The organism is Enterococcus sp. CWB-B31 (assembly GCF_020567645.1).
GTDB lineage: Bacteria > Bacillota > Bacilli > Lactobacillales > Enterococcaceae > Enterococcus_L.
Genome location: NZ_JAJDJW010000001.1, coordinates 290,018 through 405,360 on the forward strand (window position 1 = coordinate 290,018; position 115,343 = coordinate 405,360).

The window sequence follows — 115,343 nt, forward strand, 5'->3', positions numbered from 1 at the left end:
CTGGTATAGAGGCTCATCCAGAATTAGTTCCCTAACTTCAATCTCTCCATTGAACCAATTTAAACGGTTTAACTGTACCTTTTTTTCGGATGCATCATAGTTAAAATATAGATTGTCATTTATACAATAAGAAAAGTTTGAGAACCCCTGATAATTTTCTGAAAGCAGCTCTAATCGGCAATTTGGAAATGTAAAGATTTCATTTTGAACATTAAATTTTGTTTCTGCAGTTCTTAGCTGCTGCAACTCTGCAACTGGTCGCTGAATCAAGTGATCGTCTTTAACCGTCAGCTCTCTGGGAATTGTCAGCATATGCAGCCACCCCTCTTCTATCGTAGGTACCGTTGTCTCCTGTTCAGGAAACATTGAGCCCATCCAGCCCAAAGAAAGTACTCGCCCATCTGCTTTAAAGCTTTGAGGAGCATAATAATCAAATCCCCAGTCAATCTCGCGCATGTCCATGTCTGTTGAAAATATGCCGTTTTCAAATTTTCCACTACGATAAACAGTCTGATTCAAATTTTTATAGTGTATGTCACCTTCTTCAATTCCTTGAGGTGAATAAATAAAGATATCCTGCTCCTCAAAGTGAAGCAAATCAGGACATTCCCACATATACCCGTTTTGTTCAAGGATACGTTCATCACCGGCTCTCAGAAATAGTCTAGGTCCCTCCCACTCAATTAAGTCTTTGGAAAAGTAGACTAATGCTTCTCCTTGTTTTTCATTGGTTTGAGCACCCAATAACAGGTACCAGCCCTGTTGTTCAGGATCGTACCAAACCTTCGGATCACGAACATGACGTGTGTAGCCTTTAGGGTGAGGGAAAATCGGTCCAATTTTTCTAAATGTAAAACCATCCTCTGATACAGCCATACATTGATAACTGAGATTTATTCCGGCAGCATCAATCACATTTCCTGTATAAAACACATATAATTTTTCCTGATATTCAACTGCACTTCCCGAATAAACACCATCTTTATCAAACCATTTGTCAGGGAACAGAGCGATTTCCGCTTGTTGCCAATGAATTAAATCAACTGAATAAGCATGCCCCCAGCATTTATTTTCATGTGTTGTATTTTGAGGGTTTAGCTGATAAAACACATGGTAGAATCCTTTAAATTTGATTAAACCATTTGGATCATTTAATAATCCTTTCTTTGGGAAAATATGATAGCCTAATGAATAGTCTATTTTTTCAGTTTGTTCATCCAAAAATTCAACACCCCCAACTTTTCTTCTCTTAATTTATCACTATATCCAAACATGTAAGTTAATGCAAAGGCAACTCCTATTGAAACCAAATTAGCCAATACATACTGAATTAATTGACCATTTAAATAAAGCAATGTTCCCGGAATTACAGTTATTGACATGCCTGTTCCGGCTAAGCTCATTAAGCTTGCTGTAAAACCACCTGCTGCCCCTCCTATCAGTCCCATGATAAACGGTTTTACATAACGAAGATTCACACCAAAAATAGCTGGCTCAGTAATCCCCAAAAATGCAGATAAAGCGGATGGAAACGCCAAAGCTTTTAATTTAGAAGAGTTGGTTTTAACAGCTACAGCCAGAGTTGCTCCCCCCTGTGCTGCTATTGCACAGGTTATAATCGCATTAAATGGATTAGCACCTGTATTTGCCAACAGCTGTACTTCTAAGAAATTAAAAATATGATGGATTCCTGTTACTACAATTAGCTGGTGGGAGAATCCGATTATTAATCCTGCCAAACCAAATGGCAAATCTAAAATCCACTCAGTAGCATTCAAAACCACTGTTTCCATTGAATGGAAAATCGGTCCTATAATCATTAAAGACAGCAGACTCATTACTAGTAATGTAAGAACTGGTGTTACTAAAAGATCCAATGTATCAGGAATTACTTTTCTTAACGATTTTTCAAATTTAGCGCCCAGAACACCGGCAATAAATGCAGGTAAAACAGTCCCCTGATAACCCACAATTGGAATAAAGCCTGCTATTATGAGAGGGGCAGCTGATCCATCGGCTATTGCATATGCGTTAGGCAGAACTGGATTTACCAGCATCAGACCCAAAACAATCCCAATAACAGGACTTCCTCCAAATACCTTAAATGTTGACCAGGCAATTAATGCTGGTAAAAAGGCAAAGGCTGTATCTGTTAAAATTTGTGTATATAATAAAAAATTTGGATTAATTGATTCAGGTGTTGTACCCAAAACAGCCAGTACCTGGGGTTGTGTCAATAACCCTCTCAAGCCCATAAACAAACCGGTTGCAACTAAAACAGGAATAATCGGTACAAAAACATCCCCAAAAGTTCTTAACATTTGCTGGAACCAATTTCTGGATTCAGCAGTTTCATCTTTCATTTCAATCTTTGATGATTCATTGCCCTCTAATTTAGTTATTTCATCATAAATTTTATTTACCGTTCCTGTTCCAAAAATAATTTGATACTGTCCCGAATTAAAAAATGCTCCCTTTACCTTGTCAATTGACTCCACCTTTTCTTTATTAATCAACGATTCATCATTCACCATAAGCCTTAAACGTGTTGCACAATGAGCTGTGCTTCTGACATTTCCTGGCCCACCTATTGCTTCAATAACTGCTTTTGCAATCTCACGATTTTCCATCTTTCTTCCTCCTTGATAAGGAACCGTTCCCACATTCAGTTCAAACGTATGGAACCGTTCCCTTTTTCATCAGAATAACTGCTTTTCATTAATATGTCAATCAAAATTTTTAAGCGATAAGCAACGCAGTTTCTCCTGCAGTTGCTTATCGCTTCTGATCCATCTATTTATTTTTAAAATAACCGACACTATCCCGATACAACAAGTCTATAGGAATTTCAGGAATAGAGTCTATTGTTTCTCGATAAATCAGCTTTTCCATACAATCTGAAGCAAGTGCCCCCAACCTCTCATGATGTAAGTCAATGGTAGTTAAAGATGGATAAACATAGTCTCCAATAGAATACCCCCCAAAGCCGGCAACTGAAACGGTTTCTCCTATAGTTATTCCCAGCCTGTGTGCCGCTTTCATCAAACCAATGGCTATATTATCTGTAGCCGCAATATAAAGACTTCCCTGTGGAGCTTGAAGCTCTTCATATCCCAGATGAAATGCATCTTCCACTTCAAAACCTGTCTCCAGAAAAGTGAGCTGTGTTCCCTTTAGTTGAGAGAACCCGGCAATTACTCCTGCTTTTCTTTTCACACCAACCTCGATATCCTGTTCAGTAACTCCCACGTAAACAATCTTCTGATGTCCAAATTGAAGTAAGCCTTCAGCTAAATATATACCCGCCTGATAATTATCATGAGTTAAAGAAGTAATTCGTTCATCTTCTTGCCCTAAAACCAAAACTGGTACTTTTAAAGTCTTAATTGTTTCTATATGCCTTTCAGTAATAGCTGTTGCCATTAAGATAATACCGGCAACTTTATTCTGTTCCAGATTATGTAAACTCTCAATTTCCCGATTTATATTTAACTCTGTATTAACCATCAACAGCTGGCGGCCATACTCACGCTCTTTCCGCTCAAGACCAACTAAAGTGCTGATAGCTGATGGAGAATTAATTCGTGGTAAGATGACACCTGTAAAATTACTTTTCTGTGATTTTAGATTACGGGCGAATTCGTTTGGACTATAATTATGTTTTTGTATAATTTTTTCAATTTTTTCAGCAGTTTCTTTACTTACATAGCCGTTATTGAGATAGCGGGAAACTGTACTTTTTGAAACTCCGGCTTCTTTTGCAATTCCTTTAATAGTAATCATAAATTACCTCCATAAAAGTACCTTATCTCTACAATAATTCAAAAGTCTGGGTAAATCAATAAGAATACAATTTTGAATTTACCTATTTTTCACTAAAAACTCTATTATATCAATAGTTATAGAAGCTGTCTTCTAAACAAATGAAATACACTTCTAAACACTGTTAGTTCAATGATTTTCTGTATTAGTTTCAAAAATCAGTGAACGTTTTGTTTTACAGATCGAGGAGGAGATCAATGGTTACTGTTACGTATTTATGTTTGAGGACAATGAAATGGGTGAGCCTGAACTGGCAAAGGATTTTGAAGTGAATATGGGAAGAATGATTAATATGATTCCAATTCCATTGGAAAATGGTCAAATGAATGCATTTATGACTAATCTTCCAGCAACAATCATGAGAGAATAAATTCTTGAACTCTATAATAAGTACTGGGAAATCGAGAAACTCTGGCAGATAATAAAAAACAAATTAAAAATGGAACAGGTTTCGGGCAGAAGCTCGATTTGTGTCTATCAAAATTTTTTAGCCTGAGGGTTTGTTTACAACATGGTTCAGGATATGATGAGTCATTTAAATCAGAGTCAGAAAGAGACAAAAAAGAAAATCAATGAAAATATAATGATTGGGTTGTGGAAAGATCAGTTGATTGACATTATCTTTGAAAATGACAGCAAGGAAAAAAGGCTTCGGTTCAAAAAGTTGGCAGAAGACATTCTGCTATGCTTCGAGTAATTGGAGAAGCCCTTGTACTATGACTTGAATTGAAATGAGTGTTCCACGATAAAACACCTATTTTTTATAAAATAGTAATTATCAAAAATTTCATCTTATTGTCAAAGAAATTTCTTTGACGGTTATTTGAGACATACAAACATTGCTCCTGAGATTACTCGTTGCACTGGAAGGTTCTAAAATGTACCCAGTAACCGCAGGTAACAAAAAGCTTGTTGCTTCTATGTCTATATTTTTCACTGCACTATACTTCGTTTCGATCTCATCACTTTCTAAATGGCAAAGCCATTAAGAATTGAAGGACTTCGTTCCGATCCTCGAAGCATGTCTGGGGGGGCATGTATGAACTTGCTCCTACGCTTCTTCGAATGCTCGAATCATACAAAGACTGGAACACCGTTTATTCGGTTTTAAGGATCTCAGACATACTTTTGTCACAGTCCCTTGAAGGATTCCGTTCTGATCCTCGAAGCAGTTATTGTTCGCCTCAAGTTGTCAGTTCCACTTTTGTCAGATTTTTTAGTAGAAGGATATACGTATGATAGTCAAATGAATTAGCGAGTATTCATTCCAGAAAGAGAAGCCATTAATATAAAGACTGGAAGACTGTTTATTCGCTCTTAAGGGTTCAGGACATATGAATGCCACAATCTCTCCTTATATTTTTCTTGTTCAGAGGCTAAATCCTTTCATATTGTTAGTTTAAAAAAAGCCAAATTACAGGTTGTTTTCTGCCCGCTGAATAATCGATTCGAATATCGCTTCATTATAAGTAACCGCTGCTCCGTGTCCGCAAAAAATTTGTTTCAGCTGAGTCTGTTGGGTTAATTTTTTTACAGATTGAATTGCTTCCTTTCTATTGTTCGTTGCCAACGCAGGGAATGGAAAGAGCCAGCGTGTATCACCTGAAATTGCCAGTCCTCCCCTTGTCTGAAGAAGGTCCCCAACATAGGCAGAATCATTTCGTCTATCAATTAAAGAGATAGAACCGTTAGTATGACCGGGTGTTTCATATATTGACAAAGAGCCGATGCTGCTGCATTCATCCAGCAGAAGATCTGGCTGAACCGGCATATTTATATTTTTTACATGATTAGAACTATCCTCAAATTCTTTTCTGCCAATACATATTTTTGCTTGGGGGAAATGATCTTTTATTTTGGTGAGGTCCCCTGTATGATCCGAGTGAGCATGGGTAATGACGATGTATTTTAATGGCAAATCGGTTTCTTCAAGGGCTTTAATGATGGACTTCGCTTGTCCGTTTTTGCTGCAGTCAATCAGTGTGCAGAAATCGTTTTCCAGGATAATATAACAGTTTATTGGAAATATCCTGGGCATAGTAATCAGTTGAAGTGAGTATGTCTGTGGGTACCTAATAATTTTCATCAGCTTCCTCCTTAATCTCTTCAAAAACAGCCTCAATAAAATGATCTAAAAAATGAACAGCATTGTTCTTTTGCCAATACTTGAGTAGCTCCTGAAAATTTTCCGGGTAAGGAATCTGTTTTAAAAGATCCAGAATTGACTGATAATGTACAATGGTTTTTTCCAGATCAGTGATTTTCTTTTTTAGAAGCTCCTGACCTTCCAAGTTGCATGCTTCTGATAGCTCCTGATCAAAAAGAATTAGAAAGGCTTTGATTTCTTTTAGTGAGAAATGAGCGTATTTCATAACAACAATGTATTTTAATTTTAACAAATCATTTTGGGAGTAGAATCTGTAATTATTATCTTTTCTTTCAGGAAAAATCAGTTTTTCTTTTTCGTAGTAACGGATTGTGTCCTTTGATAAATGGGTCATTTTAGCCGCTTCATTAATTGTCCACATAGTCTTCATAGTAAATCCTCCTTGCATTTATCATAACATTGAAGTAAACTCCACAGTCAACAGAGAAAATAATTTGTCAGGAAAAGCTTTATTTTCAGTAAAGTATAAGCTTTCTTCTTTATTTACTGTTTCAAATTCGATATAATTATGGTCAGTAATAGTCAAGGGAGAAGGATGGATATGATGAATAATCAGAACACTTCTGATTTGATTGAGGCGTATTTGAAAAAGATTTTAGAGGAAAGCAATAAAATTGAAATTCGTCGTGCAGAAATGGCTAACTTGTTTAACTGTGTTCCCTCCCAGATAAATTATGTAATAAACACTCGTTTTACGATTCAGCGTGGTTATGCGGTTGAAAGTAAGCGGGGCGGAGGCGGATATATTCGGATTGCTAAGGTTCATTTGTCAGACAGTACACAACTGTTGGATCAGATTGAAAAATTTATCGGTGATCAGCTGTCAGAGAAAGATGCACTGACTTTTGTGCAGAAATTATATGAGGAAGAAGTTATTACAAAACGGGAAGGAAATATTATGCTTGCCGCTTTAGGAAAAAATGTGCTGGGAAAATTTGGTGCAAATGAAGAATTTTTACGGGCTCAGTTAATGTGTTCTTTTTTGGAACGTCTGAGCTATGAGGAGGAATAAACTATGGATGAGTTATTTACAGAAAGTGCCAAGGCTGTTTTAGCTATTGCACAGGAAGAAGCAAAATATTTTCGGCATCAGTCGGTAGGTTCAGAGCATTTGCTGTTGGCGTTGATCATTGAATCGAATGGAATTGCAGGAAAAACACTGCGCCAGTTAAATGTTGATAAAAATGAAGTGAGAGAAGAAATTGAACATCTGGTAGGTTATGGGGTTGTAAAATCTTATCCCAAAGGTATCTATTTACCTTATTCTCCTCGTTCAAAACAAATTTTTGCTTACTCAGGTGAAGAAGCAAAGCGGTTGGGTGCTCCAAATATTGGTACGGAGCATTTACTGCTGGGTTTGTTAAGAGATGAAGATATTCTAGCTTCACGAATTCTGGTAAATCTAGGCTTAAGTCTGGTTAAAATTCGCCAGCTGCTAATGAAAAAAATCGGAATCAATGATCCGCAGATGGCCATGTCCGGCAACAAGCGAAAAAATCAAAAAGGCGGATCGGTTCAAAAAGGCGGAACTCCGACTCTTGATTCATTGGCGAGAGATTTAACGAAGCTGGCGAGAGAAAACACTCTTGATCCAGTTGTTGGGCGATCAAGTGAAGTGAGAAGGCTTATTCAGATTTTGAGTCGACGTACAAAAAACAATCCAGTGCTGGTCGGTGAGCCCGGAGTTGGTAAAACGGCAATTGCAGAAGGATTAGCTCAAAAAATTGTGAACGGGGAAGTTCCTCAGACGATGCAGGATAAACGGCTGATGATGCTTGATATGGGCGCACTGGTAGCTGGAACAAAATATCGCGGTGAATTTGAAGATCGACTGAAAAAAGTAATTGATGAAATCTATCAGGATGGTCAGGTTATTCTATTTATTGATGAGCTGCATACCTTGATTGGTGCCGGAGGAGCAGAAGGAGCAATTGATGCATCTAACATCTTAAAACCTGCTTTAGCTCGTGGAGAATTACAGACAATTGGGGCAACAACATTAGATGAGTATCAGAAGTATATTGAAAAAGACTCTGCTTTGGAAAGACGGTTTGCCCGTGTTCTTGTTGATGAACCCACACCGGAAGAAGCAGTTGAAATCTTAAAGGGACTGCGTTCCAGATATGAAGCACATCATGGCGTGGAAATTACAGATGGTGCACTGCATGCAGCAGTTCAATTATCTGTTCGTTATATTAATTCGCGTCAATTACCGGATAAGGCAATTGATTTGATGGATGAATCTGCTGCCAAAGTCCGTTTGGATTTGACAGATGAACCGTCCGCAGTCAATGCGCTTCGCAGTGAGATTCAGGAACTGGCAGATGAAAAGGAAGAAGCCATTCAGGAGCAATCCTTTGAAAGTGCAGCCCGTCTGCGCCAAAAAGAGAAAAAACTGATGCAAAAACTAGAAAACCTGCTGCTTCTTGAACAAAAAGAAGCGTCCGGCTATACGAATAAGGTGACGGAAGAAGATGTTGCTTCGGTAGTTTCTCAATGGACAGGGGTACCTTTACAGCAGCTGGAGAAAAAGGAAAGCGAGCGGCTGATGGAGTTGGAAGCTATTCTTCATCATCGGGTTGTGGGACAGGATGATGCAGTGCGTGCTGTTTCAAGGGCAATTAGAAGAGCAAGAAGCGGGTTAAAAGATCCAAACCGTCCAATTGGTTCATTCATGTTTTTAGGCCCAACTGGAGTTGGTAAGACTGAGCTGGCAAAAGCTCTGGCTGAGACAATGTTCGGCAGTGAGGATGCCCTAATTCGAGTAGATATGTCCGAGTTCATGGAAAAATACAGTACCAGTCGTTTAATCGGTTCGCCTCCAGGCTATGTAGGTTATGAAGAGGGCGGCCAGCTGACAGAAAAAATTCGCCAGAAACCTTACTCAGTAATTCTTCTGGATGAAGTGGAAAAGGCCCATCCTGATGTTTTCAACATTTTGCTTCAGGTCCTGGATGATGGGCACTTGACTGATTCAAAAGGCAGAAAAGTTGATTTTAGAAATACCATTTTGATTATGACATCAAATATTGGTGCAACAGCTATCCGTGAAGAAAAAAATGTAGGTTTTAATGTAGCTGATTTGACAAAAGACCACAATGCTATGCAGAAACGAATTTTGGAAGAGCTTAAGAAAGCATTCCGTCCGGAATTCCTGAATCGGATTGACGAAACAATCGTTTTCCGTTCGCTGGATCAGGAGGAGATTCACAAAATCGTTAAAATTATGAGTAAGGCGATTATTACCCGAATGGCTGAGCAGGATGTTTATCTGAAGATTACTGCTGCTGCAATCGATGCCATCGGAAAAGTCGGCTTTGATCCTGAATATGGTGCAAGACCTATCCGTCGGGCACTGCAGAAAGAAGTGGAAGATCGCTTAAGTGAAGCGTTGCTGTCTGGTCAGGTGCACTTGGGTGATAAATTAACGATTGGTGCAAGCAAAGGAAAAATTACGTTAAATGTGAAAGCCCCGAAAGAAAAGAAAGAATTGCAAACAATTTAAGAATAAAAACAGATGGAGCAGAAGTTAACTGTTTTATCTGGAGAAATAAGCTGGATTAAGGGGAACAATCTCTTATTTCGGCTTTTTTCTGAGCGGATAGAATCAATACCAGTATTTAAAGGTTGGAAAGTTTTCAGGGAAATATAGAGGATTTATGTATATACGTTTTTCCGGCAATTTAAAATTCTTTGTGAAAAGAGGAAGAAAACGCCGAGCTCTATTGGAAAGTTTGTGAACCTGTGATACTATGAAACAGTCGTTGAAGGAGGCAGCAAAATGATTGAAATTATAGCAACAGCAGAGTCTGTTGAACAGGCGGAGTTACTGTTGAAAGCAGGCGTGGATACATTATATATTGGTGAGGAGACATTCGGGTTGAGACTGCCGGCTTCGTTTTCACGGGAGGAACAAAAAGAAATTACAGAATTGGCACATACCGCTGGAAAGCGCCTGATAGCAGCAGTTAATGGAATTATGCATCCGGATAAGATGAAGCATATTCCTGAGTATTTGCACTTTCTGGCAGAAATAGGGGTTGACCAGCTGACTGTCGGTGATCCGGGTGTGATTTACACGCTGCAGAAAGAAAAAATCGATATTCCATTTATTTATGATGGGGAAACAATGGTTACCAGCTCGAGACAGATTAATTTCTGGGCAAAAAGAGGAGCTGCAGGTGCAGTTCTGGCTCGTGAAGTTCCTTTTGAAGAGATGATGAATATGTCGGAACAGTTATTGGTTCCTGCGGAGGTTTTGGTATATGGTGCAACTTGTATCCACCAATCTAAACGGCCTCTTTTGCAGAACTATTACAATTATATTCAGGCTTCAGAAGAAAAAGGGAAAGAGCGGGGCTTGTTTTTATCCGAACCTAAAAAAGAAGAAACCCACTATTCGATTTATGAAGATAGTCATGGTACGCATATTTTTGCAGATAATGACATCAGTATGATACTAGAGCTGGATAAATTATATGACTATGGGTACAAAACATGGAAGCTGGATGGAATTTATGCCCCGGGAGAAAATTTTGTTAAGGTTGCAAAGCTGTTTGTAGAGGCGAAAGAAGGTTTAGAAAACGGAAACTGGACAATAGAGAAGGCTGAACAGATACAGGAACAAATTCAGCAACTTCATCCTGAAAACAGGGGACTTGATGAAGGCTTTTTCCACTTAGACCCGGATGCTATCAGATAAAACAATTGCAGTCAGCGTAATTAAAGGATTCACAATAAAGCACATAGCTAACTGACCATTCACAGAGCGATCAGCAGAAACACAGCAGTCAAATTAATTATTAAGATTAAGAGAAATGAGGAACAGAGGAAGATGGAAAAAGAACGAACATTGAAGCGTCCCGAGGTGCTGGCACCAGCCGGGACGCTGGAAAAATTAAAAGTTGCAATCCGTTATGGAGCGGATGCTGTATATATCGGTGGAAATGCGTATGGGCTCAGAAGCCGTGCCGGTAATTTCACCTATGAAGAGATGCAGGAGGGTGTGGCTTTTGCCGGAGAATACAATGCCAAAGTGTATGTGGCAGCAAATATGGTCACCCACGAAGGAAATGAAGAAGGAGCTGGAGAGTTTTTCCGTGAGCTTAGAGACTTGGGAATCTCTGCGGTAATTGTTTCCGATCCGGCATTAATTGAGATATGTGCAGAAGAGGCTCCCGGATTGCCGATCCATCTTTCAACACAGGCTTCCGCTACAAATTATGAGACACTAGAATTTTGGAAAAATGAAGGGCTGGAGCGTGTAGTTCTGGCTCGGGAAGTATCCATGGCAGAAGTTGCTGAAATTCGTAAAAATACAGATGTGGAAATTGAAGCATTTATTCATGGAGCGATGTGCATTTCTTATTCAGGACGCTGCACTCTGTCGAATCATATGTCAATGAGAGACGCAAACAGAGGCGGCTGTTCACAGTCTTGCCGCTGGAAATATGATTTGTATGATATGCCCTTTGGCACAGAACGTCGAAGTCTGACCAAGAGCGGTGCAGTTGAAGAAGAATTTTCAATGAGTGCGGTGGATATGACCATGATTGAGCATATTCCAGAGCTGATTGAGAATGGTGTAGACAGTTTTAAAATCGAAGGACGCATGAAGTCTATTCATTATGTGTCTACTGTTGCGAATGTATATAAAAAGGCGGTGGATTCCTATATGGAAGACCCCGAAAATTATGAATGCAAACAGGAATGGGTGGATGAGCTATGGAAAGTTGCACAAAGGGAGCTTTCCACAGGATTTTATTATCATACCCCCAGTGAAGAAGAGCAGTTGTTTGGCCCGCGCCGAAAAATTCCTGAATATAAGTTTATTGGTGAAGTAATGGGCTATGATTCCGAAACAAAAACAGCGACAATTCGACAACGTAATCACTTCAGTGTAGGAGATGAGATCGAATTTTATGGCCCGGGGTTCAATCATTTCTATCAAACGGTGGAAGTAATGTACAATGAAGATGGTGAGTCAATTGATAGGGCACCGAATCCAATGATGCTTGTTACGATGCCTGTTGCTCAGCCGGTTTCAGTTGGAGATATGATTCGGAAAAAGAAATAAGAGAATATGCTGGGGTCAGTAGATATAATTATTGTATTTTAGGTGAATTATGGTGAGGTTGTCCCAAAGCTTCTCCATGCGACGAGTAATCGCAGAAGCAGTTATGGTAAGAATTTTTGTAAATTCTTACCCACAAGAGCTTGCTTCTACACTTTTTCGAATGCTCGTCATATATCCTATGGTCATTGTAAGATATGCTGACGCTTTTCCAAATAGACGCGTTTATATTGAAAATCAAACATGGTCCTTCGATTCTTAGTGGCTTTACCATTTAGAAATTGATGAGATCGAAACGAAGTGTAGTGAGACTTGTAGATACAAGAATTTTTCCGTAATAGAAAGTCGGTTATCAGAATGGTATGCAGTGCTCCGATGGGAAATTTTGTCAGAATTTATTCCATATACAAAGAGATAGATAACCGCAGAGGCATATAAAGACTGGAAGACCGATTATTCGGTATCAAGAGGTTGTGACAGAAGTGTTCTGTCTCAAGAACCAGGTAGGTAACATGCATCATCTACTCTGACGAGTCAATCGTAGTGATTTATGTCAATAAGTCGGACTATACGAAAATAGCTACTCATATTTTCAGTATAGTCCGACTTATTTTCGAAGAGACAACTTCTGGAACACCGTTTATTCGGTTTTAGGGATCTCAGACATACAGACCCCTTTTTCTTAAGCAGAGGAGGATAAAAAATGGTTAAAGAATATGATTATATTGTGATTGGCGGCGGAAGCGGCGGTATTGCTTCTGCAAATCGCGCCGGTATGCACGGAGCAAAGGTACTGCTGCTGGAAGGCGGAGCGATTGGCGGAACTTGTGTAAATGTCGGCTGCGTACCGAAAAAAGTGATGTGGCAGGCCAGCAGCATGATGGAAATGATGACTCGGGATGCAGCGGGCTACGGTTTTGATGTAGCCTTGCGTTCATTTGATTTTTATCAGCTGGTTCAGCATCGTGAAAAATATATTGAATTTCTGCACACCGCTTATCAACGTGGATTGGACAGTAATCATGTAGAGCGTATAAAAGAATATGGCGTCTTTGTTGATAAGCAAATAATTAAAGCAGGTGGTGAAAGATATACAGCACCCAATATTTTGATCGCAACAGGCGGACGTCCGAGTAAATTAGGAATTCCCGGAGAAGAATATGCCATTGATTCCAATGGATTTTTCGCTTTGGAAGAATTACCTAGACATATAGTGGTGGTGGGTGCAGGATATATTGCCGCTGAACTTGCTGGAACAGTACTTGGCTTGGGCAGCGAGGTTCACTGGGCATTCAGAAAAGATCACCCTTTACGCAGTTTTGATGAAATGCTTTCTTCAAAAGTGGTTGAGCACTATGAAGCAGATGGGATGAAGCTGTATCCTAATTCTGTGCCTAAATTTATTGAAAAGAAAGATTCAGGAGAGCTGGAAATAGCTTTTGAAAATGGGCAGACGATTATAACTGACTGTGTTCTTTTTGGAACAGGCAGAGAGCCCAATACGGATCAATTGGGATTAGAAAATACTTCTATTGAACTGGACGAAAAAGGGTACGTTAAAGTAGATAAATATCAGAATACAACTCAGAAGGGGATCTATGCTGTTGGAGATGTGATTGGCAAAATTGATCTGACTCCGGTTGCAATCGCTGCGGGCAGACGGTTGTCAGAGCGTATTTTTAACGGTAAGACAGATGAACACCTGGACTATGAGACCATTCCTACTGTGGTATTTACGCATCCAACTATTGGAACAGTAGGACTTACTGAGCGAGAAGCAGTAGAAAAATATGGTCAGGACCAAATAAAACTTTATACATCCAGCTTTACTCCAATGTATTTTGCTTTGGGTGAATACCGTCAAAAATCTGATATAAAAATGATCTGTGTCGGCAACGACGAAAAGATTGTCGGTCTGCATGCAATTGGCCTAGGTGTTGATGAGATGCTGCAGGGCTTTGCGGTTGCAATAAAAATGGGGGCAACAAAGAAGGATTTTGACAATACAGTTGCTATTCATCCAACAGGAGCAGAAGAATTTGTTACGATGAGATAATTGTTGTCTCAATAAAAAACAAAGTAATGCAGTATCCAAGATAATTCTGGATGGTGACATTTACTATGGTACGAGTATTAGAATTGTCAATCCTGAAACCTTTCATATTCAAATATTCGTACCAATACTGGAATATGAAAGTTGTACTGACATAGAACCAATGAATGTTAACTAAAAAAGGCTCAATCGAAAGTTATATGAAGTGACCCCAAAAAGTCTAACTTTTTGGGGTCACTTCAATATCTAAACTTCCAATTGGGTCTCTTTCAGTTATAAAAGTATTTTTCTTATGATGTCCGCACCAAGATTTTCTCCGTAATTTCCAGTAGTATTCTTTTTGTCTGTTTTTCTGTATCAGGTAGTTTCTGAATGCTTTTCAGTGCTTTTTTTGTATAGGCGTCAGCAAGCTGTTGTGCTTTCTTTACACCGCCAGACGTATGTACAAGCTGATACACGGCTTGTGTATCTTCTGCGGATAATTGATCTTTTTTCTTCAAGTATGGCAGCAGTTCTTTTTTGTTTTTCTTCAGTGCATAGAGCAGCGGTAGTGAATAAACACCTTGTTTCATGTCTTCCAGAACAGGTTTTCCTATATGTGAAGAAGACTGTGTGTAGTCAAGGATGTCATCAATAATTTGAAATGCCAACCCAATATTTTTGCCAATCTCTTTGCATTTATTGGCAAACTGAAGTGAACAGCCGCTTTCATAGGCACCAATAAAGCAGCTTAGGGCAAAAAGTTCGGCAGTTTTTCCAGAGATATTTTCAATGTATTGATCAACAGTCATTTCTGTGTCATATCGAGTATCCATCTGTCCCAATTCTCCTGACAGAATTTTATCGATACTTAAGGAGTTCAACTGAATACTTTTCAGTGAAGAGGAGTAGTCAGCTAAAAGCTTAAAACAGCAAATCAGAAGATAGTCTCCAGCATAAACAGCAGTTTGATTACCGAATTGTGAGCGTATTGTCGGCAGGTTTCTGCGGATATCCGCTTCGTCAACAATATCATCGTGAATCAGTGTCGCAGTATGCAGCATTTCAAGGGACGCAGCCAAGGCGACTGCCCGTTCTTGATTTTCTTCTTTTCCGAATTGAGAAAACAGCAGCTGATATGCCGGTCTTAGCAGCTTTCCCCCCGAACGAATCATAGATAAGATCGCCTGCTCGATCTCTTCATTTTTTATTTGAATATTCCTCTCCATTAAAGACAGCGTAGTTTCCAGTTCTTTAGCTAAAGAGGGATAGGGTTCCCACATTTGATGGATCTTCATAGAATAGCTCCTTCAGTTCGTTTTAAAAAATCTCCCATTTTTGTTTCGTGCTCTGTTCGTAATCCAATTGAAATTTGCGAAGAGTCTGCACATGTTTTAATAAGTAATTTGCTGCGATGCCAATGGCGATCCCTGACAGTAATCCAAAAAATGACAGAAATGGCAGATAGAGCATTGGAGCCCATGACTGAGCAAAAAATGACGTTGTAAAAAGTTGTCCGACATTATGCAGGAAACCGCCAACAGCACTGATTCCGATGATGCTGACGCGTTTAGGACCAAGCTGCTTGACCAGAATCATTCCCAAGTAGCTGAGTAAAGCTCCGCTTGCACTGTAAAAGAACGTGGAAAGCGTTCCACCTAGAAGCGTGGATAAAACAAGGCGCATACAAATTAAAAACAATACCTGATTTCTCTTCATCGTAAAAATCGCAATAATTGTGATTAGGTTCGCCAGCCCCAGCTTTGCTCCGGGAGCAAAAGAAAAAGGGTAGGGGATCATGTTTTCCAATAGAGAAATAATCACACCTTGCGCAACCAGCATGGAAATATAAATTTCTTTTTGTAATTTCGTCATATATTTTTCCGGCAATCTTAGTAAATCAGACTGCCGTCCTCATTTCCGTCTGAAGCTTCGACTGTAATAAATAAATTATGCGGCAGGCAGGCGATTGGTGTTTCTCCAGGTTTTGAAATCCAGCCACGGCGGACACAAGCCAAATCACCGCAGTTTGCTTCTTTTATTCGTATCCTGCTGCCGTCCACTTCTATCAGGTTATAATCCCCGTCAGGATCTTCGTATTTATATGTATAAGAAGGAGTTCCTTCCTTCAAATCAAATGTTTTGACTATTTTGCCATCAACTTTTAAAACAGCCTGCAAGGTAACGTCTTCATTGCTTTGTATACCGAATACAACCAGAGGGAGAAAAGAACTGACTGCTAAAATAATAATAATAATAACATCCCAGGGACGTAAGTAGCTTTTTTTGATGAAGTCTTTTACGTTCATAATTCTCCTCCTTAGATATACAGTCTCTGTCTCTTTTATTAATGATAATCTAAATCTTATTTTTTCAATAGGAATAAACTTAAAGTTAGTGTGCTAATTCTTCAATTAGCCAGTTAAAAGGTTGATAAAAATCAGTCCTCATTATTCGAGGTTGTGACAGAAGTGTTCTGTCTCAAGAAATAAGTCGGAATATACGAAAATAGCTACTCATATTTTCAGTATAGTTCGACTTATTTCCGAAGAGACAGCTTCTGCGTCTACGGTTCTCACTTCGTTCCGATCCTCGAAGCATGGAGGGGCTTTGGAACACCGTTTATTCGGTTTTAGGGATCTCAGACATACTTTTGTCACAGTCCCAATTTTCTGCAGTTAAATCATCGTAAGCTGACTTTTTTGCTTCAACTGTCATCCGATCAGTAAAATAAGCTTAGATATCCCAGCCTGTTTTAGCTTCTTCGGCTTTTTCAGCTACATAATAAAAATACTTAATCATTCGTTTCAGGCAGCGGATAAAGAGATTAAAGACTGCTCGCTGCGGTGAATGACGGGTTTGTAAACAGAATCCAGTTTTAGGTGCGAGAATCCGAGGTTCTTAGCACCTAGGTATTGTATGCGGCTTTCCTTATTTTTATTGAAAGAAGAATGTATGCAGTAAATTGTATAAGTGAAAAGAAAGTTCTAGGCTGATCCCCTAGAACTTTCAATCGTTACCATCCTCTATTTGGTGCCGTATCTTGATTTCGGTGTACCGTACCACCATTTACCCAGTTTACGCTGCAGCCAAGGAATTACCCAGCGGTCCAGCCCAATTGCCCGACCGGAACCGTTCATCAAAGCAAGAGCAACGAAAATAAACCAGATGTTTACCCAGTAAAACATTCCTGATAGACAGAAAGCTCCAACTAAACCAATTGTAACTGCACTTGATAACCAAGTGAATAAACCTGCAATTAGTGCCAAAGCAATTAATACTTCAACAATTGTCATGAATTTTTGGAAGAACAATGCCACTTCCTGATTCGGCATCATGAATTTCATTACGCTTTCGAACCATTTTGGCATGTGCTCAAAGACCATCATTGGTTCTTCACCATATGCATAGCTCAGACCAAAATGAGCTGTTTGAGTCACTGCCTCCGCAGCTGTATCAGCTGCTCCGCTGGCTGCCGTTGTTGCTTCAGCTACTTCTGAAGCTCCGGATGTTACTTGTTCCTGAAGCCAAGGGAATGGGAAGACAACTTTGTCAGTGAACCATGATCCTTCACCAAACCAAGTACTTGGGTTCAGATAATCACCGGTACCGACAATTTTTTTCATTGATTCCACCAGCCACATCATTCCGTAGAAAATACGCAGGGGAACACTCCATAAGACATTTCCATAACGTGAAGAATGTCCTCTGGTAACATTTCGATCATCTTTAATGTGGAAGAATTCATGCATCATATACTGGAACATGTAGTATCCTGAACGAATATCAAAGAAATACTTCAAGTTGACAATATGTTTCATGATGATAGCAAGGAAGCCGCTCAGATGAATCTTGTCAAAAAGATTCGCCACACCCCATTTTGCACCAATTGAAACCATGAAGCCTTGATAATTCCCTTTAAATTTATGTTTTTCTCCGCCTTTAATGCTTGCTACAATGTTTGCAGCAGCAGTATGACCAGTTTGTTCAGCAGCCTGAACGATTTGCGGTGTCGGAGTATCAGGGAATTCTTCGTAATACACCAAATCTCCAATGATATAAATATTTTTATCTTCGTATCCTTTTGCCTGCATGTATTCGTTAGCGATCAAACGATTTCCGCGGGCAGCTTCCAAACCGAAATCAGCAGCATCAGAAGTTGCTTTTACACCTGCTGTCCAAATCAGTGTGTGTGTTGGTACTTCTGAGCCGTCTTCTAATTTAATGTGATCTGCTGCAACTTCAACGATAGGAGAGCTTTTCAGTAGTTTTACCTGTTTTTTCTCCATGTAGCGTTCTGCCTTGGCTGCATCATTACGAGTCAGCATATTAAGGATAGTCGGCATTGCTTCAACTACCATTAAAGTAAATTCACTTGGATCAAGTTTTGAATCTTTTGCCAGACGATCTTTCCAGTCAATCAGCTCGCCAATCATTTCAATTCCTGTAAATCCTGAACCGCAGACAACAAAGGTCAGCATTGCTTTACGAACTTCAGAATCTGGTTCGATGGCAGCTTTTTCTACTGTTGCTTCAATATGTTCACGAATTTTCAAAGAGTCCTCAAATGACCACAGAGTAAAGCCGTTTTCTTTAACACCGGGAGTGCCAAAATCGTTTGGTTCTCCTCCCATACCGATAATCAGTTGATCGAACTCGTAAGATCCTAATTTTGTTTTGACAATTTTGTTGTCTTTATCAATTCCAGTGACTGTATCTGTAACTAGATGAACATTCTTTTTACGTGAGAATAACCGCTGCAAGTCGTATTGAATAGCTGTTGGTTCTACACGTCCTCCTGCTACTTCGTGCAATTCTGTCATCATAGTGTGGTAAGAATGACGATCGATCAATGTGATCTCAACATCGTCCTTTTTCAATTTTTTTGCTAAAAATTTAGTTGCTGAAACTCCAGCATAACCCGCACCTACAACGACAATTTTTTGCTTTGTCATTGATAATCCGCTCCTTAACCATAATAAAAGTATAATATTGATCATAATTTCGCAATCGTGTTTAATTATATAGCGACTTTAGTCATTTGTCTAATAACAATTCACAGATTTTGAGAAATAAGCGAATTTACATTAGAAACTTGTGAAAAACTGATAAATATTTGCTTTTATTTCGTCCGGATATTGACATAGATGGGGAATTAGTTAGAATGTTAATTAAATCACAATCTTTTGTTGTGACTAGTTTTTACAACTAGGAAAGTAGTATAAAAAATGAAAAGGTGGACCAAAAAATGAGAACAGCAAAATTTGTAAAAGGCTTTACAGCTATTGCGTTGTCAACATTAGTATTGGCAGCTTGCGGATCAGACAATAAAGATACTGGAGCTTCATCATCAAGTACTGCAACATCAGAAACTTCGGCTGCAACTGAAGAATCCTCAACTGAAGCAGTGAAAGAGGCAGGAGCTGATTTACAGGATGGCACGTATAAATTAGAAGAAAAGAATTACTCTAATGGTTACCGTGTGTCTTTTGAAATTACTGTAAAAGATGGAAAAATTACAGAGTCTAACTATGACAACGTGAATGAAGACGGCAAATCAAAAGTTGATGATGCTGACTACAACAAAAATATGAAAGATAAAGCAGGTACAAACCCTGAAGAGTTTATTCCTAAATTTAATGAAGAGCTGGTTGCCAAACAATCTCCATCAAGTATTGATGTAGTATCAGGTGCAACGCATTCATTTGATTCATTCCAAAACTATGCACAACAATTGATTCAAGCAGCTCAGGCTGGAAATACAGATACAATTGAAATCGATAATGGTGCTGACCTTAAAGACGGCACATATACGTTGAAAGAAAAAAATAACTCTAATGGATACCATACAGAATTCTCTATGGTTGTAAAAGATGGGAAAATTACAGAGTCAAATTATGACAACGTAAATGACGATGGCGAATCTAAAAAAGATAATGCTGACTACAATGAAAGCATGAAAGAAAAAGCTGGTACTAATCCAGAAGCATTCATTCCTGCATTCAATGAGGCGTTTGTTAAAGCTATGGGTGAAGAGGATGGAACTCCTGCTGATATGGATGTAGTATCAGGCGCAACTCACAGCTATCACAGCTTTGTAATTTATGCTGAACAATTAATCAATGCTGCTGAAAAAGGCGACACTGCTGAAATCATCGTTGACAACATTGTAATGAAAAAATAATTTCTAAATGAGCAGCATACGATTCTGGCAGCCAGAGAGAATCTATCTCTTTGGCTGCCTTTCTTAACGGAAAAAGTCTGTTATAAAAAATGAACATAAAGTTTTATCGGATTCTTGATTACAAGATTCACATATAAATAGGAAGACTTCGGAAAAATGAAGACGGTGTGTTGTGATACAAGCTGTCTGCATGTATTTGGTATACATATAAATAAAATAGAAAACTTTAGATGGCTTCAATTTTGCTTTATGTTTACATACTGCTGAATAGAAAATAGCAGTGTTTTGTTGTTTTTGAAAAACGTGCAAAAATTAATATGATCAGCAGAGATAAATCAAACTGATTTTAGTAAGTATTACAAAGAAGATGAAACTGGAGCTGACAAAATAGGTAGTTGGGGGATATAGTTCAGAAACGGCTTCAGCTTGGAGGGGATCTCTCATATCAGTGCAAGGTGAAAAAACATTTTTGTCAAAAAAATTATTTTACTAGTTAAATCAGAAACACTGCATTATACTTGAAGATGGTTTTAGTGTTAACTTATAGACAGTGTTATACAGGAGGCAGAGTGTATGAGAAACAAAAGATTATGGGCTGGTGTTGCTCTTGTTTTTTTATTAGTGATCGTTACAGGCTGTGGTACCGGTAAAAAAGAAGAAGCCAAGGTGAATAAAGAGCCTTATTCACAAAAGGAATTACTATTGGGCACCTATGTAGAGTTGAGAATTTATGATGATGGAAAAGAAGCTGTACTTGATGAGGCTTTTGATCGAATCAAGGAGCTTGGTGATAAAATTACAGTAAATGAGGAAGGTTCAGAGATTGATGAGGTCAATAAGAATGCAGGCGTTAAGCCGGTAAAAGTCTCTGATGATGTTTACAGTTTGTTAAAACGTGCGTATGAATACAGTGAAGATTCACAAGGCGGCTTTGACATGGCAATCGGTCCGATTACAGAACTGTGGCATATTGGCTTTGATGATGCCCGTAAACCCTCCCAGGATGAGATTGATGAGGCACTGAAATTTGTCGACTACCATAAAGTAATTTTGGATGATGAAGAAAAAACTGTTTATTTGGAAGAAAAAGGGATGGCACTTGATCTGGGTGCGATTGCTAAAGGATATATTACAGACGAAGTGGTTAAAGTCATGGAAGATAATGATGTGACTACAGCTATTGTTGATTTGGGCGGAAATGTTTATGTTCTTGGGCACAGCCCAAGAGGTGAAGACGAGGATTGGACGGTTGGGATACAAGACCCGAATAAAGCTAGAAACACGGTAATTGGCACTGTAAAAGAGCGGAATATGACGTTAGTTACTTCCGGTATTTATGAAAGATATTTAAAAGTCAACGGAGAAACCTATCATCATTTATTTGATTCTGAAACAGGCTACCCCTTTGATAATGATATTGCAGGAGTCACTATTATCACTAAAAAATCAATTGATGGTGACGGTCTTTCTACAGCGGTCTTTTCAATGGGTGTGAAAAAGGGCTTGGAATACGTTGAAAGTTTGGAAGATGTAGATGCTGTTTTTGTTACGAAGGATGATAAGGTTTATATCAGCGAAGATATTGAAGGAAACTTTGAACTGGGAGAAGACTCAGGTTATACTATGGGGAACAATTCAGAACTAGAATAAGGAGCAGAAAAAATGTCGCTAAAAGTGTTTTTAGAAGTTGTGGAGATTCGCACAAAATTGGCCAGCTTATTTCCATTTGTAGTAGGTGTGTTGTTCTCAATTACTTATTTTCACCAGTTTTCGCTTATGCATACACTACTGTTTTTTGTAGGTATGATTGTTTTTGATATGGCTACAACAGCAATCAATAACTATATGGATTATCAGAAGGCAAAATCTGAGACTTATAAATACAAGCAAAATATTATCGGCAGGTCAGGTATTTCTCCAACGCTGGTACGGAACATGATTTTCGGTATGATAGGTTTTGCAGCAGTTATTGGAGTGACACTGGCTGTTCAGACCGGCTGGATGCTTCTGATTATGGGCGGAATCTGCTGCTTAATAGGAATTTTCTATACTTTTGGACCTGTTCCATTATCTCGAATGCCGTTGGGGGAAATTTTCAGCGGCATAACAATGGGGTTAGGTATTTTTGCAATAGTAGTCTATTTAAACACAACGGAACATCCGCCTTTTTATCTGGCTGTGGATTTCGATAAAGGAACGTTTTCTCTGGACGGAAATTTCTGGCAGGTTCTGGCAATTGTTTGGGCCTCTTTGCCGTTAGTATTGACAATTGCGAATATTATGCTGGCAAATAATTTGAGGGATCTTGATACAGATATTGAAAATCATCGCTATACGCTGGTTTATTATATTGGCAGAAAGCAGGGAGCTTTATTGTTTCAGCTGCTGATGCTGTCCTGCTACGCAGTGATCTTGCTGGGGTTTGTTTTCGGAATTTTCCATTGGCCGATTTTAATTGTTCTTGCCGCATTTCCAAAAATCCGCAAGAATCTGCTGCAGTTTCGAAAAGAACTGCCAGAGCCAAAAAGCTTCCGGCATTCCATCAATAATTTAATTATTTTTAACGGCAGCTATATCTTAGGATTGTTGTTGACAATTATACTTGAAAAAATCCAGAGCTGATTAATCAGCTCTGGATTTTTTTTAAACTTATTTCACCGGAAGAAAGAATTTTTTCAGAGCCGTCATGCAGCTGCACAATTAGTTCTCCTCGATTATTAATGGTTGCTGCATATCCCTGGTATTCCTGATTGTTCTGAACAAACGTGACTTCCTTGCCAAGGACAAATGATTTTTTTCGGTAACGTTCCATATACTCAAGATTATCTTCGTTGAGTATGGTATAGAAATGGTTCCAGATTGCTGAAATTAGTTCATTTCTGGTAATTGTCGGCAGAGAACTGCTGAAGAGAGAGGTTGCTTTCTGTTGAATCTCTTCAGGGAATTCCTCCTGTCTGATGGAGAAATTAATACCCATTCCAATGATTATAGTAGTGATTTGACCAGATTCAACGTCACTAATTGCTTCGGAAAGAATGCCGCAGACTTTTTTTCCATTAATATATAGATCATTCACCCACTTTATTTCAGTGATCTGATCGGTCAGTTCCTCAATTGCTTCGGCAATGGCAACCGCCATAATTGTCGTATATTGAGCCATCTCTTCGAACACTTGATTTGGACGGAGAAGAATACTCATATAGATACCGCCGCCTTTTTTAGCGAAAAACGGTCGTCCGAACCGTCCTTTTGGTGCTTCCTGAGTGTCTGCGACGATCAAAGTATTGGCAGGTTCTCCCAGTATCGCTGATAGCTTGGCATCATCCATGGTGGAGGCTGATCCCTCCAGAATTTTGATGGAAAGCTTTGGCAGATCTGGTGCTAGATGAAGTTGAATTCCTTCAGCTGATAGAATATCAGAAGGCTGATACTGATAGCCTTTATTGGTACCGCTGTTGATGAGATGTCCTTCCTTTTTTAATTCATTTACGGCTTTCCATATAGCAGTTCTTGAAACAGACAGCTGCTGTGCCATCTCTTCTCCGGAGATGAAGTTAGGGGCTTTTTCCATCAGTAGTGTTAAAACATTGCTTCTTGTTGACATGGGTTTACCTCTCTATTCGATAAATGTATAGTTTATGCTTACAGATTATTTGAAATGTTCTTCCTGTTAATAATAGCATAGAAAACAATTGGAGATGGAGAAAAAAGAAGTAAAAATTCATTCCTTAGATGTATGTATCAGCTGTGCGGATTTGATATAATTTGAGCATGGATAAAAGAAATGAGGAAGAAGAAATGGAAAAAAAGCAATACATCTGTGAGAAATGCGGACACACACATTATGTTTCAGATCAGTTTCAGGCAACGGGAGGAAATTTTGCCAAGATTTTTGATGTTCAGAATAAGAAGTTTATCACAATCAGTTGTGCACAGTGCGGCTATACAGAACTATACAGAGGAGCAACATCCAGCGGTTGGGATATTTTGGATTTCCTGACGAATGGATGATAAAAGAAGAAGCAAAACCTGAAAAAAAGGCTTTGCTTCTTTTTAATATGTTTATCAAACCAACAGCAGCTGATCATCCTTTAATTCTGTTCCGCTGTTTTTATGGAACATGTCCATCAGCTCATTGACGGTCAAATCTTTTTTCTTTTCTTCGTCAATATCGACAACAATAGAACCCTGATGAAGCATAATTAGACGGTTGCCGTAACGAATAGCATCTTCCATGTTATGGGTAACCATGAAAGCAGTCAGCTGCTGTTCTTTAATCAATTTGTCAGTCAGCTCCATAACAGTAATCGAGGTTTTTGGATCTAGAGCTGCTGTGTGTTCATCCAGTAAAATCAATTCAGGACGAATAAGTGTAGCCATCAGCAAGGTAATTGCCTGACGCTGTCCACCTGAAAGCAGTCCAATTTCAGCAGTCAGTCGATTTTCCAAATTAAGATTTAGTTTAGCCAGCTGCTCCTTAAAGAAATCTCTGTTGCTTTTACGAACGCCGCTGCCAAGTCCGCGCTTTTGTCCACGTTTCATTGCCAAAGCCATATTTTCTTCTACAGTTAACCGCACCGCTGTTCCCATCTTGGGATCTTGGAAGACTCGGCTGATTTCTCTGGAACGTACTACAACTTTTTGTTTGGTAATATTTTTTCCGTTCATTTCCATTCTTCCTTCTTCAATGGGAAGTGTTCCTGCAATGCTGTTAAGCAAGGTGGATTTTCCGGCGCCGTTTCCGCCGATAATCGTAATGAATTCGCCTTTGTTAATGGTTAAGTTAATCCCTTTCAGTACATGATTTTCATTGACAGTTCCCCGTTCAAAATACTGATGAAGGTTCTCGATGGTCAATACAGCTGACATTAGCGGACCCCTCTTTTCTTAGGTAATTTCAGTTTTTTCTGAATAAGCGGTGAAGATAGACAGATGACCAGAATAATAGCCGAAAACAGTTTAAGATCTGCTGCATCTACATTCAGTTCCAACACGCAGGCTAGGATAAATCGGTACACAACTGCACCAATTACAATCGTAATCATGCGGAACATCAGCGGTTTGTTTTTGAATAACACTTCAGCAATAATAATTGAAGCCAGACCAATAACAATTGTACCGATTCCTGAGTTTAAGTCAGCAAAGTTGTTATTTTGCACTAGAAGAGCACCTGACATGGCAATACAGCCATTGGAAAGCATATAGCCGATAGTTTTCATCCGGTCCGTATTGATGCCGTTCGCCTGACTCATTTCAATATTGTCGCCGGTTGACCGTGTCGCCAATCCAATTTCAGTTTTAAAGAATAATGTCAGTAATGCTATAACCAGAATAACCACGATCAGTCCAACAAAAATGACACTGTAAACTTTATTCATGCCCATTGCCTGAGCCTGAGTGAAAATGGTCTGTGTACCCAGCAGTGAAATATTAGGCGCACCCATGATGCGGGAGTTAATACTGTAAAGTCCTGTCATCGTAATAATTCCGGCAAGCAATGCAGGAATTTTTAGTTTTGTGTGGAGAATGCCTGAAACAAAACCGGCTAATGCTCCTGAAATAAAAGCAAAGATAAGAGCTGTAACAGGGAGTACCAGCGGATGGCTCTCAAATACAGGCTGCAGGAAAGCAGGCCAAGAGTCCATGTCTTTTGTTAAGGTGACAGCAGCTGCTGCACCGCCTAAAGGAAAGCTTCCTTCCGTTGTTAAATCAGCGATGTCCAAAATACGGTAAGTAAGAAAAACACCGATTGCCAACAAAGACCACAAGAGTCCCTGAGCTGAGGAAGAAAGGAAAATAGTTATCAGATTGGATATCAAAAAAAATCAGCTTCTTTCAAGTAAATTGTGTAGGTGTATCGCCTGGAACCTGCAGAGGCTGCTTCATGTATATTACAGACGCTACAGGCTTCCGATTTTGTTATTATTTAGGTGCCTTAATACTGTCAGGGTCAATTCCCAGAGCTTTTGCCATCTCTTCGTTAATGACTAATTCCAGCTCAGATGCGCTTTCCACAGGCATGCTTGCAGGTTCAGCTTCGCCCTTTAGGATTTTAGCAGCCATTTCCCCTGTTTGTTTTCCGAGAGAACGGTAATCAATACCGATTGTTGCCAATCCGCCTTCAGTTACCTGGTCAGTAGATGCAGGAACGATCGGCACTTTTAATTCTTTTGCCACATCTCCGATTACTGCAGAAGCAGAGGCAAAGGTGTTATCTGTCGGGATATAAATGCCGTCAACATCTTTTGCCAGACTTGTTGTTACCTGCTGCACATCATTTGTAGAATTGGCAGTCAGAACTTTTGTTTTTACGCCGGCTTTAGTTAATGCTTCTTCGGCTAAATCTGCCTGAATTTTAGAGTTTGGTTCTCCCGCGTTATACATAATACCGATTGTTTCAGCATCAGGTACGATACTTAATAATAATTCGATCTGCTTATCGATAGAAACCATATCAGTTGTTCCAGTGACGTTGCCGCCGGGTTCTTCAAGTGAAGCGACTAATTTTGCATCCACTGGATCAGTAACAGCGGTGATGACCATTGGAATCTCTGTTGTTTCGTTTAATAATGATTGTGCTGCCGGAGTACCGATTCCCAATAATAAATCTGGGTTTCCTTTTACCAGTTTTTCACTCATGCTTTTCAGCTGAGCCTGATCATTTTGAGCATTGCTGTACTCAAATGTGATGTTTTCTCCTTCTGTATAACCGTTTTCCGCCAGCCCCTCCTTGAAGCCTTCATAAGCAGCATCTAAAGAGCCGTGTTCTACGGGCTGCAAAACACCAACAGTAACAGTATCTTTATTTTCGCTGCTGCCTGATCCGGAATCTGTCGCACCGCTTCCGCAGGCTCCCAAGGTAAATGCCGCAGCTGTTAGTATACTTAAACCAATTAATTTCTTTTTCATTATTGTTCTCCTCCATTTTCTTTTATCTATCTGATAGAACAAAAAAATCCATTCAGACAACATTGCCTAAATGGATATAGATGATAAGAGTAAAAAGATACTTTTATAGTCTAGCCACTTAGAAATATCGTCTACGCGGCTGTTTGTTCAATACAAAGCGCTCTAGCCATCATAGATACAAAAACGAGTTTGCCGTTTGTATCCATGAAAGTATGAATACAAACCTATCTAAAATAGCTAAAGTAGTAACTATTCAATTGTGCGTGAACGGATAATTTATTCATAAAAAAGCTCCTTCGCAAGATTGAATTGTTTTTAGTATAAATAGAGATAAGGAAAAAGTCAACCGGTATTTAGAATTTTCTGACGATTAAGACAATTTTTTCCAAGACTTTTTAGCAAAGAAAAGAATAGTTTTGGATAAATGAGAAGTGACCGTTACAGACGAATGATTTCGTCTTATTATTCAAGGAACTATTCTAAGAAGATTACCATCCAGCTCTTGACTTTTACTATAGAAAGAAGTAGAATATGTAGATGCAAAAACTATCTATAAAAATGATAAGGCAGAAACGAAATATTGTCCGTTTCGGTTTTAAATAGGGAAACAAAAGTAGAAACACTTGATTTTTTTAATTATGTGTATGTTCTATTTTTGGTTTTTTTTTGCCTAAAAACCGCAAAAAATGCTTTTTGTTACGTAAAAACAATATTTGTAACGTAAATGAAATCATTTTGGGTAGAGTTTTGACAGACTTATATCTAGAGGGGTGAAGAGCTTGGCTGGACACGTAGTAAAATACGGAAAGCATCGCGAACGTAGAAGTTTCGCGCGTATCAGTGAAGTGTTGGAGTTACCAAATTTAATCGAGATCCAAACAGACTCTTATCAGTGGTTTTTAGATGAAGGGTTACGTGAAATGTTTGAGGATATTCTGCCAATTGAAGATTTTCAAGGAAATCTGTCCCTGGAATTTGTAGACTATGAATTGAAAGAACCTAAGTATACGGTAGAAGAAGCCCGTGCACATGATGCGAATTATTCTGCTCCGATACATGTTACACTGCGTTTGACAAATCGTGAGACTGGAGAAATTAAATCTCAGGAAGTTTTCTTTGGTGATTTTCCACTGATGACTGAGATGGGAACATTTATTATCAATGGTGCGGAACGAGTTATCGTTTCTCAGCTTGTGCGTTCTCCTGGTGTTTATTTCCATGGGAAAGTAGATAAAAACGGAAAAGAAGGCTTCGGTTCAACCGTTATTCCGAACCGCGGTGCATGGCTGGAAATGGAAACTGATGCGAAAGATATTTCGTATGTCCGAATCGACCGTACCCGTAAAATTCCTTTGACTGTTCTAGTTCGTGCGCTGGGCTTTGGTTCAGATGATACAATTTTTGAAATTTTTGGCGAAAGCGAAGGACTTAGAAATACAATTGAAAAAGATCTGCATAAAAATGCAAGTGATTCTCGTACAGAAGAAGGATTGAAAGATATCTACGAGCGTCTGCGTCCGGGCGAGCCTAAAACGGCTGACAGCTCACGTAATTTACTGACAGCTCGTTTCTTTGATCCAAAACGTTATGATCTTGCAAACGTGGGTCGTTACAAAGTAAATAAAAAACTGGATTTGAAAACACGTCTGCTGAATTTAACACTGGCAGAAACGCTGATTGATGCAGAAACTGGTGAAATCCTTGTTGAAAAAGGAACAGTTTTAACGCATCAGGTGATGGATACATTGGGTGAGCATATCGACAATGGGTTAAACAGTGTTACGTATTATCCAAGTGAAGATGGTGTTGTGACTGAGCCAATGACTGTTCAGGTAGTTAAGGTGCAGTCACCAAAAGATCCTGAGCGCATTGTAAATGTTATTGGCAACGGCTATCCGGGCGATAAAGTGAAAACCGTGCGTCCTGCTGATATCGTAGCATCTATGAGCTATTTCTTTAATTTGATGGAAGACATCGGTAATGTGGATGATATTGACCATTTGGGAAATCGTCGTATCCGTTCAGTCGGTGAGCTGTTACAGAATCAGTTCCGTATTGGTTTGGCTCGTATGGAGCGTGTGGTTCGAGAAAGAATGTCCATTCAGGATACAGAAACTCTGACACCGCAGCAGTTGATTAATATTCGTCCGGTAGTGGCAAGCATTAAAGAATTTTTCGGTTCTTCTCAGTTGTCGCAGTTTATGGATCAAACGAATCCATTAGGTGAGCTGACACATAAACGTCGTCTTTCTGCGTTGGGACCTGGCGGACTGACCCGGGATCGTGCCGGTTATGAAGTTCGGGACGTTCACTATTCCCACTATGGTCGTATGTGTCCGATTGAAACGCCGGAAGGTCCGAACATCGGCTTGATCAACAGTTTGTCAAGTTATGCCAAAGTGAACAAATTTGGTTTTATTGAAACACCCTATCGTCGTGTGGACCGGGCAACCAGTAAAGTAACCAGCGAAGTAGATTACTTAACTGCCGACACGGAAGACCATTACATTGTTGCTCAGGCAAACTCAAAACTGAATGATGACGGTACTTTTGCTGAAGAGCTGGTTATGGCTCGTCTGCAAAGTGAAAACCTGGAAGTTTCAGTTGACAAGGTCGATTACATGGATGTATCACCGAAACAGGTGGTTGCAGTAGCGACCGCATGTATTCCCTTCTTGGAAAATGATGACTCCAACCGTGCATTGATGGGTGCGAACATGCAGCGTCAGGCTGTTCCGCTGATTCAGCCTCGTTCTCCTTTTGTGGGAACCGGGATGGAATATAAAGCAGCTCATGACTCAGGTGCTGCGCTTCTGTGCAAACATGATGGCGTCGTTGAATATGTTGATGCTTCTGAAGTCCGTGTCCGTCGCGACAATGGTGCTTTGGATAAATATATGGTAACAAAATTCCGTCGTTCAAACTCCGGAACAAGCTACAACCAACGTCCAATTGTTACATTAGGTGAAAAGGTTGAGCAGGGGGATGTACTGGCAGATGGACCTTCAATGGAAGAAGGAGAAATGGCTCTAGGACAAAATGTACTGGTCGGCTTCATGACTTGGGAAGGATACAACTATGAAGATGCGATCATTATGAGTCGTCGTCTAGTGAAAGATGATGTCTATACCTCCATCCATATTGAAGAGTATGAATCAGAAGCCCGTGACACAAAATTAGGACCTGAAGAAATTACACGTGAAATTCCAAACGTCGGCGAGGATGCTTTAAAAGATCTTGATGAGATGGGAATTATCCGTATTGGTGCAGAAGTAAAAGATGGTGATCTGCTGGTTGGTAAAGTAACTCCTAAGGGTGTGACAGAGCTTTCTGCCGAAGAACGCCTGCTGCATGCCATCTTTGGAGAAAAAGCTCGTGAAGTTCGTGATACTTCATTACGTGTACCTCACGGCGGAGGCGGTATCGTTCATGATGTGAAAATCTTTACCCGCGAAGGCGGCGATGAGCTGTCTCCAGGTGTAAATATGCTGGTTCGTGTATATATCGTTCAAAAGCGTAAAATTCACGAAGGGGATAAAATGGCCGGACGTCACGGAAATAAAGGGGTTGTTTCCCGAATTATGCCGGAAGAAGATATGCCGTTCTTACCAGATGGGACCCCAATTGATATCATGCTGAATCCATTAGGAGTTCCGTCACGGATGAATATCGGACAGGTTCTTGAACTTCACTTAGGTATGGCAGCCCGTCAATTAGGTATTCATGTTGCGACACCGGTATTTGATGGCGCAGATGATGATGATGTTTGGGACACTGTTCGTGAAGCCGGTATGGCGAGTGATGCAAAAACAATTCTTTACGATGGACGTACAGGTGAACCGTTTGATAACCGTATTTCTGTTGGGGTTATGTACATGATTAAATTGGCCCACATGGTTGATGACAAACTGCATGCTCGTTCAATTGGACCTTATTCACTGGTTACACAGCAGCCTCTTGGAGGAAAAGCTCAGTTTGGCGGACAGCGTTTCGGGGAAATGGAAGTATGGGCACTGGAAGCTTACGGTGCTGCTTATACACTTCAGGAAATACTGACATACAAATCAGATGATGTTGTAGGTCGTGTGAAAACATACGAAGCAATTGTTAAGGGTGAACCAATTCCAAAACCAGGCGTGCCGGAATCATTCCGTGTGCTTGTAAAAGAATTGCAGTCCCTTGGTCTGGATATGCGTGTTCTGGATATTGAAGAGCAGGAAATTGAATTGCGTGATATGGATGATGATGATGACGATTTGATCACTGTTGATGCACTGACCAAATTTGCTGAACAGCAGTCTGCAAAGCAATTGGAAAAAGAAGCAGCGGAAGCCAAAGCAGCCGCAGAAGCTGATGTTGTTCAGAGTATTGAAACAGCAGAAGACAGACAAGACTAAGAAGTCGGCAGAATTGCCGTGTGTTATCGGTAATGTCTGTTAGAGCTGTTTGATAAAAATAGTAGTAATAACCATTTGTTTGAGCAGTTTTTCAACTCAGACAATTAGCAGATAAATTTGGCATCCAGCTTTATAAGCTGATTTTATGACAGTGATGATTCTGTCTAGTCTGGCTTTGTGAACAGGTTTCGTGATGACAGCCGACGGTTTCTACTGATAAAAATATCGGGGGAAGCGGTTGGACTGTCTCGGGAACTGAATGTGTCCGCTAAGCTTTTCATTGTCTAGCTTCACGAGTCAACTCAATCGACGATAATTCAAACAAACCTCATGATAAAGAGCATCATGTGTTCCGTTTGTTCTTATCGCTCATGAGTTAGGCGACTCGTTCAGCTTTTCTTAATTAAGAAATGGAGGGAACCCCTTTTGATCGATGTAAATAAATTCGAGAGTATGCAGATCGGTTTAGCTTCACCTGAGAAGATCAGAAGCTGGTCGTATGGGGAAGTAAAGAAACCGGAAACGATTAACTATCGTACCCTGAAGCCTGAACGTGAAGGCTTGTTCTGTGAGCGTATTTTTGGTCCTACAAAAGACTGGGAATGTGCATGTGGTAAATATAAACGTATTCGTTACAAAGGAATTGTATGTGACCGATGCGGAGTAGAAGTAACCCGTTCTAAAGTTCGTCGTGAACGTATGGGACATATTGAATTAGCTGCACCTGTATCTCATATCTGGTATTTCAAAGGCATTCCTTCTCGTATGGGACTGGTTTTGGATATGAGTCCCCGGGCGTTGGAAGAAATTATTTATTTTGCTTCCTATGTTGTGATTGATGCCGGCGATACAGGTCTGGAAAAGAAACAGCTGCTGACTGAACGTGAATATCGTGAAAAACGCGATCAGTACGGACAGGGCTTTTCAGCTGCAATGGGTGCTGAAGCAATTAAACAACTACTTGACAGCGTGGATCCTGATGGCGAAGTAGCTAGTTTGAAAGAAGATTTGAAAACTGCACAGGGTCAAAAGAGAACTCGTGCTATTCGTCGCCTGGATATTTTGGAAGCTTTCCGTTCTTCAGGCAATCAGCCGAGTTGGATGGTAATGGATGTTATTCCAGTTATTCCTCCGGATCTGCGCCCGATGGTTCAATTAGAAGGCGGACGTTTTGCGACAAGTGACTTAAATGATTTATACCGTCGTGTAATCAACCGTAACAACCGTCTGAAACGTTTGCTTGATTTAAATGCACCAAGTATTATTGTTCAAAATGAAAAACGTATGCTGCAGGAAGCTGTGGATGCGTTGATTGATAACGGTCGTCGCGGGCGTCCGGTAACCGGTCCTGGGAACCGTCCGTTGAAGTCTCTTTCTCACATGCTGAAAGGGAAACAAGGTCGTTTCCGTCAGAATCTGCTGGGTAAACGTGTGGATTACTCTGGTCGTTCCGTTATCGTAGTAGGACCAAACTTGAAAATGTATCAGTGCGGTCTTCCGAAGGAAATGGCTATTGAGCTGTTCAAACCATTTGTGATGCGTGTTCTGGTACAGCGTGAGATCGCAACAAACATCAAGAATGCTAAACGTAAAATTGAACGCGGTGAGGATGAAGTATGGGATATCTTGGAAGAGGTTATTCAGGAGCATCCAGTATTACTGAACCGGGCACCTACATTGCACAGACTGGGAATTCAGGCGTTTGAGCCTGTTCTTGTTGAAGGACGTGCAATCCGTCTGCATCCATTGGTGTGTGAAGCATACAATGCCGATTTCGATGGAGACCAAATGGCGGTCCATGTACCTTTGAATGAAGAAGCACAGGCGGAAGCACGTATGCTGATGCTGGCGGCTCAAAATATCCTGAATCCGAAAGATGGTAAACCAGTTGTTACGCCTTCTCAGGACATGGTCTTGGGTAACTACTATCTGACGATGGAAGAAGAAGACCGTGAAGGTGAAGGAATGATCTTCCGTGATATGAATGAGGCTGTATTGGCTTGGCGAAATGGCTATGTCCATTTGCATTCACGTATCGGGGTTCAGACGACACTATTGGGTGACAAGCCATTTACAGACTGGCAAAAAGAACGTATTTTAATTACAACAGTCGGCAAAATTATCTTTAATGAAATTATGCCTGTTGAGTTTCCTTATTTGAATGAACCGACAGACTATAACCTAACTGTTCAAACACCTGATAAATATTTTGTTGAAGCAGGAACAGATATTCCGGCTTATATTAAAGAGCAGGAATTGGTTTTGCCGTTCAAAAAGAAAAATCTTGGAAATATCATTGCAGAAGTCTTTAAGAGATTCCATATTACAGAAACTTCTAAAATGCTTGACCGCATGAAAGATCTTGGATACAAGCACTCGACTCATGCTGGGATTACCGTAGGGATCGCAGATATCATGGTTCTTCATGAGAAACAAGCGATTATTGATGCAGCCCACAAACAAGTAGACACGATTACAAAACAATTCCGTCGTGGTCTGATTACAGATGATGAACGTTATGAACGTGTTATCAGTGTTTGGAATGGTGCTAAGGATGAAATTCAATTGAAATTGATTGAAAGTATGGATGCAAAGAATCCGATCTTCATGATGTCTGATTCAGGAGCCCGTGGTAATATTTCCAACTTTACCCAGCTTGCCGGAATGCGTGGATTGATGGCTGCGCCAAATGGACGAATCATGGAATTGCCAATCATTTCCAACTTCCGTGAAGGACTTTCTGTTTTGGAAATGTTTATCTCTACCCATGGGGCTCGTAAAGGAATGACCGATACAGCCTTGAAAACAGCCGATTCAGGCTACCTGACTCGTCGTCTGGTTGATGTGGCACAGGACGTAATCATTCGTGAAGATGACTGTGGAACCGACCGTGGACTTGAAATCGCAGCGATTAAAGAGGGCAATGAAATTATTGAGTCTTTGGAAGAGCGTCTGATTGGGCGTTATACTCGTAAAGCAGTTCACCATCCTGAAACAGGTCAGGTTGTGATTGGTGCAGACGAGTTGATTTCAGAAGATACTGCAAAGGAAATTGTCGATGCAGGAATTGAGAAAGTAACTATTCGTTCCGTATTTACATGTAATACGAAACATGGTGTATGTAAACACTGCTATGGTCGTAACCTTGCGACTGGTTCAGATGTTGAGGTTGGGGAAGCAGTTGGTACAATTGCGGCTCAGTCTATCGGAGAACCAGGTACGCAGTTGACTATGCGTACGTTCCATACCGGCGGGGTTGCCGGAGACGATATCACTCAGGGTCTTCCTCGGGTTCAGGAAATCTTTGAAGCGCGTAATCCGAAAGGTCAGGCAGTGATCACAGAAGTAACCGGTGAAGTCATCGATATTTCAGAAGATCCTGCAACTCGCCAAAAAGAAGTGACAATTAAAGGGAAAACAGATACACGTACGTATACAGTTCCTTATACTGCCAGAATGAAAGTGGCAGAAGGAGATACGATTCATCGTGGCGGACCTTTAACAGAAGGATCGATTGATCCGAAACAATTGCTGCAGGTACGTGATGTTCTGTCAGTGGAAAATTATCTGCTGCGTGAAGTACAACGTGTCTACCGTATGCAGGGGGTTGAAATCGGCGACAAGCATATTGAAGTAATGGTACGTCAAATGCTGCGTAAAATCCGCGTAATGGATCCGGGTGATACAGAAATTCTTCCGGGAACATTGCTGGATATTGCTGAGTTTAAAGACCGCAACTATGATACTTTGGTAGCCGGCGGGGTTCCTGCAACAAGTCGTCCAGTATTACTGGGTATCACAAAAGCTTCTCTGGAAACAAACAGCTTCTTGTCAGCTGCTTCCTTCCAGGAAACAACACGTGTGTTAACAGATGCTGCCATTCGTGGTAAGAAAGATCCGCTTCTTGGGTTAAAAGAAAATGTTATCATTGGTAAAATCATTCCTGCTGGTACAGGTATGGCTCGTTACCGTAACATGGAACCGAAAGAAGTCAAAGTAGCTAGTGAAAATGTGTACAGTATCTCTGATATTGAGGCACAGATGGCTGCAGAAGATGCATTAAATGAACTTAACAAATAAGCCGGCATTATTAATTAGTGCTGACAGCTAAAATAAACACTGGAAGCCAGACAACAATAATCCGTTGTCTGGCTTCTTGCAATCAAATCCTAAATTAATCCTGATTGTAATATGGTTAAAAGTCTGGGACAGAAATAATCCTCAGACTCTTAACTTTTGGAAAGTCCAAATAAACTTTGGGATAGAAGCAAGAGGCTCCTTTGTACCTGCAGTTACTCGGTGCATACAAAGACTGCGACAAGTAATCGCAAGAGTAGTGTCTGTGTGCCTTAAGCAACCGCAGAGACAGCTTCTTCGACAATTTGAATGCTGCAATGAAATACTAGGGGAATTATACTTGATGAAAGATGAAACAGTTATCATATTAAGAGAAAGTGCAAGCTCTTTGTTAGTGAAATTTTTCAAAACGGTATTTTATACTTAGAGAGCAAAACAGTGTCTTTCCTGATAAAAGACGATTATTATTAGGGGAAAAGGGGGAATAAAACAATGGAAGAGAAGTATGAAAAAGCGATTTTTGCCGGCGGCTGTTTCTGGTGTATGGTTCATCCGTTTGATGAGCAGCCGGGAGTCATTTCAGTTATCTCCGGTTATACTGGCGGGGATGTGGAGAATCCGACATACAGCCAGGTGACTACAGGAACTACAGGACATACAGAAGCTGTGGAAATTACATTTAATCCTTCTATTTTATCCTATAAAGAGCTGGTGGAAATTTATTGGAAGCAAACAGATCCGACTGATGCGCTGGGACAGTTTGCTGACCGTGGAGATTCTTACCGTCCGGTGATTTTCTATATGGATGATACACAGAAAGAGATTGCTGAAGCATCTAGAGCTGCTTTACAGACAAGCGGTCGTTTTTCAAAGCCTATTGTAACGGAAATTGAACCTGCACAGCCCTTCTATCCGGCTGAAGACTATCATCAGGATTATTACAGAAAAAACCGTATGCACTATAATTTATACCGAAGAGGCTCTGGACGTTCAAAATTTATAGCAGATAACTGGAAATAAATATTAGGTAAATATGAGTGTTTGTCCTGCTGTTTATTCGGGGTTAGGCACGAAGAGAGTTTGGAATTTTATTTCTGTCTCACTCTCTATCTTTATGAGAGTTTCAGATTTGTAAGAATGATATGTAAAAGGAGACCCCAAAAAAGAAAGGGAATAAATGGGATTTGTTTTATTTTTTTGTGATAAAAAAGAGGATAGACGAGCGCATAAATCAGAGCAGAGCTGCTGGCGATAAAAACAATAAATAAAATGACATTCATCCCCAGAAGAAGCCCCCAGCAAGATAGAAGCAGAATATCTCCGCCTCCGATAGCTTGATTGAATAATCTGTTAAGGATAGTCAAAAGGATAAAAATTATCAAACCAGTAAAATAGTAAAGAGGAAGTGAAAAGCAGAGATGCCATATAAACAGAATGAATGTCAGGAAGAGCAGCAGTTTAGGTTCTACAATCAGATAAAAAATATCTGTCAAAGAAAGTAAGCCTCCCATACTCAGGAGTAAAAATGAATGAAAGGGAGCGGCATACACTCCCTCAAAAAAGCAGAGAACACAAATCATACCGCCTGCGAGTTCACTGAGTAAATAAATAAAAGGGATTTTTTTAGAGCAGTATCTGCACTGAAACCGTTGAAAAGTAATCGAAAGCAGCGGAACCATCTCAAAGAAACGCAGCTTTTGAAAACAATGAGAACAGTGAGACGTGGGAAAAAGAATGGACTCGCCTCTGGGAATACGCTCTGCGGCCAAACAATAGAATGATCCCAGACAAGTTCCAAGAATAAACAGCAGGATGGTTGACATGTTGTTCTCTCCTTTCAAAATAATATACGCAAAAATAAAGAAAGTTTTTATTTCAGCTAGACTTTTTTTGTTCTTTTAGGAATAATAGAACTAGGGCCTGTCTGAAAACTATGGAGGAAACGAGTTGCCAATGTTTTTCTAAGTAGATACAAGGATTTTCTGCTAATATAGGAACTTTTAGTAGGCTGGCATGTGAAAATTTGATGGAAAGAACAATATGCACAGTTTCAATAAGGATTTCTTAAAAAAATAATTCTGTTTACTTTGATGGAGATGTAGAAAGAAACGCTGTTATAGGCTGCCTAAGCGAAGCTTTATGACGTCAAACATCATAAAAATAACGAAAGTACTCGCCACTGGAGTTTTCAGACAGGCTCTAGAGTATAAAACATAAAAGTAAAGACGCATTCAATGCGATGATGGGGGAAGTACATATGAGAAAAGCAATGGTGATATTGCTGGTAGTAGTCGGTATTTTTCTAACTGGCTGTAATAAAGCGATTCCGGCCGAAGAAGCAGGAGAATTACTGATCGATCGATTAATTTATCAGGAGCGTGTTGATGAATTTGCTTCAGCTTTCAGAGATGGTGAGCAGTCAGGCAGGAAACTGGATGCAGTCAGTGATGATTTTGAAGACAATTTTATTTCAGGATTATCTGCAACAGGAGCAAGTGTACCTGAAGCCGAAGCAGGCGAGTTGACGCAGGAATTGCTGAATCAGATGAGGAATAAAACCAGTTATAAAATTGTAGGTATTGATGAAACAAAAAATGGTGCAACAATCAGTTACTTCATAACAGGTCTGGATTTAGTTAATGCAATGAAAGAAATGACCAGAACATTGGTTAAGGATTCTATAGAAAATGCAGAGAAGGAATTAACGGATCAGGAGATACTTGAGTCTACCATTACAATTTTAACTGAGCGGATTAAGGTTATAAAAATTGAAAATGAGACAATTGAACTGTCTATTAAACTGGAAAAAGAAAACGGGAAGTGGTTTATCCCAACGGATCAGGAAGAGGCTGTCTCTAATTTGTTTATGGCCTTTATTTCCGGAACACAGGATGATGAAGAACTAGATGAAGCGCTAAATGAAGTGGTCGATGAAGTGATGAATGAAATGCTGGATTCTTTATACAGTCAGCCTGCACTGGATGAAAATCTTACAGATGATGAGCTTCAGCAGGCAGTTGATGATCTGCTGAATGATATAGAAGGCAGCTCCACAGAACAAAATACTAGTGATTCTGAATAAAATATAATTATTATTAAAAAAGAAATATTCTAAAATTGAGAGATTTTATTGTACTTTTCTTTCATTTCATAATACAATCATAGTGTAGACTAAATTTTAGGAGGATGTATAATAATGAAATTTGAACAGACAAAAGAAGTTTTGAATCAGTTGGTAGCAGACTTGAGCCAGTTTTCAGTGGTTATCCATCAGGCACACTGGTATATGCGCGGACCTGAGTTCCTGACACTGCATCCATTAATGGACGATTACATGGATGAAATCAATGATCAGCTGGATGTTATCTCAGAGCGTTTAATCACATTGGATGGTTCTCCGTATTCAACATTAAGAGAATTTGCTGACCATACCGGTATTGAAGATGAAATCGGAAGTTATGATCGTACTATTCCGGAACGTATGGAAAAACTGGTGGAGGGCTACCGTTATTTAGCTGACCTGTACCAAAAAGGGATTGATGTTTCCGGTGATGAAGGTGATGACTCTACTCAGGATATCTTTATTGCCAATAAAACAGATATCGAAAAGAAAATCTGGATGCTGCAGGCTAAATTAGGCAAAGCACCTGGAATTGATGCCGATACACGTACAAAAACAAGATAATCAGCAGAATAATTAATCGTCCCGGAACGAACTGAGCAGCAGTTTTCGTTCCGGGACGATTTTTTAGAGATTCAGATTATTTAGCTAAGCAAAGCGAGATACTTTTATCCTACGTATTGCTGTCTGAGAGTTCTTTCAGAGCGTGATTTACAGCTTTCCGTACTTGTTCAAAGCCAGTTCCACCCAAAGAATTTCTACGTTTTACTGCTGTTCGGGAAGCTAAAGCATCATAAATGTCTGCCTCAATTAATGGGGTAACGTTCTGATACTCTTCTAGTGGTATGTCTTGTAAGTAGATGCCTTGTTTTGTGCATTGGAGAACCAGTTTGCCGACTATTTCATGTGCCTGACGGAAAGGCATTCCTTTGCCGGCAAGATAGTCAGCCAGCTCAGTGGCATTGGAAAAGTCTTTTTCAGTTGATTTCTCCATAATATCTGTATTGATTTTCATGTTTTGAATCATTCCGGCCATTATTTCCAGACTGGTTAAAATGGTATGAGCGGTATCAAACATTCCTTCTTTATCTTCCTGCAGATCTTTATTGTAAGCCAGAGGCAACCCCTTCAGGACGGTTAGTAGACCGAATAGATTTCCAAATACCCGCCCAGATTTTCCGCGGATTAATTCCGCCATATCCGGATTTTTCTTTTGAGGCATGATGGAACTTCCTGTAGAGAAAGTATCTGTCAGTTCGATAAATTGAAATTCATGACTGCACCATAAAATCAGCTCCTCGCAAAAACGTGAAAGATGCATCATCATAATCGAGCTGTTGCTTAAAAACTCCAAAATAAAATCCCGATCACTTACACCATCCAAGCTATTTTCATAGATGGCAGAAAAGCCTAGTTCTTTAGCTGAATACTCCCGATCAATCGGAAATGTTGTTCCAGCCAAAGCGGCACATCCTAATGGAGAAATGTCGATTCTTTTAAGGCTTTCTTCAAACCGTTCCTGATCCCGTTTTAACATGCCATAATAAGCCATTAGATGATGGGCAAAAGAAATAGGCTGTGCGTGTTGTAAGTGAGTATAACCAGGCATAATTGTCTCGATGTGCGCCTCTGCTGTTTTTACCAGCACCTTTCGGAAAGTTCGGATTTTTTTGATGGTTTCCTGAACAATATCTTTTAAGTACAAATGCATATCTGTAGCAACTTGATCATTTCGACTTCTGCCTGTATGTAGTTTACCGGCAACTGCACCAATCTCCTTATGAAGAAAGGTTTCGATATTTAAATGAATGTCCTCGTTTTCAATACTGAATTGCAAGTCACCCTCTGTCAGTTTTTTTTGAACAGCAAGCAGCCCTGTTTGTATATCAGTTGTTTCCTGCTCGGTGAGAATTCCTGTATGGCCCAGCATCTTTACATGTGCCAGACTACCTAGGATATCCTGTTTTGCCAAAGCCTGATCAAAGGAGATGGATGCGCCGAATTCATCGATCCAATTTTCACTTTGACCTTCGAATCTTCCGCCCCATAATTTTGTCATAATGGTCACCTCTGTAGTTAATCAATTTTTTTCAATAAATGAAAGAAGCGGTTTATCTTCGGATTGTAGATAAACCGTCTGCTTATCCTGAAAGCAAAACTGGAGCATCATGCTTTAATTTAAAGTATATAATCATGCTGCTGTTTGACACTAATGTAATCAGTCAAAAAAGCTGAACATGATTATGAATAAAACTTCTTGCAGGACTCATTATTTTTATTCCACAGAATGAAAAGGAGCCTCTCTGAATGCAAGTATCGAAAAGATATGTTGGATAACATTATTTACAGCGCACTGCAAAGGTTACCTCGCCGAATAAATCTTATTCTTCTTTTTGCAGTTTTGCCTGTACCTCTGCATTTACTTTTGTTGGCAGACCCCATAGCTTGATAAATCCTACAGCAGCATCCTGATCAAAGGTATCTGCGGAAGTATAGGTTGCCAATTTTTCGTTGTACAAGCTGTTTGCAGATTTTCTTCCCTCGACGATTGCATGTCCCTTGAAAAGCCTAATGCGGACAACACCATTAACATACTTTTGTGTCTCTTTTAGGAAAGCAATCAATGCATCTGTTAATGGATTGAACCAAAGACCATCATAAATAACTTGTGATAGTTGATTCTCGATGATTGGTTTAAAATGAGCAACCTCACGAACAAATGTCAGATCTTCCAATTCTTTATGAGCAGTCATTAAAGTAATTGCTGCAGGACATTCATATACTTCTCGGGATTTGATTCCTACCAGACGATTTTCCACGTGATCAATACGACCGATTCCATGTTTTCCGGCTAACTCATTCAAATGTAAAATCAGCTCTGATAAAAGCATGTTTTCACCATTAATTGCTGTAGGTACACCTTTAGCGAAAGTAATTTCAATAATATCAGCCTGATCGGGTGCATTTTCCAGACTGGCAGTCAGCTCGTAGGCTCCTTCAGGCGGTGTTGCCCAGGGATCTTCCAGTATGCCGCATTCATTTGCCCGCCCCCAAAGATTTTGATCGACAGAATAGGGGTTGTCTAAATCAGCTGGAATGGGAACCCCTTTTTCTTTTGCATAATTAATTTCTTCTTCTCTTGACCATTTCCATTCCCGAACAGGAGCAATTACTTTTAGTTTGGGGTCCAGCGCATTGATTGCAACTTCAAAACGAACCTGATCATTTCCTTTTCCTGTACAACCGTGAGCAATAGTCGTTGCCCCTGTTTCATGAGCCAGCTCAACCAGTTTTTTTGCAATGAGCGGTCTGGACAGAGCGGATACCAATGGATAAGATTGTTCATAAAAAGTGTGTCCTTGTAACGCAACTAAAACAAACTCTTGAGAAAACTCTTCTTTTGCATCAATGGTATAGGAAGCAGAAGCCCCCAATTTTACTGCTTTATCTTTAATAAAGTCCAAATCCTTTTTTTCGCCTACATCCAGGCAGCAGGCAATGACATCATATCCTTCGTCCACCAACCATTTCACTGCAACGGAAGTATCCAATCCTCCAGAATATGCTAATATTACCTTTTCTTTCATCTAAAACGACTCCTTTATTAATATCAAAATGAATTGTTTTTATCATATCAGATTAAAATTCAAAAATCAACAATTTTATATAATAAATATGCAATAAAATGCTCGAAAACAATAAAATATGCATTTTATATCAGTGGTTGAAAAAATAAAGGATTTTTTCTCCGTAATGTTTAGAAATACCAAGACTTAAGTGGAGACAGATTTTATTTACATAGAATGAAGTGCATTTTTCTTGAAAATCAGCTGGATTACTCTTTTTCTATCCGCTGAAAATGTTGATATGTCAACATGCTTAGAAAGTTTGCGTGATGATCATCCATTTGCTTATTTTCTTTTCTTGTGAAAATGGTATGCTTTTTCTATAGTGAAAACAGAAGGAGAAAAGAATGGATTTAGGAAACCGATTAAAGGAAAAGAGAGCAGCATACAATTTTACACAGCAGGAACTGGCAGACAAAATGCATGTCTCCAGACAGACGATTTCTAACTGGGAAGTAGGTCGGAGTTATCCGGATATTGAAAGCCTGATTCAGCTGAGTGAATTGTTTTCTATCTCTTTGGATGCATTATTGAAGGGAGATAAAAAAATGGTTACTAGTTTAAAGAGAAAAAACATATGGGAAGTCCTGTATATGGTTGTAATCAGTTCATTGGCAATCAGCAGCATTATTTGTGCGGGGCTTGATTTTATTTATACTCAGGAACTGACATGGTCTCTCATTGTTTTCAGCGGATGCTTAATTGCCGGAGGAGTTGCAACGGTGCTAAGATATGCAGGAGAAAACCGACTGATTAAATGCGGCGGCATCGTAACTGTTTTGATTGTACCGCTGCTGCTGGCAATCGCAGGAATTAACCCTCATATAGATCTGACTCAATTATTTAGAGTCACAGCTGTTTGGGTAGTTTATGTATGGATACTGATTGCTTTGTGGAAATACACGTCCATAGGCTTTTGGTGGTTAATTAGTGCTGTACGGTTGTTAAGCTTTGCTGGAGAATACGGAATGCTTTTATTAATTAAGGACAGTTTGACACTTGTTGAATTTCTGATGAGTAATATCGTTGAAATTGCTTTATTTGGTCTTTGTGCTGTTTGCGGGCTGATAAAAGTTGATGGTGGAAGAATGGATAAAGCTTTGAGAGAATATAGGTACCGGCATTAAATATACCAGCGGAAAATACGAGTTTTGTCTATCCAATTGCTTGAAAAGAAATCAACAGCTAGCTGAAAAATAGCATGTTGGTTTCTTTTTGTGCTGGATATACGCTTTGGTGAAAAGTTAACCTTCTTTGTATAGAAGAAACTTCAAGTGAAAAATACAAATGCCGAATAATAGTTTCTCTGCACTTTTTTTGCCTTCTAAGAATATGTTATACTTTTATACGAATGTGGTAAGAAATGATTGAATCCAAGATAAAAGCAACGGAATACTGTAAAAATGAGAATAAGTTTTGCTGCAGCATACATTTATTTGTTGATTAATCGCTGGTAAGGCTAGCTGTATTGAAGAATTGATTGCAGAAAAGAAATGGAGTGCAAGTTAAATGTTTATAAAAAAAGATTTTACTGTTTTTGAAGTTGAAGGTCTGGGTGAAAGAATGGTTGAGATTCGCAGTCGGATACAACCGAAATTCCAGAAGCTGGATGACTACTTTGCTGCTGAGCTGGGAAAAGATCTGGATACAACATTTTATGTTCATATTGCACAGCATCGTCGTCGGACGGCATATGCACCTGAAAATACATGGTCTGCGCTCAGCCGGAAAAAAAGAGGCTATAAAATGGAGCCGCATTTTCAGCTGGGTATATGGCCGGATTATTTATTTATGTGGTTGTCTCTGATTGACAATCCGAAAAATGAGCAACAGATTGCTCAGGCATTTTTAGATAGTTCGAAGTTGTTTGATCTGCTGCCGGATGATTTTTATATTTCATTGGACCATACACAGCCGAATGTCGAAAAGCTAGGAGAAGCTGATCTGGAAAAAGGGCTGGTTCGGTTTAGGGACGTAAAAAAGGGCGAATTTCAAATTGGGCGAATTATCAGGAAGGATGACCCTCTGTTGAAATCTCCAAAGGAAGCACAGAGGTACATGCTTGAGACCTATAAAAAGCTGCTGCCGTTGTACCAGCTTGCTATGGAACAACATTGCAAATGAAAAAGCACTTAAAGATGAGACAAGGTAACGAGTCTGTGAAAACCCAGGTTTAGATAGTTATAACGCAGACAAGTTATTGTTGATTCTAGTTAAACTGTTTTGTTGGAAAAACCAGCTTTTAGCTGAGCTGTCTTGTATCTTTACAAGGGGTTGACATGACATAAAAGAAGAAGCACAAAGAAATCAAACAGTAGATTTCTTTGTGCTTCTTCTGGATTAGTCACTGGTTATTGCAGCCCAATTTTATTTAATGGAAAGAAACGGAAGAAAATTACACCTTTAATATCATCCTGATCAACAAAGCCGAAATAACGGCTGTCGTCAGCGATCTGACGGTTGTCACCTAGAACAAAATATTTTCCTTCAGTAACAGTGCTTGTTTGGGTTGCTGTCAGAGTTTCCAAAGAAAAATCTGGAGTTAATGGTTCTCCGTCAGGCATATCTACCTTAAATTCGTCTAAATAATCTTCATCATAAGCTTTATCATTGATATATAACTGATCATTTTCATAACGAATTGTATCACCGGGAAGACCGATCACTCTTTTTACCAGCATTTTTCCATTTCTGGGACTGATGAATGTCACATTATCAAAACGGCTGGGCTCGACAAATGTCATCTGCCAAAGACGATCTGATTCATGATAAGTGGGCTCCATTGAATTTCCCAACACTTCGACTGGATTAAAAATAAATATTCTTAAAAGGAAAACGAGACCGAATAGGACTACGAGTTCTATTATAGTGCGCAATATTTTATGCTTCTTCACTACTATCCCTCCATGCTTTTCCTCTTAAGTATACCCTCTTTTTTACTATCTGTGAACCGATTTTTCAGAATTCAGCATGGCAGCCGGTAATCTGTTTCGTATTAAAATACCAAGATAGGCTGCAAGTACAGCTTTTATTATCCCTGGAATAATAAAAGGGATAAAGCCGCCTTGAAAGGCTGGAAGCCAGTCTGTTCCTCCATATATTTTCAGCCATAATGTACCGAAAATAAGTGTGACCATAGCCCCGATAATATTTCCTAAAACTGCCCACGTATAATTGAAGGACTTGCGTTCCATCACTGTTCCTGTAATAAGACCATTGAAAATAAAACCAATTAAATAGCCTCCTGTAGGACCGAGTAATGCTGCAACACCGGATTTCATTCCAGCAAAAACAGGCAAACCGATTAAGCCTAGGAGCAAATAGATTAAAATAGCGTAGGTGCCAACACGTCGACCTAAAACGGTTACTGCCAAACCTACTGCTAATGTTTGCCCTGTAAGAGGAATAAGACCTGTTGGAATAGTTAGTTGTGAAAATATAGCGATAATAGCAGCAAACTCTGCAGCCAGAATCATGGAACGTAAAGAAGAATTCATAATACACCTCATCGTCAACTTATTTTTTATATTGGTTAACGAAAATTATATAGGAAAGTTAGAATAATGTAAAGCCCAATCTTGTAAAAGAAATAAACTGGTTTTTTAAGGTGAATAATTATCTCATTATATTGAATAGACGATTTTAACGGAAGAGAAGGGGGAAAGAGGGAGCGACATGCGTTTAGCATGGAATGAAATTGTTCATTATAAACTAAGATGCAGCTTGATTGTTAAAGTGATATTTTTAATAGACTATCTGGTGTCCTTTTTAACCGGATCGGCTTATGGGCTTATGGACTTACTCAGGACTATTGAATGGTACTTGATAAAAGGGTGAGTGAAGGCAATAGCGTTTAAACAAGCCGGAAAAAAGCTTTTTAGATGGAGATGCTGCAGTTACAGCATTGAAAAAGACAGAGTTTTTTCTGGAAAAAGGGAAATTTACTGCAGTGATTGGTCCAAGCGGCTGAAGCCGGTTGATAAAGTAAAAAGGAAAAAGGCGGCAACAAGGAGATTCAGGAATTGCTGGATCAGCTGGGAGTAGGTAATTTGGGAAATGAATATCTTGACGAAATGAAATAGCTGGCGAAGGGCATCTACGGAGGACAATTGCAATAGCCCTTTATAACGTCCCTTTGATTGTTTTGGCGGATAAACCAACCGTCAATCTTGATTCTGAAAAGGTGCTTGAAATTATCAAAATTCTTGCAAAGGAAAAAATAAAGCAACAATTATAGTTACCCATGACGATCTGCTTGAACAGCGTGATCAGGTCGTTGTAATAAAGGCTGGTGTCCTGTCAGCGTGCAATGAATAAACACTGAAAAAGAGATATAAAAAATAGACGTGTGCAGGGACAGCGGTAAATGGTTGTGGTCTTCTCTGCATGTGTCTATAAATTTTTTACTAAAAAATTATTCTCAGTACTTGCTTCCAACCGTCCATTTAAAAGAGCAGTATTGATGGCAGCTACGCTGAGTAAATGGATTGCTGAAAAAAGAATTTGGGTATCTGTCAGGCTGTTTACCTGAAGCAGTTGGGTCGCCTGACTCGTATCTTTCAGAGATCTTCAGAGAATTAAAATGGCTGTATCTTCTAAATGTTTTAAATGCTGAACGTTTGCTTGAAGCAACTCATCTGTCAGTAGACCTGTTTGCTTTTTTGAAGCAATGCACAAATTTTTTTCATTCTGCAGCTCTTTATATATTAGGCGAAAATAAGCGATTTCAGCTTGGAAAACGGCAGCCAGCCGATTGTCCCGTGTTGATCTTTTACCAGCGCCCATTCATAAACAACTTCGATTAATTCGACGATACTGTTTTCTGTTGCTATCAGCTCTGTCGGGTTATATTCTCTGGTTAAAGTATCACCATCAATATAGTCCACAGGGAAATATGTATCATAGCCTTCAATTGTTCCACCTGTCCAATTATGATAATGCTCGCAGAGTGTAAGGTTTGTCACTATGGTTCCTTCCGAAAATGTCGGGAATACCCCTTCTCCCAAGTGCCTTTCAGTGACCACCAGTTTCATATAATCCTCTCCTGTCTGTTTTTACATTCATTACCATTATAGGAACATACGTTCTTTCTGTAAAGGTCTTTAGAATAAAAAATTCAAAAAATGAATAGAAAGTTATCTTAAATGGAAGAAGCTATCCTTTATTTTGGGATGTCTAAGGCTTTATGGAATATTTCTACTCGATATTTTAATATGTGTCCTTTCGGTGTGTAATGAATAAAAAAACAGAAATAGAGGATTTTGTAATGAAAATAAGTGTAACCATGCTGGCTGCTGGATTTGGTTTGATGGTATATGGCGGATCAGCGGAAGTGCAGGGACGGAATGTTCAGCTACCTAATTTAACTTTAAATAATTACCTGAATCATAAGCTGTTGGAAGCATTTGTACGGAAAATCCGGAAGAAGACGGACGATATGGCAAGGTTCTAAACTATCTTTTCAATCAAGAGCTTACATTATTTGAGGTGAATACAAGCATTTATGATTTTGCCGGTCTGGAAGGTATACAGTATCTTCAGACTAACAAGAAAAACCTTGCCAAAACGGCAAGGTTTTTTGAATATCGTAAGATATTATAGAACTTGGTTGTAGAATTCAACGACAAGTGCTTCGTCGATTTCAGGATAAAGCTCTTCACGTTCTGGTAAACGAGTTAGGCTTCCTTCTAATTTTTCAGTATCGAAGCTCACAAATGCCGGACGGCCAAGAGTTGCTTCTACTGCTTCTTTAATTGCTGTATTGTTTTGAGATTTTTCACGGATAGAAATCACTTGACCCACTTCAACGTGGTAAGAAGGGATGTCTACACGTTTGCCATCCACTAAAACGTGACCATGATTTACTAACTGACGTGCTTGACGACGAGTAGTTGCAAGACCAAGACGGTAAACAACATTGTCTAAACGTTGTTCTAACAGGATCATGAAGTTAACCCCGTGCTTACCTTCTTTAATTTTGCTTGCCTTAACGAAAAGTGTACGGAATTGACGTTCGTTCATACCATACATATGACGCAGTTTTTGTTTTTCAGTTAATTGCATACCATATTCAGATACTTTCCCACGGCTGTTTGGTCCGTGTTGACCTGGTTTGTAAGGGCGGCGTGCCAATTCTTTACCAGTTCCTGATAGAGAAATACCTAAACGGCGAGAGATTTTCCAAGATGGTCCAGTATAACGTGACATTAAAAATTCCTCCAATAAATAATTTTTTTGGAGTAAAATAATCTTTTGAAAAATTCATATTCGTTCAGTTCATTCTTCAACCTTCACCTTTGCAGCCGCGGTTACGCAGTTGAACCCAGATCTACTGATCAAAATCATTAATGATGATTTGAGGCAACGAACTGTTGACGAACTATTATCCTTCTGCTGCATTATTTTACACGAATGATATTATACCTCAATAAAACCTGCTGCGTCAATGATTATCAACAGATTAGAAAGAAACTAGACAGAAAGAATGGCTAATTTATGAAATAAATCCACAAAAATCACTGGACAAATGGTTTCTATGTAATTAAAATGGGAGAGGATATTCTGAAAAGAATGATTGAAAATTATTTGAAAAGGAGCAGTAAATTGATGAAACCTGTATCTCCATTATTTGAACAGATCGATAAATCCATCAGTAAAAAAATGAACTTATTTGAAAACAGTTTCGTTCGTTATGCGTTTCGGGCAGTCCTTGCGTGTATGTTTTTATCTCTTGGAACAGCTGTAGCATTTGCTATTGCGATGAAAGGCGAGGATATTGCACACGGCTTGGGGAAAATTTTGTACGCATTTATGTTTAGCTGGTCTTTAGTAATGATACTTTATATGAATGCCGAACTTGGGACATCAAATATGCTGTATATGACTGTTGGTGTTTATCGTAAAAAAATCAATGTTTCATTTGCTGCAAAAATTTTATTTACTTGTATTTTCTTTAATTTAGTTGGAGGGGTAATTTTTGGTTTCTTAGTCTCTCAAACAGTTCCTTTTCAAGAGTTAGCGCCAGATAATTATATGCTGACTTCGATTTCCGGAAAATTAACTAAGGGTACAATGCAAATTTTAGTAGAAGGTATGTTTGCGAATATTGTGGTCAACACGGCAGTCTTGGTTAGCATGCGTATGAAAGATGATGCAGGTAAAATCGGCGCAATTATCTTCCTGATATTTATTTTTGCTTTCTTGGGATATGAACACGTTATCGCCAATTTCCCTGCGTTCACATTAGCGTACTTTGCTTCTCATGGAACGATGGCGGCGATGACTGTCGGAAATGTTGCGCATAATCTGTTTTTTGCCTTGATTGGGAACTTTATCGGCGGCGGTCTGGTTATGGGACTTGGCTATGCATGGCTGAACGATGTAGATACAAAATATTTAGATTAAAATAGAATGAAAGCTGGAGCTGAGATGAATTTTTGCTTCGGCTTTTTGTGTATTTTCTTGATATTTTGGGAATTTTAATGGTTAAAGGACAATCTGAATGAAATCCGTATAATTGATAAACAGTCTTTAATATGCTAAAAATGATGAGAGGCACCAGGCGAAATTGTTGGAGCTTTTAAGGATTAAAAATGAAAGAAAGCAGGCGGGACTAAAACTCCATGAAGAGAAAACTTTTTGCATTTGATATTGACGGGACGTTGTTGGGAACAGACAAGCAGGCGCTGGACAGTACAAGGGAGGCTTTGCACCAGCTTAGAAAACAGGGGCATTTAGTGACAATAGCCACTGGAAGAAGCCGATACATGGCACAGAAGGTTATTCTTGATTTAGAATTTCCTAACTATATTCTTTGTAATGGAGCAGCTGCTTTTTTAGATCATGAACAATACTATCAAAATCTGTTGGATGAAGAAGAACTGGTTCGTTTTTCGAAGGAACTGGAAGAGCAGGAATTAGGTTTAGCATATGTTGGGCTGGATGCAGTGAAAAAGACCAACAGTCATCGGCCGCAACAAGTTGTTGAAGCGATGCGCTCCATTGATTTTCATGATCTGGATTTTGATGAGCATTTTAATCAATCGGCAGATATTTATCAGGCGCTTGCATTTTATGATCAATCATTGGAAGGCTCGTTTGAAGAGCTGTTTCCAAAGTTTCGTTTTGTCCGCTGGCATCCTGAGAGTGTAGATATTCTTCCACAAAACGGCTCTAAAGCAGCAACAATTCTAAACCTTGCTGAACGGGTAGGGATCGAACGAGAAGATGTTATCGCATTTGGAGATGGCGATAATGATCGGGAAATGCTGCGGGAAGCGGGAATTGGTGTAGCAATGGGGAATGCTGAAGCGCATATACAGCAGGAAGCAAAAATGGTCACAGATACCAATGATCAGGACGGCATCTGGAAAGCCTTGAAAGAATTGAAATTTGTCTAGTGTATGTCTGAAAACTCAAGCGGCGAATATTTTGATGATTTTTATAGAACTCCTCGGTATAAATACTCGCTTATGAACCACATCACATAAGCTGTATTTTCTTTCTTGATTTCAACAAAAATCACTGGAAAATTCGAAGCCCACTAACTTTTCAGACACGCCCTAATAATTATTGAAATATAAAAGAATATTATGAATACAGATACTTTATCAGTTCCAGCTGATAAGGGATCTGTTTTTTTCAGCAGGCTGCAGCTGATTTAGATAAAGTGTTGTTTGATGATTTTATGAAAAATAAGGTGCTAATCCCTATTTTTATTATCAGTTTTGCAGATAGAAAGCATTAGTTTTGGAAAAACTTGCTGCAAAGTGAGGAATTTTCCTTTTTCGATTGTATTATAAGTGGCACATGAAAAAGAGGTGAGGGAATGAATGAGAAATGAAACTGGGCGTTCTGATGTATGAAGAATATCTTTTTGGCATAAAAAATCTGAGTTGAAAGACTATAATATTAAACTTGAAGACAGCAGCTATGAAGTCTATGAGCGTGGGGAACGGGTAATTAAATTTACAGACCCTTCTGAAATATCTGTCAGGGAATTAAAAAATCAAAAGGTAAAGCTTCAGGAAGTCTAAACTGAGATAAAAAATAGTAAACTATCTCCGTTGAGCTTTAGCTTTTCGTATGAAAGCAACAGTGGAAAAGACAGCCAGATTGATTCTCTGAAACTTGAGATAAAAATGAAAGATGGAAGTATGAAAATCTACATTTGAAGATATTTTTGCTTTCAGCTCGGTACAGGAAGATGGCTTGAATGATATTCGTGTTGAGGGCGAGTATTTAGAATTGAACGATGTAGACAATGACAGTAAATTATCTATACTTTGTTGAAGCTGGTAAAGAGATGAGGTGTCGGCATGTTTTCTTAGCAGTCTTTTTACAGGAGACAGGAGTAATGATTATTTTTGATAAAAAAATCTGATTGACAGACTGTGAGAAGCGTGTCAATCAGATTATAAGTAAACGTGTGAATTCGAATCGGAATTATTCGATAATCAATACGCCGTCTTTCAAATTGAAGGGACTGTTTTCATTGATATGATCATAGAACATAATCCCGTTTAAATGATCAATTTCATGTTGTACCACAATGGCTTCATAATTTTTTAGCCGTATTTTCTGTTTTTCACCATTTGCATCAAAATAAGTCAGCGTAATTTTGCTGTGGCGCACAACGTAACCGGGGACCTCCCGATCTACTGATAGACAGCCTTCGCCTTCCGCCAGACAAGCATCCTGAACAGAGTGGCTGATAATTTTTGGATTGTACATGACAGCACTAAGGACCGGCTCTGGATTTTCCATATCTGAACTGGGAACATGGACAGCAATAATTCTTTTAGAAATATCCAATTGGGGAGCTGCAAGACCAACGCCGCCTCTTAATTCCAGTTCTTCCGCTTTTTCAGGGTCCTGACTGTTTTGCAGAAAGGTCATCATTTCCTGTCCCAGTTTAATATCTTCTTCAGATAGAGGCAATGCTGTTTCTTCTGCGACTTTGCGCAGGGTAGGATGCCCCTCCCGAATAATGTCATTCATCAAAATCATTCAGATGATTCCTCCTTTTATCATTAAAACAGTAAAAGATTTTACTGGCAGTTTGAACATTTTGCGTAATTAAGTGTATCACAAAACAGAAAAAAATGGGGACTTTTCTACAGAAAACAAGGGTTTTTGTTCAGGGGGCAGACAGCAGAGCAAAAGAATCAGAAGCGACCTGAAAGGTCAGACATTGAACAGAAGTATCTGAATAGCACAGGTTAGGAACAGCAGGTCGAGACAATTTTTCCGAGATTTGCTGTCTGTCGAAAAAAGAGAGAGCTTTTCACGTGTTTACGGTGTTCTTCCTTCGTTTTGTCTTGCATTTTGACATGCTATCCTGTAAAGTATAATCTGTGTGGAAACATACCGTCTTTTACTTGGTTGTACGAGTCACCAACGTACTACTCAGTATTTAGATGATTTTTTAGAAAGAGGTGGAAAATATGGTAATGTCAAAAGAACAGAAAAACCAAATCATTAGCGAATATGCTTTGCATGAAGGAGATACTGGTTCACCGGAAGTACAGATCGCTGTATTAACAGCTGATATCAATCACCTGAATGAGCATGCACGCGTTCACAAAAAAGATCACCATTCTTACCGTGGACTAATGAAAAAAATCGGTCACCGTCGTAACTTGTTAGCTTACCTGCGTAAGACTGACATCCAACGCTACCGTGAACTGATCCAACGTTTAGGCTTACGTCGTTAATCCAAAATATGAAAGTGGGATTCACCAGAATCTCACTTTTTTAGTCTGAGGTTGTGACAAAAGCGGCTAGTTCTGAGAACCAGATAGGTATGCCCAGCATCGAAGCGAAGCAATAAGAAGGAGTATCCGAAAATTGTCAAGGAGCACTATTTATGAGATGAATGGTTGTGGATTGATACGTAGTATTTCCGAGAGGTTGCCTGCGATTACTCATCGCACAAAAAGATTTGCTTCTGCGGTTCTCACTACGCTACACTTCGTTTCAATCTCATCAATTTCTAAATGGCAAAGCTACTAAGAATTGAAGGGCTTTGTTCCGATCCTCGAAATATCCAAAGAATGGAACATCGTTTGTAAGTAGTTGGGACTTATCTCAGTTAATAAGCATAAGGGGCCTGCGATCAATTCTATCGCTGTATTCCCAACTGTTCAGAAATAAAGTATCAGGTGTACTTTAAATAAAACTGTACCTTGAAGAGCCGGTCAGAACTCTACTAACCAAATGAAAGGATCTAATCCATTGGGTTTTTCCATTTGTTTAGTAGTGTCCCGCTTTTCAAAGGACAAGAAGGAGATTCAACATGTCAGAGAAACAAATATTTAAAACAACATGGGGGGGACGTCCCCTGCAAATCGAGGTTGGTCAGTTGGCAAAACAGGCAAACGGTGCAGTATTGGTTCGCTATGGAGATACCGTTGTATTGAGCGCTGCTGTTGCTTCGAAAGAAGCAAAAGATGTAGACTTCTTTCCGTTGACAGTGAATTATGAAGAAAAAATGTATGCAGTCGGAAAAGTTCCCGGAGGCTTTATTAAACGGGAAGGTCGTCCAAGTGAACGCGCTACATTGACTGCACGCTTGATTGACCGTCCAATCCGTCCAATGTTTGCAGATGGATTCCGTAATGAAGTGCAAATTACGAATACTGTGATGAGTGTGGAACAGGACTGCACACCGGAAATGGCAGCTATGCTGGGTTCCTCTCTGGCATTGGCTATTTCAGATATTCCATTTGACGGACCGATTGCTGGTGTGAATGTTGGTCGTGTAGATGGAGAATATGTATTGAATCCAACGATTGAACAATCAGAAAAAACAGATATTGAATTAAGCGTTGCCGGAACAAAAAAAGCGATTAACATGGTTGAAAGCGGAGCAAAAGAAGTATCAGAAGAAGATATGCTGGGTGCACTGTTGTTTGGTTTTGATGCAATTAAAGAATTGGTGGCTTTTCAGGAAGAAGTTGTGGCAGCAGTCGGAAAACCTAAGATGGAAGTATCCCTTCTTCAGGTGGAAGCAGAACTTAAAAAAGAGATTTTTGACGGCTATTACCAAACAATGAAAGATGCTGTTATGACTGAAGAAAAACTTGCTCGTGAAGATAACATTGATGCAGTGAAGGGTCAGGTGAAAGAAGCCTATGCAGAAAAATATGCAGATTCTGAAGAGCTCGGCCGTATTAACAAAGAAGTAAAGCAGATTGCTGAAGATTTGGAAAAGGATGTAGTGCGTGAACTAATTACGATTGATAAAATCCGCCCAGATGGCCGTAAGCTGGATGAAATCCGTCCGCTTGCCTCTGAAGTGGGAATTCTGCCTCGAGTACACGGCTCCGGTTTATTTACCAGAGGTCAGACTCAGGCATTGTCAGTTTGTACTCTTGCCCCATTAGGTGAGCATCAAATTATTGATGGATTGGGTGTGGAAGACAGCAAACGATTCATTCATCATTACAACTTCCCTCAGTTCTCTGTAGGGTCAACAGGTCGTGCTGGTTCTCCAGGACGTCGTGAAATCGGACATGGTGCTTTGGGTGAGCGTGCAATGGCACAGATTATCCCAAGTGAAGCAGATTTCCCTTACACAATCCGTATCGTTTCTGAAGTACTGGAATCAAATGGTTCTTCTTCTCAGGCAAGTATCTGTGCCGGGATTTTAGCTTTGATGGATGCTGGTGTGCCGATTAAAGCACCTGTTGCCGGAATCGCAATGGGCTTGGTCAGTGACGGAGAAAATTATACGATTCTAACAGACATTCAAGGATTGGAAGATCATCTTGGAGATATGGACTTTAAAGTTGCGGGAACAAAAGAAGGAATTACTGCATTGCAGATGGATATAAAGATTCAGGGGATTACGGAACAAATTCTGAAGGAAGCTTTGGAACAGGCGAAGAAAGCCCGTATGGAAATCTTGGCAGAACTGACATCAACCTTGAGCGGTCCTCGTGAAGAGCTTAGTCAATATGCTCCGAAGATTGAAATGATTCAAATCAAACCAGCTAAAATCAAAGATGTCATTGGTAAAGGCGGAGAAACAATCAATGGAATTATTGATGAGACCGGTGTTAAAATTGATATTGATCAAGAGGGTAATGTAAGTATTGCCTCGGCAAATGCTGATATGATTAAGAAAGCAATTAAGATTATTGAAGAACTGACAAAAGAAGTGGAAGTAGGTCAGGTTTATCTGGGGAAAGTAGTGAGGATTGAAAAATTCGGTGCGTTCATTAACTTAATCAAAGGAAAAGATGGACTGGTTCACATTTCTCAGCTGGCCAATGAACGTGTGGAAAAAGTTGAAGATGTTGTAAAGCTTGGGGATGAAATCCTTGTTAAAGTAACGGAAATTGACAAAATGGGACGCGTGAACGTTTCAAGAAAAGCGTTGCTGAATGAAGAGAAAAAAGACAAATAGTATGGTTGAATAGATGAGGGGTGACAAAGCCCTTCGTTCCGATCCTCGAAGAATGGAGGGGCTTTGCTTCTACGCGCTTCTACGAATACTCATCGCATGTCTGAGGTGATCCTACGTGCTTGAAATCATACAAAGCTGGAACACCGTTTATTCGGCTTTAGGGATCTCAGACATACTTATGTCACAATCCCTTCTGCAGCTGGCTGATTGTTTGTCTTATACGAAGAATACATCAGCTTCAATCTTTTTTTGGAAAGCGAATGGGTCGGTTTAATCAACCTGTTCGTTTTTCATCTATTAATTGATAAAAAAAGTTAAAGAGCATCTTTGCGGCTCTTTTGTTCGCAGCTAAAAAGTGGTAAAATTAGTGCCACAGTTTGAAGACTATCTGAGGTGTCGGTGTGAAGAAATTTAATCCAAATAAAAATATAATTATTACTTTGATTTTAGTAATCATTGTGGTCACTGTAATCAGCTTGACTGCGGCGCAAAGAGCAAACAATGGAAAAGCAAATATTGTTCAATCTGCAGTAAACGATGGTGTCGGTATTGTTGACAAGATGTTTTCAGCACCTGCAAAAGCGGTAGCCAGCAGTTTGGCTTCATTAACAAATCTATTTAATACATATGATGAAAACCAGCAGTTGAAAGAAAAAATAGACAGTTATAATGAACTGGCAATTCAAAATGAGAATTATCAAAAAGAAATTGATTCGCTGAAAGAAGAAATCGGCTTAAATGAAACCTTGACGACTTATGAAAAAGTCACAGCTAATGTAATCAGCCGTTCGCCGGATACTTGGCAGGATATCATGATTGTGGATAAAGGCAGCAACGCCGGTATTGAAGTGAATATGGCTGTCCTTTCTCAAAAGGGATTGATTGGGCGAGTAATTGAGGTGAACGGTTTTTCTTCCAAAGTGGAACTGTTGACTACCAAAAATCAAAATTCCAATCATTTTCCAATACGTGTCAGTACTGACAGCGGGGATTCTTATGGGCTGCTGAAGGAATACGATGATAAAGAAAAAGCTTTGGTTGCAACACAATTGACAGGTGATTCAGAGATAAAGGTTGGCGCAGTTGTCCAGACTTCCGGGTTAGGAGGAAACTCTCCAGCTGATCTTCCGGTGGGAATTGTGGAGAAGGTAGAACCGGATAAATACGGACTTGACAGAGAAGTGTATGTTAAACCCTATGCAGATATGTATGATATTAAATTTGTGACGATCATTCAAAGAGCGGCAGGTGGAAATGAATGATTCCAAAAGATAAGGTAAAGTACTATGCGCCTTTCATTCTTTTTTTCCTGATGCTGACGGATGGTCAGTTGACAATGTGGGCAGAGAATCTGGTGGATAATGTTTATTTTCCGAGTGCTCATTTTCTGTTGTTAGCTTACGTAACGATGATTCCAAATTTAACGAAACGATATGTCATTATCAGTTCAGTCATTCTTGGTTTGATTTGTGACAGCTACTATATCGGTGTTTTGGGAATTTATACGGTAGCCTTAACGGTTACTGTTGTGCTGATGTATACTTTTCAAAAAGTTTTGGACACAAATATTCCGACTGCCTTTTTTGGAATGGTAATTTTTGTTACCTGCTATGAATTGATTTCGGTTGTACTGCAAATGATTTTCCGATTGTCAAATGTTGGACCCATCATTTTTATTACCAGAACGCTCGGACCGACTTTGTTATTTAATATGCTGTTATTTGTACTATTTTATTATCCGTTAAAGAAGCTATTCTCTACAGCATAGTTTCTTTTTTTGTTTTCGGAAGAATCTTTCGACGGGGGGTATGCTATTTAATGTGCCCTTGGAAACATTTTTGTAATATTCATTATATATATATGACATATATTTGTGTTACAATTGTATTGATACTGAAAAAAAAAGTAAGCGAAATAATTGATTTTAATTAATAGATAGACATATTCGGAGGAGTACATTCGTGAAAAATAATCTGATATCAACTTTACTGGTCTGTTCGTTGGCTCTGACCGCAGTCTCTTTGCCTGCAGTTGCTACAGCAACGGATGTTCAAATTACAGAACAGAATCAAAAAATTGATGCATTAAAAACAAAAGAAGCAGAAGCAGAACAGGCGTTGGCTGAGATTGAGACTGAAATGCTGGCAACAGCAGAAAAAGTGGATAAGCTCAGCGAAACTAAAGAACTGCTTACAGAAGAAATCAAAAATCTTTACAATGAAATTTCTGATTTAAATGTGCGTATTCAAAAAAGAGATGTTCAAATGCAGAAGCAAGCCAGAGATGTGCAAGTCAGCGGAAATGGTACAAGCTATCTTGAAGTTATTCTGAATTCAGAATCTCTTTCTGATGCCTTGACTCGCGTTCAAAGCCTGACTGCATTAGTTAACGCCAATAATGACTTACTGGATCAGCAAACAGAAGATAAAGCTGAAGTAGATGATAAGACAAAAACAGTTGAAAGTCAGATTTCTGTTTTAGAAACAGCTGTTAAAGAGTTGGATAAAAAGACAGCATCACTGGAAACTTTGAAAATTCAGCAGGAGATTGCCAAAAATGAGTTGGAAGCAGAACGGGCAACGGAAGAAAGTAAAAAGGCTGAATATACTGCCCAAAAAACAGCTGCCGAGCAAAAACTGGCAGAGCAGGAGGCTGAGCAGAAGCGGATAGAAGAAGAGAAGGAAAAGCTGGTCCAGGAAATTCTTGCTCAAACTGAAAGTATGAATATTATCGAAGAAGATGGTACAACTTCTGCTATACAGAAGCCTGCCCAATCAACATCAAAGTATGATGACACAGACACAGCAATGCCTGGAAGTGCCAAAAATGTTTCCGCTGCAAAACAGGCGGTAGTAAGTGCTGCACTGGCAGATTGCGGCAACAGCTATCCAACTGGCTGGGGTGCCCAGGGCGAGTGCCTTGTTTCAGTTCGACGCTGGTTATCTGCAGGGAATATTGGTTTTGCTGTCGGTGGTCCTCACAGCGGATATGTGGCTTCAGGGGCAGTTCAGATCTCGTGGGCCGATGTACAGCCCGGAGATGTTGTTCAATATGAAAATATCTATAGTCCAGAAGGCTGGATTGGCGGAGTTCATACTGTATTGATTGTAGGTGTGGAAAATGGAATCGTTCAAATTGTAGAAGCTAATAATCCTGGCGGTTCTGGCTATGTTTCGACAAATAAAAACTGGAGACCTGCGCCTCCAGCTAATTTTAGAGCAGTTGTATGGCGTTTTCCGGGATAACGGGATAAGGAATAAAATTAAATAGGATAAAGCAAAGGGGATTGTGATAAACACTGTATGAGGGCTTTTGACCTCATGAGTGTTTATCACAACCTCTTTCTTATTTCGATATTTGAAACAATTTTGTAATGTTTCTATTATCTGTATGACATAGGAGTATGTTAAACTGATAAAGTCAATAATTGAGAAAAGAAAATTATAACTTTAGAGTTTAACTTTAAATAATTTGCCCGGAGGAATGAATAGTGAAGAAACGCGTAATCCCAATGTTAGTATTAAGTTCATTAGTACTTTCAACAGTAGGACCTTCTGCAACTGCATTCGCAGATGATGTTGATTCAAAAATTCAACAACAGGAACAAAAAATCAGTGGACTTAAAGCTCAGGAAGCATCAGTACAAACACAAATCGCTTCTTTACAAAATGAAATTGCTGAAATCGTAACACAAGCAGATCAACTGCAATTAGAACAAACTGAATTAAGAGAACAGACAGCAGCATTAGCAGCTGAAATTGCTGAATTAACTAAACGGATTGAAAAACGTGAAGTTGCTATTCAGGAACAAGCGCGTGACGTTCAAGTGAACGGAAGTGCAACTAGTTATATGGATACTGTTTTAGCAGCGGAATCATTTTCTGATGCTATTACTCGTGTTCAGGCCCTGACAACAATTGTCAGAGCAAACAATGATTTAGTACAGCAGCAAAAAGATGATCAGCAAGCAGTAGAAGCTAAAAAAGCTGAAACTCAAGAAAAAAGTGCTAAAATCGAAGAAAATCAAGTAGCATTAGAAGCTCAAAAAGGTGAAATTATTAAGTCACAGCTTGATTTGGAAGTATTACAAGCAGGTTTGTCTGCTGAGCGTGCAACTGCAGAAGATCAAAAAGCTGCGTTTGTTCAACAAAAGGCAGAAGCAGAAGCACAACGTGCACTGGTAGCCCAACAGGAGGCAGCAGCTAGAGAAGCAGCTGAAGCTGCCGCGGCGACTGCAGCAGAACAGTCAACTGTTGAAGAAAATAATAGTACAACAGTTGCAACTGAAGATGTTGGGAATACAACATCAGGTAATTCAGGAAGCAATAATAATACTAATAGCGGTGGGAACAATACGAATTCAGGTAATGGAGGTGTTACACCAACGCCAACACCAGATCCTGCACCGACACCAACACCAACGCCCGATCCTACACCTGCTCCTGCACCGTCAGGCGGTTCAGCAGTTTCTGTAGCGATGGCACAAGTAGGAAAATCTTACGTATGGGGTTCTAAAGGACCAAACAGCTTTGACTGTTCAGGGCTTGTCTATTACGCATTTATGACTGCTCAAGGTCGTAATGTGGGTGGCTATACGGTGGCTCAAGAGGGTGCCGGAACACGTATCGCAGTTTCAGAAGCTCAAGCAGGAGACTTGTACTTCTGGGGATCACCGGGCGCTTCTTATCACGTAGCGATTGCATTAGGCGGAGGTTCATTCGTTCATGCAGCTAATCCTTCTCAAGGGGTACGTGTAGATTCAGTAAGCGGATGGGCGCCAAGCTTTGCAGTACGTATGTAATTCAAATTAATTAGTCAAAAAGATCTGGAATTTTTCCAGATCTTTTTTTAGTGCGCCAGGCATGGCGACTATCTAGGTGGTGAAAGTCCACTGCGAGGGTACACATCGACCAATCGCTAGAGAAACGCAAGGTGGCATTCGTGAGGATGTGGCTGAAGGAAGCGTGTATCAAATTCTTGGCTCGACGAACAGAAACCTGATACCAAGGCTCGGTAAGTGGATAAGGTTCCTATACAAACCAAAGTCCAAAAGATGTGCGTAAACTTATCGGGTAAATCAGGCGAGTAAAAGAGGAAAGTTAGTTGTCTTACTCTGGGAGGTCTCACGAACGATTGAGGAGTCCCCTAGTAAGAAAATCGGTCGAACAAGGTTTAGCATGAGAAGTCAGCCGAGGTCATAGTAGTGGATTATCCAAAGTTGTTCATAGAGCGTTATCCACTAAACGACTAAGGCAAAGAGGACTCCCCTTTGCCTTAGATTATTATCTAAACGTACACACTGCAATATAAGTTGAACCGCCGTATGCCGAACAGTTTGTACGGTGGTGTGAGAGGGCGGAAAGTCAGTTAACTTTTCCCTCTGCTCGATTTTTGTTGTTATTTACCTGCAAATATATAATTCAAAAAAGATGGAGAATAATTTTGGCTTCTCCATCTTAAGTTGATCCTTTGTGATTAAACATACGGTTCAGTCAATTCGAGGAATTCTTTGATGTCTGCGTTGACTAGATCAACACCTGCCTTCCAGAATTCAGGTTTTGTCAGATCAACATTTAGATGCTTTTCAGCCAAGTCTTCTGATGTCATTGAAGCAGTATCTCTAAGAAGATCAATATAGCTGTCTTCAAAGTCAGTACCGCTTTTTTGCGCAGTTGCATAAATTCCTTGACTGAACAGATACCCAAATGTATATGGGAAGTTGTAAAAAGGAATATCATCAATAAAGAAATGAAGCTTGCTTGCCCAGAAATGAGGATGGTAGTTATCCAGACAATTTTGATAACTTTCTTTTTGTGCTTCAAGCATCATTTCTGTTATCTGTTCTTCTGACAGTAAACCTGATTTTCTAGCTTCATAGAAGTTTGTTTCAAATAGAAAACGTGCATGAATGTTCATAAACATTGCATTGGCATTTTGAAGTTTTGCATCCAGCAGATTGATTCGTTCTTCATTAGTTTCAGCTGTTTTTAACGACGCATCAGCGACAATCAGCTCAGCAAATGTACTGGCAGTTTCTGCAACGTTCATCGCATAGTCCCGATTCAATGTGGGCAGCTCCCAGAGAACACTGCTGTGAAATGCATGTCCCAACTCGTGGGCTAAGGTGGCTACTTCATTGATGGAACCGCCATAGGTCATAAATATTCGTGATTCTTTTGTTTCAGGAAGCTCCGTACAATAGCCTCCCGGACGTTTGCCAGGTCGGTCCTCTGCTTCAATCCAGCTTTTTTCAAATACAGACTGAGCGAATTCAGCCATTTTGGGACTGAATTTTTTGAAGTTCGTTAAAATGAATGCAGCAGCTTCGTCAAAACTGAATACTTTTTCCTTCAGATTTCCTAAAATAACAGGAGCGTCCTGATCCTGCCAATCCATCTTTTCTTTGCCGAACAGCTGGGCTTTTCGTGTAAGATAATCAACCATGTGTTGTTTGTTTTCACTGATTACCTGCCACATTGCGTTTAGTGTGTCTTCCTTCATACGATTATAGGTTAGCGGCTTTTCGAGAAAGTTTTTAATTCCGTGAAGCTGATAGTCGCTGAGTCTGAATCCGTCTAAATGATTCAGAGTATCGGCAAGCAGGGGTGATTTTTCTGTCCAGGCCGCTTCCCACAAATCGAATAACGTCTGTCTGATTTCGGCATCGGGATCACTCGTCATTCGGTTAAACGCCTGTCCGGCAGATAACTGACTGACTGATCCATCTTTTTCAGTAAATGGAAGGGTTAGTGTTGAGACAATTGTATCATAATGAGCACTCCATGCAGCTAGACCATCCAGTGAAAGCGTATTGATAATATTTTCTTCATTTTCTGATAGTTGAGCGCGTCCTTCTGTCCGCAGTTCCGTTAATCGGAATGCCAGCTCCTTCCAGTCATTATGCTCAATAAATTTGGACCACTGTTCATCAGATATTTTCATCAGCTTTGTTTTCAGCAATGTATCGCCAAGCTGGGCAGCCGGCATCAGCTTGCTAAGGTTGCCTAATAATATTTTTGCTTTGCTGTCATTGGTGTTTGCTGCTAAAAGTGCATTAATAAAACTGCTGCATTGCATAAAACCATCGTTGATACTGCTTTGCAGCTTTAGGATTTCTTTGAATAGTTGATTTGTTTTTGGATTGCCGATGTCCCATTCCCGAACCAGTGTTTGGTAGGTTTTGCTGTCCGTTTTCAGCTTATTCATTCTGGTGATCAATTCCTCTGATGAACTTCCTCCTGGGAAAATACTGTCTAAATCCCAATTGAGAGAATATGTCATAACACAACCCGCTTTCTTTTATAAACTTTTCTTTATTATTATAGCTTAAAATGCATTGTTTCTTGTAGTGAAAAAAGCTAATATTAGTAAGAAGAGGTGATAAAGTGAAAAACTTTTTTAGAAACAGTAACGTATATCTGATTTGCGCATTTATCATTATGGGTATATTATTTTATAGTTCTTCTCAAACCTATGAACAGCAGTCTCAAATTGGGTTTTTGCAGAAATATTTTTCAAATGAACCATTTAAAGAACAGCTGAGCAGGATTTCTTTTGTGTATGCATCTGATGAAGTCAGTATTCAGGCAAATGGATATTTTAAATTTGTTGAATTTTTTATTCGTAAAGGGGCCCATATTCTGACTTACTTTTTGCTGGGAGGAAGCTGGTTCCTTGGTTTGCGTCCGAGAATCAATCAATCAGTACTTACAGCTGTAGTTGCCTGGCTTACGGCTACCGGTTACGCTGCATTGGATGAAATTCATCAGATGATCACCGGAGGTCGAACCCCCTTGTTTCAGGATATTGCGCTGGATTCGGCCGGAGCGCTGCTGGCTGTGCTGCTCTGCCTGTTGTTTGCAGGATTAAAAGGCAGGAAAAGCCGCGTACAGCTGTGAAATGATTGTTATTTTTATGAGGTTTGATTTGAGGAAGGGAGGACGAGCTTGAGAGAGTTTTCCTTCCTCTTTTTTTATTTTCAGTCATCACGTATATTGGGGCTGTTGCAACAGAAGAAAAGAATAGTACAATGATAGATAGGATAATACAAGTCAGGGGGAAGAAAAATGGCAGGTCACAGTAAATGGAAAAATATTCAAGGCAGAAAAAATGCACAGGACGCAAAACGAGGAAAAATCTTTCAAAAGCTTTCCCGTGAAATTTATATGGCTGCGAAATCCGGTGGAGGAGATCCGGCAATGAATCCTGCGCTACGGCTGGTTATAGACAAAGCAAAAGCAGCCAATATGCCAAATGACAATATTGATCGGGCGATCAAAAAGGCAGATAGTTCAGGAAGTGGCGAACATTATGATGAAGTGATTTATGAAGGATATGGTCCCGGCGGTTCGGCAGTACTGGTTTATGCTTTGACTGACAACCGGAATAGAACCGGAACGAATGTCCGGACTGCTTTTAATCGTAATGGCGGTTCTTTGGGGGAAACTGGCTCAGTCAGCTACATGTTTGATCGTAAAGGGTATATAGCAATTGAACGGGCAGCTTTGTCTGTTGATGAGGATACCATGCTGGAGCAGGTTTTGGATGTTGGCGGAGAAGATTTGGAGGTATCTGAAGAAGTCTTTGAGATTTATACGGTTCCTGAAGCTTTTCCTGCTGTTCGAGAGGGTCTGCAGAAGCTGGACTATTCATTAGCTCAAGCTGAGTTGACCATGGTCCCTCAAACGCTGATAGAGCTTACTGAAGCTCAAAATGAACAGCTGCAGAAGCTGATTGATAAGCTGGAAGACGATGATGATGTGTCGGAAGTATTTACTTCAGCAGATCTGTGATTATTGAAGAATATAATATGAGAACTCAAAAGAGCTTTTTGTACTACCGCCTTTAATGGAAGCAGTACAGTTTTTTTATTTTCGTTCAGTCTGTATTTTACCGGAAAACTCCTGTATGATCGATATGACAGAAAAAAAATAAAAAAAGTTCCAACCTTTTATAATTTACAGACGTCTAATAAGAAAAGAAGGTGAAAAAATGAAGAAAGTATCGGTTGAAGAAGCTGTCAATGGCAGTCAGGAAGCTTTAGAGCTGTTGTTGAAGGAGCATTATCAGCAACTATACAAAACAGCATTTCTTTATGTTAAAAATGAGCCTGATGCGTTGGATATTGTTCAGGATGCAGTGATTAAAATTATTAATAAAATCAGCTGTCTTCAGTTTCCCGAATATTTTACCACCTGGGCTGTCCGCATTGTCATCTATACTGCACTGGATCATTTGAAAAAGAATAAGGCTTATACAGATGAAGTAGACGAACAGATTGCAGACCCAGAAAAAAATTTATCGAAAGAAGAACAGCTGGATATTTATGATGGAATCAGGAGGCTGCCCCAACATCTTCAGGAAGTAACTATTCTTCATTATTTTTATGGCAGAAAGCTCAAAGAAATCAGTCTCGTATTGAATGAACCTCTTGGAACAACAAAGTACAAGCTTCATGAGGCCAGAATGCAACTAAAAAAATATCTTGAGGAGGGTGAATGATGAAACTGAATCAAGAATGGAAACAGCAGTGGGAAAATATCGAAGTCCCTCAGGAAAAAATCGATCGAATGATTGAATACAATGTTAGAGAGCAAACAAAACCTCAATCATTTTTTGTGAGTACAAAATCAGTCGGTAGAAAAATTTTCAGCAGATTCAGTCGTAAGACCTGGCTGATCACTACAATTGGTTTAGCTGTACTGTTCATTATCGTAGTTGCTGTAAATCAGGCTCAAACCAGTAAAACTAATTATATGAGCAGTGGTACAGCAAGTGATGCAGGCTATACACAGGAGGCCGCCTTGGAGAAAGAGGAGGCGACGGCACAAAAATCAGAATCTCAGACAGCTGAGCCTTCTGAAAAAACTGCGCAATTTTATGTTTACTCCAAACAGTCCACAGATTTTGATAAGGATATTGAAGCACTGGAATCACTGGTGAAGGAAAGCAACAGCTATATTGAGAGCTCAAACAAAGGTCAATGGGTTGGAGGACTGCAGCAGGCCTACTACGTTATCCGCATACCAAAATCGGGAAGTCAGGATGTTCTGGATAAGCTGAGCAAGATTGGTGAAACAATAGATGAAAGTGTTCGGACAGAAAACTATGCTGCAACCTACTTAGACAATGAGAGCAGGATCGAGGCGCTGGAAGCAGAAGAAACAGCATTGCTGGAGCTGCTTAAAAAAAGTGAAAAAATGGATGATATGCTGAAAATTCAGGAACGTCTGTCCGTTGTTCGTTCAGAAAGAGAATCGCTGGTTCGTTCCAATAAAGGAATCGACAATAAGGTGGACTATTTAACGGTTGAAGTAACTATTGATGAAGTAGATAAAACAAAAAAGAAACAGGAAAGTCCTTCATTGACACAGCGAATTCAAGGAAACTTTGAGAAGCAAAAGCAGTATTGGCAGGAGCTTGGCGGGAATATTCTTGTCTTTATTGCCAGCAATATCCTCTACATTGTTCTGGTAATAGTTGTTATTCTGTTTTTGGGATATAAATATAAAAAGAGAAAACAAAAGAAAACAGCAGTTGAATAAAGTCAGCTGCTGTTTTCTTTAATCAATTATTGTTACAGCGGGGGGCGTTTAAAAGGTTATTTCCAAATGATTGGAATCACTGCCCTTATATCAGCATTAATCCATATAAATTCTAAATAGGATATTTTTTTACAAAATCTAATGAGCCAAACGGAGGATTTCTAAATTGTTTTTCTCATAGACCAAGTCAAATAATCGAGTTAAGGCTTATTGTCTGTTCAAAGGGTTTACAAAGGCTGTTTAAGCAGATCAGTGTTAATTGAAAATCAGTGATGGAAATATCAGCAAAATAATCATTTTTTCCAAGCAGATCACCCAATGCTACAATTGCATGAATCATGATTGCTCCTCTTTTTTTCTTTACTATACAAGATGAAACGAATAACAGGTCAAGAGGAAAAAGGGAAAGAGCCGTCTCTTTTGTAAATTCTGTTTGAACGACCTATACTCAAGACAGTTAAGGATCAAGCGGGTTGAAAGGAAGGAGAGAATCATGAATGTTGAAATTGAGTGAAGGGAAGAAGGAAGCGCTGGAACGACTATCTACTGAAGAAGGAATTATTGAAGCACTGGCGATTGACCAAAGAGGGTCTCTGAAAAAAATGATGGCTGCTTTTGGAGAATCAAATGTAGAAAAAGAGATTATTAATTTTAAAATAGCTGCTTCAGAAGAACTGACAAAATATGCTTCTGCTATTTTGCTGGATCCCGAATACGGACTGCCTGCAGTAAAAAGACGTTCAGCTGGCTCAGGTCTGCTTCTGGCTTATGAAAAAACTGGGTATGATGTCTCGACTCCTGGAAGAATGCCGGATATTTTGGAAGATTGGTCAGTTCGCCGTTTGAAGGAGGAGGGGGCAGATGCGATTAAGTTCCTTTTGTACTATAACCCGGATGATGATAAGCGAATCAATCATTTAAAACATGTGTTTGTTGAACGGCTGGGCAGCGAGTGTCTGGGCGAGGATATTCCGTTCTTCCTTGAGCTTGTTACGTATGATACGGAAATTGACAGTACACATCCAGCAGACTATGCCCGGATCAAACCGAGAAAGGTGATTGAATCAACGAAAGAATTTGCAAAACCCCAGTATCATGCAGATGTTCTAAAACTGGAAGTTCCGGTAGATATGAACTATGTAGAAGGATTTTCAGATGAGGAGATGGTTTATTCAAGAAAAGAAGCTCTGAGCTATTTTGAAGATCAGAGCGATGCAGCCAATCAACCGTTTATCTTTCTAAGTGCAGGAGTGACAATGCAGTTGTTCCAGGAAACGATTAAGTTTGCCAAGGAAGCCGGTTCAACCTTCAGCGGTGTTCTCTGTGGTCGTGCAACATGGCGTGACGGTGTCAAACCGTATATAACACAAGGAAAAACAGCAGGTTTGGACTGGTTTGCGACCCAAGGCAGAAACAATATAGAAACGCTGAATGAGGTAGTGGAGCAAAGTGCTGTTTCTTGGCGTGATAGAGTAGAGTAAGTAAAGAGGTGAAATTTTCGAGATCCAGATAGTAAAAGAAGAAACCTGAGAGGTAAACTGATTTTTGGTTTAACTCTCAGGTTTTTCATACTATTTTCGTTAAATATAATAAATTTTGGTTGTTTTATGCGTTAGATTGAGCCTTAAAAAACGGCTGCTTTAAAAGATAACAACTGGTATTAATAAGATAACCTGTTTTACGTATTTTTCTCAAAGTAAAACAGAAATTTCATTTTTTTCACATATTTTAGGAAATCAGTTGACTTTGTAAGCGGTTGTACTTTATACTGATATCGTGGTTACTACCAGTTGGTATTTTTTAAGTGGAAGGATGTGAGTGGATGATTGGCTGTATTTTAACGGGTCACGGCAGTTTCGCCCCTGGGATGATGGGAGCAGTGGAGATGATTGCAGGACCTCAGGAATTATTTGAAGTGGTATCTTTTCAGGAAGAGGAAGCACTGGAAGTTTTTGAGGAGAAGATGGAAAAGGCAATAAAAAAATTATTGGACTCGTCAGACGGGGTGGTGATTTTTTCAGATCTTTTGGGAGGAACTCCTTTTCGAACGGCTATGCTGGCGGCCTCTGAAAGAGAGAATGCAGAGGTTCTTGCAGGCACGAATCTGCCGTTATTAATTGAAGGAAGTGGATTGCGCTGTGGAGCCGATTCTGCAAAAGAATTTGTTAGCATGATTCTTGAGGTTGGGCGTTCAGGACTGGTACATGCACAGTTGGAGTTATCGGAGGAAACTGACAATGAATTTGAGGAAGAAGGGATCTGACTATGTGGCATAGTATACTGGCAGTCTCAATTATAATGATCGCCTTTTTAGTGGGAATGGCACTTGTTTGTTATGTCTTCAACTTTAAAAATGTAAAACGACAGAAGGATTATTATCGAAAACTGCACCAGGAGCTGGCAGTAGGGCAACAGGTGATTTTTTTAAACGGCGTTCACGGTACCTTAACCAGAATCGGACATGAAACAGTGGATGTAAAGACTAAGTCTGATGCAGTGATGGAAATATCAAGGTTTGCTATTACGGAGATCGTTGGCTGAGACTTGACGGACTCTATTAATAAATAAGATGAGAAAGGAGAACCGCAGTCCTTGTCGCAGAAGCGGCTTAGGAATGGGGCTATCGGATCAAAGAAGAGAGAGCAATTGATTCTTGTTAAGCACGAGGAAATCAATTGGTACCAAAGAAAGGAGAATGACAGATGCCGAATATTTTATTAACACGTATTGACAATCGACTGATTCATGGACAAGTAGCAACGCAGTGGAATGGTTCACTTGGCTCTAATTTGATTTTAGTGGCAAATGACAAAGTAGCAGGGGACAAGGTCAGACAGGGATTAATGGATATGGCAGCACCGAATGGAGTAGCAACGCGCTATTTTACTTTACAGAAAACGATTGAAATTATTCACAAGGCTTCTCCGAATCAAAAAATCTTTATTATTGCGGAAAACCCAAAAGACGTGCTGACATTAGTTGAAGGCGGTGTACCGATTAAGAAAGTAAACATCGGGAATATGCATATGGCTGAAGGAAAACGTCAGGTTGCTACAACTGTTGCTGTTGATGACCAGGATGTCGCAGCTTTCCGAAAGCTGCAGGAACTGGGTGTTGAACTGGAAATTCGCCGTGTGCCGACAACACCGATAGAAGACAGTAAGAAGCTTTTTAGCTGAAACTAGGAAGGAGATAAAAAAATGGATTACAGTATTTTACAGATAGTATTAGTGTTTTTAGTAACGTTTATTGCTGCCATTGATCAATTCAGTTTTCTGGAATCTCTTTATCAGCCTATTGTAACAGGTATGGTTATTGGCTTGATATTGGGGGATCTGCAGACCGGGCTGATTGTTGGAGGAACATACCAGCTGATGACCATTGGAAACATGCCGGTTGGCGGAGCACAGCCGCCGAATGCAGTAATTGGAGGAATTATGGCTGCCATTTTGGCGATTACACTGAAATTAGAGCCGACAGTGGCTGTTGCCACAGCAATTCCATTCTCCTTGCTGGGTCAATATGGTGTGACTTTGCTGTTCTCTTTGATGTCACCGGCAATGACTGTAGCAGATAACTATGCTCATGAAGGAAACACCAAAGGAATTGATTGGATTAATTATTTGGCAATGCTGGGGTTGGGAAGTATTTTCGGTATTATCGTTGTTTTATTCTTTATCGGCGGTCAGGCATTTGGACAAACTGTAGTGGATGCCATTCCTGGATGGCTGATGGGCGGCTTAAGCGCAGCCGGCGGAATGATGCGTTATGTCGGTTTTGCGATTTTGCTTAAGGTAATGGTCTCTCGGGATATGTGGGGCTTTTACTTCTTTGGATTTGCTTTGGCTGTTATCGTAATGGCAGCACCAAGCTTGGGCGGTCCTGCTTTAATTATTTTGGCATTTATCGGATTTGCGCTGGCATTCTGGGATTATCAGGTTCAGACAAAATTCAAACAGACTGCATCAGTGAATAACTTCGGAGGTGACGAAGATGGCATATAATATTCCAGACACGTATAAAAATACCAATCCGGCTCCTCAGCTGGATAAAAAGACATTAAATAAAATGGTATGGCGCTCTCTGTTTTTGCAGGCATCCTTTAACTATGAACGGATGCAGGCTGGCGGCTGGCTGTATTCCATTCTTCCAGGGTTGAAAAAAATTCACGGAGATGAAAAAGATGATTTATCTGCATCCATGAGTCATAATCTGGAATTTTTTAATACTCATCCGTTTTTGGTAACGTTTGTTATGGGGATTGTCCTTTCTCTTGAACAAAACAAAGCAGATATTCCAACGATTCGTGCAGTACGTGTGGCAGCTATGGGACCTTTGGGCGGAATCGGCGATGCATTGTTCTGGTTTACACTGGTTCCAATTACTGCCGGTATTACCTCTAATATGGCGATTGACGGCAATATTGCTGCTCCGTTTGTTTTTTTACTGGTATTTAACGTTGCACAGTTTGCACTGCGTTACTTCCTGATGAACTGGTCCTACAAGCTGGGGACAGATGCAATTGGGGTGCTGACAGAAAATGCAAAAGAATTCACTAGAGCAGCAAGTATCTTGGGTATATTCGTTGTTGGCGCATTGACATGTGTTTATGGAGCGACAAAGCTGGATGTTCAAATTCCTAATGGTACAACAAATGTTGTTCATTCTGTTACAACAGTTGTTTCTGCAGCTGATCAGCACAAATACGATGAGTTTATTTATAAAACAGATGAAGATGGAAATCTGACAGAAGACGTTCAGGATGCAGCAGACGGAGAAAAGGCACTGGGTGTTAGAAAACTGGATTCAGGGGAATACGAAGTTACGTTTAACCAAAATGAAACACAGGATGTGACGATTGACATTCAGGGAATTCTTGATGGTATTTTACCGCAGATGATTCCGTTGGCACTAACGCTGATTCTGTACTTCTTCCTGGCAAAACGAAGCTGGACACCGCTGAAATGTATTGGTCTGGTACTGGTGATTGGTCTGGTTGGTTCAGGGTTCGGCTTATGGCCGTCTATCTGGCCATAGAAGCTTGACTGACAGTTCTCAGATACGTACTCTGTCAAACAATGAAGACCGCAGTGAATGGGAAGTGTCTGGGTTAGTAATTAGAATAAACAATTAACTGCCGGACTTTCCCATTATAAAGAGTAGTCAAAATTCAAAGATTAAAGACTGGTCTTTCAAAACGTTCTCTTTACCGGACGAACCTCAGCTGAAAAACTATGATGAAAAATCATTGAAATTCAATGGAAGAATGATAGACTTAACATGTGGTAGTTACCACTTGTCCAGAGCTGTTTCGGGACACTGGCTGTTCCGGGGTGATAAGCTGCAGCATTGCTCAATAGTAGTTGTCTCGGCAATTTATTCAGCTCTGCAGTCAAAGTGGTCAGCTTAGAAACAGTAAACAAGCCAAGCTGTTTTTCAGGAAGGGATGCAATAATTCCTGTTGGCAGTTTGCTAAACATGAAATAGTTTGATTAATCATTCAAGACATTGCACCACTAAATTTCAGGAGGGGAATATATTGGAAAGAAAGAGAAGACAGCCATTGTATGATCAGCTGGTTGATTTGCTGAAAGAACAGATTGAAACAGAGCTGGAGCCGCATGCGATGCTGCCATCCGAGCGTGAGTTGTCGGATAAGTACGGATTGAGTCGTACAACAGTACGTTTGGCGCTGCAGGAACTGGAGAAGATGGGGTACATTTATCGTCAGCATGGAAAAGGAACCTTTGTTTCTTCCATCAGTCAGGAAGTAACGAATCTGACTGGCGGTTACAGTTTTACTGAACAAATGAGATCGCTTGGAAAAACACCTAAAACAACGATTCTGGATTATCGTATTGTAGAAGCCAATAAGTTTTTTGCAGAGCATTTGAACCTCTCTTTAGGCGAAAAAATTATTAAAATTAAACGTTTGAGAAGTGCCGATGAACTGCCGATGATGGTTGAGCGGTCCTATTTACCCTATAAAAAGTTTATGAAAATGAAAAAGGAAGATATGGAGAAAAAACCGCTGTATGATCTGTTTTCCGAGGATTACGGTGAAACTATTAAGCTGGCTGAAGAAGAGTTTTATGCAAGTATTGTAAGTGATAATGATGCGAAACAGCTGGAAGTACCTTATAGCGCACCTAGCCTTAACTTGGTTCGAACAACGTATAATTTAAAGAATGAAGTAATTGAGTTTACGTTAAGCGTTGCACGTGCAGATAAGTTTCGTTATAAGGTACGCCATGTTCGCTGATTAAAAGCAAGGAGGCGTAGGCTAGATGTTTGAAAAAAAAGCAGATATTTTAGAAAAAATGGGTGCGGAGATCACAACACGTGAGATCAAACAGCAACCTGACTTATGGAAGGAAGCTCTACAAATATATAAAGAGAATAAGGAAGCAATTGCTGCTTTTTTTGAACGGGCAGAAAAGGAAACAAAGAAAAAAATTCGGGTAATCTTTACTGGAGCCGGTACTTCACAATATGTGGGAGACACACTGGTTCCTTATCTAACTAAAAAGGGTAATACAAAGGTGTTTACATTTGAAAGTATTGGGACGACAGATATTGTAGCTGCTCCATATGATTATCTGCTTTCAGACGAAGTGACGATTCTAGTGTCGTTTGCGCGAAGCGGGAATTCTCCTGAAAGTTTGGCAGCAGTAGAGATTGCTAATGCAATTGTGGAAAATATATTTCATATAACGATTACTTGTGCACCTGATGGACAGCTGGCACAGTTTGCCGAAGGCGATGACCGAGTTCTGTTGCTGCTGATGCCTGAAAAATCAAACGATAAGGGTTTTGCGATGACCGGAAGCTTTACCTGCATGACGTTATCTGCATTATTGATTTTTGATCAGACAGAATTAAAAAAGAAAGAAGTCTATGTAACTGCGATGAGTGAAATGGGTCGGGAGGTTATATGCCGCGAAGAAGAGATTCAGTCTTTGCTGAAAGATGAGTATCACCGGATTGTTTATTTAGGTTCAGGTTCATTGTCCGGTTTGACACGGGAAGCACAGCTGAAGGTACTGGAGCTGACTGCCGGAAAAATTGCGACGGTTTTTGACTCTTCTCTGGGATTCAGGCACGGTCCTAAATCATTTGTTGATTCTAAAACGCTGCTCTTTGTGTTTATTAATAACGATGTGTACACCAGAAAGTACGATCTGGATATTTTGACAGAAGTACACAGAGATCAGATTGCTGCACAGGTTGTGGGAATCGGCCAAAAAGATTCGGCAGAGGTTGCCGGGACACCATTCCTGTTTTCTGAGGAAGAAGTGATTCTTCCGGAAGCTTATCAGGTATTTCCAGATATCCTGTTTGCTCAGACTGTTGCTTTAAACAGTTCCATTAAAGTCAGCAATACACCTGATACTCCTTCTCCGACAGGTACTGTGAATCGGGTAGTTGAAGGAGTAACAATTTACGAACTGAAAAAATGATATTGATTATAGAAGCTTTGGCTGAAATGGGGGTCGGAACAGAACAAACTGTCATCTGACCCTTTATTTTGAGATGTCTTCAGCTTTAATTGCTTGCTATTTTAGCCATGACAAAAGGAAGATTTCAGCAGTTTCTGAAAAGAATGCTTTGGCAGGAAAGGAAGAGAAGCATGAATAATTATTATTTGAAGGCAGATCGTTTCTTTTTAAAAAGCGGGATGGCATCTGCCGGATATCTGGAAGTTTCGAATGGGAAGTTTGGAAATTTTACCAAAGAAAAGCCGGAAGGCGAGATTCTGGATTACAGCGGAAAATGGATTGCTCCCGGACTGGTCGACACACATATTCATGGCTTTATGGGATATGACGTAATGGATAATAATTTTGAAGGAATCAAAAAAATGTCCAAAGGATTGCTTAGCTGTGGTGTTACTTCATTTTTACCGACAACTCTGACTGCAGATATTGATACGTTGAATGAAGTTGCTGCATCCATTGGTTCACGTTATCAAGAGGTGGAAGGAGCAAAAATTCAGGGGATTTTCTTTGAAGGACCATTTTTTACAGAAGAACATAAAGGGGCGCAAAATCCTGACTATTTTTCCGATCCGAATATTGACGTATTCAATCATTGGCAAAAATTAAGTAATGGTTTGATTCGAAAAATTGCTCTTGCACCGGAACGAAGGGGGGCTGCGGACTTTATCCGTGAAGTGACAAAACAAGGCGTAACTGTAGCTTTGGCGCATAGTGCGGCAACCTATAATCAAGCGAAAGAAGCTGTCTATGCGGGTGCTTCAATGTTTGTACACACATACAATGGAATGAGCGGCTTGAGCCATCGCGATCCGGGAATGGTAGGTGCGGCAATGACATCAGAAGCGGTGATCGCCGAATTGATTTGTGATGGGCATCATGTTCATCCAGGAGCGGCTGACGTACTGATGAAGGTGAAAACGTCGGGGAAAATTGCACTGATTACTGACTGTATGCGTGCTGGTGGAATGCCTGCTGGAGAATATACGCTTGGGGAATTCCCAGTAATTGTCAAAGATGGGGCAGCACGATTGCAGTCAAATGACAGTTTGGCTGGCAGTGTGCTGCAGCTGTTTGATGGGGTGAAGAATGTTGTTGACTGGGATCTTGCTACTGTGGAGGAAGCAATCAAAATGGCTTCACTGGTACCAGCACAAAGTGTCCATATTGATGACCAGTGTGGAAGTATTGAAGCAGGTCTGCCGGCAGATTTTCTAATTATCGGTCCGGATATGAGTCTGCTTGAAACATACTTGGAAGGTCAGTCTGTTTATATGTGTTCGAAAGAACAAGAATAAACTGCTGCATAAAAGAACGACAAGAGACGATACAAGGTTGAACAGGTAATAAAAATAGAGTGGAAAGAAACAGGAGGAGAATGATGTTAAAGATAAGCAAAGCAAAGAAAGAGTCAATGGATCGATTATCAACGAAAGATGGCTTGATTGAAGCGTTAGCCATTGATCAGCGGGGAGCACTTAAGAAAATGATCAGTGCACTGGGCTTAGAGGCGGCAGAAGAAAGCATCAGCGACTTTAAAAAGCTGGTTTCTGAGCAGTTAACACCGTTTGCTTCATCTATTTTGCTGGATCCTGAATATGGTCTGTCGGCAGCGGAAGCCCGAGACAGTGAAGCCGGACTGCTGCTGGCCTATGAAAAAACAGGCTATGATGCGTCAACACCTGGGCGGCTTCCGGATTTGCTGGAAGACTGGTCTGTTAAAAGACTGAAAGAAAAAGGGGCGGACGCCATTAAATTTCTGCTTTACTATGATGTGGATGAAGCGGCAGAAATCAATCATTTAAAGCATGTCTTTATTGAACGTCTGGGCAGCGAGTGTCTGGGTGAGGACATCCCGTTTTATCTGGAGCTGGTTTCTTATGATGCTCAAATTGCAGATGCAGGATCAACAGAATATGCGAAAAGAAAACCGCATAAGGTGATCGAAATGATGAAAGAATTCTCCAAGACGCAATATAAGGTAGATGTACTGAAAGTAGAAGTTCCTGTGAACATGAATTATGTTGAAGGATTTGCTGAAGACGAAGCTGAGGCAGTCTATTCTCAAGAAGAAGCTCTTGCCTGTTTTAAAGAACAAAGTGATGCAACGCATCTGCCGTTTATTTTTCTAAGTGCGGGAGTATCCGCAGAGCTGTTTCAAAAAACACTGGAATTCGCCAAACAGGCAGGCTCTACCTTTAATGGTGTTCTTTGCGGTAGGGCAACATGGAAAAATGGTGTGGCGCCATTTGTAAAAGCCGGTGATGCTGCAGCAATAGACTGGTTGACAGGTGAAGGTAAAAAGAATATTGAATCACTGAATGAAGTTGTAAATCGAACAGCTTCTTCCTGGCATGACAAGATCATGGTGGAATAGTCCGCAGTAAGGGGCAGTTGTTCTCCTAATGAAGTTAGAAAAATTGAAAAAGTGAGATAATTTGTAAAAACGGATGATCTTAGATGTTCAGCCGGGAAGTGTTGAAAATAATGGGAGATTCTAATTGTTCAGACACTTCTCGGAAGTAAAAAAGAATGGAGGCTTACCTATGATTTTAACTGTAACGATGAATCCTTCTGTTGATATGTCGTACTCATTGGAACACTTCAAACTGGATGATGTTAATCGTGTCAGCGAGGTATCGAAAACTGCCGGCGGGAAAGGCTTGAACGTTTCCAGAGTCCTTCATCAATTGGATAGGGAGCTGCTGGCAACTGGTGTATTAGGCGGATTTTTAGGTGCATATATTGAATCGGAGCTTGAAAAAGAAGGTATCCTTCACGACTTCACTAAAATAAAGGAAGAATCAAGGAACTCGATTGCTGTTTTGCATGATCAGGGACAGCAGACAGAGATTTTAGAAAAAGGACCCACTGTAACAAAGCAGGAGGAGCAGACATTTATTGAACATTTCAAAGTTCTGGTAAAGCAAAGCAGATTGGTAACCATCTCAGGAAGCTTAGCTGCTGGTTTATCTCAGAATCTTTATGATACGCTGATTGGTTTAGCTAAGGAAGCGAAGGTTTCTGTATTATTGGATACCTCAGGTAACGCACTGAAGCAGGCAGTGATTTCAGAGAATAAGCCTTTTTTAATTAAGCCGAACAAAACAGAAATTGCAGAGCTGCTGTCTGTTGAAAAAGCTGAGGGTGAAGAACTTTTGGAGCAACTAAAGCATCCAATGTTTGACGGCATTGACTGGATTGTTGTTTCGCTGGGAGCAGCAGGGGCGATAGCGAAGCATAAAGAAAAATTCTATACGGTCAGGATTCCTGCTCTTGAAGCAGTAAATCCAGTAGGTTCAGGGGATGCGACCTTAGCAGGGTTAGCATGCGCTGTTGCCGCAGGAAATACAGACGAAGATGTTCTGAAATGGGGGATGACAACGGGAATGCTGAATGCACTGGAAACAAAGACAGGCTGGATTGACCCGAATAAAATCGATGATTATTTCGGTCAGATTGTTGTTACTCAGCTGTAAAGAATGGACAACAGTTGTTCGTTAAATAACTCACAAATATGCCGAACACCCTTGCGAATCGTTTTTTCTTACTTTATACTTTTTATATGACATAGATAAGATGGATAAGAATTTAAACGAAAGAGAAGGTAATGTATATGAAAATTGGTATTCCCAAGGAAATCAAAATTGGCGAAAACAGGGTAGCCTTACCGGCGGCCGGTGTTCTTGATTTAATCAAGGCAGGACATGAAGTTTTTGTTGAAACAGGTGCGGGATCAGGTGCTTCAATCAAAGATGAAGAGTATATTGCTGTAGGAGCTGCCATTACAGCGACAGCTGAAGAAGCGTGGAATCAGGAAATGGTATTAAAGGTGAAAGAACCTCTGGCAGAGGAATATCAGTTTTTAAGAGAAGATCTGGTTCTGTTTACGTATCTCCATCTGGCAGCTAATAAACCACTGGCAGAAGAGTTGATGAAGAGTAAAATTAATACGATCGCATATGAAAGTGTTCAGCTGGAAAATGGCAGCTTGCCTTTATTGTCGCCTATGAGTGAAGTCGCGGGCCGATTGGCAACGCAGATTGGTGCGCACTGTCTGGAAAAAATTCCTGAAGGAAAAGGGATCTTACTTGGCGGAGTTCCCGGTGTTCGTAAAGCAAATGTTACTATTATCGGCGGTGGAATTTCAGGAACGAATGCTGCACAAATCGCTCTGGGTCTTGGCGCAGATGTGACGATTCTGGATGTGAATACAAAACGTCTGCAGGAACTGGATAACCAGTTTAACGGAACGATCAAAACACTGATGTCCAACCAGTTTAATATTCAGGAATCCTTAAAGACAGCAGATTTAGTGATCGGTGCTGTACTGCTTCCAGGACACAAAGCACCTGTATTGGTAACAGAGGAGATGGTCAAATCTATGCCTGAACATTCAGTGATTGTCGATATTGCGATTGATCAGGGCGGGATTTTTGAAACGATTGATCATGTTACAACACATGAGCAGCCAACATATGTCAAACACGGCGTAATCCATTATGCTGTGGCAAATATGCCGGGAGCTGTTCCTCAGACATCTGCCTATGCTTTGGCAAATGCAACATTGCCTTATGTACTGGAGCTTGCCAATAAAGGCTTTGAAGAAGCCGTGAAGCAGAATGAAGCATTAGCCAGAGGTGTTAATACGTTGAATGGTGCCATGACAAATCCGGCAGTTGCAGCGGACCTGGAACTGCCTTATACAGATATCGCTGAATTCTTAAAATAGAATCTGGCAGTTCGGAATTGAATGAGGGACGGCAATAGATTGGACTTGTTGACTGAATCTTCTATAGGGAATCTGTCGGACCTCGACCGTTATTTTCTGCAGTTTACAGTTTTGAAAACTGATTAAAGTCTCTGTATAACGGATGAACAGAATGAAAAGAACCTGAACTTTTCCTTAAAAGCCTAAGTATCATCGGCTTTGTAAAGGGAAAGCTTCAGGTTTTTGTTATTGTTTCTGCTACTCTCTTCTAAGTATGGAGCAATAGAGGCACTCAACATACTCTTCCTACATATAGAAAAATTCTCTAAGCACTTCTTCGATAGTTTTCATACAGGTTGTGCGTCATTCTAAAGAAGAATGGACTAGAGAAATGGTTCTTACACCTATTGCGAAGTATTCGGCACTAGAAAATACTTGGTTATCAGAATAAAAAGTTCTCCAACTCTGATTGCTCATGTTTTGTCGGAAGTTGATTCTTTTCAAGAAGCTGTTCCAGCCGTTCTTGAGAGAGTCCTGTTTTTTCGGCCAGCCGTTCCTTGTTCAGTCCCAGTTGATCTGCTTTATTCTGTACCTGAATAGCAAGAAGGATCGCTTCAATTTCTTCGTCAGTCAGTTTGCTGTTTTCGTTTTGTTCAAGGTTGATAATTTCCTTTACTGAGTTCAGCGTGAGCATCATACCTAAGCCCTCAGCCAGTTTTTTTATCTGCCGCATAAAATAGTCTTTTTCTTCGTAGCTCATCATTTTTCCTCCTGATTTTATTAATAAATTAAAAACAGCTGGTAGTTAAAAACTGCACAGTAAAAGCGATTGACGTTTACTGCACAGCTATTTGTGAATGAATTCAGCATTTACTTTTTATTATGAATGATCCGCTCAGCAATAGCGAAATCTCCTTCATAAGGCAGATCTCTCCCGCCGATTTTCTGATATAAATCAGCCCCTTTGCCAGCTAAAACCACAGCATCTTCCGGTCTGCTTAAGCACAAGGCAGCATCAATTGCCTGCTCCCGATCAATAATAATTTGGGATTCAACCGATGAAGCAAGATGAGCAGCAATTTCTTCTGCAATTTTCTGAGGATCCTCAGAAGCCGGATCATCGGTTGTCAGGATGGCATAATCAGCAAGCTCAGACAAAACTGTTCCGAAATCTTGTCTTCTGGAAATTGCCTTGTCTCCTGTACTGCCAATGACAACAATTAAACGGCCGTCTGGATGTTCTTCTTTTATGTAACTTAGAAGGTTTTTCAGACTATCATAATTGTGTGCGTAGTCAACATAAACAGCTGAGCCATTTGTATTAGACAGCTGCTCCATTCGACCAGGCACAGTTGTTTCCTGAATACCTGAATGGCAGTCCTGTTTTGATGCGCCAACCAGTGTGCAGGCGATAGCAGCACTCAACGCATTACCCATATTAAAGTCTCCGCCCAGCCGTAAAGAATATTCTCCTGACAGGGAAAGAGTATCAGGAGCAGCTGAAACGTTAAAGACCAGCGAATTTTTCGGATCTTTTGTATAGAGGTAATCTACATCTTCTGATTTTTGGCTGCCATAAACAACGACAGGTGTATGATACAAATCAGCAGTTTCTTTCAGCAGATTGAAGTAATCAGAGTCATGATTCAGAATGATTTTTTTGGAATTTACAATTAATTGCCGTTTGCAATAGAAATAATCATCAAATGTAGGATGTTCAATCGGACTGATATGGTCAGGAGTAATGTTTAAAAAGATTCCGACATCAAATGTCAGACCGTATACCCGATTTGTCTTATAGGCCTGGGATGAGACTTCCATCACAAAATGTGTCATCTGATTTGCTGCTGCTTCTGCCATCATTCGATAGAGATCCGCAGATTCGGGCGTTGTCAGCTGAGATTTAAAAAAGGTTTTTCCATCCAGCGTTGAATTCATCGTTGAAAGCATGGCCGTCTTTTTATTTGTTGAGTGATCCAAAATAAATTTCGTGAAATAAGCAGCAGTTGTTTTTCCTTTCGTCCCAGTAAACGCAATCAACGTCAGTTTATTTTGAGGATAATCATAAAACAGCATGCTGAGAACCGACATCGCTTTTTTTATATCTGTTACAATGAAGCCCAGTTCGGCAGCTGTGTCATAAGGGGTTTCAGAAACATAAAATTTTAATCCTGCGGCTGCAGCACTCATCAAATATTCTTTTTTAAAATTCAGTCCTTTACAGAAAAACAAGGTATCCTCAGAGACAGTTCTTGAATCATAGGATACAGCAGTAATCAGCCGATCGGACAGATGCTGAGGAATAATGAGGGTCCAGTCAGAACCGGCAACCATTTCTTTTAAAAGCTGTTCTTTTATTAAACACTCTTTAATTTCTGTCAATGAGATACTCATATAATAAGCCTCCAAATATAAATGAGCTGGAAAGGAGTTCCCGCTCTGATTGTTGTCATCTTTAACATTTATCATACAATTTCAAAACAAAAACATCAAGGCAGCGTATTTCAGAGAAAAAGCAGCTTCCGGTTCTTATCCGAAAACTGCCTGTCTTTGTTCTATTATTAAGAAACTTGTTCTTTTGTAACTGCCTGATCATTATCAAAATGAATAGTGAAGCCCTGTTCCACATTTGTCGTCCAAAATGCAGTGGTTGCGTGTACATTATCAATAAGTGAATCACTGAGTGAATCTGGAGCACCAAATTCTTCAATCGCCTGTTCATAGGTGTAAGAACCATCTGTAGGAACGGCTTCAAACTGAGCTGTAGTAGTTTTATCATCTGCTTTACTGACTAGTTTTGCGACACTTTTTCCAATGGCAAAATCGTCGCTGAAGTTCACACTGATCGTTGTTTTTCCATTGAAGGTATTCCAGATAGCCATCTTGGTTTTTGTTTCGCCAATTTCGGAATCAACATTGGAGCTTGGTTCTCCCAACAGTGCTACGACGTCATCATAGCTGGAGCCCTTAACATCTTCCGCTATTGAATCGCTTAGATTGATTGAACGATACAGTTCCAGTATTTCCACAATATCTTCTTCAGTATTTGTATTCTCAGTTGTTGTTTTGGATTCTTCGGTTGTCGAATCTTTAGATGCAGAATTGCCAAACGGCAGGTCAAAATCAAAAGGGATAAACTGTGAAGCAGCAAAGCCTCCGCCACCCAATATCAAGAAAACCAATAACCAAAACCATCCTCTTTTTGCGATCGGTTTTTTGGCTGTTGCCATTCTGTCTTCTTTTCTTCCCATAGTTCATCCTCTTTTCCATTAGTTTGATTCAGCATTTCAATCATACAAATGTTTATTTGGAAATACAAGCTTAATTTAGTTGATTTTGTAAAAAAATAAAAAGAATAGTATTAAGTAAAGGAATTCGCAGATGTATTGCCCAAAATATATATAAGTATTGGAATGAAAAAGCAAGGTACAAAAAAGACCAGAATACAGGGCGGCTGTATGAGAAGAAGTAGAGAATCGGCTTGCAAGCAGCTGTGCTAACCGGTCTTTTAAGAAATTAGAATAGCAATCATTGAAAAAGGCTCATGTTGAAAATGAGATTTTATCGGCAGTCAATATAATAGAGTATATTTGTAGAAAAATAATTGTTCGTCGTTGGGTCTTCGAATATAGAAAGGATGTCAATTTTTTGTTAAACGAATTTTAATTTTAAGAGCTGAAACATTTTTTAGCCTTATAAATTAAATCCTATCAAATGATGAAAAGTAATAGAAATAAGATAATTTAGCTTGATTTAAAAAAATACATCATTACTATACTATTCTCAAAATTTATGCTTACAGATATTTTTTTGGAGTTTGTGCTGAATTTTTTCATTTTAAACGTGGATTTTTAATCACAGGATAAAATAATGGACTTTAAATAATTTATATTATTCAAAAAAATGGTATTATCTAATTTTTGTTTATTAAAATATTTTCAATTGATTGGTATTTATGCTAATATGATAATGTAACAAAATAAAAAGACGAGGGAGTTTTTGCGATGAGGAAAAGTCTAATTTCAAAATTTTTAGCTGTGGGTATTATTGGCGTGTTTGGATTAACTATAGGGGCAGTAAATTCAAATGCAGCTACATTTGAAGAGATGAAAGAAAATGTAGAGTCTGACAATGGCTGGATTTATAATCCAGAATCAGATACTATCATGGGGAATGAAGCTTCAAAACAATTTATTGAGATTGTCGAAACTGGGCTAGAAAATTCGAATGATGAAAATGTGACTCAGGAAATGTTTGAGTCTGCATTTGATCTATTAGAGGACACTGATGATGTGATTGATAAACCGTTTGATCCGACTGCTGGACTAATCCAACCTAGAGGGGTTTATGTTCCGACTCAACCTAAAGCTGTTCCTTCTACAGGCTACCAATCGAATGAATTTTCGGGTGCAGGATGGAGATATAGCGGCTTCCTTTTTGTGTTTAACGATTATAATGCGAATCCATTTTTTGGCGTAAGAGCCACTAAAGACTCCTTCAATTTCCATCTTCAAACAAATGGAAATTATTACCCCACAAGTAAACATGTAGTTCCAGCAAATGGAGGGTATTTATATTATCCTTCTAGAAGTGGAGGAAAAAATCTGAACGGATATTTTTCAACTTACAATCCTGTTAATGGAAGTAGATACTATATTATCTAATAAATCTTGTTATCAATAATTTTAATTGAAAAACCTAGAGAATGATCAAAATAATCATTCTCTAGATTTTTTTCATTTTTTTTGAAACTTTTTCAACATATTTATAGTCTAATAAATGTAAGGTGAAAAGAAGTGGGTGTTATATGGAAAAAAAAATACAGAGAATACTGGTTAGACAAGCTAAATTGGGGGATGCACATGCTTTTATAAAGCTTTGTGAAGCATATAGACACATCCTCTACAATTCCGCTTATAAAATACTTCTGAATGATGAGGATGTAGCTGATTGTCTTCAAGAAACAGAAATTTGTGCTTGGAAAAAAATAGGAACGCTCAAAAATGAAGAGGCCTTCAACTCCTGGATTTTTAGAATTATGATCAATATAGCAAAAGATACACTCCATAAACGAGTGGAAGTGGTTGAATTTGAAGAGAAGCATGGCGGAGTTGAAGAAACTAATTATGAGGGCTCTGATATAACTCAGGAATTGAATCAATTACCAGAAAAATATAGAATACCACTTGTTTTATATTATTATGCTGGGTTTAGTATCAAAGAAATTGCTGAGCAAGTAGGTATCTCTACAAATACAGTTAAAACCAGGCTTGCGCGTGCTAAACAAAGATTAAAAATAATACTGGAGGTGCAAGAAAATGAGTAAAAAAATAGAGAAGATAATGAAGAGAGAAAGAAAAATACCCACAGAAGTGATGGAGAAATTAGTTTATAATCAAGAAAAATTTTTGACAGGGGAAATTGAGCAAAATAAGAAAAACTTTAAAATGAATACTAGGAAAAAAGGGATTACTATTCTTGGAATTGTGGCTGCGTTATTATTTCTGGTATTAATACAAACATCAATTGGTGATGCAATTGAGCAAATTTTTGGAATCAGTAAGGATTCAGGAGTAGCTACAGTGGAAAACAATATGATTCCTATGGAGTTGGATTTAATAAGCTCCCAAAATGGTCGTGAAATCAAGCTGACTAAGTTTGTTTCAACAAAACAAAAATTTGCGTTTGATTATCAATTTAAGCTTGATGATGAGCAATTAAAAATACTGTTAGAAAAACAAATCTCAACTAACTCAAATTTTCAAGATATTGACCTAGGTCTTTTTATCAATGAGGGTACAGAAGATATATTTGGAGGTGGAGATCAAGAGTCAACTTTTTATGTCGAAGGGGATACTTTTTATGGGTCTGTTATTTTTACATACACTAAAGAAAAAATTCCAGAAAACGCAGACTTAACGTTACACATATATAAATTAGCTTGGCAGAATCGTGATGAATATGACGCAGCTCTCAACAAAGCAATAGAAACTAATAGTTCATTCAATGTACCTTGGGCTTTACAGTATGAGGGAGACTGGAGTTTTACAGTTGCTTATGAACCCTTAACGCAGACTGCTGAGCCGCGAATTATTCAGGCAAATAACATTTCCGATATTAATGCAGAGAGTGATGCGTTACAAACGAATGTCGAATTCGTCGCTCCCACGGAAGTAGTATCCGAAGGGCTTAAGCTTTATACTATTGAGGTGTATAAAAATGGTGTTCAGCTTAAAATACCAAGTTATTCTTATGAAGATAATAATGGTACGACTAAATTTTCTATGTCTATTGATTTGAGTGCATTAGATAAAGCATCTGTCTATAAAATTATTGTTAGTAATGCCGATGATTCTGGTCATAAAACGGATGAAATTGGTACTTTTGAACTCCAGAATGGATAAAATGGGAATTCATGTTTTTGACAATCTGTTTTGATATGCGAAGAGTAAAATGTCTATTGATGTTATAACTATCATTCCCCACGATAAGAAAATAAATAGAAAGCAAAAGACATTGCCAATATAATCAGGTAATGTTTTTTGCATTGTCTTTGACAAAGGATCAGCAGCGGGAGATCCATCAGATAAATTGACAAAAAACACGAATAATAGTAAAAACTTCAGGAATCGATGTGTTTCTGAAGCTTTTTTGTGGGTAATTGATCACCAATCATTTCTAAAACGTCTGAGAATCGCTCTTTAAAACTAGCTGATCTGTGGTTGAAGGATCAGGACGACGATTAAACTGTAGTTGTCACTCTTTAACCCACCGCTGGGGCGTCTTCCTGGTTGTTAATATAGATCATTGTTTGATCGGCAGACTGTAGAAACCCAATTGCTGGAGCCAGCCGCTTCAATTCGTCAGAATAGTACACGCCTTGGTCGCCCATCATCAGATAATTTTGAATAATTTCAGCTGAAGAACAAGCAGCATTCTTCTGTAGATCCATAAACCTTTTTTCTTCAAGATCATAACTGAAGCGGCCACCAGAAAATTCTTCTAAATCATTGGTTTCTTAGCTCAAACTCTTGAAGATTTAGCTTCTTTCTCACTTCTTGTATTTTATTCTTCATAATTATTCTTCCTTCTGATTATTTTTATTCTGAACACGCTGCGGTCCAGCTACGCACCGCTTCAACCACGATTAAAGGCATGGAAGCCATTCGAGGAATCTACAAAAAAGCCGGAAAGAAGGAACTCTTTTTGGCTTTTCAGTCTGTACGGAAATCAATATCTTATTGGGAATCCTAGCTTAGAATAAAAATCAACTCCGATTACTATCAGAAAGGGTAATGTTTGATGAATCGAATTAATAAAATTTATAAAGAGGCTGTGGAATTAAACACCAGATTAACAGCGTCGCTTGATACACTCAATTCATATGTAAGTGAGAATTCGATAGATGGTTTTTTCTCTTTCAGATCTGATGAAAACAATAGATTAAGTCTGTCTTGCGAGGTTGAAAAGATTGTTGATGAAGAAGACGGAATTACAGAATATGAATATTATGTGGTCTTGTTTCATGAAGAAGCTTCTTTGCAGGCATTTTTAAATATGGATAGATCAAGTATGATAGATTACATTATTTTTAATGCAACATAAATTCTTAAAAAGGATCAGTAGCTGGAGCTGGTAGCGTGATCTGAAACCAAAAAGGATCGTTCGGAATCTTAGAAAAAATTCTCCGGAAGCAGCTGTGGATCTACCAAGATAATTTTTATAAAAGCGAACGGTAAAAGTTCCTGAAGCTGAAAAAGGTTCGTGATTGTCAAAAACGATGAAAGAGGGTAATTAATATTAAGGACTTATTTGGAATGATTGCAGGTTTAAGCGTATCTCTTATGATTATTAGTTTTGTACTTATATATGGAATAAATGGGATTAATGCTGCAATAAAAACATTATCAATATTGTTGATTGTAATGTCTACATTTTCTGCGATATCAGGCGGATATAAATTAGCATTGAACGGAAAATATAGTCGTGAGGGAGAACAAGGTGAAAAGATGCTCCTATTTGGATTTTTAGGAACTATAGTATCGATAGTTGGATTATTTTGGAATAACTGGTTTTAATACATTTCAAAAAGGATCAGTAGAAAGGAAATCTTATGAACCCAATAAAAATATTCGTAGGTATTGAATATGGAAGTGGTATGGAAGTTTTAAAAGTGAAAACAACCGAATTCAAAGAGGTCGCACTTAGCTGGTTAGAATTGTGGGGTTCTAGTAAAGGCGATGGTGTGAAAAGAGTTCGTATAAATTATGAGCAGATGTATGCAAAAATAATTGATGAAATACCCATGTTCAAGGTGATTGAAACAATATCAGAAGTTCCCCAAAAGGATCAGTAGGAGGCAAAATGTGAAAATTGCAAAATTAGAAATGTTAAGTTCTACAGGAAAATATGGAAGGTTCAATTTAGAAGATATTGAAGAAATATACTTTATGTTTGAACTAAACAATGAAAACCAACCATTTTTAATGGAAGGTATGTTTACTGAAGACTGGGAATACCTATCAAAAGACTATTTTTCGGATATTTCAGATATTGAGGTTAAACAATTGACTAAAGATACTGAAATATTTAATGACTTACAACAACTACTGACCAGTTACGCAGCAAAGAATCAATTAAAGAATGCTACATGCAATCTAGAAACCAGACGAAATTTCCAGATTGAAATAATTTTCAAAAAGGATCAGTAGGAGGATAAATCATTGAAGAAAGAGGATTTTGAAAAAAACTTCAAGAAGTGAGAGCAAGAAAATTTGCTTACATTGAAAGTATGACAAAGCTGGGGAAAAAGCGAAGAGAGATTGAGGCTTCGAGACAATATCAAATTTATGAAAATGAAATTGTTGATATTATTCAGGAAATGTCAGAAGTAACTACGGGACCTTTTCCAGATCATTTTCCTAAGAAGAGGTTCTACGACAATACGGATGATAAGTAGTATTCTCAAAAAGGATCAGTAGGAGGAGAGCAATGGATAATAAGATTATAGAAATGAAGTATCCAGGTAATAATAAAGAAGCTCCAAATTATTTGATTAAAGTAATCAATAAAAATAATGTGATTTTGTATAGAGAACTTCAATCAGACAAGGAAATAGAGCATTACTTAGATCATGTGCTGCTAAGTCATAATGAAAAAAATATTTGGGTCTTACAAATGTTCCTTCTGTTGATGAGGCTGAGATGGCAATAAAAAGCTACTGGACGGCATTTGATAGTCTCTTTTCAGATAATGTTCAATCTTTGGGGGCTATGATACACTTTTCTTGACTATCAGTTACATTACCGGAAGGAATGAACTCTATTGAGAAAAACATATGATCGTGAATTTAAACTAAAGATTTCACAGAATCTCCTTGAGAAGAAGGTAACTACCAAGAGAATATCTGAAGAATACAACATCTCTCGTCCAACAATTTCCCGATGGGTTTCAGAATATCCTCGATACGGAAAAAATGTTTTTGTTGGGCAAGGAAAAAGATTACCTGATAAAGAAGATTTCTACATTCTTGAACAGGAAAATAAACGGCTAACAGAGGAAAATGAAATTCTAAAAAAGTTCGACACGTTTGTGAAGCAAAAAAAGTAGTTCGTTTTGAGTTTGTTCACAAACATCATCAACAATATTCAATTCAAACTTTGTGTAGGATTCTAAATGTAAGTAGGCAAGGATATTATTTATGGCGGAATCGGCGCCCAAGTAGGACTCAACTCCGCCATAATTTTTTAAAAGAGAATATTAAGCGAGTGTTCTACGAATACAAGGGTCGATACGGATCTCCAAGAATCGCTCAACAATTTTACGATGAAGGAATCGAAACCAATAAACGTGTTGTGGCTGTCCTTATGCGCAAAAGGATTTCATCAACGCAACTCTTCTTATGGTAGAGGAAAAGCAATCGAAGAAATAGTAAAAGAAAATTTATTGAATCGACAATTTGAACAGAGCCAAATCGATGCTGTTTGGGTGACGGATATTACTTATATTCCTTGTAATGACGGTCTCCTCTATTTGTCCACCTACATTAACTTGGCAACTCGTATTCCACATTGCTATATGGTGGATTCAACCATGAAAAAAGAAATTGTCGTCTATCCATTACACATTTATAAAGGAGAATTGCCTACGGTAATTCATTCCGATAGAGGTAGCCAATATCGGTCTCTTATCCATCAAGAGCTGTTGACCGACCACCACATCACACATTCAATGAGCCAACCTGGGACTCCTGTTGACAATGCAGTAATCGAATCATTTCATCGATCGATCAAACGAGAATTAATCGAACCCAACAAGCATAAAAGTAAAATAGAGATGAAGGTGTTAATCCAAGATTATTTAGAAGACTACTATTCCAAACAAAAGAATCCATACAAAATTTATGATGACTCCTCGACAATTTGAGGCGAAGAAAATAAGTAATCTAACCGACTATTAACTAAACTGTTGCAGGTCCCGCTGAGACTATGCAGAAAAAATTATAAGTATGTAACGACAAGGCAAAAAATCGGAGAACCTAGCTTGAAATAGTTGTCTATGATACCTATGCTGTTTTTTAGGAGCTGATACTCATTGACAGGAATAATCTAAAAGGAACGGAGCTGTGCCGACTGACTATTTTTTATCTAAATGAGGTGGTCCATCACAGATACTATACCAATCGGATGAATATTCTTTATGAAATGTTTTTAAGCAAGCCGGAATTGACAGTTCAGCTTTTAAAATGAAATCCGGTACTAATGAAAAGTTGCTTATGCATGCAGTTGAAGGATACTGTTTATCGAACGGAGACAGAAAAAGCTGCTAAAAGTCAGGAAGAATAACTATTGTCTTTGGTTAAAATCCTCCTTTCAAAGGCTTTTTTCTTTCTGTCGAATGCAAAGTGTTTGAATTTTACAGGCAGCAGAAAAATAAATCGTGCATTATGGGAGCATATTCGGGTATAATAAAGGAGTTTGACAGGAAAATGCAGTAGTTTCCGCAAATAAATAGAGGACTTCATTAAGAGTAGAAGGAATTCTGAAGCATTGCATAATTATTTTATAAATGGATTGCATATCAAGGATTTTACAATTAAAATAGAAGAAGTATGTTTAAGAAAGTTGGGGAGTAAATGATCAATCAACCCGGGACTGCTGAACAGCCGATATTGACTAATCAGGAAAAGATGGTCAAAGGTTCAGCGTGGATGACAGCCAGTAATATCATTTCCCGCTTATTAGGAGCGGTTTATATTATTCCATGGTACGCCTGGATGGGGGAACATGCTGACGAGGCGAATAGTCTGTTTTCTATGGGGTATACAGTCTATTCACTGTTTTTGTTAATCTCTACAGCCGGTATTCCTGCTGCAATAGCGAAACAAACGGCACATTACAATTCTATGAATGAATACAAGATCAGCAGACAGCTGTTTTACAAAGCGCTGCAGATGATGGCCGTTCTGGGAGCAGTTTTTGCTTTGGTTATGTATATTTCAGCACCTGCACTGGCCAGTTGGTCAGGAGGCGGAGAAGAGCTGGTTCCAACGATGAAATCGTTAAGTCTGGCCGTGCTGGTTTTTCCGTGTATGAGTGTTATCAGAGGGTATTTCCAAGGAAATCAGGATATGATGCCCTTTGCCCTGTCACAGATTGTTGAACAAGTTGCACGTGTTTTCTATATGCTGCTGACTGCTTTCATTATTATGAAAGTCTTTAATGGCGATTATGTAGATGCCGTGACTCAGTCAACTTTTGCGGCATTTATCGGAATGATTGTCAGCTTTGTTGTGCTGTACTTTTATCTGCATAAACAAAAACCAATGTTTGATTACCTTGAAGCGCACAGCGCAAACAAGCACCAGGTTTCTCCTCAGGGCCTTTTAATAGAAACGTTTAAAGAAGCAATTCCGTTTATTATTGTTGGTTCTGGTGTAACAGTATTTAAATTAGTCGATCAATTTACGTTTTCTAATTTCATGCGGACATTTACGAGTTATTCGGATAGTCAGCTCCGTGAACTTTTTGGGGTTTTTAATGCCAATCCGGATAAATTGACGATGGTCGTCATTGCACTGGCCACATCTATTGCCATGGCTGGACTGCCGCTTATTACAGAAGCTGTGACTCAAAAAAAATATCGTGATCTATCTAAATTGATCAGCAACAATCTGCAGCTTTTTGCGTTTGTTATGCTGCCGTCAACATTTGGTATGATTGTATTGGCCAGACCGCTTTATACGTTGTTTTATCGTCCGGATGGATTAGGGACAAGTCTGCTTATTCAAGCGTGTTATGCAGGGTTGTTTATGGGATTGTATATGCTTATTTCCAACATGCTGATGGGGATGTACGGAAACCGGGCAGCAATCCGCTATTTTGCGATTGGATTAGCTGTAAAACTGATTGTTCAATACCCAAGTATTCGATTTTTGGAAGCATATGGTCCTCTAGTGGCAACCATGATTGGATTCAGTGTTTCATGCTTCCTGCTGATGCGTAAAATCAAAGAAATTTCCAAATTCAATTTGAGCCTGACGCTGCGCCGCAGTTTACTGATTTTTGTTATTACACTGATTATGATTGTTTTTGCCTTCCTGACAAAACAGTTTCTATATCTGTTTTTGAACCCGGATCGTAAAGGGCAGGCGTTTCTGATTGTTCTGATAGTAGCTGCAGTTGGAATTGCTGTTTATGGCTACATGACATTGAAGATTCGACTGGCAGACCGTTTGCTTGGGAAAGACGTGGATGGACTGCGTGCAAAGGTTAAGATTAAGTAGATAGAATACTTTGAGGCGTGGGGAAAGTCCTGCGCCTTTGTTTTATATAATGAATGTTAAAGCATGACGATAAGAAACTGGAAATCCTTTATGTGAAGTCAATCTATTTAACGGTGGCATTTTAAAATAGTGACTGAAGAATTAGAAGTAAGGAGCGGAAGACAATGCGACTGGATAAGTTTTTGGCAGATACCGGATGGGGAAGCCGTAAAGAAGTAAAAAAACTGTTGAAACAGGGAGTCATCACCGTGAATGACTTAGTAAAAAAGGATGGTAAAACGCAAGTTGACGAGAATAGCGATCGAGTTGCGTACGCTGGGGAAATACTTCATTATCAGAAATATTTTTATTATATGCTTCATAAGCCTCAGGGTGTGATTTCTGCAACAGAAGATAAGTATGATGAAACAGTGCTTGATTTACTGTCAGATGAGGATTTTCGTGAAGATCTTTTCCCGGTCGGCAGGCTGGACAAAGACACAGAAGGGTTGTTGGTTCTGACAAATGACGGGCAGCTGGCTCATCGTCTGCTTTCTCCAAAGAAGCATGTAGACAAGGAATACTTTGCACGAATTTCGGGGGTTGTAACAGAAGAGGATATTCAGATGTTCAAAGAGGGCTTTGCGTTGAAGAACGGTGAAACAGTAAAAAGCAGCCAGCTGTTCATTGATTCTATAGATGATTCTGAAAAGCTTTCAGAGATTCGTTTGGTCATTCAGGAAGGAAAATTTCATCAGGTAAAAAGAATGTTTGAAGCAGTGGATAAAAAGGTTGTTTATCTCAAGAGGCTGCGCATGGGTGCACTATATTTAGATGAAGCATTGGCATTGGGCGAATATCGTCCGCTAACAGAGAATGAATTGATCCTGTTGGAAACTAGGGTGTGTCTGAAAAGGTAGCAGCATTCGAATTTTTCAGTGATTTTTATTGAAATCAAGGAAGAAAACACAGGTTATGTGGTTCATAAGCGAGTATTTATGACGAGGCGTTCGATAAAAATCATCAAACTATTCGCCGCTTGAGTTTTTAGACATGTCCTAGAGTTAAATAGTAGAAAAGAAGCGGCTGAAAGGACACTGAATGGGTTCTGCAGCCGCTTTTTCTATTCAATTTATTTTTCTTCAAATTGTTTCATGTAAATCGGCAGCTGCTCGGATATGCTGGTTGGCAGTACGACATACTGGGTTTTACTGAGGTCTTCTCCAATTAGGCTGTGAAGGTAGACTGCTGCGCAAAGGGCTTCTTCTTTCGCTGGGAATTGAGCAATGAAGCCAGTGATTATTCCTGCTAGTGTATCTCCCATGCCGCCGATTGCCATTGCTGCTGTACCGATGGGGGTCTTATAAATAGTTTTGGAAGTGTAAATTTTGGTACGGTGACTTTTCAGCACGACCGAAGCCTTCAGCATTTCTCTGGCAGTTTGATTTGCTTTGTCCGTTTGCTGTTCAAGAGGTAAACCGCTTAATGCTTCCCATTCTCTCTGATGCGGAGTAAATATGGTTTGTTCTGGATTGTTTAACGGATAATCTTTCTCTGCGAACAAAGTGATTGCTGAGCCGTCAATAATCAGCCATTGCTTGTCTGTCTGACTTTCCAGTACATGGATCAGAAGATGCTGACTGATAAGACCTAACCCCAGTCCCGGTCCAATCAAAATGACATCCGCTGATTTTAGAACCCTGTCAATCAATTCTGTATCCAGCCAGTCAACAGCCATTGCTTCGGGGAGTCTGGCATGAAGCGGTGCGTGGTTCTTCCTGTCAGTTATGACTGTGACCAGCCCTGTCCCGGCGTAAATGGCTGCCTGCGCACTCATGATAATGGCGCCGCCGTACTGCTCGTTTCCGCCGATCAGAACCGCTCGTCCAAAGGTTCCTTTGTGACTGTTTTCTGGACGTTTTGTAATCACTTTCTTTAAATTATTTACAGATAATGCTTTCACGATTGTTCCTCCTCTCAATTCCTCAATCAGCTAATCTAGCAATCAACAATTATTGTTGTACTTTTGTTTATTTTTAGTGTAGATCTTGTTCGCTCTTTTTCTTAGCTGACTGGTAAACCTGCAATTTTTAAAAGCAGAAAGTAAATCTTTGCAGTCTCATTTTTGAGATTCCGCATTTTTATTTATCATAACAGAATAGTCGAGATTCTTTGAATAGAAAAGTATTTCTCTTTTTTATTTTTCCTATAGTTAGTGGTATGATGGGAAAGAAGAATAATTTATGGGAGTGAAGAAACGGATGACAATCAACTGGCAAAAAGAAGTGGAAGATCGTAAAGAAGATCTCCTTGAAGATTTAAAAAACCTGTTGCGTATCAACAGTGAACGGGAAGATGATAAAGCAACAAAAGAAGCCCCGTTTGGACCAGGACCGAAAGCTGCATTGGAACACATGCTGTCCTATGGTGAACGTGATGGATTTACTGTTAAAAATGTTGATAACTATGCCGGTCATATTGAATATGGCGAAGGAACTGAAACATTAGGTGTCTTTGGACATATGGATGTAGTTCCTGCCGGTGATGGCTGGGATACGGACCCTTATGAGCCGGTAATTAAAGATGGAAAAATCTTTGCACGCGGTTCAAGCGATGATAAAGGACCAAGCATAGCTGCGTATTACGGCTTAAAAATCATTAAAGAGCTGGGTTTGCCGTTATCTAAGAAAATCCGTTTTGTTGTGGGTAGTGATGAAGAAAGCGGCTGGGCAGATATGGATTATTACTTCCAGCACGAAGAAGCGCCTGATTTCGGTTTTTCACCAGATGCTGAGTTTCCAATCATTAATGGAGAAAAAGGAAATGTGACAATTTTCGCTCAGTTTAAAGGAACAAACGGCGGGACATTTGAACTGCAGAGATTCCATTCCGGACTGAGAGTCAATATGGTTCCGGGAACAGCAGAAGCGATCTTTACAATTCCATCAGACTTGTCAACAGAAGCGTTCATTCTTTCCTTTAATGCTTTTCTTGCTGATTTACCGGTAGAAGGAGAAATCAGCATTGAGGATAATATTGTGACATTGAAAATTACTGGTAAAGGTGCACATGGTGCCAGCCCTCAGTCAGGAATTAATGCAGCCACATTCTTAGCAGACTTTATCAAGGACTATGATTTTGGCGGAGCTGCCAAAGCCTTCATCCACACAGCTGCTTTTATTCACGAAGATTTTTATGGAGAAAATCTGGGTGTTGCTTATGAAGATGAAAAGATGGGACGTTTAACAATGAATGCCGGCTTATTCAACTTTAATAAGGATGCTGAAGAAGGAAATTTGATCAGCCTGAACTTCCGCTACCCTAAAGGAATAACTGCAGATGAGCTGGAAGCTGGTGTTCGTCGGGCAATCGGCGGTCTGGAAACCGTGATTATTCAGGACGAGCGCAACCAGAAACCGCATTATGTTCCTACGGATGATCCATTGGTTAAAACTTTGCTGCAGGTTTATGAAGACCATACTGGAGAAAAAGGGGAAGAAAAAATTATCGGCGGCGGTACATACGGACGCTTGCTGAAACGTGGTGTTGCCTATGGTGCGATGTTCCCCGGTTATGTAGACACGATGCATCAGGCGAATGAATTTATGGAGCTGTATGATCTATTCCGGGCAGCGGTGATCTATGCGGATGCTATTTATCGTTTGGCGAAGTAAAGACTGTTTAAAATCATGTTTATTCAGTCTATATCTTAGATTCAAGGGGTGTCTTTGGCAAAAGGGAAGTTGAAAAACTGAATAAAAATGATGTTGAATCGGGAACTTGGCGGGATATAACTACTAAATATAGTAGAAAATTCCGCCAGTTTTTTTACCCAATTTCTTTGTTAGTTGATGGTCTAGCTTCCATAATATCAATTACATTTGAAGCTGTTTCGTCCTTAATATGTGTGTAATACTCTGTCATAGTAATGTTCTTATGTCCGAGACAACTTGTGGTGTGTTCTGCTGCTACACCAGCAATTATTGCTTGAGTAGCAAAGTTGTGTCTCATTACGTGAGGTATTACTTTAATGTTTGTTTCTGTAGAGACTAATTGAAAGTAACGATTTAATTGAGACATGTTGAAGGGAAAAGTTGAAGCGACTTGTACGGTTGTCTATAAAGACAATGATACACAGTTGATCCATGAAATGTTTTATGAATTGACCCTTGAAACGATTGAAGATAATAAATCTTCGATTAAGGAGCTAAGGTGATGAAAAAAAAGCATTTTTTTATTTTTGCAGCTCTTCTTCTCTCTGGTTGTTCTTCAAATAATAAGAATGATCAAACTGATAAAATCAGAGAACAGGAAAGACAAATTGAATGTTTGACTTCTGAAAAAAGAGAGCTTGAAATGTTGCTTGAAAGTGAAAAGCGAGGTCAGGATAAAAGCGATCAGCTCCAAAAATTAAGAAGGAGTATCCGAAAATTGTCAAGGAATCTATTCATAGAATGACTAGCTGAGAATTGATACACTGCGCTTCGCTTTGATCACATCAACTTCTATGTATGAAACATACGAGAATTGACAGGCTTCACTAGGATTGCTTTAGCAGAGTAGATGAAGTCCTGCTACCTAGTCGGTGAAGGACCTGGAGCGCCTTATATTTTCAGGATCGTTTGGCTTATTTCTGAAGGAGTTGCTCCTGCGGTTACTCGTCGCAAAAAGAATTTTTGCTTTTGTTCCGCCGTGTATTCGGGGGTAGACACGAAGAGAATTTGGAATTTTATTTCTGTCTCACCGTCACCCTATTTCTACCCATCAGTCCTACTTGGCAAAGAGCCGCAAAAAATCGGCAGTAGGACTCTTTAAAAAGAGCTTCTGCCGATAAATAATTTGTTGAAAAGCTGAATAAACAGGGGGACAAGAAAAGAGCAACCCCCGACCTTATCTTCCGTTCATCAAGTCGTCCAATTCAACAACTTTGCTGTACTCATCAATTTTTGATATACCAATCACTTTATCCAGATCGATGACAAAGGCAATGCCGTTGCCGGGCTTGAAAATTTTCATCTCGATACTTAAAGCATTTAACACAGTATTGGTCAGAGATTCAGGGACAATAGTGAGAACGATATCCTTTTCAGGCTCAATATCTATACCTAAAAAACGGCCTGCATCATGAACTCCGGAACCCCGTCCGTGAAGAATTGTACCGCCGGGGGCTCCTGCTTCTTTTGTGATTTCAATAACATCGGAACCGGTACCGCCGTCAACAATTGTTACGATTAATTCCAAATTTAAAGCCACTAATTTTTTCATATTACCCTTCGTCCTCCGCTAATTTTTGTAGTTCTAATTTATTTTTCTGATCCCGTTCATCGTTTAATTTATAAATATACCCCAAAACAAGTGTTGATAAAATTGGTGCCAGTGCAATCATTGCCACTACGCCAAAACCGTCAATTAAAGGATCTCGACCTTCCAGCTGACCTGCAATCGCCACACACATAGATAAAATAAATGTGGAGCACATGGGACCAGTTGCTACGCCGCCATTATCGAATGCCATTGCCAAAAACATTTTATCGACCTTTCTGCCTAAAAGAAAGACTAAGATGTAACCTGGAATTAAAAAGTAATAGAGAGAGAATCCTGCCAGAAGCCGCCACATGGATAAACTGACTGCTGCTCCCACTCCGATTGAAACAAACAGCAGCATGATTTTTCCTCGAATACGACCTTCACTGATGTTTTCAATTTCTTTAACCATCACATGAATTGCTGGTTCGGCATAGCCGACCAAAAAGCCCATCAGAAAGCCTAAGGGAATTAAAATATAGTTATAGTCCAGTGAGGCCAGTGAAGCTCCCAAGTGTTTTCCTACAGGGACATAGGCAATATTTACGCCATGAAGAAATAGAATAAGACCGATAATTGTGATTAGAAATCCAATCATAATTTTAGCAAACCGTCGTTTTCTAAGTTTGAAGCTGATAAAATTCAGGACGACAAAAATAATAATAATAGGAGCCACAGCCATCAGGACTTCTTTGGTAACTTCCCCTAAGCCGCTAAACAGTCGAGTAGCAATTGTATCCACATTCATCGGAAGATAACCCCCAATGTCATAACTGCCAGGATAGGTCCCAGTGATGCTATTCCCACCATACCAAAGCTGTCGTTCTCACGTGGTTTTTGTTTGATCATTGATGTGACGCCGATAGCCAGCGATAGAATAAATGGAACGGTGATAGGTCCGGTAGTAACGCCGCCTGAATCAAAAGCGATAGGCATAAATTCCGGACTGGTGAAAAATGAAGCAATCAGCACAAAAACATAGCCGATCAGCATCATTTTGTAATAAGAAAATTTGAACATGATCCGCATTAATGCAAATGCCAGAAATATGCCGGTACCTACACTGACAACACCGAGAATCAGCAGCCGGGAAATTTCTCCGTCAGAGATCTCATTGACCTGCTGCCCCAGAACCTGTACAGATGGTTCTGCAATCGTAATAACAATTCCAATAAGGAATCCTAAACCAAGAATAATACTTAAGCTTTTCTTTTTGACCATAAATTTACCAACCAGGTCTCCCACTGCCATCATGGAATGGTCCGCCCCAAATAAAAACAGTGCCATTCCGATAATCATAATTCCTGCGCCGATTAAAAAAATAATCAGGTCTTCGGCTGGTAACGGTGCAAATGCAAAAGTTAAGATAATAATCAGCAAAGTCATTGGTGCAATAGCCATTAATACATCCTGAAATGATTTTCGCATGCATCCTCCTCCTTTGTATTTTTTTCGTACATTTTTAGTATAACCTAAAATAAATGTAATTTGGGGGTTGACGTGACATTGTTAAGTAATGTTAAAATAAAACTACCAAAGAACGTACGTTCTCTTTTGAAGGGAGGAGCAATTGCTGCTTTGAAGAAATTACTGAAAGAAGCAGGTTGTCTCAGAATGAAAAAAGGGACATAAAGACAAGATATTAGTAAGAAAAAGAAGGATAACGTATACTTAATTGGTGCAGCTTGAAGATTTCAAGGGGAAAAAGAGGTGGAGAGATGATAGAGTTTCAAGAGGTTTCAAAGAAATATGGGAATCAGACTGTCTTGACAGATAATAATCTGGCGATTCAAGATGGAGAATTTTTTGTTCTGGTTGGACCAAGCGGAAGCGGTAAGACGACTACACTTAAGATGATTAATCGTCTAATTGAACCGACAGAAGGGGATATTTATTTTGATCATAAGCGTATTATTGATTATGATCTGAAAGAGCTGCGGTTGAGAATCGGTTACGTTCTGCAGCAGATTGCCCTGTTTCCGAATATGACAGTAGCTGAAAATATTGAACTGATACCAGAAATGAAAAACTGGAAAAAAGATGAGCGCAGACAAAGAACCAGGGAACTTTTGGAAAAAGTCGGACTTTCCCCGGAAGAATATATGCAGAGAAAACCTTCAGAGTTGTCTGGCGGTGAACAGCAGCGTATTGGTATTCTGCGGGCAATCGCAGCAAAGCCTGATATTATTTTAATGGATGAGCCGTTCAGTGCACTGGACCCAATCTCCAAAAGCCAGCTGCAGCTGCTGATAAAAGAACTGCACAAAGAGCTGTCCGGCACAATCATTTTTGTTACCCATGATATGAATGAAGCCATGCTTTTAGGAGACCGCATTTGTATTATGAGAGACGGAGCAGTGATTCAGGTGGATAAACCGGATCAGATTAAAAAGCATCCGAAAAATGATTTTGTTGCACAGTTCTTCAAAAATGATTCACTCGGTCTGGCTGATTATCGTGTGGAGGATTTAGCAGCTATGGACTTGCTTGAAATAATAACGGGGACAGCAGGGCGATCAGTGACGATGGAAACAGGACTTGACGAAGTCGTCCGCCGGTTAGCTGCTAACGAAAAGTTGAACCTGCAGCTTGAGGAAAATCAGCAAGCGCAAGTTACTTCCCAGACAATTGTTGCATTTCTGCAACAGCAGTTAGAGGCAGGTGAACCGTTGGATGACTAATTTAATCGAAACATTTATGTCGAGGAAAGAAGATTATGCTCAGGCGCTGGTGGAGCATATTCAACTTTCTTTGCTGTCTCTGCTGATCGCCATTCTAATTGCTGTCCCTGTTGCTGTTTTATTAACACGCTACAAGAGAATTGCGGAAGCTGTTTTGCAGATTACAGGAATCTTTCAGACAATCCCATCACTGGCATTGCTGGGTCTTCTGATTCCATTGATTGGTATTGGCAGTCCACCGGCAATTATTGCACTGGTGATGTATGCCTTGTTTCCAATTCTGCAGAATACCTATACAGGTCTGACAGAGATTGATCCTTCACTGGAAGAGGCGGCAGAGGCATTTGGAATGTCCAAAAAAGAGAAGCTTGTGAAATTCGAGCTGCAGCTGGCATTGCCTTATGTCATTTCCGGTATACGGACAGCAGCAGTTATGATTATCGGGACAGCAACACTGGCAGCCTTGATTGGTGCCGGCGGATTGGGTTCGTTTATCCTTTTGGGGATTGATCGAAACAATGTTTCATTGATCTTAATCGGTGCGATTTCATCAGCCGTTCTGGCAGTGCTTTTCAATTATGGGATTCATCTGCTGGAAAAAGCAAGCGTGAAAAAGATTGTGACTGCCTTTGTTCTGTTGTTTGCTTTGCTGGTGGGTTCTTTTGTGTATACAACTTACGAAGGAGAACAAAAAAGACTGACTATTGCCGGAAAGCTTGGTGCTGAGCCGGATATTATCATTAATATGTACAGGGAACTGATTGAAGAAAATAGCGATGTTAAAGTAGAGCTGAAGCCGAACTTCGGTAAAACCACCTTTTTGTATAATGCGCTGAAATCAGGTGAGATTGACATTTATCCTGAATTCTCTGGAACGGTTTTGGAAACCTTTTTACCTGAAAATACCAATACATCCAATGATCCGGAGGAAGTGTATGAGTATGCAAGAGATGAGATTGCCAAACAAGACAATCTGGCTTATCTGGAACCAATGAGCTATCAAAATACTTATGCTGTGGCTGTGAAGAGAAGTTTTGCAGAAGAGTATAAGTTAAAAACAATTGAAGATTTGAAAGGAATCGCCAGTCAGCTGAAAGCCGGGTTTACTTTGGAATTTATTGATAGAGATGATGGCTATAAAGGAATAGAAAAGCTTTATGGTGTGACGATGAGTGTTCAATCTATGGAGCCGTCCCTGCGTTATCAGGCAATTGATAATGGGGATGTTAATGTGGTGGATGCCTACTCAACCGACAGTGAGCTGAAGCAGTATGATTTGGTTGTTCTGGAAGATAACAAGCAGCTGTTTCCGCCCTATCAGGGAGCTCCTCTGTTGAGAGAAGAAACGCTGGAAGAGTATCCAGAGCTGGAAGAATGGCTGTCTCCCCTAGTTGGAAAAATTACTGAGGAAGAAATGAGCGAAATGAATTATAAAGTGAATGTGGAAGGACAGGACCCGCAGGAAGTTGCTCATATGTATTTGGTTGAAAATGAGTTGATTAACGAATAAAAAAACAGGAACTATTCGTTTGACTTCTTATATAAGGAAATAGAATAGCCATTCTAATTTGAGGGCGGGACAAAAGTGATCAGCTCCGAGAATTAAGAAGAAATATCCGAAAATTGTCAAGGAATACTATTCATAGAATGAATAGCTGTGAATTGATACCTTCCTGGAGCTTCTCATACTTTCAGGATCGTTCGGCTTAATTCCGCAGGAGCTGCTCCTGCGGTTATTCGTCGCAAAAAGAATTTTTGCTTTTGTATCGCCGTTTATTCGGGGGTAGACACGAAGAGAGTTTGGAACTTTATTTCTGTCTCACTCTCAAAGCCGAATAAACGGTGTTCCAAACAAAGCTAAATTAAAATGTGTCTCTCCGGTTCTCGATTCACTCTGATCCTCGATACAAAGCTTTAAAGTCTTGCAAGCTTTGTTAAAAAGAGTAAAATTTACCATTAATAACTGATTTTTTTTACAAGTTTCGTTATAATGTAAGAAAATACTATACAGGAGCGTTGCAGATGAAAAAAGCAGACCGTCAGCGACTGATTCGGCAAATCATTACTGAAAATGAAATAGAGACACAGGAAGAATTAATTGCCCGTTTAGAAGCGGCAGGTGTAAAAGCAACTCAGGCCACTGTTTCCAGAGATGTAAGAGAAATGAGTATCGTGAAGACGCACGGTGCAGCTAATAAAGTAAAGTATGCTATTTTTTCTCAGCAGCAGACAGCAAGTCAAGAAGACAAGTTGAAAGAATCGGTAAAGGATTCCGTTATACGCATAGAAAAAGTTCAGTTCATGGTGATTGTACATACAGATATGGGCAGAGCGGATGTTGTAACAAATTTCCTTGATGAGGTAAATTATAGTGAGGTCGCAGGAACTGTAGCAGGAGTGGATACAATCATCATTATTGCACGATCAGAAGAGGATGCAGTAGCTATTGTCGAACGATTTGAAGCAATGATGAGGAATGAATAAAAAAAAGAGCTGAAATTGAAGGGAGAACTGACTACATGGATTTAAAAGCGTTGCAGAATGGCTCTGATTTTCGAGGAATCGCAGTAAGTACAGAAGAGTATACCGCAAACCTGACAGTGGAACAGGTGAAGAAAATCGGTATTGGCATGCTTCACTGGCTGATTGATCAAAAAGGACTCAAAGATAAATTTGAATCAGGAGTACTGAAAATCGGTATTGGTCACGACAGCAGAATTACAGCAGGAGAACTGAAACAGGCGTTGGTTGACAGCTTTACAACACATCAGGTTCAGGTGCTGGATTTTGGCTTGGCAACAACACCAGCGATGTTCATGGCAACACAATTTCCTCAATATGACTGCGATGCTGCAATCATGATTACGGCCAGTCACTTGCCTTACTATTTCAATGGGTTAAAACTGTTTACCAAATCAGGAGGGGCAGAGAAAGCAGATATTACATATATTGCTGATCATGCTGACAAAGAACTCCCTGAATCAACAGGAACAGTTGTAAGGAAAGATATTTTGGCGGACTACGCAGCGGATATGGCGGTGAAAATTAAGAAGGGGATGAAAACAGAAGCAGACAAGCCGTTAGCTGGATTCCGTATTATTGTGGATGCAGGAAACGGCGCCGGTGGATTCTTTGCTGAAAAGGTACTGGGAGCATTAGGTGCGGATACAACAGGCTCACAATTTCTGGAGCCGGACGGCACATTTCCAAATCATATACCTAATCCGGACAATAAAGAAGCAATGGACAGTATTCGTCAGGCGGTGCTGGATAATCAGGCAGACTTGGGTGTTATTTTCGACACAGATGTTGACCGTTCGGCGGTTGTTGATCGGACAGGTGAAGTCATTAACCGCAACAATCTGATTGCTGTACTTGCTACCATTGTGCTGGAAGAATATCCGGGCAGCAGTATTGTAACTAATTCACCGACTTCCAGCCATTTAAAAGCGTTTATTGAAGAAAAAGGCGGGAAACAGGTTCGCTATATCTCAGGCTACAGAAACGTTATCAATAAAATGATTGAACTGAATCAGCAGGGCATCGAAACACCTCTGGCAATTGAAACCAGCGGGCATGCAGCATTCAAAGAAAATTATGATTTAGACGATGGGGCGTATGTAATTGCTAAATTACTGATGCTTTTGCCCCGCTTGAAGGAAGAAGGAAAAACAGTCAGTGATTTGATTCTCAGCTTGAAACAACCTGTTGAAGTACAGGAGGTTCGTTTTAAAATTCTTGCTGAGCAGGTACGAAAATATGGTGAACAAGTAATTGCTGATATGGCTGAGTTTGCGGAAAAGACACCAGGACTTTCCGTTGATCCTGAAAATGATGAAGGCATTAGAGTAGATGCAGCAGAACACTACGGCAGCGGCTGGTATCTTTTAAGAATGAGTCTTCATGAACCGCTGTTGGTACTTCAAGTGGAAAATGACGAGGCAGGTAAGAATCAGGTAGTTTTTGAAACGCTGCAGGGATTCTTTGAATCGTATGATTTATTGGACAAGACAAAATTAGAGGATGTACTGAAATAGTACGCTTATAAAAAAGAGATTGTGCCAAAGCTTCTCCATGCGACGAGTAATCACAGAGACATGGGGGAGCTTTGCTTCTACGCTTTTTCGAATGCTCGAATCATACAAAGACTGGAACACCGTGTATTCGGTTTTTAGGGGATATGACATATTTTTGTCACATCCCTTTTTGCATTAATTACGAATGGAGAATTTACTCAATAGATGGTGCAGTAAATAAGTTTTACCATAACCCCGGATTTGCCTGAACAAGAATCTCTTGGTTGGTAAAAGGGTGAATCAGATGAAGTTCATAAGCGTGCAGCATTAATCGTCCTTCTGTAGACGGGGCATATAAAGGATCATTGATAATTGGATGACCTTCACTCGCCAGATGAACACGTATCTGATGTGTTCTGCCGGTTTCAAGTGAACAGAAAACCGCTGTTTGCCGCGTAACCGGATCATAAAAAGCTTTTTCAATATGAGTGACAGCCAAAGCGCCTTTTTGCTGATCAATGACGCGCTTTCTTCGATCATGCCGATGCCGGCCGATATTTTTTCGAATTGTCCATTTTTCTTTATCAATCTTTCCGGAAACAAGCGCCTGATAGTGCCGGGAAATTTGTTTTGTTTCCAGCATGCGGCTTAAAATCGGCAGTATGAAAGGATTTTTGGCAAAGACAATACATCCGCTGGTTTCTGTATCCAAACGATGAACAACATAGGGAAATTGATTTTTCGGCTCAAGATACGCAGCCAGCTGATTTAAAAAAGTATTTTGTTCATCAGGTTCGTTAGGATGTGTTTTAATTCCTGCAGGCTTATTTAAAATAATCAAATGTTCATCTTCAAAGAGAATATCCAATGGAACAGCTATGCCGATCTGTGCTTTTGGTGTCGAATAATCGCCGCCTTCAAAGGTTAGAATAATTTGGTCACCGGCTTTTACAGGAAAATGAAATGGAACGGGTTGTCCATTCACAGAAACATTTTTTCGTATACGCAGAAAATGCCGGACTTTTTTTGGAACCAGCCAGTTTTTTTCCAGCAGGCTGCTGACAGAACACTCCTGGAAATCTTCAGGTAAAGTGATGGAAATCTCCATATATAATTACTCCTCTGTTTATAGTAAAGGCTCAAATACTTATGTTTTCCAGTGTAGCAAATTAAGAGGGAAGGTCAATAGGGATTATGAATTTGTTTGCAGCTTGAAGTTGAGTTGATGGATGAAGAGGCAGTTCGCTTTTCTTAGTTAATCCATTATGAAAGCTGCATTTAGGAGAATTAGTAAAAAAGACAAAAAAGTACCCGCCCTTTGGGGGAGGGCGGGAAAAGGAGTTAAAAATGAAAAAGTGTTGTGTTAGGGTTTGTTTAATTGGTATGAATATATAATAGCTTGAAGATGTGAATTTTTTGTGTAGGAAACCTTTCGAAAGTGTAAAAGATTTACTAATGAATTATTAAATACTGAGAAATTTTGAAAAGCTGCAACAGAAATCTTATCAGGGGAAAAGTTCTTATCCGTGATTGAAGAGCGTATTCGCCATGTCATGGATTTTGAGAATTTAAAAAATGGGAAGATAAATGGGCACCTTAAAATAGCTTTCTATTTTTTGACTGTAAAAATATTTTTAGCAGAGCAATAGAAAAAAATAAAAAAGTACCCGCCCTTTGGGGGAGGGCGGGAAAGGAGTTAAAAATGAAAAAGTGTTGTGTTAGGGTTTGTTTTGGTATGTCTTTATATTACAAGGGAGATGTGAATTTTTTGTGTCTATTTTTTTGATAAATTTAAAAAAATGCATGATGAAACTTTAGCTTTTATTAACATCTTTTAAAAGTAAACTCTTTGAGAACAGATAGACGGGACCGTGATATAAGTATGTCTGAGATCCCTAAAACCGAATAAACGGTGTTCCAGTCTTTGTATGATTCGAGCATTCGAAGAAGCGTAGAAGCAAAGCTCCTTCATGCCTCTCTGATTACTTGTCGCATGGAGAAGCTTTGGCACAACCTCGTTCTAATAGGGTGGCTTGACTGTGGTCTCAATAGCAGGAGCGGCAGACTCTGGATGTAGACAGCGTGTACAAGTACACATCCTATTAAATTCTTAATATTTTCTACATAATTTCAAAAGGAAATCATGGTAAAATGTGGGAAACTGCGTCTTAGCAGGTTTAAAAATCATTCTCTAGGCTTATAGAACAGCCTGTCAATTATGTTAGAATAAGGAAAACATTAAAAGAGGAGCGTCTATGGATTTTAAAGAATTTATGAGAAAGACGGGCAGCGTTTTAAAACGATTTTGGCTTTGGCTGAAGCCTTATCTGATTCGTCTGCATCAGTGGCGAAAACGTCTTTGGAAAAAATATCAGATTAATAAAATCATTCTGCTGTTGGGAATGGTTACTGTATTGGTTATCAGCATTTATTTATTTACATTGGCAAAAGCCGCAAACGTAAAAACGCTGAAGGAAGGTCTTCAGCAGTCAACGATTATTTATGATGAAAATAATGACGAAGCCGGAAAGCTTTTTGGTCAGAAAGGAACGTATATTGAGCTGGCACAGATTTCTCCTTATATTCAGGATGCGGTAATTTCCACAGAAGACCGCAACTTTTATAATCACAGCGGATATGACATCAAAGGAATTGCACGTGCAGTTGTCGGCAAGCTGACCTTTGGCAAACTTGGTCACGGTGGTGGGAGTACCATTACACAGCAGCTGGCTAAAAACGCCTATTTAACGCAGGAACAAACCTTTGATCGTAAAGCCAAAGAACTATTTCTGGCAATTGAAATTGAGAAAAAGTATTCAAAAGAAGATATCCTGACCATGTATCTCAATAACTCGTATTTTGGCAACGGAGTTTGGGGTGTTGAAGATGCCGCCAAAAAATATTTTGGTGTCAGTGCTTCTGAAGTTACAGTTGGTGAAGCTGCAGCACTGGTTGGTATGCTGAAAGGACCGGGGATTTTCAATCCGATTGACTATCCTGAAAATGCGGCAAATCGACGAGATACTGTTCTTCAATTAATGGTCGAAAATGAAATGCTTGATCAGGAAACAGCGAATGCAGAAGCAGATGTGGATATTGCCGGCTTGTTATATGATGGATATGAAGGAACCGGAGCAGACTATCGTTATCCGTATTACTTTGATGCTGTAGTGGATGAAGCTGTACAGCGCTATAAAATATCAGAGGAGGATCTGCTGAATAAGGGCTATAAGATTTATACAGCATTAAATCAAAGCTATCAGCAGGCGATGGATCAGACTTACTTAAATGAGGCACTGTTTCCTCCAAATGCAGAAGATGGGGTACAGGTTGAAAGTGGCTCTGTGGCACTAAATCCTAAAACGGGTGGTGTTCAGGCGATAGTCGGCGGTCGTGGCGATCATGTGTATCGCGGCTTTAACTTTGCTACGCAGACAAAGCGTTCACCAGGTTCTTCTTTAAAGCCTATTTCTGTTTATACGCCAGCCTTGGAGGCAGGATACAAGCCTGACAGCATTTTACAGGATCAGCTGCAGGATTACTATCCGGCACAGAACTTCAGCCGTACATTTAGCGGAGAAGTTCCGATGTATCAGGCACTCGGCGATAGTCTGAATGCCCCGGCAATCTGGCTGTTGAATCAGATAGGCCTGGACAAAGGTTATGATAAAACCAAGCAATTTGGTATTCCGCTAAATGAAGCCGATAAACGTTATCCGCTAGCTTTGGGAAGTATTGAAACAGGTGTTTCTCCGTTGGATATGGCAGCAGCCTATACAGCGTTTGCAAATGGCGGACAGCTGATGGAAGCCCATCTGATTACCAAAATTGTAGATTCGACTGGAGCAGTTGTGGTAGATAACAGTGAGCCAAGTGGTTCACAGATCATCTCTCAGGAAACGGCAGATGAAATTACCAGTATGCTTTTAGGTGTATTCAGTTCAGGAAGCGGAATAAATGCAGACCCTTATGGGTATGTGATGGCCGGAAAAACCGGAACAACGGAAACGGGATTTGACAGTACGAAAACAAATGATCAGTGGGTTATTGGTTATACACCGGACGTTGTGATTGCCACTTGGCTGGGCTATGAACATACAGATGAAACCCATTATTTGGAAGGGACCAGTGCTACATTTGCTTCCAACGTCTTTAGCAGTCAGGCAGGCGGGATTTTGGCTAATATAGCTTCTCCGTCTTCGTTCACAGTAGCAGATGCCTATGCAACCGGCGGACAGGTAGTTGCTTCAGGTGAAGCGGCTTCTGATGCTGGAACCAGCGGCTGGAAGGACAGTGTGAAGGATATTGGTGATCAGGTACAGGAAGGTGCCAAGAACATCGGGGATCAGATCAAAGAAGGCTGGGAAAATACAAAAGAGGGCGTAAAAGATTTCTTTGGCGGACTGATGGGTGAATAAGATTTTTAAAAAGACATGAAACAATGTTACAATAAAAGAAACTATCTAGAAGAAATGAGGACGAACCTGTGACGAATATCTATGATACAGCAAACCAGCTAGAACGTGAATTGAGAACATTAACTGAATTTGAAGCCCTGGAGCAGGCTTACAAGGCTGTGCAGGCAGATGAACCAGCATTTAAATTGTTTAAAGAATTCCAGTCTTTCCAACAGGAATTACAGGAAAAACAAATGCGCGGAGAAGATTTTTCAGAAGAAGATGCGCAAAAAGCCCAAAGTCTGGCAACGGAAGTTCAGGGGACGGAATTAATCAATAAAATGATGGAAAAAGAACAGGCCTTCAGCATGATTGTAAACGATCTGAATCGTATTATCATGACGCCTATTCGGGATTTATACGAAAACTAAGAAACGAAACAGCAGAAAAAATAGAGAGAACCGCAGCTGAATGCTTCAGCTGCGGTTTTTCTTTTTTTAGAATAGAAAAAGCAAACCTTCATAAAAACCATCAACTTTATTAAAAGAGGGTTGAAAAAATGAAAACCGAACGAATTTTCGTATATTTTTACTGACCGATTTTCCATAAAATGATATGATAAAGAAAAGCTTGAAGGATGGAGAAGCATTTAAAATGAAATTATTGCATATAGCAGATTTACATATGGATCGATCATTTGAAGGGTTGCCGGATTTGCCGGAAGCACTGGCAGAAAAACTTCGAACAGCCAATCGGCAGGTACTGCATCAACTTGTTGATGCTGCCTTGACCAATCAAGTGGATGCGGTGATTTTTTCCGGGGATACGTTTCATCAAAGCAGGACGTCTATTCAGACTCAGGCTTATTTCTTTGAGGAGCTCCAGAGGCTTACCAGTGAAGAAATTCATGTGATCATCAGCTTCGGCAATCATGATTATTTTGATCCGGAACGCTATTGGTTCAATTTTCCGGAAAATGTTTATTTATTCGAAAAAGAAGAGGTTGAAACCCACTATTTTATAACAAAACAGAATGAGCGGGTGGCAGTTTCGGGATTTAGTTACCTGCAGCCGTGGATTGAGGAAAGCAAACTGCCCGAGTATCCCGCTCGATCAGCAGATTCAGATATTCATATTGGCGTATACCATGGGGATGTATCTATGGGGGATCAGTCCAGATATGCACCGTTTTCTCTGGGAGAAATGAAAGCTTTTGGATATGATTACTGGGCGTTGGGGCATATTCATCAGCCGCAGATTCTAAGTGCAGACCCGTTGATTGTCTATCCGGGAACGCCTCAGGGGCATACAAAAAAAGAGCAGGGGATTCAAGGAGCCGGATTAGTGACACTGGGAGATCACCATGCCGCTACACAGTTTATTTCTGTTGAAGAAGTTCGCTGGGAATATTCTGAATATTCTCTGGCAGACTGCCAAACGAAGAAAGAGGCACTGGCATATTTAGAAGCAGAGCTGCTGAGGCAGGCACATCAGTACAACACGTTTATATTGAATGAAATTCAATTAAACGACACACATCAATTGGGTGAAGAGTTTGTGATGTCCTGTGAAAATGGGGAAATCCTAGCTTATCTCCAACAGGCTTTGGCAAATCAGGTACAGAACCTGTTTGTCTTTCAGCTGTCAGTTAAAGAAAGCTCTGCATTTCAGAAAATTCTTGTTACTGCCGATCCAAGGCTGCTTGATCAGCTTGAAAAAAACTATCTGCAGCCTGAAATTTTCATGGAAGCAACAAAAGAGCTGCAGCAGCATCCGGTAATTTCTCATCTGGGGCTGACAGATGAGGCTTGGCGGAAAAACTGTGTGAAGCTAGCAGATCAGCGAATAAAAGAACGTTTTAGAATTCAGGAGGATCAATAATGAAAATCCTTTCAATAGAGATTGTCGGCTTTGGGAAATGGAATCAGAAAACCATTGATTTTTCAGGAAGCAATCAGCTTGTCTATGGTAGTAATGAAGCTGGAAAATCCACGATTTATCAGTTTATCCAAGCTCTTCTATTTGGGTTTCCTGCTAAAGGGAAAAAAAGAAAGAGTTATCTTCCGAAAAATGGCGGCAGCTATGGTGGACGCTTATGGTTGAAGCATCCGGTTTATGGAAAGGTTCAAATTGAGCGTTTTAAAGAAATGAATAAAGGGCAGGCCAAAGTCTATATAGGGGAACAGGTCGGGGATGAAGAACTCCTGAAAAAGGTTCTTCATCCGTTAACGAAAGAGCTTTTTCAATCCGTTTTTACCTTTCAACAGGAACAGCTGTCTCAGCTGGGAAATCTTGAGGAAGAAGAGTTGCAGACAGCTTTGCTGGCTCTGGGGATTTCCGGAAGCGATCAGCTGTTGAAGACACGAGAGGCTTATTTCAAACAGGCACAGGAAATCTATAAGAGTAAAGGAGCCCGACCGCCGCTGAACAGTTTGTTGACAGCTTACCAGAAACTGTCTGAAAAAATCAGAAATAAAGAGCAGGAAGAGCAGACATTTGGTTCTGTGGTGGCCCAGCTCAAGCAAACAAGTGAAGCTATTGCAGAGCAGCGCTTACGAGTTAGTGAAAGAAAAGAACAATTGAGTCTAGTGGAAAAGCAACTGATTAACTATCCGCTTTTTGAAGAGCTGCAGAAACTCCAAAAACAAATACATCCGAATAAAATAACCGTAGAACCTCAAGAAAGCGAGCATCTGCTGGCTCTTTATCAGGAACACAAATTTTTGAAGCAGGAAACAGAGCGTCTAAATAGAACTTTGCAGGAATCGTTTGATGGAGAAGAGCTGTTGCCAGAGTATTTATTTTACCTGAGGGAAGAAGAAAATTTGAAGTATTTTCTGGCTCAGCGTTATACCATCAGCAAGCTGCTGTCTGAAATCGGCTGGATGAGAGAATCCGCTACTCAGAACAAGCAGGAACTGTTCGCTCTTGAACAAAAATGGGACTGGACCGAAGAACAGCCTCCGCATCTTTTTTTTGAAGATCAGCAGCTGAAGGAGCTTCGTGAAAAATTTATCACGCAAAGGGTTCAAATGCAGACGGAGGAAGAAAATCAGCGCTCTCTTATTGAGAGTCTGGATAGTCAGGAAAAAAACTTGGAAGCTTTTGAGTCAGCCAATCAAAAGATTTTCCAACGAAATCAAAGAAAAAGGAAGCACCAAACCAATACAGCATTGTTGTTAGGCTTGCTTCTGGCAGCACTCATGGGTGTGGTCGGCGGCCTGCTGCTGAGCTCTCCAGTTTGCTGGCTGTCATGGATTTTCGCCCTGATTTGCGGAGGAACAGCCGGAGCTGTATTCTTTCTTCCGCAGAGAAGTACAGAGGATGAAGTGAAGCAGCAATGGCAGCAGAAGCTGTCTAATTTAGACTATCTGAGTGCACAGTTGAATCAGACAGAAGAACGGATGGCTAGGATTGAAAAAGAAGAAGCTCAATTAAATAAGTATATTTTTGAGCAAGCCAGAGCAAATCATTTAGGGAAAATGAACCGCCTGGAGCTTTGGATGAACCATAAAGAAGATATCAAACGTTATCTTCTGCTGATGAACACAAACAAAGAACTGTTTCGTCAGATAGAAACAGAAAGTAAAACTGCCGGTGATTGGCTGAAGCAGACTGAGCGTTACGTGAACTGGCTGCCGATTGTTGGGAAAAATTTGGAAGAACGAGTAAAAATTATCAGTAATTTTACTGACCAGATGGAGCAGCATCGTCTGCTGCAGGAGAGTCGGACAGATAGTTACACAAAACAGTCGATCAAGGAAGTAAAAGAGAAACAGCATAGAGTATTTGAAGAAGCACAGCCGCTCCTTTATAAATATCAGATTTTAGCTATTGATGATGTACCAGAAAAGCTGCAGGATTATCAGCAGACTCAGACAACAGACAGTCGAAAGAAGGAACTGGAGCGGCTTCTGATGAATCTCTATGAAGAAAATACTACTTTAAGCCAGCTCAATGATCGGAAGTATCAGTTGAATGCTGAATTGAAGGGGGCAGAAGATGAAATTTTCCATCTTCAAAAAGAGGAACAGCGTCTGGATTATCAAAGAAAGCTGATGATTGAAGATGGAACGCTTGACCAGCTGTACCAAAAACGTGAAGGAATGAGAGCTGAAATTGAGGCACTTGCTTCTGACTGGACAGGGTATAAACTGGCTGGTCAGCTGTTAATGGATTTGCTGACAGAATTATCTGATCAACAGCTTCCTTCACTGCTGAAAAAGGCGACCTATTATTTTTCTGTAGTGACAGCTGATGCATATCTAAAGGTACAGCTGGAGAATGAGCAGTTGATCGTTAAGGATGCTGCAGGTCGGGATTTTGCGATTTACGATCTTTCGACCGGAACGAAAGATCAGCTGGTGATGGCTGTCCGCCTAGCATTTTTGGCTCTCATGGGAGAAAAAAGCATCTGTCCGGTAATGATTGATGACGGATGGCTGCATTATGACAGCCAAAGGAAACGACATTTGGCAAAGCTGTTTAGACTTTTTGGAGAAAACCATCAAATTATTTGTTTTTCTTCTGACCAAGAAATGGTAAGCTACTATCAAGAGGAAAAACAGCCTGTTGTACAACTGGAGGGAGAATAGACATGAAGAAAATTCGTGAATTAGCTGTAGATGAAATCTTTGAATTATTTTTACTGATAAAAAATGCAGATGTACGTATTGCAAAAAACGGCAAGAAATTTATCGCTTTTACGTTTCAGGATACTTCTGGAACGATTGATGGAAAGTACTGGGACGCATCAGAAGAAGAAATCCAGCGGTTTGAAGCCGGGAAGGTCATTTTCCTAAACGGCAAGAGAGAAGTTTATCAGGGAAATCCTCAGGTGAAAATTATCCATATGCGCCTCGCGCGCTCTGATGAACCCAATGAGCCTTCTGTCTATATGGAACGGGCACCATTGAAGCGGGAGGATATGGCAGAAGAAATCAATCAGACTATTTTTGAAATTACCAATGCCCGCTGGCAAAGGATTGTTCGTCATTTGCTGACGAAGTATCAGAAAGAATTCTTCGATTTTCCTGCTGCTAAACGCAATCATCATGCTTTTGCTCATGGTCTGGCATATCATACACTGACTATGCTGAGACTTGGAAAGTCCATTTGTACAGAATATCCTGAGGTGAATGCGCCATTGCTGTATGCAGGAATTATTCTTCATGACTTGGGAAAAGTAAAAGAACTTTCTGGTGCCATGAGTACAGAATATACACTAGTGGGAAATTTGATTGGTCATCTGGTTTTGGTGGATGAGGAAATTACGAAAGCCTGTGCAGCATTGAAAATTGATGAGACAGAAGAAGATGTCACGCTGTTACGGCATATGGTTCTTTCACATCACGGCTTGCTGGAATACGGGTCTCCTGTAAGACCAAGACTTATGGAAGCGGAAATTCTGCATCAAATTGATAATATGGATGCATCCATCCAAATGATGCTGACCTCTATTCGTCAGACAGAACCGGGGGATTATACGGATCGGATCTTTGGAATGGACAATCGAAGTTTTTATGTTCCAAAAAAATAGAAAATAACGAATTAATCAAAGTAATCAGTCGAGAAGCCCTGTTTTTAAGGGGCTTCTTTTTTTGTAGAAAAATAATTAGTTCCACAGAGAAAAAACACTGTTTGGTAAAAAGTGATGGGAAATAATGAAAAGGTAACCTAGCTAATCAAAAATATATTCATCTGTTAAATATAAATTCATCGAAATAAAAATAACCATTTTCAAATTTTTTATCAGAAAATTTCAATTTGTAAAATAACGGTAATTTTTTCTGTTTATTCGGAATTAAAACCTCACTTTATATAAAATACAATTTGAGAATAAATACTATAAAAGAACATAAAACAATTTAATCAACGAAAAAATTTTAGATATATAGATAACATTTATATTTTAAAACAAAAAAAATTTTGTTTTTTGTAAGCATTGTATTAGATTTAAATTTTTTTCGATCCTATAATCTACTCAGATACGTTGGCGCTAAGAAAACAAAATGAAAGGAAGAGATGTGAGTGAGTGTTAAGGGAGGGAGAATTAGGAGTAGCTATAAGCGTTTTCTTAGTATAAAAGATTTATTTGTTTGCAGCCTCGTTATCAACTTGTTCGTCGCAGGGTCATTTGCAGGGATGCTCGGGTATTTTTTTCGCAGTGAAGAAGCTTCAGCAGCTGTACTGGATGTAGAGATATTATCTAATTTACAGACAGTCAATAACAGTAACACAACGCCAACAGTGAGATGGCAGCCTACAGTCAGTAATCAGGCCGTAGATTTTACAATTACGGGTGAAGCACTGGCAAATGTATCAGTGAATTTGACAGGTAAGAAATATGGTGTGCTGGTTATTCCACCGGAACTGGCAAACAAAGTAACCGCCAGAGGACAGGCTACAGTTAATACCAATGTGACGGTGGATATTAGTAAGGTAGCGGTGCTGACTGCAACATTGACGGCAGTCAACAATCTGGTTAATTTGCTTTCAGATATTCAAAACGGAGCGATTGCTCCATTAACCGGTGTTACGTTAAATCTGGATGAAGTGAACAGACAAATCAATTTATTGAATTCTGTTGGTAGTTTGAGTGCTGCTCAATTTATCCAGCCGATGACGCTGACCGATGATGGTCGTGCACTGTATTTTTCGTTAGATGATGGTTTAGGACCTATTCTGGCGAACAATGTTTCGACAATTTTAACTGACTTGTCCAATGCAGTAAATGCGTTGCAGGCAACAGGAACAGGGCTTATTGGCACCGCCTCAGCTCTGACGATTAATACGGCATTGGCTCCGGTAAAATTATCAGTTACATCAGCAATTGCCGCTGCAAAACCTTTACTCACATTGGGAGGTACAGGAGTCCAGCAGTTAGCGGATGCCTCTGCATTAGGCAATACGACCATTAATATGCCTACCAATGTTTCAGGACCGGGCAGTATCACCAGTAACTTGGATGCTGAATTTACCGGAACAGTTATCAGATCCAACCTGATCGATGTCAATTTACTGAGTACAGCTGATGCTGTCTCAACAATCTATTTTGCTGGAGAAACATTTATGCTGGATCAAACATTACTGCCGGATTCATTAAACTTCGGGACTCATTCTATTCAGACCAAGCTGGATGAGACCTTTGCAGCAACTCAGGGAGGGGCTGCCGGAGGAGCCGATACGGTGGGAACAATTCAAGTGACAGATACACGATCGACAGCCAAAAACTGGCAGGTCAAAGTGACGCGTGTTGGGCAGTTGACAAACGAGGCTGCCGCGCTGGGAGCCGCCAAACTTAAAATCTATGGCGGAACTTTGACATCAGATTTTTCCTCTGCCAATGTACGAAGTATCAGTGGTACAACGATGGATCTGTCTGATAATACGCAGCAGGAAGTTATGGCTGTTTTTGGAACTTCTACAACCGGAACAGCTAAACTTGAGATTCCAAAGTTTGAATTGTTTGTTCCAAAGAATACCGATAAGCAAACCGGGCAATATAACACGAAACTTGTATGGACTGTAACAGAGAGTCCCTAGTGAGGAGGAATGGTGAAATTGTTAAAGCAGATTAATTGTTTCTTGTTAATTTTGGGAAGCATCACCC

General features: G+C 39.7%; 103 protein-coding genes and 3 pseudogenes (2 of these 106 running past the window's edge). 73 read left to right on the plus strand and 33 right to left on the minus strand.

Annotated elements, in window-relative coordinates; translation table 11 throughout:
• The 3 genes and pseudogenes from LI954_RS01130 to LI954_RS01140 all read right to left on the minus strand — a co-directional run.
• Positions 1 to 1,221, minus strand: partial view of a glycoside hydrolase family 32 protein gene (locus LI954_RS01130; RefSeq protein WP_229443265.1) — the 5' portion only. The gene continues 162 nt to the left of window position 1, outside the view; only the first 1,221 of its 1,383 coding nucleotides appear in the window; its start codon is at positions 1,219 to 1,221; the stop codon falls past the left edge of the window.
• 23 nt (positions 1,222 to 1,244) lie between these two features.
• Positions 1,245 to 2,630: pseudogene (locus LI954_RS01135) on the minus strand (sucrose-specific PTS transporter subunit IIBC); the annotation flags it as partial.
• Positions 2,631 to 2,793: 163 nt separating this feature from the next.
• Positions 2,794 to 3,783: a LacI family DNA-binding transcriptional regulator gene (locus LI954_RS01140; protein WP_229443267.1), complete on the minus strand. Its 990-nt coding sequence runs from the start codon at positions 3,781 to 3,783 to the stop codon at positions 2,794 to 2,796.
• A 274-nt stretch (positions 3,784 to 4,057) separates the two neighbouring features.
• Between LI954_RS01140 and LI954_RS16000 the strand changes: the two genes are divergently transcribed.
• Positions 4,058 to 4,192, plus strand: a complete 135-nt coding sequence (locus LI954_RS16000) for a hypothetical protein (RefSeq protein WP_267491395.1) — start codon at positions 4,058 to 4,060, stop codon at positions 4,190 to 4,192.
• 141 nt (positions 4,193 to 4,333) lie between these two features.
• Positions 4,334 to 4,519 (plus strand): hypothetical protein, encoded by a 186-nt coding sequence (locus LI954_RS01145; protein WP_229443268.1) that lies wholly within the window; start codon positions 4,334 to 4,336, stop codon positions 4,517 to 4,519.
• Between the two features lie 717 nt (positions 4,520 to 5,236).
• Here LI954_RS01145 and LI954_RS01150 read toward each other — a convergent pair.
• Both LI954_RS01150 and LI954_RS01155 read right to left on the minus strand, forming a co-directional pair.
• The gene (locus LI954_RS01150; RefSeq protein WP_229443269.1) at positions 5,237 to 5,908 is read right to left on the minus strand and encodes an MBL fold metallo-hydrolase; all 672 of its coding nucleotides are present in this window, start codon (positions 5,906 to 5,908) and stop codon (positions 5,237 to 5,239) included.
• Positions 5,895 to 6,359 carry a MerR family transcriptional regulator gene (locus LI954_RS01155; protein WP_229443270.1) on the minus strand — a complete coding sequence of 155 codons (465 nt, stop codon included), beginning with the start codon at positions 6,357 to 6,359 and terminating at the stop codon, positions 5,895 to 5,897. The genes LI954_RS01150 and LI954_RS01155 overlap by 14 nt, the downstream gene beginning before the upstream one ends.
• A gap of 174 nt (positions 6,360 to 6,533) precedes the next feature.
• Between LI954_RS01155 and LI954_RS01160 the strand changes: the two genes are divergently transcribed.
• From LI954_RS01160 to gor, 5 genes are all read left to right on the plus strand, one after another.
• Positions 6,534 to 7,001 (plus strand): CtsR family transcriptional regulator, encoded by a 468-nt coding sequence (locus LI954_RS01160; protein WP_202066221.1) that lies wholly within the window; start codon positions 6,534 to 6,536, stop codon positions 6,999 to 7,001.
• Positions 7,002 to 7,004: 3 nt separating this feature from the next.
• The gene (locus LI954_RS01165; RefSeq protein ID WP_229443271.1) at positions 7,005 to 9,494 is read left to right on the plus strand and encodes an ATP-dependent Clp protease ATP-binding subunit; all 2,490 of its coding nucleotides are present in this window, start codon (positions 7,005 to 7,007) and stop codon (positions 9,492 to 9,494) included.
• A gap of 276 nt (positions 9,495 to 9,770) precedes the next feature.
• Positions 9,771 to 10,691 carry a peptidase U32 family protein gene (locus tag LI954_RS01170; RefSeq protein WP_229443273.1) on the plus strand — a complete coding sequence of 307 codons (921 nt, stop codon included), beginning with the start codon at positions 9,771 to 9,773 and terminating at the stop codon, positions 10,689 to 10,691.
• Between the two features lie 132 nt (positions 10,692 to 10,823).
• Positions 10,824 to 12,065 (plus strand): peptidase U32 family protein, encoded by a 1,242-nt coding sequence (locus LI954_RS01175; RefSeq protein WP_202066227.1) that lies wholly within the window; start codon positions 10,824 to 10,826, stop codon positions 12,063 to 12,065.
• 700 nt (positions 12,066 to 12,765) lie between these two features.
• Positions 12,766 to 14,118 carry a glutathione-disulfide reductase gene (gene gor / locus LI954_RS01180; protein ID WP_229443274.1) on the plus strand — a complete coding sequence of 451 codons (1,353 nt, stop codon included), beginning with the start codon at positions 12,766 to 12,768 and terminating at the stop codon, positions 14,116 to 14,118.
• A 287-nt stretch (positions 14,119 to 14,405) separates the two neighbouring features.
• On the opposite strand, the gene LI954_RS01185 is transcribed toward gor, so the two are convergent.
• The 4 genes from LI954_RS01185 to LI954_RS01200 form a co-directional block, all read right to left on the minus strand.
• Positions 14,406 to 15,392, minus strand: a complete 987-nt coding sequence (locus LI954_RS01185) for a polyprenyl synthetase family protein (protein WP_202066232.1) — start codon at positions 15,390 to 15,392, stop codon at positions 14,406 to 14,408.
• Between the two features lie 22 nt (positions 15,393 to 15,414).
• Positions 15,415 to 15,969, minus strand: a complete 555-nt coding sequence (locus LI954_RS01190) for a Gx transporter family protein (protein WP_202066234.1) — start codon at positions 15,967 to 15,969, stop codon at positions 15,415 to 15,417.
• A 17-nt stretch (positions 15,970 to 15,986) separates the two neighbouring features.
• The gene (locus LI954_RS01195) at positions 15,987 to 16,403 is read right to left on the minus strand and encodes a NusG domain II-containing protein (protein WP_202066244.1); all 417 of its coding nucleotides are present in this window, start codon (positions 16,401 to 16,403) and stop codon (positions 15,987 to 15,989) included.
• 717 nt (positions 16,404 to 17,120) lie between these two features.
• Positions 17,121 to 19,049 (minus strand): NAD(P)/FAD-dependent oxidoreductase, encoded by a 1,929-nt coding sequence (locus LI954_RS01200; RefSeq protein ID WP_202066246.1) that lies wholly within the window; start codon positions 19,047 to 19,049, stop codon positions 17,121 to 17,123.
• Positions 19,050 to 19,342: 293 nt separating this feature from the next.
• Between LI954_RS01200 and pplA the strand changes: the two genes are divergently transcribed.
• The 3 genes from pplA to menA all read left to right on the plus strand — a co-directional run bounded on the left by pplA (position 19,343) and on the right by menA (position 22,900).
• The gene (gene pplA / locus LI954_RS01205; protein ID WP_202066247.1) at positions 19,343 to 20,278 is read left to right on the plus strand and encodes an extracellular electron transfer flavoprotein PplA; all 936 of its coding nucleotides are present in this window, start codon (positions 19,343 to 19,345) and stop codon (positions 20,276 to 20,278) included.
• A gap of 573 nt (positions 20,279 to 20,851) precedes the next feature.
• Positions 20,852 to 21,928 carry an FAD:protein FMN transferase gene (locus tag LI954_RS01210; protein ID WP_229443275.1) on the plus strand — a complete coding sequence of 359 codons (1,077 nt, stop codon included), beginning with the start codon at positions 20,852 to 20,854 and terminating at the stop codon, positions 21,926 to 21,928.
• 12 nt (positions 21,929 to 21,940) lie between these two features.
• Positions 21,941 to 22,900, plus strand: coding sequence for a 1,4-dihydroxy-2-naphthoate polyprenyltransferase (gene menA, locus LI954_RS01215; RefSeq protein WP_229443276.1), 960 nt, complete (start codon positions 21,941 to 21,943; stop codon positions 22,898 to 22,900).
• Between the two features lie 4 nt (positions 22,901 to 22,904).
• On the opposite strand, the gene LI954_RS01220 is transcribed toward menA, so the two are convergent.
• Positions 22,905 to 23,882, minus strand: coding sequence for a biotin--[acetyl-CoA-carboxylase] ligase (locus tag LI954_RS01220; RefSeq protein WP_229443277.1), 978 nt, complete (start codon positions 23,880 to 23,882; stop codon positions 22,905 to 22,907).
• Positions 23,883 to 24,076: 194 nt separating this feature from the next.
• Between LI954_RS01220 and LI954_RS01225 the strand changes: the two genes are divergently transcribed.
• The gene (locus tag LI954_RS01225) at positions 24,077 to 24,289 is read left to right on the plus strand and encodes a zinc ribbon domain-containing protein (protein WP_229442265.1); all 213 of its coding nucleotides are present in this window, start codon (positions 24,077 to 24,079) and stop codon (positions 24,287 to 24,289) included.
• Positions 24,290 to 24,343: 54 nt separating this feature from the next.
• Here the strand turns inward: LI954_RS01225 and LI954_RS01230 are convergent, their stop codons facing one another.
• From LI954_RS01230 to LI954_RS01240, 3 genes are all read right to left on the minus strand, one after another.
• Positions 24,344 to 25,147 (minus strand): ABC transporter ATP-binding protein, encoded by an 804-nt coding sequence (locus LI954_RS01230; protein ID WP_202066263.1) that lies wholly within the window; start codon positions 25,145 to 25,147, stop codon positions 24,344 to 24,346.
• Positions 25,147 to 26,094, minus strand: a complete 948-nt coding sequence (locus LI954_RS01235; RefSeq protein WP_229442312.1) for an ABC transporter permease — start codon at positions 26,092 to 26,094, stop codon at positions 25,147 to 25,149. The genes LI954_RS01230 and LI954_RS01235 overlap by 1 nt, the downstream gene beginning before the upstream one ends.
• A gap of 106 nt (positions 26,095 to 26,200) precedes the next feature.
• Positions 26,201 to 27,187: an ABC transporter substrate-binding protein gene (locus tag LI954_RS01240; protein WP_202066265.1), complete on the minus strand. Its 987-nt coding sequence runs from the start codon at positions 27,185 to 27,187 to the stop codon at positions 26,201 to 26,203.
• A gap of 779 nt (positions 27,188 to 27,966) precedes the next feature.
• Between LI954_RS01240 and rpoB the strand changes: the two genes are divergently transcribed.
• From rpoB to msrA, 3 genes are all read left to right on the plus strand, one after another.
• Positions 27,967 to 31,584, plus strand: a complete 3,618-nt coding sequence (rpoB, locus tag LI954_RS01245) for a DNA-directed RNA polymerase subunit beta (protein ID WP_202066267.1) — start codon at positions 27,967 to 27,969, stop codon at positions 31,582 to 31,584.
• A 426-nt stretch (positions 31,585 to 32,010) separates the two neighbouring features.
• Positions 32,011 to 35,664: a DNA-directed RNA polymerase subunit beta' gene (gene rpoC, locus LI954_RS01250; protein ID WP_267491396.1), complete on the plus strand. Its 3,654-nt coding sequence runs from the start codon at positions 32,011 to 32,013 to the stop codon at positions 35,662 to 35,664.
• Positions 35,665 to 36,153: 489 nt separating this feature from the next.
• Positions 36,154 to 36,681: a peptide-methionine (S)-S-oxide reductase MsrA gene (gene msrA / locus LI954_RS01255; protein ID WP_229442266.1), complete on the plus strand. Its 528-nt coding sequence runs from the start codon at positions 36,154 to 36,156 to the stop codon at positions 36,679 to 36,681.
• A gap of 92 nt (positions 36,682 to 36,773) precedes the next feature.
• On the opposite strand, the gene LI954_RS01260 is transcribed toward msrA, so the two are convergent.
• On the minus strand, positions 36,774 to 37,484 hold the full coding sequence (locus tag LI954_RS01260) for a prepilin peptidase (protein ID WP_229443278.1): 711 nt from the start codon (positions 37,482 to 37,484) through the stop codon (positions 36,774 to 36,776).
• Between the two features lie 434 nt (positions 37,485 to 37,918).
• Here LI954_RS01260 and LI954_RS01265 point away from each other — a divergent pair, with 434 nt between their 5' ends.
• Both LI954_RS01265 and LI954_RS01270 read left to right on the plus strand, forming a co-directional pair.
• On the plus strand, positions 37,919 to 38,743 hold the full coding sequence (locus tag LI954_RS01265; RefSeq protein ID WP_202066273.1) for a DUF5105 domain-containing protein: 825 nt from the start codon (positions 37,919 to 37,921) through the stop codon (positions 38,741 to 38,743).
• 114 nt (positions 38,744 to 38,857) lie between these two features.
• Complete coding sequence (locus LI954_RS01270) at positions 38,858 to 39,346, plus strand: Dps family protein (RefSeq protein ID WP_202066275.1); 489 nt, start codon at positions 38,858 to 38,860, stop codon at positions 39,344 to 39,346.
• A gap of 109 nt (positions 39,347 to 39,455) precedes the next feature.
• Here the strand turns inward: LI954_RS01270 and argH are convergent, their stop codons facing one another.
• Both argH and LI954_RS01280 read right to left on the minus strand, forming a co-directional pair.
• Positions 39,456 to 40,841 carry an argininosuccinate lyase gene (gene argH, locus LI954_RS01275; RefSeq protein WP_229443279.1) on the minus strand — a complete coding sequence of 462 codons (1,386 nt, stop codon included), beginning with the start codon at positions 40,839 to 40,841 and terminating at the stop codon, positions 39,456 to 39,458.
• Positions 40,842 to 41,163: 322 nt separating this feature from the next.
• Positions 41,164 to 42,369, minus strand: coding sequence for an argininosuccinate synthase (locus tag LI954_RS01280; protein ID WP_229443280.1), 1,206 nt, complete (start codon positions 42,367 to 42,369; stop codon positions 41,164 to 41,166).
• A gap of 386 nt (positions 42,370 to 42,755) precedes the next feature.
• Here LI954_RS01280 and LI954_RS01285 point away from each other — a divergent pair, with 386 nt between their 5' ends.
• Positions 42,756 to 43,535 (plus strand): helix-turn-helix domain-containing protein, encoded by a 780-nt coding sequence (locus LI954_RS01285; protein WP_229443281.1) that lies wholly within the window; start codon positions 42,756 to 42,758, stop codon positions 43,533 to 43,535.
• Between the two features lie 382 nt (positions 43,536 to 43,917).
• A complete protein-coding gene (locus LI954_RS01290; protein WP_202066283.1) occupies positions 43,918 to 44,532 on the plus strand; it encodes a DUF1054 domain-containing protein in 615 nt (204 codons plus the stop codon).
• Between the two features lie 227 nt (positions 44,533 to 44,759).
• On the opposite strand, the gene lepB is transcribed toward LI954_RS01290, so the two are convergent.
• Positions 44,760 to 45,302 carry a signal peptidase I gene (gene lepB / locus LI954_RS01295; RefSeq protein WP_229443283.1) on the minus strand — a complete coding sequence of 181 codons (543 nt, stop codon included), beginning with the start codon at positions 45,300 to 45,302 and terminating at the stop codon, positions 44,760 to 44,762.
• Positions 45,303 to 45,347: 45 nt separating this feature from the next.
• Positions 45,348 to 45,905 carry a biotin transporter BioY gene (locus LI954_RS01300; RefSeq protein WP_202066300.1) on the minus strand — a complete coding sequence of 186 codons (558 nt, stop codon included), beginning with the start codon at positions 45,903 to 45,905 and terminating at the stop codon, positions 45,348 to 45,350.
• A 340-nt stretch (positions 45,906 to 46,245) separates the two neighbouring features.
• Here LI954_RS01300 and LI954_RS16280 point away from each other — a divergent pair.
• Positions 46,246 to 46,725, plus strand: a pseudogene (locus tag LI954_RS16280) (hypothetical protein).
• A 389-nt stretch (positions 46,726 to 47,114) separates the two neighbouring features.
• Here LI954_RS16280 and LI954_RS01315 read toward each other — a convergent pair.
• On the minus strand, positions 47,115 to 47,441 hold the full coding sequence (locus LI954_RS01315) for a hypothetical protein (RefSeq protein ID WP_202066302.1): 327 nt from the start codon (positions 47,439 to 47,441) through the stop codon (positions 47,115 to 47,117).
• A gap of 233 nt (positions 47,442 to 47,674) precedes the next feature.
• Between LI954_RS01315 and LI954_RS01320 the strand changes: the two genes are divergently transcribed.
• Entirely contained in the window at positions 47,675 to 47,860 is a 186-nt protein-coding gene (locus LI954_RS01320) for a hypothetical protein (protein WP_202066304.1), read from the plus strand.
• Positions 47,861 to 48,003: 143 nt separating this feature from the next.
• Here the strand turns inward: LI954_RS01320 and rpsD are convergent, their stop codons facing one another.
• The gene (rpsD, locus tag LI954_RS01325) at positions 48,004 to 48,615 is read right to left on the minus strand and encodes a 30S ribosomal protein S4 (RefSeq protein ID WP_202066311.1); all 612 of its coding nucleotides are present in this window, start codon (positions 48,613 to 48,615) and stop codon (positions 48,004 to 48,006) included.
• A gap of 399 nt (positions 48,616 to 49,014) precedes the next feature.
• Here rpsD and LI954_RS01330 point away from each other — a divergent pair, with 399 nt between their 5' ends.
• Together LI954_RS01330 and LI954_RS01335 are read left to right on the plus strand one after the other, a co-directional pair.
• Positions 49,015 to 49,812 carry a formate/nitrite transporter family protein gene (locus LI954_RS01330; RefSeq protein WP_202066313.1) on the plus strand — a complete coding sequence of 266 codons (798 nt, stop codon included), beginning with the start codon at positions 49,015 to 49,017 and terminating at the stop codon, positions 49,810 to 49,812.
• A 218-nt stretch (positions 49,813 to 50,030) separates the two neighbouring features.
• Positions 50,031 to 50,807 (plus strand): Cof-type HAD-IIB family hydrolase, encoded by a 777-nt coding sequence (locus LI954_RS01335; protein ID WP_229442274.1) that lies wholly within the window; start codon positions 50,031 to 50,033, stop codon positions 50,805 to 50,807.
• A 1,045-nt stretch (positions 50,808 to 51,852) separates the two neighbouring features.
• Here the strand turns inward: LI954_RS01335 and def are convergent.
• Positions 51,853 to 52,416 (minus strand): peptide deformylase, encoded by a 564-nt coding sequence (gene def, locus LI954_RS01340; protein ID WP_202066319.1) that lies wholly within the window; start codon positions 52,414 to 52,416, stop codon positions 51,853 to 51,855.
• A 437-nt stretch (positions 52,417 to 52,853) separates the two neighbouring features.
• Between def and rpsO the strand changes: the two genes are divergently transcribed.
• From rpsO to LI954_RS01370, 6 genes are all read left to right on the plus strand, one after another.
• A complete protein-coding gene (gene rpsO / locus LI954_RS01345; protein ID WP_202066327.1) occupies positions 52,854 to 53,123 on the plus strand; it encodes a 30S ribosomal protein S15 in 270 nt (89 codons plus the stop codon).
• 581 nt (positions 53,124 to 53,704) lie between these two features.
• Complete coding sequence (pnp, locus tag LI954_RS01350) at positions 53,705 to 55,819, plus strand: polyribonucleotide nucleotidyltransferase (protein ID WP_229443284.1); 2,115 nt, start codon at positions 53,705 to 53,707, stop codon at positions 55,817 to 55,819.
• Positions 55,820 to 56,220: 401 nt separating this feature from the next.
• Complete coding sequence (mreC, locus tag LI954_RS01355; RefSeq protein WP_202066332.1) at positions 56,221 to 57,081, plus strand: rod shape-determining protein MreC; 861 nt, start codon at positions 56,221 to 56,223, stop codon at positions 57,079 to 57,081.
• The gene (gene mreD / locus LI954_RS01360) at positions 57,078 to 57,587 is read left to right on the plus strand and encodes a rod shape-determining protein MreD (RefSeq protein WP_202066334.1); all 510 of its coding nucleotides are present in this window, start codon (positions 57,078 to 57,080) and stop codon (positions 57,585 to 57,587) included. Before mreC ends, mreD begins: the two co-directional genes overlap by 4 nt.
• Positions 57,588 to 57,780: 193 nt before the next feature.
• On the plus strand, positions 57,781 to 59,064 hold the full coding sequence (locus tag LI954_RS01365) for a coiled-coil domain-containing protein (protein ID WP_229443285.1): 1,284 nt from the start codon (positions 57,781 to 57,783) through the stop codon (positions 59,062 to 59,064).
• 245 nt (positions 59,065 to 59,309) lie between these two features.
• Positions 59,310 to 60,620: an NlpC/P60 family protein gene (locus tag LI954_RS01370; protein WP_229443286.1), complete on the plus strand. Its 1,311-nt coding sequence runs from the start codon at positions 59,310 to 59,312 to the stop codon at positions 60,618 to 60,620.
• A gap of 674 nt (positions 60,621 to 61,294) precedes the next feature.
• Here the strand turns inward: LI954_RS01370 and LI954_RS01375 are convergent.
• Positions 61,295 to 63,100 (minus strand): M3 family oligoendopeptidase, encoded by a 1,806-nt coding sequence (locus tag LI954_RS01375; RefSeq protein ID WP_229443287.1) that lies wholly within the window; start codon positions 63,098 to 63,100, stop codon positions 61,295 to 61,297.
• Between the two features lie 104 nt (positions 63,101 to 63,204).
• On the opposite strand from LI954_RS01375, the gene LI954_RS01380 reads away from it, so the two are divergent.
• From LI954_RS01380 to LI954_RS01395, 4 genes are all read left to right on the plus strand, one after another.
• Complete coding sequence (locus tag LI954_RS01380; RefSeq protein ID WP_229442280.1) at positions 63,205 to 63,717, plus strand: VanZ family protein; 513 nt, start codon at positions 63,205 to 63,207, stop codon at positions 63,715 to 63,717.
• 168 nt (positions 63,718 to 63,885) lie between these two features.
• Positions 63,886 to 64,611, plus strand: a complete 726-nt coding sequence (locus LI954_RS01385) for a YebC/PmpR family DNA-binding transcriptional regulator (protein WP_202066343.1) — start codon at positions 63,886 to 63,888, stop codon at positions 64,609 to 64,611.
• A 199-nt stretch (positions 64,612 to 64,810) separates the two neighbouring features.
• The gene (locus LI954_RS01390) at positions 64,811 to 65,320 is read left to right on the plus strand and encodes a sigma-70 family RNA polymerase sigma factor (RefSeq protein ID WP_202066345.1); all 510 of its coding nucleotides are present in this window, start codon (positions 64,811 to 64,813) and stop codon (positions 65,318 to 65,320) included.
• Positions 65,320 to 66,363, plus strand: a complete 1,044-nt coding sequence (locus LI954_RS01395; RefSeq protein ID WP_229443288.1) for a DUF4349 domain-containing protein — start codon at positions 65,320 to 65,322, stop codon at positions 66,361 to 66,363. Before LI954_RS01390 ends, LI954_RS01395 begins: the two co-directional genes overlap by 1 nt.
• Before the next feature lie 187 nt (positions 66,364 to 66,550).
• Here the strand turns inward: LI954_RS01395 and LI954_RS01400 are convergent, their stop codons facing one another.
• On the minus strand, positions 66,551 to 66,703 hold the full coding sequence (locus LI954_RS01400) for a hypothetical protein (RefSeq protein ID WP_202066349.1): 153 nt from the start codon (positions 66,701 to 66,703) through the stop codon (positions 66,551 to 66,553).
• A gap of 157 nt (positions 66,704 to 66,860) precedes the next feature.
• Between LI954_RS01400 and lacD (LI954_RS01405) the strand changes: the two genes are divergently transcribed.
• The 12 genes from lacD (LI954_RS01405) (at position 66,861) to ald (ending at position 78,591) form a co-directional block, all read left to right on the plus strand.
• Positions 66,861 to 67,844: a tagatose-bisphosphate aldolase gene (gene lacD, locus LI954_RS01405; RefSeq protein ID WP_229443289.1), complete on the plus strand. Its 984-nt coding sequence runs from the start codon at positions 66,861 to 66,863 to the stop codon at positions 67,842 to 67,844.
• A gap of 341 nt (positions 67,845 to 68,185) precedes the next feature.
• On the plus strand, positions 68,186 to 68,626 hold the full coding sequence (agaF, locus tag LI954_RS01410) for a PTS galactosamine/N-acetylgalactosamine transporter subunit IIA (RefSeq protein WP_202066353.1): 441 nt from the start codon (positions 68,186 to 68,188) through the stop codon (positions 68,624 to 68,626).
• 2 nt (positions 68,627 to 68,628) lie between these two features.
• Positions 68,629 to 68,904: a preprotein translocase subunit YajC gene (locus LI954_RS01415; protein WP_202066355.1), complete on the plus strand. Its 276-nt coding sequence runs from the start codon at positions 68,629 to 68,631 to the stop codon at positions 68,902 to 68,904.
• A 161-nt stretch (positions 68,905 to 69,065) separates the two neighbouring features.
• On the plus strand, positions 69,066 to 69,542 hold the full coding sequence (agaV, locus tag LI954_RS01420; RefSeq protein ID WP_229442286.1) for a PTS N-acetylgalactosamine transporter subunit IIB: 477 nt from the start codon (positions 69,066 to 69,068) through the stop codon (positions 69,540 to 69,542).
• A gap of 21 nt (positions 69,543 to 69,563) precedes the next feature.
• On the plus strand, positions 69,564 to 70,367 hold the full coding sequence (locus LI954_RS01425; protein WP_202066360.1) for a PTS mannose/fructose/sorbose/N-acetylgalactosamine transporter subunit IIC: 804 nt from the start codon (positions 69,564 to 69,566) through the stop codon (positions 70,365 to 70,367).
• On the plus strand, positions 70,357 to 71,400 hold the full coding sequence (locus LI954_RS01430) for a PTS system mannose/fructose/sorbose family transporter subunit IID (RefSeq protein ID WP_202066362.1): 1,044 nt from the start codon (positions 70,357 to 70,359) through the stop codon (positions 71,398 to 71,400). Before LI954_RS01425 ends, LI954_RS01430 begins: the two co-directional genes overlap by 11 nt.
• A 502-nt stretch (positions 71,401 to 71,902) precedes the next feature.
• Entirely contained in the window at positions 71,903 to 72,625 is a 723-nt protein-coding gene (locus tag LI954_RS01435) for a GntR family transcriptional regulator (protein WP_236671791.1), read from the plus strand.
• Between the two features lie 25 nt (positions 72,626 to 72,650).
• Positions 72,651 to 73,823: an SIS domain-containing protein gene (locus LI954_RS01440; protein WP_202066375.1), complete on the plus strand. Its 1,173-nt coding sequence runs from the start codon at positions 72,651 to 72,653 to the stop codon at positions 73,821 to 73,823.
• 170 nt (positions 73,824 to 73,993) lie between these two features.
• Entirely contained in the window at positions 73,994 to 75,157 is a 1,164-nt protein-coding gene (nagA, locus tag LI954_RS01445) for an N-acetylglucosamine-6-phosphate deacetylase (RefSeq protein ID WP_229443291.1), read from the plus strand.
• Positions 75,158 to 75,240: 83 nt separating this feature from the next.
• A complete protein-coding gene (gene lacD / locus LI954_RS01450; RefSeq protein ID WP_202066388.1) occupies positions 75,241 to 76,236 on the plus strand; it encodes a tagatose-bisphosphate aldolase in 996 nt (331 codons plus the stop codon).
• A gap of 169 nt (positions 76,237 to 76,405) precedes the next feature.
• On the plus strand, positions 76,406 to 77,338 hold the full coding sequence (locus LI954_RS01455) for a hexose kinase (protein ID WP_229442288.1): 933 nt from the start codon (positions 76,406 to 76,408) through the stop codon (positions 77,336 to 77,338).
• A gap of 137 nt (positions 77,339 to 77,475) precedes the next feature.
• The gene (gene ald, locus LI954_RS01460; protein ID WP_202066391.1) at positions 77,476 to 78,591 is read left to right on the plus strand and encodes an alanine dehydrogenase; all 1,116 of its coding nucleotides are present in this window, start codon (positions 77,476 to 77,478) and stop codon (positions 78,589 to 78,591) included.
• A 421-nt stretch (positions 78,592 to 79,012) separates the two neighbouring features.
• Here the strand turns inward: ald and LI954_RS01465 are convergent, their stop codons facing one another.
• From LI954_RS01465 to LI954_RS01475, 3 genes are all read right to left on the minus strand, one after another.
• Complete coding sequence (locus LI954_RS01465; protein ID WP_229443292.1) at positions 79,013 to 79,330, minus strand: hypothetical protein; 318 nt, start codon at positions 79,328 to 79,330, stop codon at positions 79,013 to 79,015.
• A 110-nt stretch (positions 79,331 to 79,440) separates the two neighbouring features.
• Positions 79,441 to 80,964 (minus strand): UDP-N-acetylmuramoyl-L-alanyl-D-glutamate--L-lysine ligase, encoded by a 1,524-nt coding sequence (locus tag LI954_RS01470; RefSeq protein WP_229443293.1) that lies wholly within the window; start codon positions 80,962 to 80,964, stop codon positions 79,441 to 79,443.
• 167 nt (positions 80,965 to 81,131) lie between these two features.
• On the minus strand, positions 81,132 to 81,821 hold the full coding sequence (locus LI954_RS01475; RefSeq protein WP_229443294.1) for a DUF3862 domain-containing protein: 690 nt from the start codon (positions 81,819 to 81,821) through the stop codon (positions 81,132 to 81,134).
• Between the two features lie 753 nt (positions 81,822 to 82,574).
• Between LI954_RS01475 and LI954_RS01480 the strand changes: the two genes are divergently transcribed.
• The 3 genes from LI954_RS01480 (at position 82,575) to LI954_RS01490 (ending at position 84,974) form a co-directional block, all read left to right on the plus strand.
• Positions 82,575 to 83,234: a hypothetical protein gene (locus LI954_RS01480; RefSeq protein ID WP_229443295.1), complete on the plus strand. Its 660-nt coding sequence runs from the start codon at positions 82,575 to 82,577 to the stop codon at positions 83,232 to 83,234.
• A gap of 143 nt (positions 83,235 to 83,377) precedes the next feature.
• Positions 83,378 to 83,896: an RNA polymerase sigma factor gene (locus LI954_RS01485; protein ID WP_229443296.1), complete on the plus strand. Its 519-nt coding sequence runs from the start codon at positions 83,378 to 83,380 to the stop codon at positions 83,894 to 83,896.
• Entirely contained in the window at positions 83,889 to 84,974 is a 1,086-nt protein-coding gene (locus LI954_RS01490) for a hypothetical protein (RefSeq protein ID WP_229443297.1), read from the plus strand. Before LI954_RS01485 ends, LI954_RS01490 begins: the two co-directional genes overlap by 8 nt.
• A 359-nt stretch (positions 84,975 to 85,333) precedes the next feature.
• Here LI954_RS01490 and LI954_RS01495 read toward each other — a convergent pair whose 3' ends face one another.
• Positions 85,334 to 85,522 carry a hypothetical protein gene (locus LI954_RS01495; RefSeq protein WP_229443298.1) on the minus strand — a complete coding sequence of 63 codons (189 nt, stop codon included), beginning with the start codon at positions 85,520 to 85,522 and terminating at the stop codon, positions 85,334 to 85,336.
• A gap of 173 nt (positions 85,523 to 85,695) precedes the next feature.
• On the opposite strand from LI954_RS01495, the pseudogene LI954_RS01500 reads away from it, so the two are divergent.
• The 12 genes and pseudogenes from LI954_RS01500 to LI954_RS01550 form a co-directional block, all read left to right on the plus strand.
• A pseudogene (locus tag LI954_RS01500) lies at positions 85,696 to 85,829 on the plus strand (IS6 family transposase); the annotation flags it as partial.
• 43 nt (positions 85,830 to 85,872) lie between these two features.
• On the plus strand, positions 85,873 to 86,175 hold the full coding sequence (locus tag LI954_RS01505) for a hypothetical protein (RefSeq protein WP_229443300.1): 303 nt from the start codon (positions 85,873 to 85,875) through the stop codon (positions 86,173 to 86,175).
• A 212-nt stretch (positions 86,176 to 86,387) separates the two neighbouring features.
• The gene (locus LI954_RS01510) at positions 86,388 to 86,648 is read left to right on the plus strand and encodes a hypothetical protein (protein WP_229443302.1); all 261 of its coding nucleotides are present in this window, start codon (positions 86,388 to 86,390) and stop codon (positions 86,646 to 86,648) included.
• A 35-nt stretch (positions 86,649 to 86,683) separates the two neighbouring features.
• Positions 86,684 to 86,926, plus strand: a complete 243-nt coding sequence (locus LI954_RS01515; RefSeq protein WP_229443304.1) for a hypothetical protein — start codon at positions 86,684 to 86,686, stop codon at positions 86,924 to 86,926.
• A gap of 10 nt (positions 86,927 to 86,936) precedes the next feature.
• A complete protein-coding gene (locus tag LI954_RS01520; protein WP_229443305.1) occupies positions 86,937 to 87,281 on the plus strand; it encodes a hypothetical protein in 345 nt (114 codons plus the stop codon).
• A gap of 47 nt (positions 87,282 to 87,328) precedes the next feature.
• Positions 87,329 to 87,529 carry a hypothetical protein gene (locus tag LI954_RS01525; protein ID WP_229443306.1) on the plus strand — a complete coding sequence of 67 codons (201 nt, stop codon included), beginning with the start codon at positions 87,329 to 87,331 and terminating at the stop codon, positions 87,527 to 87,529.
• Between the two features lie 32 nt (positions 87,530 to 87,561).
• Complete coding sequence (locus tag LI954_RS01530) at positions 87,562 to 87,783, plus strand: hypothetical protein (RefSeq protein WP_229443307.1); 222 nt, start codon at positions 87,562 to 87,564, stop codon at positions 87,781 to 87,783.
• Positions 87,784 to 87,894: 111 nt separating this feature from the next.
• Positions 87,895 to 88,179, plus strand: coding sequence for a transposase (locus LI954_RS01535; protein WP_324254737.1), 285 nt, complete (start codon positions 87,895 to 87,897; stop codon positions 88,177 to 88,179).
• A 50-nt stretch (positions 88,180 to 88,229) separates the two neighbouring features.
• On the plus strand, positions 88,230 to 88,478 hold the full coding sequence (locus tag LI954_RS16285; protein WP_420705957.1) for an IS3 family transposase: 249 nt from the start codon (positions 88,230 to 88,232) through the stop codon (positions 88,476 to 88,478).
• Positions 88,396 to 88,995, plus strand: a complete 600-nt coding sequence (locus LI954_RS01540) for a DDE-type integrase/transposase/recombinase (protein ID WP_229443308.1) — start codon at positions 88,396 to 88,398, stop codon at positions 88,993 to 88,995. Before LI954_RS16285 ends, LI954_RS01540 begins: the two co-directional genes overlap by 83 nt.
• Positions 88,996 to 89,704: 709 nt before the next feature.
• Positions 89,705 to 91,354 (plus strand): putative polysaccharide biosynthesis protein, encoded by a 1,650-nt coding sequence (locus LI954_RS01545; RefSeq protein WP_202066405.1) that lies wholly within the window; start codon positions 89,705 to 89,707, stop codon positions 91,352 to 91,354.
• Positions 91,355 to 91,518: 164 nt separating this feature from the next.
• Positions 91,519 to 92,253, plus strand: coding sequence for a pseudouridine synthase (locus LI954_RS01550; RefSeq protein ID WP_229443309.1), 735 nt, complete (start codon positions 91,519 to 91,521; stop codon positions 92,251 to 92,253).
• Between the two features lie 212 nt (positions 92,254 to 92,465).
• Here the strand turns inward: LI954_RS01550 and LI954_RS01555 are convergent, their stop codons facing one another.
• Positions 92,466 to 93,296, minus strand: coding sequence for an NAD(P)H-hydrate dehydratase (locus LI954_RS01555; protein ID WP_229443310.1), 831 nt, complete (start codon positions 93,294 to 93,296; stop codon positions 92,466 to 92,468).
• A gap of 298 nt (positions 93,297 to 93,594) precedes the next feature.
• On the opposite strand from LI954_RS01555, the gene pepV reads away from it, so the two are divergent.
• Positions 93,595 to 95,007 carry a dipeptidase PepV gene (gene pepV, locus LI954_RS01560; protein WP_229443471.1) on the plus strand — a complete coding sequence of 471 codons (1,413 nt, stop codon included), beginning with the start codon at positions 93,595 to 93,597 and terminating at the stop codon, positions 95,005 to 95,007.
• A gap of 154 nt (positions 95,008 to 95,161) precedes the next feature.
• Here pepV and LI954_RS16290 read toward each other — a convergent pair whose 3' ends face one another.
• The gene (locus tag LI954_RS16290; RefSeq protein WP_420705958.1) at positions 95,162 to 95,413 is read right to left on the minus strand and encodes a tyrosine-type recombinase/integrase; all 252 of its coding nucleotides are present in this window, start codon (positions 95,411 to 95,413) and stop codon (positions 95,162 to 95,164) included.
• A gap of 135 nt (positions 95,414 to 95,548) precedes the next feature.
• Here LI954_RS16290 and LI954_RS01565 point away from each other — a divergent pair, with 135 nt between their 5' ends.
• Positions 95,549 to 95,791, plus strand: coding sequence for a hypothetical protein (locus tag LI954_RS01565; protein ID WP_229443311.1), 243 nt, complete (start codon positions 95,549 to 95,551; stop codon positions 95,789 to 95,791).
• 432 nt (positions 95,792 to 96,223) lie between these two features.
• Here LI954_RS01565 and LI954_RS01570 read toward each other — a convergent pair whose 3' ends face one another.
• The 3 genes from LI954_RS01570 to LI954_RS01580 are packed head-to-tail and all read right to left on the minus strand — an operon-like array spanning position 96,224 to position 98,065.
• On the minus strand, positions 96,224 to 96,598 hold the full coding sequence (locus LI954_RS01570) for a P-II family nitrogen regulator (RefSeq protein WP_202066430.1): 375 nt from the start codon (positions 96,596 to 96,598) through the stop codon (positions 96,224 to 96,226).
• A gap of 1 nt (position 96,599) precedes the next feature.
• Positions 96,600 to 97,385, minus strand: coding sequence for a DUF1538 domain-containing protein (locus LI954_RS01575; RefSeq protein WP_202066432.1), 786 nt, complete (start codon positions 97,383 to 97,385; stop codon positions 96,600 to 96,602).
• Positions 97,382 to 98,065 (minus strand): DUF1538 domain-containing protein, encoded by a 684-nt coding sequence (locus LI954_RS01580; RefSeq protein WP_202066434.1) that lies wholly within the window; start codon positions 98,063 to 98,065, stop codon positions 97,382 to 97,384. The genes LI954_RS01575 and LI954_RS01580 overlap by 4 nt, the downstream gene beginning before the upstream one ends.
• 72 nt (positions 98,066 to 98,137) lie before the next feature.
• Here LI954_RS01580 and LI954_RS16005 point away from each other — a divergent pair, with 72 nt between their 5' ends.
• The 5 genes from LI954_RS16005 to LI954_RS01600 all read left to right on the plus strand — a co-directional run bounded on the left by LI954_RS16005 (position 98,138) and on the right by LI954_RS01600 (position 103,355).
• Complete coding sequence (locus LI954_RS16005) at positions 98,138 to 98,269, plus strand: hypothetical protein (protein ID WP_267491398.1); 132 nt, start codon at positions 98,138 to 98,140, stop codon at positions 98,267 to 98,269.
• Between the two features lie 86 nt (positions 98,270 to 98,355).
• Positions 98,356 to 99,318, plus strand: coding sequence for an ABC transporter ATP-binding protein (locus LI954_RS01585; protein ID WP_202066442.1), 963 nt, complete (start codon positions 98,356 to 98,358; stop codon positions 99,316 to 99,318).
• Positions 99,311 to 100,828 carry an ABC transporter permease/substrate-binding protein gene (locus LI954_RS01590; protein WP_202066444.1) on the plus strand — a complete coding sequence of 506 codons (1,518 nt, stop codon included), beginning with the start codon at positions 99,311 to 99,313 and terminating at the stop codon, positions 100,826 to 100,828. The genes LI954_RS01585 and LI954_RS01590 overlap by 8 nt, the downstream gene beginning before the upstream one ends.
• A gap of 512 nt (positions 100,829 to 101,340) precedes the next feature.
• Positions 101,341 to 101,802, plus strand: a complete 462-nt coding sequence (gene argR / locus LI954_RS01595; RefSeq protein ID WP_202066445.1) for an arginine repressor — start codon at positions 101,341 to 101,343, stop codon at positions 101,800 to 101,802.
• A 35-nt stretch (positions 101,803 to 101,837) separates the two neighbouring features.
• Positions 101,838 to 103,355 (plus strand): phosphomannomutase/phosphoglucomutase, encoded by a 1,518-nt coding sequence (locus LI954_RS01600; protein ID WP_229443312.1) that lies wholly within the window; start codon positions 101,838 to 101,840, stop codon positions 103,353 to 103,355.
• A 223-nt stretch (positions 103,356 to 103,578) separates the two neighbouring features.
• Here LI954_RS01600 and LI954_RS01605 read toward each other — a convergent pair whose 3' ends face one another.
• A complete protein-coding gene (locus LI954_RS01605; RefSeq protein ID WP_229443313.1) occupies positions 103,579 to 104,442 on the minus strand; it encodes an RluA family pseudouridine synthase in 864 nt (287 codons plus the stop codon).
• A 1,147-nt stretch (positions 104,443 to 105,589) separates the two neighbouring features.
• Here LI954_RS01605 and LI954_RS01610 point away from each other — a divergent pair.
• The 7 genes from LI954_RS01610 to LI954_RS01640 form a co-directional block, all read left to right on the plus strand.
• A complete protein-coding gene (locus LI954_RS01610; RefSeq protein ID WP_229442301.1) occupies positions 105,590 to 107,752 on the plus strand; it encodes a PBP1A family penicillin-binding protein in 2,163 nt (720 codons plus the stop codon).
• Positions 107,753 to 107,820: 68 nt separating this feature from the next.
• Positions 107,821 to 108,162, plus strand: a complete 342-nt coding sequence (locus LI954_RS01615; RefSeq protein ID WP_202066450.1) for a YlbF family regulator — start codon at positions 107,821 to 107,823, stop codon at positions 108,160 to 108,162.
• Positions 108,163 to 108,385: 223 nt separating this feature from the next.
• Positions 108,386 to 109,612 (plus strand): metallophosphoesterase family protein, encoded by a 1,227-nt coding sequence (locus LI954_RS01620; RefSeq protein WP_202066452.1) that lies wholly within the window; start codon positions 108,386 to 108,388, stop codon positions 109,610 to 109,612.
• Entirely contained in the window at positions 109,612 to 112,326 is a 2,715-nt protein-coding gene (locus LI954_RS01625; protein WP_229443314.1) for an ATP-binding protein, read from the plus strand. Before LI954_RS01620 ends, LI954_RS01625 begins: the two co-directional genes overlap by 1 nt.
• Positions 112,327 to 112,328: 2 nt before the next feature.
• Positions 112,329 to 113,270 carry a 3'-5' exoribonuclease YhaM family protein gene (locus LI954_RS01630; RefSeq protein WP_202066456.1) on the plus strand — a complete coding sequence of 314 codons (942 nt, stop codon included), beginning with the start codon at positions 112,329 to 112,331 and terminating at the stop codon, positions 113,268 to 113,270.
• 491 nt (positions 113,271 to 113,761) lie between these two features.
• Complete coding sequence (locus LI954_RS16195) at positions 113,762 to 115,276, plus strand: adhesive domain-containing protein (RefSeq protein ID WP_229443315.1); 1,515 nt, start codon at positions 113,762 to 113,764, stop codon at positions 115,274 to 115,276.
• Between the two features lie 9 nt (positions 115,277 to 115,285).
• Positions 115,286 to 115,343, plus strand: partial view of a hypothetical protein gene (locus tag LI954_RS01640; protein ID WP_202066465.1) — the 5' end (the start) only. It continues 347 nt past the right edge of the window; only the first 58 of its 405 coding nucleotides appear in the window; the start codon lies at positions 115,286 to 115,288; the stop codon falls past the right edge of the window.

What these genes read in the sequence shown, in the direction of transcription:
- LI954_RS01140 (WP_229443267.1), bottom strand. Translation starts at nt 3,783, where the DNA reads ATGATTACTATTAAAGGAATTGCAAAAGAAGCCGGAGTTTCAAAAAGT.
- LI954_RS16000 (WP_267491395.1), top strand. Translation starts at nt 4,058, where the DNA reads ATGGGTGAGCCTGAACTGGCAAAGGATTTTGAAGTGAATATGGGAAGA.
- LI954_RS01145 (WP_229443268.1), top strand. Translation starts at nt 4,334, where the DNA reads ATGGTTCAGGATATGATGAGTCATTTAAATCAGAGTCAGAAAGAGACA.
- LI954_RS01150 (WP_229443269.1), bottom strand. Translation starts at nt 5,908, where the DNA reads ATGAAAATTATTAGGTACCCACAGACATACTCACTTCAACTGATTACT.
- LI954_RS01155 (WP_229443270.1), bottom strand. Translation starts at nt 6,359, where the DNA reads ATGAAGACTATGTGGACAATTAATGAAGCGGCTAAAATGACCCATTTA.
- LI954_RS01160 (WP_202066221.1), top strand. Translation starts at nt 6,534, where the DNA reads ATGAATAATCAGAACACTTCTGATTTGATTGAGGCGTATTTGAAAAAG.
- LI954_RS01165 (WP_229443271.1), top strand. Translation starts at nt 7,005, where the DNA reads ATGGATGAGTTATTTACAGAAAGTGCCAAGGCTGTTTTAGCTATTGCA.
- LI954_RS01170 (WP_229443273.1), top strand. Translation starts at nt 9,771, where the DNA reads ATGATTGAAATTATAGCAACAGCAGAGTCTGTTGAACAGGCGGAGTTA.
- LI954_RS01175 (WP_202066227.1), top strand. Translation starts at nt 10,824, where the DNA reads ATGGAAAAAGAACGAACATTGAAGCGTCCCGAGGTGCTGGCACCAGCC.
- gor (WP_229443274.1), top strand. Translation starts at nt 12,766, where the DNA reads ATGGTTAAAGAATATGATTATATTGTGATTGGCGGCGGAAGCGGCGGT.
- LI954_RS01185 (WP_202066232.1), bottom strand. Translation starts at nt 15,392, where the DNA reads ATGAAGATCCATCAAATGTGGGAACCCTATCCCTCTTTAGCTAAAGAA.
- LI954_RS01190 (WP_202066234.1), bottom strand. Translation starts at nt 15,969, where the DNA reads ATGACGAAATTACAAAAAGAAATTTATATTTCCATGCTGGTTGCGCAA.
- LI954_RS01195 (WP_202066244.1), bottom strand. Translation starts at nt 16,403, where the DNA reads ATGAACGTAAAAGACTTCATCAAAAAAAGCTACTTACGTCCCTGGGAT.
- LI954_RS01200 (WP_202066246.1), bottom strand. Translation starts at nt 19,049, where the DNA reads ATGACAAAGCAAAAAATTGTCGTTGTAGGTGCGGGTTATGCTGGAGTT.
- pplA (WP_202066247.1), top strand. Translation starts at nt 19,343, where the DNA reads ATGAGAACAGCAAAATTTGTAAAAGGCTTTACAGCTATTGCGTTGTCA.
- LI954_RS01210 (WP_229443275.1), top strand. Translation starts at nt 20,852, where the DNA reads ATGAGAAACAAAAGATTATGGGCTGGTGTTGCTCTTGTTTTTTTATTA.
- menA (WP_229443276.1), top strand. Translation starts at nt 21,941, where the DNA reads ATGTCGCTAAAAGTGTTTTTAGAAGTTGTGGAGATTCGCACAAAATTG.
- LI954_RS01220 (WP_229443277.1), bottom strand. Translation starts at nt 23,882, where the DNA reads ATGTCAACAAGAAGCAATGTTTTAACACTACTGATGGAAAAAGCCCCT.
- LI954_RS01225 (WP_229442265.1), top strand. Translation starts at nt 24,077, where the DNA reads ATGGAAAAAAAGCAATACATCTGTGAGAAATGCGGACACACACATTAT.
- LI954_RS01230 (WP_202066263.1), bottom strand. Translation starts at nt 25,147, where the DNA reads ATGTCAGCTGTATTGACCATCGAGAACCTTCATCAGTATTTTGAACGG.
- LI954_RS01240 (WP_202066265.1), bottom strand. Translation starts at nt 27,187, where the DNA reads ATGAAAAAGAAATTAATTGGTTTAAGTATACTAACAGCTGCGGCATTT.
- msrA (WP_229442266.1), top strand. Translation starts at nt 36,154, where the DNA reads ATGGAAGAGAAGTATGAAAAAGCGATTTTTGCCGGCGGCTGTTTCTGG.
- LI954_RS01260 (WP_229443278.1), bottom strand. Translation starts at nt 37,484, where the DNA reads ATGTCAACCATCCTGCTGTTTATTCTTGGAACTTGTCTGGGATCATTC.
- LI954_RS01265 (WP_202066273.1), top strand. Translation starts at nt 37,919, where the DNA reads ATGAGAAAAGCAATGGTGATATTGCTGGTAGTAGTCGGTATTTTTCTA.
- LI954_RS01270 (WP_202066275.1), top strand. Translation starts at nt 38,858, where the DNA reads ATGAAATTTGAACAGACAAAAGAAGTTTTGAATCAGTTGGTAGCAGAC.
- argH (WP_229443279.1), bottom strand. Translation starts at nt 40,841, where the DNA reads ATGACAAAATTATGGGGCGGAAGATTCGAAGGTCAAAGTGAAAATTGG.
- LI954_RS01280 (WP_229443280.1), bottom strand. Translation starts at nt 42,369, where the DNA reads ATGAAAGAAAAGGTAATATTAGCATATTCTGGAGGATTGGATACTTCC.
- LI954_RS01285 (WP_229443281.1), top strand. Translation starts at nt 42,756, where the DNA reads ATGGATTTAGGAAACCGATTAAAGGAAAAGAGAGCAGCATACAATTTT.
- LI954_RS01290 (WP_202066283.1), top strand. Translation starts at nt 43,918, where the DNA reads ATGTTTATAAAAAAAGATTTTACTGTTTTTGAAGTTGAAGGTCTGGGT.
- LI954_RS01300 (WP_202066300.1), bottom strand. Translation starts at nt 45,905, where the DNA reads ATGAATTCTTCTTTACGTTCCATGATTCTGGCTGCAGAGTTTGCTGCT.
- LI954_RS01315 (WP_202066302.1), bottom strand. Translation starts at nt 47,441, where the DNA reads ATGAAACTGGTGGTCACTGAAAGGCACTTGGGAGAAGGGGTATTCCCG.
- LI954_RS01320 (WP_202066304.1), top strand. Translation starts at nt 47,675, where the DNA reads ATGAAAATAAGTGTAACCATGCTGGCTGCTGGATTTGGTTTGATGGTA.
- rpsD (WP_202066311.1), bottom strand. Translation starts at nt 48,615, where the DNA reads ATGTCACGTTATACTGGACCATCTTGGAAAATCTCTCGCCGTTTAGGT.
- LI954_RS01330 (WP_202066313.1), top strand. Translation starts at nt 49,015, where the DNA reads ATGAAACCTGTATCTCCATTATTTGAACAGATCGATAAATCCATCAGT.
- LI954_RS01335 (WP_229442274.1), top strand. Translation starts at nt 50,031, where the DNA reads ATGAAGAGAAAACTTTTTGCATTTGATATTGACGGGACGTTGTTGGGA.
- def (WP_202066319.1), bottom strand. Translation starts at nt 52,416, where the DNA reads ATGATTTTGATGAATGACATTATTCGGGAGGGGCATCCTACCCTGCGC.
- rpsO (WP_202066327.1), top strand. Translation starts at nt 52,854, where the DNA reads ATGGTAATGTCAAAAGAACAGAAAAACCAAATCATTAGCGAATATGCT.
- pnp (WP_229443284.1), top strand. Translation starts at nt 53,705, where the DNA reads ATGTCAGAGAAACAAATATTTAAAACAACATGGGGGGGACGTCCCCTG.
- mreD (WP_202066334.1), top strand. Translation starts at nt 57,078, where the DNA reads ATGATTCCAAAAGATAAGGTAAAGTACTATGCGCCTTTCATTCTTTTT.
- LI954_RS01375 (WP_229443287.1), bottom strand. Translation starts at nt 63,100, where the DNA reads ATGACATATTCTCTCAATTGGGATTTAGACAGTATTTTCCCAGGAGGA.
- LI954_RS01385 (WP_202066343.1), top strand. Translation starts at nt 63,886, where the DNA reads ATGGCAGGTCACAGTAAATGGAAAAATATTCAAGGCAGAAAAAATGCA.
- LI954_RS01390 (WP_202066345.1), top strand. Translation starts at nt 64,811, where the DNA reads ATGAAGAAAGTATCGGTTGAAGAAGCTGTCAATGGCAGTCAGGAAGCT.
- LI954_RS01395 (WP_229443288.1), top strand. Translation starts at nt 65,320, where the DNA reads ATGAAACTGAATCAAGAATGGAAACAGCAGTGGGAAAATATCGAAGTC.
- LI954_RS01400 (WP_202066349.1), bottom strand. Translation starts at nt 66,703, where the DNA reads ATGATTCATGCAATTGTAGCATTGGGTGATCTGCTTGGAAAAAATGAT.
- lacD (WP_229443289.1), top strand. Translation starts at nt 66,861, where the DNA reads ATGTTGAAATTGAGTGAAGGGAAGAAGGAAGCGCTGGAACGACTATCT.
- agaF (WP_202066353.1), top strand. Translation starts at nt 68,186, where the DNA reads ATGATTGGCTGTATTTTAACGGGTCACGGCAGTTTCGCCCCTGGGATG.
- LI954_RS01415 (WP_202066355.1), top strand. Translation starts at nt 68,629, where the DNA reads ATGTGGCATAGTATACTGGCAGTCTCAATTATAATGATCGCCTTTTTA.
- agaV (WP_229442286.1), top strand. Translation starts at nt 69,066, where the DNA reads ATGCCGAATATTTTATTAACACGTATTGACAATCGACTGATTCATGGA.
- LI954_RS01425 (WP_202066360.1), top strand. Translation starts at nt 69,564, where the DNA reads ATGGATTACAGTATTTTACAGATAGTATTAGTGTTTTTAGTAACGTTT.
- LI954_RS01430 (WP_202066362.1), top strand. Translation starts at nt 70,357, where the DNA reads ATGGCATATAATATTCCAGACACGTATAAAAATACCAATCCGGCTCCT.
- LI954_RS01440 (WP_202066375.1), top strand. Translation starts at nt 72,651, where the DNA reads ATGTTTGAAAAAAAAGCAGATATTTTAGAAAAAATGGGTGCGGAGATC.
- nagA (WP_229443291.1), top strand. Translation starts at nt 73,994, where the DNA reads ATGAATAATTATTATTTGAAGGCAGATCGTTTCTTTTTAAAAAGCGGG.
- lacD (WP_202066388.1), top strand. Translation starts at nt 75,241, where the DNA reads ATGTTAAAGATAAGCAAAGCAAAGAAAGAGTCAATGGATCGATTATCA.
- LI954_RS01455 (WP_229442288.1), top strand. Translation starts at nt 76,406, where the DNA reads ATGATTTTAACTGTAACGATGAATCCTTCTGTTGATATGTCGTACTCA.
- ald (WP_202066391.1), top strand. Translation starts at nt 77,476, where the DNA reads ATGAAAATTGGTATTCCCAAGGAAATCAAAATTGGCGAAAACAGGGTA.
- LI954_RS01465 (WP_229443292.1), bottom strand. Translation starts at nt 79,330, where the DNA reads ATGAGCTACGAAGAAAAAGACTATTTTATGCGGCAGATAAAAAAACTG.
- LI954_RS01470 (WP_229443293.1), bottom strand. Translation starts at nt 80,964, where the DNA reads ATGAGTATCTCATTGACAGAAATTAAAGAGTGTTTAATAAAAGAACAG.
- LI954_RS01475 (WP_229443294.1), bottom strand. Translation starts at nt 81,821, where the DNA reads ATGGGAAGAAAAGAAGACAGAATGGCAACAGCCAAAAAACCGATCGCA.
- LI954_RS01480 (WP_229443295.1), top strand. Translation starts at nt 82,575, where the DNA reads ATGAGGAAAAGTCTAATTTCAAAATTTTTAGCTGTGGGTATTATTGGC.
- LI954_RS01485 (WP_229443296.1), top strand. Translation starts at nt 83,378, where the DNA reads ATGGAAAAAAAAATACAGAGAATACTGGTTAGACAAGCTAAATTGGGG.
- LI954_RS01490 (WP_229443297.1), top strand. Translation starts at nt 83,889, where the DNA reads ATGAGTAAAAAAATAGAGAAGATAATGAAGAGAGAAAGAAAAATACCC.
- LI954_RS01495 (WP_229443298.1), bottom strand. Translation starts at nt 85,522, where the DNA reads ATGGATCTACAGAAGAATGCTGCTTGTTCTTCAGCTGAAATTATTCAA.
- LI954_RS01505 (WP_229443300.1), top strand. Translation starts at nt 85,873, where the DNA reads ATGAATCGAATTAATAAAATTTATAAAGAGGCTGTGGAATTAAACACC.
- LI954_RS01510 (WP_229443302.1), top strand. Translation starts at nt 86,388, where the DNA reads ATGATTGCAGGTTTAAGCGTATCTCTTATGATTATTAGTTTTGTACTT.
- LI954_RS01515 (WP_229443304.1), top strand. Translation starts at nt 86,684, where the DNA reads ATGAACCCAATAAAAATATTCGTAGGTATTGAATATGGAAGTGGTATG.
- LI954_RS01530 (WP_229443307.1), top strand. Translation starts at nt 87,562, where the DNA reads ATGGATAATAAGATTATAGAAATGAAGTATCCAGGTAATAATAAAGAA.
- LI954_RS01540 (WP_229443308.1), top strand. Translation starts at nt 88,396, where the DNA reads ATGAAGGAATCGAAACCAATAAACGTGTTGTGGCTGTCCTTATGCGCA.
- LI954_RS01545 (WP_202066405.1), top strand. Translation starts at nt 89,705, where the DNA reads ATGATCAATCAACCCGGGACTGCTGAACAGCCGATATTGACTAATCAG.
- LI954_RS01550 (WP_229443309.1), top strand. Translation starts at nt 91,519, where the DNA reads ATGCGACTGGATAAGTTTTTGGCAGATACCGGATGGGGAAGCCGTAAA.
- pepV (WP_229443471.1), top strand. Translation starts at nt 93,595, where the DNA reads ATGACAATCAACTGGCAAAAAGAAGTGGAAGATCGTAAAGAAGATCTC.
- LI954_RS16290 (WP_420705958.1), bottom strand. Translation starts at nt 95,413, where the DNA reads ATGTCTCAATTAAATCGTTACTTTCAATTAGTCTCTACAGAAACAAAC.
- LI954_RS01565 (WP_229443311.1), top strand. Translation starts at nt 95,549, where the DNA reads ATGAAAAAAAAGCATTTTTTTATTTTTGCAGCTCTTCTTCTCTCTGGT.
- LI954_RS01570 (WP_202066430.1), bottom strand. Translation starts at nt 96,598, where the DNA reads ATGAAAAAATTAGTGGCTTTAAATTTGGAATTAATCGTAACAATTGTT.
- LI954_RS01575 (WP_202066432.1), bottom strand. Translation starts at nt 97,385, where the DNA reads ATGAATGTGGATACAATTGCTACTCGACTGTTTAGCGGCTTAGGGGAA.
- LI954_RS01580 (WP_202066434.1), bottom strand. Translation starts at nt 98,065, where the DNA reads ATGCGAAAATCATTTCAGGATGTATTAATGGCTATTGCACCAATGACT.
- LI954_RS01585 (WP_202066442.1), top strand. Translation starts at nt 98,356, where the DNA reads ATGATAGAGTTTCAAGAGGTTTCAAAGAAATATGGGAATCAGACTGTC.
- LI954_RS01590 (WP_202066444.1), top strand. Translation starts at nt 99,311, where the DNA reads ATGACTAATTTAATCGAAACATTTATGTCGAGGAAAGAAGATTATGCT.
- argR (WP_202066445.1), top strand. Translation starts at nt 101,341, where the DNA reads ATGAAAAAAGCAGACCGTCAGCGACTGATTCGGCAAATCATTACTGAA.
- LI954_RS01600 (WP_229443312.1), top strand. Translation starts at nt 101,838, where the DNA reads ATGGATTTAAAAGCGTTGCAGAATGGCTCTGATTTTCGAGGAATCGCA.
- LI954_RS01605 (WP_229443313.1), bottom strand. Translation starts at nt 104,442, where the DNA reads ATGGAGATTTCCATCACTTTACCTGAAGATTTCCAGGAGTGTTCTGTC.
- LI954_RS01610 (WP_229442301.1), top strand. Translation starts at nt 105,590, where the DNA reads ATGGATTTTAAAGAATTTATGAGAAAGACGGGCAGCGTTTTAAAACGA.
- LI954_RS01620 (WP_202066452.1), top strand. Translation starts at nt 108,386, where the DNA reads ATGAAATTATTGCATATAGCAGATTTACATATGGATCGATCATTTGAA.
- LI954_RS01625 (WP_229443314.1), top strand. Translation starts at nt 109,612, where the DNA reads ATGAAAATCCTTTCAATAGAGATTGTCGGCTTTGGGAAATGGAATCAG.
- LI954_RS01630 (WP_202066456.1), top strand. Translation starts at nt 112,329, where the DNA reads ATGAAGAAAATTCGTGAATTAGCTGTAGATGAAATCTTTGAATTATTT.